We start from the raw sequence: 115,343 nt of genomic DNA, 5'->3' as shown, positions 1-115,343 counted from the left end.
TCAATATGACTACAATTAATATCTTATATACCCAAGCAACTACTGCTTGGCAATTAAGTTGTCATATCCAACTTTAGGCAACCAAGATAGTGCGTTAGCTTTCTTATAACCTTATTAAAAGTCTCCGATAATAAACTTTTTTGCACAAATAATTAACTTTCTTAAGAGTTGTTTCATCTTTTAAGAAAGCTTGTCGCCAGTTTAAGGAAGACAACTTAATTCAGCATGAAATCAGATAAGCATATTACGTATAAAAATGAAATCATAGCCATAACAATAATGTATTAAGGACAGGAATACAGAAAACTATGAATAGTTAGAAATTTGTTTATTCTTCGCCACTTTTGATGCCTTCCCTAATTTTTCCGGAAATTCTTTCCATTAATTCCTGAAAATTATTGTTAGCATTATTTGAATTGAAAACTTGCGAATTAGTTAAACAAGTATTTTCGAATTCTTTCATTTTTTCTTCATCATCTTTAGTTATTCCAGTTCCGGACATCTTTTTTAGATAATGGGACTGTTTCATTTTTTGTAAGTCTTCTACTAATTTTCGTGCTTGAGGGTTATTGAGAAGGTTATACTCAGCCTTCTTAAATTCTTGATACACGGAAGTTTTCCCAATTAGCTTACCTAATTCAGCACATTTTTGCATAATCTCTTCAAATTGTTGTTGATCCATTAGTAAGTCCTCCTTAGTTCGATTCGAGTAGTTTTAAATAATTTGAGAAAATTTAGTATGATGATAGCAAAGGCACGAATCTGAGCTAAACATCGTAAACATGCTCCAAATTGTATTCTAAGCATGTTTACGATATTTAAATCTAGGGATGAGTACATTTTCTGGCTTAAGAAAATTGTACCCATCCCTTCTCTGGACTAGTCAGACCCATTGTAACATGTTAATCTCGTTTCTAGAAATATTTCTTAGAATTTAACATCAAACATATCGATGACTGGGCGTTTGAAGACAGACCATTCGTTGGTTTCAGGATCCCACTTCATGTTAACAAAACAATGCCAGTTTTCTTCGTCAAGAGCTGGTATGTCTGTTCTGATATAGTATCCAGGCCAACGGGTTTCTTCACGGAAGCTTACGGCACGAAGATGCGATTCAGCTTGCCACATTCTGTGTTTGTTTTCCCAAACTCTTAACAGTTCATAAATGTCCTTAGCAGCCAGTTTCTCGGAGTCTTCTTTGAGGAATACGAAGAGTTCTGAGGCTCTTTCTAAGGAGGCTTTGTTCATGCAGAAATAAACGTTTGCTCCACCGACATACTCATCCATCAGCTTTTGTAAACGGAACATAAATTGTTTAGGAAGAATATAGTTCGGGTTTACAGTTGGATCGGTACTGAAGTCTTTATATTGTTCGTAGACTTCCAGTGGTTTGTAAGTCATAGCTTTCATTTCTTCAATAACTTTCGCATCCACTTCGAGCAGCGTATTGTTCTCTATGATATATTTACAAGCCGATTTAGCCGCAATACGTCCTTCAGCATGGGTTCCTGAGGAGAATTTGTGTGGGCAGTTTCCTGAAGCGTCTCCAGCAGCAAAGAGAGCAGGAACGGTTGTCATGCTGGCATAACCCCAGAAGTAGTCTGTTCCGGCAGAGAGGTCTTCTGGACCAGAGATCCAAGCGCCTGATGAACCAGAGTGCGAGCTGATGAAGTATGGCTCTGCTGCAGCAATTTCGGAAGATCTTTCTTCTGGTTGTACGTTGGTTGCGGCCCAAAGTAAGGCTTGTGCAATTGTCATATCCAGGAAGTCTTCCCAAGCTTCATTCTCCAATGATTTCATTTTCTTTTTGAAGGCTTTGTCGTCTCCTTCATACGCTTTTGCCAGATTGGCGATCGCTTCCTCTGTGCGCATGAAGAGAGGTCCTTTGCCCTCTTGTACATCTAACAAACCGAGATGGTTACGGAGGTTTGCAGGAATCGGTTTAATGGAACCGTATACGCCCCAGTTTTTCAACTCATCGGCGCGGGTTTCCATGTAGTTCTCGCCCAAAGCATTGGTTGCACGGGATTTGAAGAGTAAGAACCAAGCTCCAACCGGACCATAAGCATCTTTGAACCGAATCGGTACAAAGCGTACTTCTTGGCTGCTCATCTCTGCTCCGGCCTTCATGGTGAAGTAAGCAGAAGATCCTGTGGAGAATGGAGGATACCAAGAACGTCCGGCACCTTCACCTGTGGATTTAGGTTTGAAGACTCCAACCGTTCCACCCATGGCACACAGTGTTGCTTTTGCTTTGAAAACATAGAATTTGTTTTCACGGACACTGAAACCAACAGCTCCTACGCATTTGCCGTCTTTTAAGAGTGGCTCGGTGATGAAAACTCTCTCATAAATGTTTTCTTCACCTAAAGCAGTCTTAGCTGCTTCAGCAACGATGACTTTATAGGATTCACCGCTGATCATTAGTTGCCATTTACCTTCGTGAACATAGTTGCCTTCTTCGTCTTTCCATAATGGAAGGCCCCATTTTTCAAACATATGCACGGAGCTGTCTACGTGACGGGCAATGTTGGCGACTAAGTCGTCACGGGAAATTCCCATCATATCCCCTTTAACGTAGCGGACATAATCTTGAACCGTGGCTCGGCCTTCAGCAAGACCAACATACAGGTTGATCGCGGACAAGCCCATTCCGACTGCCCCAGAACGTGGCATGGATGCTTTATCAACTAAGGTTACTTTAAGTCCGTGTTTTTTGGCCCAGTGAGCTGCTTCTACAGCTGCGCCACAGGCTCCCATTCCGCCTCCGATGATCAGAAGGTCGGTTGTTACTTCTACTGTTTCAAAGTTCATTGGCATTGATTTTAACCTCCCTATTTTATTCCTTATTGCAAGTACTTATTTCTTATAAGTCCAGATTGGCATTTTCATGGATGAAGGCTCGGTGAAGAGTTCGATGCTGTTGATATCGGTATTTTCTTCAACATAACCGCCATCGGGAACAGCGGAGCCTTCTTCAGTTGTACGGATGGGGAACTTGAAGCGTTTGGTCATGCCATTACGGAATTTAACCGTCCACATGATGCTGTCAGAACCACGGAGAGGTACACAAGAAGCTCCGAGTGGAACGAAGTCAGCATAACCACGAAGGTCCATTGCTTGTTGCGGGCAAGCTTTTACGCAGCAGAGGCATTCCCAACATTGGCTAGGATCAAGGTTTACAGCTTTCATTCTTTCTTTGTCTAACAACATCAGGTCATTTGGGCACGCATACATGCAAGCTGTTTTATCTTGCCCTTTGCATCCGTCACACTTTTCTGCAATTACAAAACTTGGCATTTGTTTAACCTCCATCATTCTTATTATTATAATAAATAAACAGAATAAATAAACAAGATCAACTTTATAAACTATATTGTCTTTTCCAAAATTTCTGAAATATCAAAAGCTTTTAAGGCCTCTCCTACTTCACGTGTCGCTATTCCATCGACAATCATGGTTAAACAGAATGGGCATGCAGTACCGACATAATCAGTTTTAGCAGCGATTGCTTCATCGGTTCGCATTACGTTAATGCGTTCACCTTCATGTTCTTCAAGCCACATACGTCCGCCACCAGCTCCGCAGCAAAAGCTCTTTTCACCGGTATGAACCATTTCCTTAATAGTTAAACCAACGGCTTTAAGCAATTCGCGCGGCTGATCATAAATCTGATTATAACGTCCTAAATAACATGAGTCGTGGTAGGTAACCGATTTGCCTGCAACGTTATTCAATTTGAGTTTTCCTGATTTTACTAGATCCAACAAGAAGACGGCGTGGTGAATAACTTCGAAATCTCCGCCCAGTTGAGGATACTCATTCTTAAGGATATTGAAGCAGTGCGGGCACTGGGTAATGATCTTTTTGACTCCATACCCCTTCATGACTTCAATGTTTTCAGAGGCTAAAGTATAGAACAGATATTCATTCCCAAGTTTACGAGCTGAATCTCCGCAGCATTTCTCTTCGTTGCCTAAGATTGCAAAATGAACACCAGCTGTTTGCATCAACTTCACTAACGCAGCCGATACTTTTTGGTTACGTGCATCAAAGGCGCCTGAACAACCAGGCCAGTACAAATATTCTGAATTCGGGTCTTCTTCGAAGGTCTTAACGCCTAATCCCGTCAAGAAATCAGCACGAGTGGTCCAACCAATCCCCCAAGGATTGCCGTTATTCTCCATATTTCTAAAAGCTAATTGAGCTTCAGCTGGGAATCGAGTTTCCATGAGAACTAAGTTCCGACGCATGTCAATGGTCTTATCGACATGTTCAACAAAGACCGGGCATTGCTGTTCGCAAGAGCGACAAGTTGTGCATGACCATAAGTCTTCTTCTGGAATCACTTCCCCAATAAGAGATCGTCCTGTCAGTTCTTCGGACTCCTCTGCGGCAGCGCTTTCCATGTCAGCACTTTGACTACTAACAGCCAATTTTTGTGAAGCTTTAAGGGCCGCACCCGTTTCCTCCATTAGAACACGCATATCTTGAATGATTCTTTTGGGGCTCAAATGCTTTCCGCTTAAGTATGCTGGACAGTTATCCTGACAACGTCCGCAACGTAAGCAAGCATCCGTGTTAAAAAGAGTTTTCCAAGAAAACTCACGTAGTTGACTTTTCCCAAATGTTTCAATACTTTCATCTTCAAAATCAATGGGTTCAGGAATTCCAACAGGTCCTCGATGACGAAAGAACATATTTAAAGGACCAAGTATTACATGGAATAACTTCGAATAGGGGAAATATCCGATGAAAGTCATCGCTAAAAAGAGATGAAACCACCAAAGAAATCTGTGCAATGACAATAATTGTGCTTCATTGAGAGATGCCTTGAGTGGAATAGATATCCATTGTCCAATGAATCCCCATCCGGCCCATGGATCAGGTGTTGCAGCAATACGAACTCCTTCAATAACAAAACCTGTCAACAGAATTACAAATATTAATGCTAGTGTGATTGCATCATCGTTTTTGTTGTCCAATCGATCAGGTCTTTGTATATAGCGACGATAAGCTGCCACTAGAATGCCAACGATAGCAGCTAAACCAAATAAGTTAGCAGTTAACTTGATAAATAGATAAAGCCAGCCATGAAAAATATGTAGTCCAAAATCAGCTTGAAGTGTAATCATAGCTGTTGCGAATGCTAAAAATACAAATCCCCAAAAAATACAAAAATGCATTAAGCCTGGATAAGAATCTTTTAGGATTCGTTTGTGACCAAATCCATATACTAGAATATCTTTTATGCCTTGCCATACGTCTTTCCAGCGATTCTCAGGTTGTCCTAATTTCCAAAGTGACAATCGTTTGTACACTCCGTAACCGAAGAAAATAAGTGCAATGATGAAGAATAAATAAAGCCAATGCTCTCCTTCAATGTTCCAATACACTTGACGTGTGGCCATTCTCATCTCTCCTTGTTCATTTAGCGAAGCACCTTTTAAAGGCGCTTCGCTAAACTAAATTTATTCAGTTTTCAAATAACATCCTCTTAGGGGGAAGGTTATTATCCGTTGACAATTTTCTTGAATTCTTCAGTCAGAACAGGAACGACTTCGAAAAGATCTCCAACGATTCCATAGTCTGCAACGTTAAAGATATTTGCTTCAGGATCTTTGTTAATTGCAACAATGAATTTGGAAGAGCCCATACCTGCAAGGTGTTGAATAGCTCCAGAAATACCGCAGGCAATGTAAAGGGTAGGAGCAACTGTTTTTCCGGTTTGTCCGACCTGGAACTTCTGCTCTCTCCAGCCTGAATCAACTGCCGCACGTGATGCACCTACAGCTGCACCAATGACGTCAGCTAATTCTTCTAAGATCGCATAATTCTCAGGACCTTTCATCCCGCGCCCGCCAGAAACAATGATGTTAGCCTCAGTTAGTTCAGGGCGTTTAGATGCCGCAATAGCTACTTCTTTAAGAATGGCCCGTAAGTCTGCGCTGTCGATTTCGGCAGTTTCCTTAACAACGTCAGCCTTGCGGGAATCATCAGCTACAGGTAAAGTAAATGTGTTAGGACGAATTGTTGCTAAGATGGGGCGGACGTTTGAATTAAGATATTCAAATGCCTTACCAGCATAAATAGGACGCTTAAAGGTCATGAAGCTGGCGGAATTAAGTTCAATACCCGTGCAGTCGGAGGCAAGACCAACGCCTAAACGTTGAGCTAAACGAGGAGCAAGGTCCTTTCCTACGGCGGTATTTCCCATGAGAACTGCTTGAGGCTCTTCTTTGCTAATTAGTTTGTTTAATACTGAAGTATAGGCTCCAGTCGTATATTCAGCCAGTTTCGCATCTTCAATGAGAATAACTTTGTCTGCTCCATTAGCAGCTAGAGTTTGCGCGAGTCCTTCAATTCCTTGACCAAGTACGACAGCTACCAAAGGCTCGCCGGTTTCATCGGCCATTTTCCGTCCTTGTCCAAGAAGTTCTAATGAAACTTTACGAATTTGTAGGTCGCGTTGTTCAACTACAACCCATATACCTTTTGCCATGTTTATTCCTCCTTCTACAGAACTTTAGCTTCTTCGTGCAATAATCGTGCTAATTCTTTAGCGGCTTGAGCAGCTTCTCCAGGAATTTTTTGTCCTGCTTGGCGTGCATTAGGTAAGGTGAATTTCTCAACACTCATTTTAGCGGCTAAATCACCGGCAGATAATCCAAGATCAGCAACTGACATTGTTTTTAAAGGTTTCTTTTTAGCCTTCATGATTCCAGCTACGGATGGATAACGGGGTTCATTGAGACCTTTTTGAGCGGTAACTACAACTGGCAAAGCAACTTCGATGACTTCTGTTCCACCATCAATTTCACGGGTTGCAGTGGCTTGAGTTCCAGCAACATCAAGTTTAAGAATGCTGCTGATCGAAGGAATATTTAAGGCTTCTCCTAAACGTACTGCAATTTGACTGGCACCATCATCAATGGCAATACGACCAGTTAAGATAATGTCATATGGAAGTTGAGCTACTGCTTTAGCGAGAATTTCAGCATTGGCCCATTCATCGGTACTTCCTAAGATAGGATCGTTTACAACTACCCCTTTGTCCGCTCCCATGGCTAAAGCTGTGCGAACAGCTTCTTGAGCACGAGGGCCACCCATAGTGACTACTGTAACTTCGCCACCTAATTTCTCCTTCAGACGGATTCCCTCTTCAATAGCGTACTCATCGTAAGGATTAATAATTAGGTTGACCCCATTGGGATCGATTTTGCCATTACCATCAAGAACAATTTTAGCCTCGGTATCAAATGTTTGTTTGATGCAAACGATGATGTTCATGCTTTCTCCTCCTAACTTTCCTATTTTGTCAAAGGCTCATTTAAAATTATATTATTTGGACACCTCCCCTATGTGGGGAAATGGCATCACCATTAAAGTATTAAGGCTTGCTAGCGGAACAAAGGAGTTCAGACATTTCCATGACTTCCAGGACATCTTTCTTTTCCAAACCAGCACAGGCATCGTCCAGCATCAAAATGCAGTAAGGACATGCCGTGACCAGAATATCGGCTTGTTTCTCTACGGCATCCGTAATCCGGAACTCGCCAAACCGCTGCCCCATCGGGACTTCAGCCCAGACTCGTCCGCCGCCGCCGGCGCAGCATAGGCTCTTACTCTTATTGCGTTCCAGTTCTACCAGCTCTACACCCGGGATCGCTTGGATCAGCTCCCGTGGAGCATCGTATACTTCATTATGTCTTCCTAAATAACAGGGATCGTGGAATGTGACTTTCTTCCCCAATTCCTCTTTAAAGGTCAGCTTCCCTTCCTTTAACAGCTCGCTTAGAACTTCGGAATAATGCATCACTTCATACTCTCCGCCGTATTCCGGATAATCCTTCTTAAAGGCGTACAAGCAGTGCGGGGATGTCGTAATAATCTTTTTGACACCTTTGCTGTTAAACAGCTTAATGTTGGATTCGGCTAGTTTTTGGAACAGTTCTTCGTCTCCGAGTTTCCGGACAGTCTCTCCACAGCAATTCTCTTCTGCGGTCAACACTCCAAAGTTTACCCCCGCCTGTTTTAAGAGGGTTACGATACTTTTGGCAATCTTCTTGCTTCGGGTATCATAACAAGACGTACAACAGACATACAGCAAATATTCCGTGTCTTCCGTGAAGGCCGGAATATCCAGTCCTTCTTGCCACTCGGCGCGTTTCTCTTGTTCTCCCGACCAAGGATTTCCATTGGCATGGATGCTTCCCGCAATCGGGCGCAGATGCGCGGGTAAAAACCCTGCGCCTACGGTGGTGTTCCTCATCGAGCGCACATTGTTGATGATCTCTACTTTTCGTGGGCAATTGACCTGACACATGCCGCAGGTCGCACAGGCAAACAGCACTTCTTCTTCTTCGAAGCCTTCTAATCCCAGCTGACCCAGGCGCTGCATCTTCCGAATGTTAAATGCTTCGCTGACTTCTCCGGGGACTAAACGCCAAGGACAAAGGTTGGTACAGAGTCCGCACTGCATACACCAGCTGAGCGTCTCCGCCCCTGAAGAAACAATATAATCTTTCATCTCCAGAGATACACTTTTTATTTCTTCCATACTAATGCTCCTTTGCTATTCAAGGACTTAGAACCCTTTATAGGGGTTTGGACCCAGTTCTTCTAGTCTCTCGGCAAAGCCGTCCAAAATTCCCGGTATTTGATCGTAGTCCATAATGGATATTTGATCCATCCGTACACGTTCCGACTCCAGCGACAAGCGGTCTAAGGTTTCTGCCACTTTGGAGAGTCGGGTTTCCGCTAATTCGCTCCCTTTGATGAAGTGGCATTGATAGTCGTCGCCATGCTTACATCCCAGGAGTAATATGCCATCAATTCCTTTGGATAACGTATCCGCGATCCACACCAGGCTCATGGAACCTAAGCACCTTACGGGAATGACCCGTACCCAAGCGTTGTAATTCAGTCGATTTATGCCTGCCATATCTAAGGCCGGTATGGCATCGTTTTCACAGGCAAAGACAACAATTCTTGGCTTTTCTTCATCCTCTTCCGGTACTTCGATCGCTTTAATCATGTTCCCGATCATCGGTACGGAGTAGTTTTTGAAGGAGATGATCCGTTCTGGGCAGGCCCCCATACAAATCCCGCACCGTCGGCAACGGGTTGGATTCGGCAGTGGGTTGAATTTATCGTCTTCGTTGATCGCTCCGAAAGGACATTCTACCGTACAACGCTTACATTGGGTGCAGCGCTGCATAGCAAAACTCGGGAAGGAAAGATCCCCACCCTAGGATGTACCGCTGAACCGAGTTCGCTCAGTTCGATACATTGGATGGCTTTCATGGCTGCCCCTGTAGCATCTTCAATGCTCGAGAGAGCATCCATCGGCGCCCTGACGCTTCCTGCCGCATAAATCCCGGTTCGACGTGTTTCATACGGGAAGCAGATAAAATGCGAATCAGAAAATCCATATTTTAACGTGGGCATCTCAGGGCCTTGTCGATAGGCCAGGTTCAAAAGATTCGAGCGAATGATGGTGTCGCCTTGAGGCTTTTCTTCTTCTTTCGCTTCTTCGCCCTCTGCCTTGGCTACGAGGCTTTCTCCAATAGCTGTGGTTGGCACCATCCCTGTGGCCAGGACGACTAAGTCTACACCTTCTGTGCTGATGGTCGAGCCTGTCAGGACATCCGCTGCTTCGATCAGCAGGTTCTTCTCATCGTCTTCCGTGATGCCTGTGACTTCTCCGCGTACGAAAATGCCTCCGTCTCTCTGGACTCGTTTGTAGAGTTTTTCATATTGACCAGGGGTTCGAATGTCTTTATGGAAAATGTAGATCGCTGCTTCCGGGTTTTGTTCTTTCAGATACGTTGCTTGTTTTAGGGATTCTATACAACAGACGGAAGAGCAATATGCCAAGTGATTAGCATCCCGTGATCCGGAACATTGCAGGAAGGCGATGCTTTGAACTTCTTTGCCGTCTCCCGGGCGTACGATTTTACCGTTTTTGGCCAGTTCTTCAAAGGCCTGACCGGTAATTACGTTGGCATAGTTGCCATATCCAAGGTGTTCCAATTTCGAGGCATCATACGGTACTGCTCCTGTGGCTAAAACCACCGACCCAATCCGTTCGTTCACAACGCTGCCGTTTTGCTCGATGCTCACATCAAACATTCCTGGTGCACCAGCAATTTCTTTGATTTCAGCACTGGTGTAGATCGTAACGTCAGGGTTAGCTTCCAATTCTTGAATCCGGACCGCAATGTCCACTTCTTCCGGATCTGTATAAGGAGCTTTTAACGGCGCTTGTTTAAATAAGCTGTTCATCCAGCCGCCGAGCACCGGACTCTTCTCGACGAGGACGGTTTTATAACCTGCTTTGGCTCCTTCCAGAGCAGCCGTGATTCCTGTCAGTCCGCCACCGACCACGAGGATGGTCTTAACCATGTTTTCCCCATGGAACCCTTCCGGTACTTCGATATGCTTCGCTTTGGCCAGGCTCATCCGCAGACTGTCTTCAGCCATCATTTGGGTATCTTCATCTTCCGCCGGATGGCACCAGATGACTTGCTCCCGCAAATTGGCCCGTTCCGTGATGATCGAGGGCCCAAAGTCAAATACATCATAATTCACGCGAGAGGAACAACCGGCGATGACCACCGCGTTTACCTCTTCGTTCTCTATATCACGTTTAATTTGGGCTGCGCCTTCTTCTCCACAGAGAAAAGCATGTGTCTTACATACTGGAACCTTGCCTTCCTTGGTGGCAACCTTGGACAGCGCCGCTATGTCTAAGGCTTCTCCAATTCCACAGCCGGTACAGATATATACCCCTGTTTTTTTATCCATTGAGCTACCTCCTCACCGTAGATTGTAGGGCTTTTAGTGCTGCAGCTGTAGCATCTTTTGCCGATGAGGCTACATCCAATGGCTTCTTCACGCTTCCAGCGCCATAGATCCCAGGTCGTTCTGATTCAGAAGCAATAAATCCGTCCTCATCATACGCTAGCTCAACCGGTACTTTTGATCCGACGGTGGAGGGTACCATGCCTGTCGCCAAGACCACCATGTCCACTCGTTCCTTCATGATTTCTCCGGTTGCTTGGTTCTCAACTTGTACGATCAAATCCTTCGTCTCGGCATCCTCGGTGATCTCTCCCACCTTGCCTTTGATCAGGTTAATGTCGTTTTGTACCTTTGTATAAAAGTCTTCATATTTCCCCATCGCCCGAACATCAATATAGAACATCGATACCTTGGCATCCGGAGTTTGTTTTAAGACGTAGGTAGCTTGTTTCAGGGATGCCATACAGCAGACACCCGAACAGTAGGACAAATGATTCTCGTCGCGGGACCCAGCACATTGAACAAACGCGATCGTCTTAACTTCTTTGCCATCCGACGGACGGACGATCTTCCCTGCTGTGGGTCCATTATGGGCAGCCATTCGCTCCATCATGACATTCGTGATGACATTTTGATGCCGTCCAAACCCGTAGTAGGATATCTTTGCAGCATCATAAGGTTCCCAGCCTGTGGCCCAGACAACCGAGCCAACGTTGAGTTTAAAGCTTTTGGGTTCCATGTCCAGCTCAATGGCTCCATAATCACAGACGCTGACACATTTTCCACATTCTGCTCCGGGACATGCCTCTCCATCGATGAGGTACTTCATCGGAAACGCAAAAGCGTGGGCCTTGTAAATGGCTTTGGTTTTATCCATACCGTAATTAAATTCGTTTGCTCTCTCTACGGGACAAACCTCTGTGCACTTCCCGCATGCTGTACAATTCTGGTTGACAAAACGCGGCTTGGCTTTCACCGTGACCGTAAAATCCCCTTCTTCTCCCTCAATCGATTCGACTTCAGCCAGGGTGAAGAACTTGATGCGGGGATTCTGCTTTATTCTGCGAAAGTTAATCTCTAACCCGCAGTTCGGGGGGCATAACTTCGGAAAATACTGATTCATCTGGGCTACTCGTCCACCTAAATAGGCGTTCTCTTCGACCAGATAAACCTCACTTCCTGCTTCGGAAGCTTCCACTGCGGCGGTAAGACCGCTGATTCCCCCTCCAACCACCAGAATACTCTTATAAGCCATCCTTTTACCTCCCTTATATGCCAATAAACTCTCGACGAATGTCGAGCCAGTTGGCCAAGTTGCCCTGAACCAACCGTATAGCACTCCTCCAGCATGATTTATGGAGGATATTTGCTTTTAATGGCTAATATACTTCATACCAAGAAAATTATTGTAAATTTAAGACTATTGTAAACTTTAAAGTCTTTAAAATTAAAGGTTAATAATCACCACTATAATGAGGAATATGAATACTTTCACATATAGGATTAAAAAAAATAAGTAACACCAAAAAACTCTTTTGAAGTGCTCTTAAAGCGATAAACCTCAGTTATTTCAACGCTTAGACGGTTTGTTTTCATAATTAAGATTAGCACTGGGGTCACAATAAGTCAATATTACTATAATTAATATATTATATAGTGAATTAATTTTATGGATAATTCTATTGGAAATTCAAATAGCAAATCTTTTAAGAAAATGGGTATATATATTTACATGTCGATATGAATCGAATTCTCGAAATTTATGATTATACAATAGGATTTTTCCCCTTATATAAGCTTAGCTTATTCAGATATTTCCTGGATCAGGTAAACACGACGAAGGTTGCCATAATAATAACGAATTGTAGAATTAATAAAACCCTTATTAGCTATTAAAAACCACGGGGTAACTGAAAGTTAGCCCCGTGGTTCCGGTTAAATGGAAGTATAGAGTTTATAAAGGCTCTGGGTACCACTATTTTCTTCTCCTTCAGCGGCCAATTTATCATAGAGTGATTTCGCAAGTTCAAGGCCTGGAGTAAGTAAACCCATTTCTTTGGCAGAATCCAGAGCGATTGTCATATCTTTAATAAAATGTTTTACATAAAAGCCGGGGGCAAAATCATTAGCCAACATTCGTGGAGCCAAATTGCTTAATGACCAACTCCCAGCTGCACCTGATTCGATGCTTTTAAGGACGGTTTCAGGATTTAAGCCTGATTTTTGGGCATATGCGATCGCTTCACATACTCCTATCATATTGGAGGCAATTGCGATTTGATTGCACATTTTCGTATGTTGGCCTGCCCCAGCGCTCCCTTGATAAACAATGTTTTTCCCTAAGTAACTCAGGATAGGAACTAAGGCTTTAAAGACTTCCTCGTCCCCGCCAACCATAATTGCCAGACGAGCTTCTTTAGCCCCGACGTCTCCGCCAGAAACAGGAGCATCTATGGCATGCATATCTTTCGCGCGGGCTGCTTGATATATTTTCTTCGCTAACGATGGCGAGGAAGTTGTCATATCTATTAAATAGCTGCCGCTCTTGGCATGATTAATAATGCCTTGTTCTCCGAGATAGATCTCTTCGACATCTTTAGGATAGCCTACCATAGAGATAATAATATCGCTATTCTTAGCCAGATCCGCAACAGTTTCTTGCCAAACCGCCCCCATTTTAAGGAGTTCATCTGCTTTATCCTTAGTGCGGGTGTAAATATTCACTTGATAACCGGCCTTTAATAGATGACCAGCCATGCTTTTTCCCATAACCCCAGTTCCTACAAAACCAACGTTTGAATTTTTATCAGTCGCTAACAAGTTATTTTAAATCTCCTTTCATTAACCCTAAACCCTGCACTACATCTCTGACTTTGCGGGACCTTTCAATTACTTGCCCGCTTTCCAAAGCCCATGTATCGTACAGTACTCTCTAACTTCTACCACATCGTCAACATTAACCATGAAGAAAGCTTCTGGTGCTTGACCAGGTGATAATTCAGCTCTTAGGACCTGATTTTTTGTTAAAACTTCTATAAATCTAATAAAATGTTTTTCCTCCATTGGATGAACAACGCTGCCTACCTTAACTTTAATTCCACTGTCCACTACTTCATATACAGGAACATGTTTTTCTAAACTTGCATCTACAACACCTGCTTCAAGCTTGTTCATGGGTTTGCTACAGCAGACTAATGCAGGCGCCCCAGGATTAACTACCTCAACAACATTTCCGCAAACACTGCAGACATAAAGTTCTCTTAAATTGGTCATTCAATTATGCCTCCTTTTCTTTAAGCTTAACCTTCCATAGTATTCAATATTCTTCAGTGGACAAGAATTTCCTTCTTAGTTAATAAGATAACAACATTAGCTTAGTTGTTTATTGACTATTCTGGATTATATTATATTTTACTGAATATTTAAACTAATAACTGTTTCTTTATTCTAATTTTTATTATAATAAAATTACAAGCGTCTCTTTATGAGCGCTCGCTAGAACTGAATTGAACTGATAAGGAGGTAGGTCGATGGTCAATACGACAGCTGATATATTCTTTCCTTGGAGAGACTATTATGATTCTTGAGGTTGCCTTGATTATCACAGGTGGGTTTAAGGCTGAAATTCGTCCGGATCTCCCGATAACCGCGATTGGTAAAATCTAAATCTTTAAAGAGAGGAGCTCTTAAATGTCCAACAATGATAGACAAGAAGGAGCAACTGAAGCATTTGAACTTCTTCAAGAAGAAGCAGCTCTTAAAGGGGCCGCTCGAAGAAATCGCTACCCTCATCAAAGATTTTTCGGCTATTTTTGCTCCTATTTTCCAGAAGAGCTTCTACTGGCCGCAGATCTAGAGCCAATTCGCCTGCTGCCTGACAGCGGAAACTTAACCCCCGCCGAACTTCCGAGTTACTGCTGTTCTTTGGCCAGAGGGACACTCGATATGGAACTGAGCGGTCAATGGCAAGATCTTGTCGGAGTTGGTTTTACTCACACGTGTGACACAATGCAATGTCTCAGCGGAATTTGGGCTGGAGCCGGTCGTACAAAAACAGTCGATCTTGTCCCACCTGTCATGTTAAAGGCTCAAGGCGCCTCTCAATATTATCTCTCTGAACTTGAGTCTCTTATTGACCAACTGAAGACCTTAACTCATATAGAGATAACCAAAGCCAAGATACGCGCTGGCATAGATGTATGCAACCGAGCACGTGAATTAGCGTCCCAGCTTGATGCGCTCCGCCCACAACTACCCTCCCCTTTGGTTTCTGCTTTCCTCAGAGCCGGACAGCTAATGCCGCGTTCCGAATATATTAAAGCCCTGGGATCATGTTTTTCAATGATCCAAGATATGGTGGCTCCTCAAGGGCAAAGGGTAGGTATCCTGATTAGCGGAGCAGTCTTGGAAAATGATCGTCTCTTCGCTATGATCGAAGACTTGGGCGGCAGAGTTGTGGCTGATGATACTTGTACCGGGTATCGTCACTATTCCGGTCAAACGGTTTCAGGAATGGAAAATCCGCTGAAAGATATTGTGCAGCGTTATACGGAAATGCCCCCCTGCCCTTGTAAACACCGCGGCTTAGATGAACGGTACAATTATATAGAAGCTCTAGCCCAACAGAGAAAAGCTAAAGCCGCAATTCTTGTTATTCGTAAATTCTGTGAACCACACGCCTGGGATTCTGTATCTCTTTCGCATCAACTCCAAAATAGCGGTCTTCGCACCTTGGTTTTAGAACTAGAAGGGGCAGACGTTGGCGGACAAGAAAGAACAAGACTCCAAGCCTTCCTGGAAAGTTTGGCGTAAGATCTCGATTGTATAAAGGAGAACGCGAATTATGGATAAATTGTCAAAATCTAACATAAACACACAAGGCGCAGCATCGGAACGCCAAGCTAAACGACGAAATTACCGCCCCTTGGTCAGTAGTGCTGCTCTTAAAAAAACTATGGGCCGCTACTATGCTTTGACAAATTATCATCGCTACTGGGGCAAGCCTCTAAACCGTCCTTTGGCCTGGGTGACGAGCGGTGCACCTGTAGAACTGTTAAGGGCTTTTAAAATTCATCCAGCCTACCCCGAACAATATGCTGCCATCTACAGCACGCATAAAGCTACAGTCGCGTTATGCGAAGCCGCTGAAACAGAAGGGTATTCTTTGGACCTCTGTTCCTACGCTCGTTCAAATATCGGAGGAGTTCTGCGGCCGGATCTCGCTCCCTATGGAGGCATGCCTAAACCAGATCTTTTAGTTGCCTGCAACAATATTTGTGGGACTGTGCTCAAATGGTATGAAGTCTTGGCCCGCTATTTTGATGTTCCGCTCTTGGTCTTGGACACGCCGTTTCTCACTGGGGAATTAACCTCTCAAGCGAAAGAGTATGTGCTCAATCAATTGCATAACATGGTCTCAGAATTAGAGAAAATCACAGGTCGAAAATTCAAGGAAAAGGACTTAGCTCAGCAAATGCGTCTTAGCAGCGAAATCACCTCGCTTTGGAAAGAGACCCGGCAATTTTGTCAAGCTGTTCCCTCTCCGCTCAATGCTCCTGATCTTTTCATTCATATGGCGCCTATTGTCGTCCTACGAGGATCACAAAAAGGAATCGATTATTACCATCAGCTCAAGGAAGAAGTCAAAGATCGTGTCACAAAATCGCAAGGAGCCGTCGAAAATGAACGTATTCGCTTAGTATGGGACAATATCGCCATTTGGCCTCAAGTTTTTGCTTTCAACAAACTATTTTCAGAAAGAGGTGCCTGTTTTGTAACCGACACTTATAGTGGTGGCTGGGCTGTTGATCACGCCCCTGGAACCCCTATGGAAAGCTTAGCAGCTACTTATACTGAAGTTTTCCTCAACCGTTGTCCCGATTTTCGGGCCAATCAGTTAATTAACCTAATTAGAGAGTACAAGGCCAATGGTTTTGTAATGCACTCAAACCGTTCTTGTAAACCCTACTCTTTAGTTCAAAAAGTCATCCGTCGGAAAGTTATGCGTGAAACCGGAGTACCGGGGTTAATGATCGAAGCAGACATGGCTGATCCCAGAGCTTACGCTGCTGAGGCTGTTCGCAATCGAGTTCAGGCTTTTTTAGAAACATTTGATTAAGATGAGTTTATCTTAGGAGGAATGGAATGGAAAACTATTATTTAGGTGTTTGATATTGGTTCTCTCACTGTTAAAATTGTACTAATAAACCAGCATAAGGACATTTTAGGTGAAACTGTTGCCCGGGCAGGTTACAATGGGCGGGAGGTTGCCAACCGCTTAATTGAGCAGCTTCTTACTGAGATAAAGCTATCGCCCTCCGAAATATGTACGACGGTGGCCACAGGGTATGGCAGGGTCACCTTTCCATCAGATCGGGAGGTCTCTGAAATTACGTGTCAAGCTAAAGGGATTAGTTTTCTTTTTCCCTCGGCTCGTACGATCATTGATATCGGCGGTCAGGACAGTAAAGTCATTAAATTATTATCCAATGGTAAAGTCGCAGATTTTGCCATGAATGATAAATGCGCCGCAGGAACAGGGCGATTTCTTGAGGTCATGGCCTCTGCCTTGGAAGTTGAAATGTCAGGTATCGGAGATTTAGTGGAAGCCGCAAAGAACCCAACAAAAATTTCGTCCTTTTGCACGGTATTTGCTGAGTCTGAAGTCATTTCCCAAGTAGCATCGGGAACTTCAAAATCAGATATTTTAGCGGGAGTTTGTGACTCGGTTGCCAGCAGAGTGGCATCTATGATCAGGCGTACAGGCCTTGAACCGGACATTGTTTTTACGGGTGGAGTAGCCCATAATCATGGTGTCGTAAATTCCTTAGCCAAACAGTTGGGCTGTCCTCTGTTAGTGTTTAAAGAACCAAGTATCACTGCAGCACTTGGAGCTGCCTTATTAGCCTTTGAAATTAGTGCTCTCAATCTTTCGTAAGGCTGTCCGGGCGCGTTCTCGGACGTTGAGAGATTCACCATAATCTTCGGCAACTCTGCCCAATTCTTTGACAGCCGCTGCTGCTCCAATTTCCCCAAGTGCTTGAGCTGCCATTTCTTTCACACTAGCTACAGGGTCTTTAAGCAGTTGAATGAGGGAAAATGCCGCAGCTTTATTTCTGAGTTGCCCTAAGGCCTGACAAGCATTCGCTCGAATTAAACTGTCATTGTCACTCAAGCATTTCAGAAGGAGTTCATGAGCCTCTGGAATGTTGGCGAACCCTTTAATTAAATAAATATCAACCCGGCGGCTGATTTTTTTTAAAATACTCTTATGTAGCTCCAAGACCTGTTCCTGACTTAACTCATTTAAGGTCCAATCTAATAATCTAATTAAAACTTCCTCATTTTGATTTAGTAAAATTTCTTTAGCTCGCTCAAAATCCTGAACGATTAAAGCCCTTTTTAATTGTTCTCCTAACTTAGGCAGGAGAAAGTTGGCAATAGTTTGGGCACTCCTTTCACTGAGAGTTAATTTCCCTGCTTTATTTTTTTGAATATAGTGCATCGTTGTCAAGCCATCGATAACACAAGAAAATAGATTAACACGGTGCCCACCGGAAGACCCAAGAACAGATCCAAGAATCCCCGAAACCTCACCTAAAGACGAAATCAGGTCGTCTTCATCCAGGTGACCTTCATGGGTATGAATAATCTCCAAAAGAGTTACTAAATCAGACACTTGCAAAGGTAACCCCAAATCGATGATTACTTGCTCCAAAATTAAACGTTCTTTAAATAAAGGTTCGCCGGCCAGGGAAGTATGGAACTGGTAAAAGAAACTTAATTGCTCTTTGCCAAAGTCTCTTAGCTCAGAATCCTGGAGGCATTCTAGAAGGCTCACCCGGTGACTCAGGGTAAAGGCTTTTACCTTTTTGAATCTTAGTAGGAGCAAATCTAAATAATCTAAGGGATATCCCATTCTTTCGGCGATACTAGGCAGGGATTCATCGCAAATCCAAAGGCGAAAAACCCGTCGCCAGGGCTCCTTAGGATCGATAAGTTGTGGGCGCTTTATTATTTTTTGAGCAGGTGAAAGCAAATCCTTCGCCAAATCTGCAACTACAGCAGAAGGATTTGCAAATTGGTTTTTCAACTTCCATTGAAGAATTTCTCCAAATGTGACGTTCGTCAATAAATCTGCATTATTACAAAAACAATAGACAAGATCTGGAATTATTGTCTCATCAATATATTTTAAGGCCATGGGGCTTCTTGGTCCGCCCCATTCCTCTAACAAAACGACGGCAAGCTCGTCCTCTAATTTGGATAAATCAGTTTGGACCCACTCCTTTTGAATTAAATCCGACACTGCTGATCACCTTCAATTAGACCTTGCTTCGGGATAAGGATTGCCCCCTCTTCCAGACCAAGATTCCACCCGAGTTTCAAGGCTTTCAAATTTCTGTCTACCGTCCCTTTTGGAGCTCGTTGACGGACGGCTTCTTGGATATTTTCGAAAGGGACTACCCCGCTTAAAACAGTCACAGCTCCCAAAGCAACCATATTAGCACTTTGTTCCGAACCGAACTCATTCCGTGCTGTTCTTGTTATCGGGAGTGAGTAAAGATTTCTTAGGCGCGGTTTAACCTCTGGAACATAGGAATTATCTACGATCAGTACAGCCTCTTCATTAAGATTTAAACCGTACTTTTTGTAAGCTTCTTGACTGAGAGTCAAAGCAAAATCCGGCTTTTCCACTTTTGGATAATGAATAATTTCGTTGCCAATAATGACTTCGGCCCGACAGGCACCTCCCCTTGCCTCAGGGCCATAGCTCTGGCTCTGGGCAACATTTCTATCGGCCTTAATTCCGGCCTCAGCTAAGATAATCGCTGCCAAGATTAACCCTTGCCCCCCGGTCCCGGTTAAGAGGAATCTCTGTTTAGCCATTGATGCTCCCCTCCTTTAATTTTTGTCTCAGCTTCTCATATTCATGAGTATACTCCGGTCTCTGGTGCTTAAAAATCTCACCGATTTGAAAATCTTCATCGCTCACAATTTCTTGACCGATTTTTATGGCATGTTCTTTCTGCCAAAGCAGCATATCGACCGGTGTTTTAAAGCTGTTTCTCCGACCATAAGAAACTGGACACTGAGAAATTGCTTCAACAATAGAAAATCCTGGATTGTTATATGCATCAATGATTATTTTGGTTAGAAGTTGATTGTGGTAAGCAGTTGCTCTCCCTCCATAAGTTGCCCCCGCAGCCTTACATAGCTCCAATATTTGAAAAGGTCTTTCCAAATTTCCAAAAGGTGACGTAGTCCCCCTTTTATCATGAGGGGTTAAGGGCGAAGTCTGTCCACCTGTCATTCCATAAATGCTGTTATTTATTACTATGGCTGTCAGATCAATATTGCGCCTGGCAGCATGAATTAAATGATTGCCGCCAATAGCCGTCGAATCTCCATCTCCCATAATTACAAAGACATCTAACTCGGGGCGAGCAGCCTTAATTCCGGTAGCAAAAGGTAAAGCTCTCCCATGGGTCGTATGGATGGTGTTGAAATCCAAATACCCAGGCATTCTGGAAGAACAGCCAATTCCTGAGACGAAAATCACGTTATTCTGATCAAGCTGCAGTGTCTTAATAGCCCGAATGATGGCAGCTGTGATCGTTCCAATTCCACAACCAGGGCACCAAATGTGCGGTAATGTTTCAATGCGAAAATACTGGGCGATGTCGCTGAACATTCTATATGACCTCCCGAATTCTGTCTAAAATTTCGTTGGGAGTGATTAACTCACCATCCATCCGATTAAGACGATCGACCGTTTGGTAACCAAAGAGCTTTTCAACTTCTCCTACCAGTTGTCCGCTGTTCATTTCTACGACTAAATACTTGCGCTTGGACAGTCTCCTAAGTTGACGCTGGGGAAATGGCCAGATTGTAATCGGTCGAAAAAGGCCTGCCTTCAACCCTTCGGCACGTGCAGAATAAACCGCTTCCATAGCTGAACGGGCAGAACATCCATAGGCAATGACTACCAATTCTGCATCTTCAAGCTCGATCTCTTCGATGAGTTGGATCCTCTCCAAGCATGGATTTAACTTTTGAGTTAGGCGTTGCATAAACTTTTTCACCACAGCAGGACTGCTTGTCGGCAAACCTTTTTCATTATGGGTTAATCCTGTTACGTGGTAGCGGTAGCCCTCTCCGAAATTAGCCATGGCCGGAATCATGCTAGCGTTATTTTCGTAAGCAATATAGTCACCCGGAGGAACCGTCGGCTTTTTTCGATCAACGATGGTGATCATTTCCGGCACGAGGATTTTTTCTCGTAAATGCCCCACTACTTCATCCATCAAGAGAATGACTGGGGTTCGAAACTCCTCAGATAAGTTGAAGGCTTTCACCGTTAACTCATAGCACTCTTGTACGGAAGAAGGTGTCAGGGCAATGATTGAATGGTCTCCATGCGTACCCCAACGAGCTTGCATTACGTCGGCTTGTGCAGGGGAAGTCGGCAAGCCCGTACTGGGGCCGCCGCGCTGAACATTTACAACGACACAAGGGACTTCTGTGGCAATGGCATACCCCAGATTCTCCTGTTTTAGAGAAAACCCTGGTCCGCTTGTTGCAGTGAGAGATTTGAGACCAGTTAATGAAGCCCCAATTATGGCAGCCATACTTCCGATTTCATCTTCCATTTGGATAAAGGTACCACCCCGCAACGGTAATTTCTCAGCCATAATTTCTGCAATCTCCGTAGAAGGTGTAATTGGGTATCCAGCGTAAAAAAGTACGCCTGCAGTTAAAGCTCCCTCGGCAACAGCTTCGTTACCTTGCATCAATCGTGCTTCATGCATCTTTCGTCACCTCAATATTTATCGCAAAGTCAGGGCAAAGTCTCTCGCAAATTTTACAAGCTATGCACTGATCAGGCTTAGCGACGACAGCTTTGCCAAATTCATCCCCTTCCAGCACTTTTTTGGGACAAAACGCGATACATATCCCACATTTTTTGCACCAATCCTGACTAACGACAACCGTTGCTGTTTGCACTGCTAGTACCAAAACTCAACCATCCCCCTTAGATATTAAATTATTTGAGCTCCCAATGAGAATTAACGTCCTAAAAAACACTAATGAAACCTTGATTTGCATTTTTTTAAATAAATTATATTTTTAAGATAAGTCTGAATAGTATCTAATCATTTCGCTGCCTATTGACCAATATCCTTCACTCACATCCTTAAACTTTTTACACCTTAATTTACTTGAAGATATTTGCATCTATAACCTCTCACAACATACCTGATCAAGAAAATTTTGCTGGCAGGCGGAGACACTGCCTTCGCTCTTGCTTCCTTAGCGCAGCCGGCCGCTTAATTTTAACTTACGTACCCCCCCTAAGCTAACACTTTCAGATATGCACACAAAAAGCAGCCCCTCATACCGTGTATGAGGGGCTAATCCAAGTAAATCTGCTTAAAAGCGACGTTCCTCCATTACAAAAGAGGAGAAAACAGGCGAGCACTGGACTCTTTCAGTCGATTCAATAATGGACGGGTTTGGTATTCTTCAAGAATTAACTCCCTGCTGTCTTTAAGATCCTGATAAAAATCCCGTTCTAAACGCTGTGCCAAGGGCTCATCATAGATAAAAGCACTAATCTCAAAATTCAGGCTAAAACTACGAATATCAAAATTAGTAGATCCAATGACACCAATTTCTCCATCAAGTATTAAAATTTTTGCATGCAGAATCCCTTTCTGATACTGGTAGATCCGAACACCTGATGCTAATAACTCCTCAACGTAAGAAAGAGACGCCCAATAGGTAATTTTATGATCGGGGACTCCTTGGAGTATAATTCTCACATCTAATCCACTGAGGGCCGCAGTTTTCAAAGCCATAATTGACCCTTCATCCGGAACAAAATAAGGGGTTTCGATGAATATGGTTTTCTCAGCGCTCGTCAGTGCGACAAAAAATATTTCCAACATCGACCCCCAATCCGAATCCGGACCGGTAGCAGCAATTTGAGTCATCTGGATGGAGAATTGTTCGGATTGAGGATAGTATTCCGGTTCGAAAACAGCCTGACGTGTAGTACCATTCCAGTCATTCAAAAATACGGCCTGAAGAAAATTTACGGAATCTCCTTCTAACTTAAGAAACGTATCCCGCCAAAAACCGATACGTAGATTGCGCGATAAGTATTCGTCTCCTACATTTAAACCGCCTAGAAAACCTATGCGCCCATCGACAACAATAATCTTGCGATGGTTGCGCAAATTGAGCCGACGGGATAGGAATGGAAAACGAACTGGATAAAATACTTCGGCTTCAACGCCAGCTTTTCTTAATTCCCCAAACCGTTTCCTTACAGAACGATTAACTAAACCATCGACCAAAACACGTACTTTCACTCCTTCAGATGCTTTACAAATCAACAAATTCAGGATATCTTGACCGATGCTGTCATTGTGAAAGATAAAAAACTCAAGATGGATATGATCCGTAGCGCTTTGTAACGCAGCAATAATGGAATCAAAGGTATCGATGCCATTAGTAAGTACCTCAGACCGATTATTAATCGTGATAGGTGCAGAGGCATCATTAAGTAAAACTCGGGCAAGTTTCTGCTTAATTGGAATATTTTTAGTATAATCATCATCATCTTCTTCACTCGGTCTTATTTGTCTTTCCTTCAGAATTTCTTCGATCGGTCCTTGGAGAAGTTGTTTATGCCGAGAAAGCTGATGTTTTCGAACCACTCTGCCTAACATTAAGTATATTAGAGCTCCTAAAATTGGCAGAACTCCTAAAATTAATAACCAAATAATCGTCTTGGTCGGATCTCTATTTTCTAAAAAGACTACGGATCCGAGGGTAATAAGCTGGGCGAAGGTTATTAAGACAATCGTTATCAGCAGAATGAAAATAAATGACCCTCCTCAAAAAACATCCTTTACGACGTTCTGTAAGTCGTTAGCTAAGCGGCAGCGATACGCTCTCGTAAAATAGGGTTGGTATTCTTTCATAATATTATCCGGTTCATTCCACTCTTCGACGTCTAATGGATTTAGCCAAAAAATGTGCTTTACATTTTCAGAGATTTGAGCGATGTATTCTTTTTGAGAAGAACGATAATTATTTTTACCATCTCCTAATAATACAATTGTCGCCCTTGATGAGACATCTTTTAAATAGTTTTCAGCGAGTTCCTTAAAAACTGCCCCATAATCTGAGAACCCAAGACTAATTTTATGCCCCCAACTTTTAATCTCTTGCTTCACTTCTTCGAGATCTTCATTCCAAACAAACTCCGAAACATCCCATACCGTATCAATGAAAAAGTAAACTCTGACTTTCCGAAAACGTCCTCTTAAGCATGAAACTAAAAATATTACAAACTCAACATACGCTGCCATGGAATTTGATACATCACATAAAACTACCAATTCTGGTGCACGAGGGATTTTCCGGTGATAACTAAGGCGAAAAATCAAACCGTTCCACTGGGCGCTTTGTTGGACAATGCGAGCAACATCAATCATCCCTCGATGGCCTGTTTTCCAGCGTTGTCCAGGTCGAATGGCTAATTTACGAGCCCATTTACGAATACTTGATTTAACCAAGCTTTTTTCTTGATCTGAAAGCGTGCTTAAAGGTTTAAAGAGCCAATGCTGCCTCACAAGGGGCTGCCAGCTATTTTCTTGGTTTACCTGAACTGCCAAAACCTGATGTTTAATCTCTTCCATAATTTGCGATCGCTTCGTCTGATGTGTGTACCACTCCTCTTCTGTCAGAGTTCCGCGCTGGTATGCTAAATCATAGGAATTAACCCAAGTAAAGTAGTCCATATCTGTTAAAACCGTATTCACGAGACTTTCAAAATCTACGCCTTGATCCATTAATTTTTCCAGTTTCAGAGGATTAATTTTTAGAGAGTTAATTAGGTTCGAGGAGTTCGTCAGGCTAACCCCACCGAAGCCACACCCGATTCCCAACCCACCAATATTCGGACTGCTCTCATTCTCCTTTTCGAGCAGCGACAAAGCTTCCTTGTCTCGCCTCGTTTCATCATCCGTAGTTGCAGAATCAACGATAATTCTCCAAATCGTTTCAAAGGTTAGGACATCTTGAGGTTTGCGAATTAGGAGTGCTTTGAAAATCTGTTTTTCGGATATATAGGGAAAACGCACTAAACAACGTTGAATCTCATAGACATCCTGGGAAGAAACCGATATGGAAACTTGTCTCAGGGCATGTATAAGCTTCAGAAAATTCCACCCATTCATTCAGCAGCCCATCCTAACTCTACAACGTTCATGGTTTAACGTCGTTGGGATGCTTCAGAATCCCATTTTTTAAGACGTTCTTCCAATTTGGCGATATCTTTGGGATACTTCAATAATACATTGAGTGTTCCCATCAGTTCACCATAATTAACAGTCTCTTTCTGAAGCGCATTGAGCGAACGGGCAAAATCGATGGATTCTGAAACACTTGGCAATTTTTGCAAGGGCAACTTCCGAACTTTGGCCACAAACTCGCAGACATCTTTCACAAGACGATCTGATAACTCAGGAGCCTGAGAGTTAAGAATAGAAATTTCGCGTTCTATAGCAGGATAGGATAAATAAATATGAATACAGCGCCGCCTTAGAGCATCACTAAAATCGCGGCTGTTGTTGCTCGTTAACATTACAATCGGACTTGACTGGGAAAAAATTGTCCCCATCTCTGGAATGGTGACTTGTTGTTCCGCCAGTAACTCTAAAAGAAAGCTTTCGAATTCTTCATCGCTTTTATCTAATTCATCAATTAACAAAAGAACAGGTTCCTTTGAGCGAATGGATTCCAATAGGGGACGGGAAAGTAAAAACTCCTCTGAAAATAAATCAAACTTAATCTTTTCCCAATCATCCGTTCTGGACATCTGTAAGCGCAAAAGCTGCTTAGCATAGTTCCAATCGTATAATGCTTTCGTAATATCTAAACCTTCATAACACTGCAGCCTTATCAATCTTCTTCGTTTCGCCCGTGCCAAGGCAAGGGCCAGTTGTGTCTTACCAACTCCTGCCGGTCCTTCAATTAAGCAGGGTTTTTTTAAGGTCAAGGCTAAAAAAAGCGTCGTTGCAGTTTCTTGGTCAATTAAATATCCTTCTTTTTCTAAAGCCTGGGTTAATTCCCAAGGAGATGTATGCATTTCTTGCCTCCTTAAGAGTAATTTATAGCCATTATTTTAAACTCTCTGCCCCTCCCAATCTCTTGTTATGATTACCTATTTTCTATAAAAGAACGTACAAGATGATACGAGGAAGATTGACCAAGGCTAAAATAGGTAACCTAGGGGCTTTAAGGGAAAAGGTTCTTGACTACTCCTGCATGAGCATAATAGACATGACGACGCACAATTCGAGTTTTGTGATGAAGAAAAAGATCACCACTAAAAAGGCGACCTTTATCTCGATCTAGGAAGACGACATGATCTGCCGTGCGGGATGACTTAAAGTTTTGACAAGAAACAATAATCCATTATAAATAATTATACTACAATTTCCTGTAAAGAAGTTAGCATTAAACGTTGAATCTTAGAAATCATTCAGACTCCTAGCTAACCTTTAGACGTTCTTTTGCGTTGCTTTGTATTGGTTAAACTTTTTGGGGTTCTCACAACGGAGGATTTTTGGGGAGAAGAGTTTAGGATTTTCCCATAAGCCATCTCTTTGGAAGAAATGTTTATACCATAAGTTTTTTCCAGTTTTTTAATATAAGGAACTTCAAGCCTTGTTACCAGTGATATTGCAACCCCACGTTCTCCGGCCCTCCCAGTTCGGCCCACTCTGTGAAGATAAAGCTGTGGGTCTTCGGGCAAGTCGAGGTTAAAAATATGGGTAATTCCTTTGATGTCCAAACCTCTAGCTGCTAGATCTGAAGCTACAAGCAGACTTATTTTCCCATGTTTGAACTCTTCCATGGCCTTACTGCGGCTTGCTTTGCTTGCCCCCCCATAAATTCCTTCTGCCTCCAAACTATGATATCTAAGCTTTTCAACCGTCTTTTCGATTTCCTCACTTTTATTGATGAAAATTAAGGCTCTTGGCGGAGCGATTAAACGTATAAGCTTTCTCAAAACTTCAATTTTATCTCTTTGCTCAGCAAGAAAGTACATGTGTGAAATGGTTGGAGCAATCATTACTCGAGTGCTAACCCGAATAACCTTAGGGTTTTTTAAGAGCCCTTCAGCACGCTGCAGAGCAGCTGGGGTAAGCGTGGCGGAAAATAAAACAAGCTGCGTATCTTTCAAAGTAGTTTTAATAACTGCTTTGACAGCCTGTAAATTCTGTTCATCCAATAGGCGGTCTGCCTCATCAAGCACAATGGTCTTAACGGTTTGCGCTGAGATTTTTCGTTTTTGAATCAATTCGAGAATCCGACCACTGGATCCTACAATGATATGTTGCTTCTCCCGTAATTTTTCAATTTGCCTTGAGATATTCACATTGCCTATTATTGCTGTTGAAGTAACAGTCAGGCCGGAATTTTGGGCTAGCATCTCCATTTCACGCTGAATTTGCAGAGCAAGCTCATGGGTTGGAGTTAAGATCAATGCTTGAGTCTCTTTCTTTAAAACATTGATTTTCTGGAAAATCGGCAAAAGATAAGCTAGCGTTTTACCAGTTCCAGTTTCTGATTGTCCGACAAGATCATTAGTTTCTAAAAGTAAAGGTATCGTTTGTTCTTGGATTACTGTCGGTTCATTAATTCCTTGCTTACTCAAGGCAAGCACTAATGATTGATCAAGTCCGAGCTGAAGAAAGGATGTTGGCATTGGCGATCTCCGTCCTATCTGATTATTTTAGCGGATACCACAGGGACAATCTATGTCTGATATTCAGTATACGTTCTTTCCTATTCCTTAAATTCCAATTTTAATTTACCCTCTTTTATATTTTCCCAAACTAAATACGCCGCAAATGTCTTGCCAGTTTTAGATTTGAATCCTTTTATCAAAGGGGTCTTACCTTTTTTTAAGAGGCTTTTCATTTGATTGGGAGTGATTGTCTTCCCGCAAAATTGCTTCTTCCATACTACAAAATGACAGCCATTTTTCCAATTTGAACACCCGAACCCTTTTTGTCCTTCAATGACCTCACTGCCACACCATGGACATATCCCTAGGGCACCAGCCTGATTTTTCATTGCTGACTTAACATCTTCTTTGTTTGCTCTGTCTACACTATAAGAGACAAGGGATTTTTTCGTTCCTGTGCCCCTAGTCATAGTTTCTGGTCGTTTGGATGATCGAGGCGACGGGGGCTTAGGGGCTAATGCTAAAGGAACCCTGCCATACTGCTGCTCGAACAAGTGAAGTTCATCAATGATCTGACGAATGGCGATTTCAACCTCTGATATGTACTCTTCCAAGGTTCGTTGTCCTTTTTCAACTTTTGAAAGATTAAACTCCATTTGTCCGGTCATTTCAGCACTTATCAGGAGTTGGGCCTTAGGCAGCCGATCCTTAATAAGTCGAATAAGTTCTGATCCTTTCGATGTAGGTTTTAGGACCCTCTGTTCCTGGAAAATATATCCTCGATCAATCAAACTCTCGATTATTGCCGGCCGAGTCGCTACAGTTCCCAAGCCTTTGCCTTTTAATTGCTGTCGAAGAATCTCATCATCAATTTGTTTACCTGCTCCTTCCATTGCTTTAAGCAAATCTCCTTGTGTATATCGTTTGAGTGGTTTAGTCGATTTCTCTTCGATAAATACTTGTTTTGTGATGACCTCCTCCCCCTTGTTCAAGGGGGAAGAGAAATATTTTCGTCTTTACCTTGCTCCGATTCATCGTCCGATTTAATCTTTCTCTTCGTCTGAACAACTCTTTCCTCGCCCTCTAGACCGTAAACAGCTTTCCAGCCAGGGCTGAGTAAGACTCGGCCTTTTGTGCGGAAATGCTCCCCTTCGATAACTGTAACTACGTCAGTCTGATCATAGTGGGCTGAAGGAAACCAGACCGCGAGAAAACGCCGAACGATCAAGTCATAAAGTTTCTGTTCATCCTCGGAGAGCCTTGCCAGGGGAATTTTCTCGGTTGTCGGAATAATTGCATGGTGAGCGGAAATAGTATTAATCACACGTTTTCCTTTGGGCACTCCATAACGACTGGCTTCCTCTGCAAACTTGATATAGGGTTCTTGGAGGACGGCATTTAAATGAGCAGGTAACTTAGGCACCAGATCCTCCGACAGGTAAGTACAATCGGTGCGAGGATAGGTTATCCCCTTTTTTTCATAAAGAGATTGGGCTAATTGCAAGACTCTTTCAGCACTAAAACCATATTTTTTGGATGCAGCGATTGTCAAGGACGTTAAATCAAAAAGAAGAGGGGGTGGTTCTTGTACGTCTTTACGGGTAAGTACCGCAATATTAGCGGGCTTATTTTGAGTCTTCTTGACAATCTCCTCGGCATCTTGAAGCTTCAACAATCGTCTGGATTCGTCTTTAAAATCAAACCACTTCCCTTGATATTCTCCCTGAATTGTTGCAAACTCAGCTCGAACTTCAAAGAATGGCTGTGGAATAAAGGAATCTATTTCCCATTCTCGCTCCACGATTAAGGCTAACGTTGGTGTCTGTACCCGTCCAATTGAAATGACATTAGGTTTTTTTCGGACCGCATCATAACTTCCGAACAAGGAGGTGAATCCTTCTGTCAGGTTCATGCCAAAGTCCCAATCAGCATACGCTCTGCCATTCCCTGCGGCCGCTAAACCTGCCATAGATTGTGCCGATCGAAGCTGTTCCATACCTTCACGGATAGAAACCGCTGTCAATGAGGATATCCAGAGTCGAGTCAAAGGTTTTTGGCAACGGGATGCTTCCCACACTTCTTGAAAAAGCAGCTGACCTTCTCGATCTGCATCAGTTCCACAGATGACTTCCTGGATCTCAGAAGACTTCAATAAGCGCTGCACTACCTGAAATTGTTTGGCAGCCCCAGACTTAATGGTTCTCCGAAACTCGTTTAATTTTGGAAGTACGGGCAACCTCCTTAAACTCCAGCGTTTTCCGACTTGATCCAGGTTCATATAAACCTCTGGGCGTTCAAGCTCTAAAAGATGGCCAAAACACCAGGTGATGACATATTGCTCATTCTCTAAGAAGCCATCTCCTCTAGTTCGAACGCCCAAAGCCTTGGCATATTCGCGAGCTTGAGACGGCTTCTCTGCGATGATGAGTCTTTTCCCCACGCCGTTAGCCTCCATATCTTTATCCTTGGTTACGCTTACCTCTGATATGAGAAATACCAATTTTTTACTTACCCACTAATTATACCTTAATAGATTGATAGATTATAGTAAAGCTAAAATCTTAATCCAAATGATTATGATAAAAGCTACTATCTCATGAAATTAAAAAACACCGTTAACGAAAACGGTGTTTTCTAGTATTAACGCTTATAGAAAAATCAGGGTTAAACCTCTTCGGGACTCCACGATGCCAGATACCCCATTTGTTCCTGTGTTAAGGTATCAATCGATAAACCAAGAGATCGAAGTTTTAACTGCGCTACCTTCTCATCAATCTCAGTATTGACTTGATAAACACCAGGCGTAAGTTTGTCATAGTTTAACGCAACGTACTCAAGGGAAAGGGCTTGAAGAGCAAAGGTCATATCCATAACTTCAGCTGGATGTCCATCTCCTGCAGCCAGGTTAACGAGGCGGCCCTCAGCCAGCAGATATAGTTTTTGACCACTGGGAAGCGCGTATTCTGTAATATTTGTTCGAGCTCCTCTTTCCGAAACGGCAATTTCTTTGAGTTGAGCTACATTAACCTCCACATCAAAATGACCCGCATTACAAAGAATTGCGCCAGATTTCATAACGACAAAGTGTTCCTTATTGATAACATTGGTATTGCCTGTAACAGTTATAAAAAAATCCCCGAACTCAGCTGCTTCAGACATAGGCATAACTTCGAAACCATCCATTAAGGCTTCATTGGCTTTGATCGGATTGATTTCACAAATAATGACGCGGGCCCCCAGACCCTTTGCTCTCAGAGCAACACCTTTGCCACACCAGCCATATCCAGCAATAACTGCAGTTTTACCGGCGACGACTAAGTTTGTTGTTCGCATAATTCCATCCCAAACAGATTGACCAGTGCCATAGCGATTGTCAAACAAATACTTGCACTGGGCATCATTAACCGCTACCATTGGAAATTTTAGGGCTCCATCTTTGGCCATCGAATGCAGCCTCAAAACGCCTGTCGTCGTTTCTTCTGCTCCACCCTTAACTTTTTGCAGCAGTTCAGGTCGTGTGGTGTGAATTGTCGAGACGAGATCTCCTCCGTCATCAATAATGAAATCCGGCTCAGTATCAAGAGCTAATTGAAGATGTTGTTTATATTCTTCATCCGTTGCATTGTACCAAGCATGGGCTTCTATTCCCTGCTGCACGAGAGCGGCTACCACATCATCCTGAGTTGAGAGTGGGTTGCTGGCCACCACAGTTACTTTAGCGCCTCCTGCTCGTACCACGTGAGCTAAATAGGCTGTTTTGGCTTCTAAATGCAGGCAGATGACGACGTTTTTACCTGCAAAGGGTTGCTTTTTCTCAAATTCTTGACGAACCATATTCAGAACTTGCATTCTTGGAGCGACCCAATCAATTTTACTCTGTCCTAAAGGTGCTAAAGATAAGTCTCGAATGGTTGATAGCATGTGCTTATACCCTCTTTCTATTTCTAAGGTTATATTATACTCTATTTCTAAATCTTTTCACTGCAGCTAACTAACAAAGTCCAAACTTACTTCTGTCCATAGTCGTTAAGGTAGAAATTTCTCATTCCTGTAATATCTTCTTGCGAGAGTTCGATGGCTCCCCCCATAAGGCGGGCAAATAGAATGATCTTAGCAGATTTTTCAACCACTTGACAAACCCTCAGGGCTTCATCTAAATCCTTTCCAACCCCCAGCATCCCATGGTTCGCAAGCAAAACTGCATTTCGTCCTTCTAACGCTTTAACCGTATTTATTCCTAGTTGTGGTGTTCCGGGCAAAGCGTATTCATTTACCCGAACATCTCCACCTACAATTTGCACTAAGTCTTCTACTGCACCCGGAATTCCTTTTCTTGCTGTGGCCATGGCAGTTGCATAAGCACTATGAGTATGAATGATAGCCTGTATATCCTGACGCGCATGATAAATTGCTAAGTGTAAGGGTAATTCAATAGAAGGTTTTCTTGTGCCATTGAGGATCTTTCCGTTAAAATCCACAATCACGACATCTTCAGGTTTTAACGTTTCATAATTCATCCCTGAAGGTGTGATAGCAAAACAATCTTCTGAAGGAATTCGGCAGCTTATATTTCCCCAGGTTCCCACTGTTAAGCTAGTTTCCAGGATTTGAACTCCTTTTTCCACGACTTTCTGACGGGCATTCATGATTTGATTCATTTATTACTCCTTTGATTTCTTCAGCCATAATTTTGTTCTACTGTCAGAAAGTATAACTTGGTTAAATACTTTCTACAGCATAAGAGCAACTAGGCAGCCGCCTGCGCTAAGGCTAACAAGTGCGAAGACAGTGTCTTCGGGCGCCAGCCAAGTTTTCTTTATAAAAGTATTAGTTAAGGCTACTCATTGAGCAAAAACAGCATAAAAAATCATGACCTTTTAAGGTAACCTTTCTGAATAGAATCCTCAATGATTTCTTGAGCCAAATCCCAAAGTTCAGGAACCGGCTTCTCTAAAAGCTGATTTCGTTGCAGGACATTTTTACTTGTGATCCCAGGTCTTTTCCAGGTATGTCCGAACGTATTGTAATTCAGAAGCAACGGCTGCAGACGATCAAGGCTTGCTGCATAACGAGCTTCAGGTGTTTCCACTGCCTCGAATTCTTCCCACAAATCCATGATCTCTTGGGCTTGATCAGATGGGAGAATATTAAACAGTTTATCCGCTGCCCTTTGTTCACGCTCTAACTTATCAAGATTGCCTTCTTTATCATAGCAAAAAGTGTCACCTGCATGAATTTCCACGAGATCGTGGATAAGAAGCATTTTTAACACCTTTGAACTATTTAATTTTTCGGATGAGTATTCCAACAGTAACATTGCCATAACAGCTAGATGCCAGGAATGTTCCGCATCGTTTTCTTGTTCGGCCGTACCTATGACGACATTTTGTCTAAAGACTCTTTTTAAGCGATCTATCTCGACAATAAATTCAATTTGTTGCTTTAATCGTGTGCTCTCCAAAACAACCGCTCCTTAGTTAAGATAGTCCTGCACGATCATGATATACTTTAAGCTTAGAGGAATAATAAGAAAGCTATCAGTAAACTAGGCGTGTTAACTTTAATTATTCTGACCGTCCCTGGGATAGTTCATACGACCATCTCCTAAAAGACTAATATATAGTATTCTACGTTGTTTTAAGGAATTCCTGCTCATCTCGGGAATACCTGTTGACGGAAAAGAGCCGATCACTAATGTGATCGGCTCTTTAAAGCACAAGCTTATCAATATCATTCTAAGCTGATAAGTTTGTAAACACGTTGGTTTTTACACGCAACCCGTCGGTTTTGGTAAACCAGCGATTTTACAAGCTCCCTTCCCAGGACCAGCAGGGAAGAGTTCATAAATTTTCTTTTGATCGTATCCTGTGTCTTTGCACATTTTACGAACCATTGGAGCTACCCCAAATTGATCATAATAATCTCTGAGGTAATTGATCATTTTCCAGTGTTCCTCTGTAAGTTCAGATACTTCCTCAGTGCTGGCGAGGGCCTTAGCAACATCTTCAGTCCACACTTTATGATCCTCTAGGAAACCATCTTCATCCAATTCTACAACTAAATCCCCTACAACAAGTTGAGCCATTTTAATTATCCTCCTTTATGAGTTTATAAAATTGATATTGTTGAGATTAGACGTTAAGTTGTCCACTCAAACAATTATCAATAAAAATAACAAGTTTTAGACTTCTGATTGTTCCCGAACTGAGATCGCAACTTTATAGAGAACTGTGACAATCAATGCACCTATGGCATAGATCGCCAAAACTATAGAGATTTCATTGGCTGTTGGGAAATATTCTACCACACGATCGAAGGAATTGGGAACAAATCCGGCTAGGATTAAAACAATTCCTTTATCAATCCAGTTTGCAAAGTAAATTGCTAAAAGAGCAATAGGCAGAAAAACTGGACTTTTACGAGTCGGGAAAATCAACAAACCAATACCCAGAAAAGCGAGAACAGCAGCTGTCCACATGAAAGGTACTAAACTAGTATGTCCGTCAATACCTACGAAAATATACTTGAAAGCAGCCATTTCATCTGGAATATGACTATACATCGCTGTAAACACTTCACACAGGTAGAAGAAAACATTCGCAATCATCGCATAGCGGATGATTTTAACAAGAGATGGTATAGCGTTACGGTCCGGATCAGGATCGAATTTGCTAACTTTACGAACAATTAACGCTAAGATGATTAAGAGAGACGGACCAGCTGCAAAAGCAGAAGCCAAGAAGCGGGCAGCCATGATAGCAGTCAACCAAAAATGTCTTCCCGGCAAACCTGCATATAAGAAGGCCGTCACAGTATGAATACTGAAAGCCCAAGGAATCGACAGGTAAATGATCGGTTTTACCCAGTTCGGGTAATGAACTCCTTTTCGTTCTGCGCCAAGCGTTGTCCAGCCTACAATAAGGTTAATGGCCAGATAACCACACAAAACACACATGTCATAAAACATAACCGAGTGTAATTGTGGATACAAAAGTACGTTTAGAATACGCATTGGCTGCCCTACGTCAACAAAGATGAACAAGATACACATAATCACGGCACCAATTGCCAGAAATTCACCTAAAATGACCATTCTGCCAAAGCGTTTGAAATCATGAAGATAATATGGAGTCACAAGCATTACAGCAGAGGCGGCTACACCCACTAAAAAGGTGAACTGGGCGATATACAAGCCCCAGGAAACATCCCGACTCATACCTGTAAGTCCGAGACCGTAATTAAACTGTCTCATATAGGAGAAAAAGCCTACAACAATCACAGCAAGCAAGAAAATAATCCAAGCCCAATACTTCTTACTACCTGACAGAGCCTTTTCAAGCATGCTCTTCACCTCCTACCAAGTAGTAAACACTCGGTTGGGTCCCCAATTCCGTTTTACGGCGAATGGTGAATTGAGTACTGACGATTTTGCGCACCTCTGAATTAGGATCATCCAGATCACCGAAGATCAACCCTCCATTTGATGCCTCCACGCAAGCCGGTTGCAAGCCTTTTTCTAATCGCTCATAACAACCTAAGCATTTTTCGACAACTCCTGGAGTTCTGGTAGGGAAATCAGGGTTAAAGGTTTTAATAAACGGTCTCGGATCTCGGAAGTTGAAACTACGTGCGCCAAAGGGGCAGGCACCCATACAAAATCTACAGCCAATACAACGATGAAAATCCATTGTTACGATCCCGTCAGGGCGTTTGAACGTTGCACCTGTAGGACAGGCTCTGACACAAGGTGGGTTCTCACAGTGATTACAAGTTATAACAAATGGCAGCTTCTTGAAGTTTTCATCCATATATTCGTTCACAGAATCCGCAAAAGTATGCTCGTAATCATCTTTCCAGATCCACTTAATCTCATCTTTTGTATTGCCAAAATCAGGGATATTGTGAATCGAATCACACGCTTGAATAACTCGAGTAAAGTCGTCTTCGGATTTGAACTTACTCACATCAACAACCATGGCCCAATGCTTAATAGTTTCAGCATTTTTAGGAGCCTCATACGCAGAGGCTGCCACGACCTTTTTGCCCTTAAATCCAGTGATTACAAATGAACCTCCGAGTCCGAGCGCTGTTAAAGCCCCAGCTCTTCTCAGAAATTGACGTCTATTGATGCTCATTGTTTCGCCCCCCCTGGTTCATTATGGCAACTCCAGCAGGTAGGCTTAACTGATGCATAATTATGACATGTAACACAGAATTGATCGGACGAATTTACCGCCGGGTTACTCACTCCTGTTGCACTTGATGCTGCAGTAGATGTTGTACTAGATGCTGTACTATTAGAATAGTGACACTTTGTGCAAGTGTCAATATTAATATCAAACGATTTTCCTTGACTATTGACGTACACTGTCTGACCGTCACGTACATATGCGTCTCTCCATTGGTTAAGGAGCTGCATATGATTCGCTCTCATATAAGCAGCTGGTTCGACGCACTGACTGTTCGTCGGAAGGTTTAAGACTGGACCAGCACTTGCTCTGCCTAAATTATAGAAGAAAGGAATCGCTAGAATAGCCACAAAGACAACAAGCGAAGCAATGATTCTTCCGCCTTTATACATTAGTCATTGCCCTCCTTTCCGGGTAAATCGTCACCGCGTAAATCTGTGGTTCTTTCTTTCTCACCTTTCATGACTAAAGCATTAGCGAGCAGCTCATGAGTACCATAAACAGATACTCCAGGTACCCAATAGTCCATGAGAGTTGGGAGTGCAGCACGATCAACCGCACAAATGTTGGCAAGCACGTTTACGCCATGTTTTTCTCGAACATATTTGACGGCATTAGCACGGGCAAAACCGCCTCTCATACGTTCTTCCATATTTTCAGTAGCATTTAATCCTGATCCGCTGCCACAACAGAATGTTTTTTCACGGATTGTATTCTCAGGCATTTCATAGAAATTATTACAAGCAGCCTTAATGATATAACGTGGCTCCTCTAATAATCCCATACCTCTGGAAGTATTGCACGAGTCATGGAAGGTAACTTTAAGATGATCATTTCTGCTGGGATCTAATTTCAGTTTATTGTTCTTGATTAAGTCTGCTGTAAATTCCGTGATATGAATCATCTTCGTCGACTTCGCATTTTCAAAGACCGTTCCCGTGATTGGGGATTTTGGTACTTCAAGGAAATCAGCAGGTCCATGCCAAGTGTCCATATACTGATTCAGAACCCTCCACATATGACCACATTCTCCGCCAATGATGTATTTAACGCCTAAACGCTTAGCCTCAGCATATATCTTGTAATTCAATCTCTTAGCGGTGTCATTTGAAGTGAAGAAGCCAAAGTTTCCACCTTCTGAAGCATAGGTGCTCCAGGTATAATCCAATCCCAGCTCATGGAAGAGCATTAAATAACCCATATTCGTATAAATTCCCGGATCTCCTAACAGGTCTCCAGAAGGCGTAACAAAGAGAATTTCAGCACCTTTACGGTTGAAGCTCGGCTCAATCGTAATACCTGTAAGATCCTCGATGTCATCAAGCATAGTTTCAATGTTTCCCTTAATGGCATGCGGTTCAAGTCCTAAGTGATTGCCTTTCATATAACAAGCAGCCGCCGGACCCGCGATCCAGTCAAGGTTCAAACCCACTAAATTCAAAAGCTCCCGACCAATGATTGTGATCTCAGCCTGGTCAATCCCATAAGGACAGAATACTGAGCAACGACGACATTCTGTGCATTGGAAGAAATAATACCACCATTCTTTCAATACATCTTCTGTAAGTTCTCTTGCCCCAGCCAAACGCCCAAGAAACTTCCCGGATTTTGTAAAATATTTTTTGTAGACTGATCTCAGTAATTCAGCCCGAAGAACAGGCATGTTCTTGGGATCACCCGAACCGATATAGAAATGGCATTTATCGGCACATGCTCCACAGCGAACACAAATATCCATGAAAATTTTAAAAGAACGGTATTTACTTAACCTCTCTGCGATTCCATCAAGAATTGTCGATTCCCAGCCTTCAGGAAGTTTCCAGTCTTCCTCAGCTGGTGACCATTGTCTTGGGTTCGGTAAGCCTAGGGTCAGAAGATCCTTCTCTTTTGCCCCCCAAGCATAGGTACCCGGTTTGAAATCGACGGGAGTATCCATCCAATCCGTTGCTGGAGTATTATAACTGATATTCGATAATTCTCCAGGTTTAGGAAGTTTAACTTTCGGTGCCATCCACGATCACTCCTTTTCCACCGGTATACCAGCTTTTTTCATTTTTTCTCTGAATTCATCTTCATACTGCTCATAGGTATGCACTTCAACAGGATGATTCCAAGGATTTATATGTCGAACCATACGACTATTGTTGAGCATATTTCTTGTCGGGCTGAGGAAAATACCACCCATATGCATCAGTTTGCTTGTTGGAAAATACACAAAGAGAGTACAAACTAAGAATAAATGCACATAAAAAATCGCACCTACTCCTGTTGGAAGCACGGGATGAAGCATTGCCAAACTTAAGGCTAGTTCTTTAACCGAAACGATATCAACTTTATAGAAATATCTCATTAATATCCCTGAACATGCAATGCTGAAAATCAATAGAAGGGGAAAATAATCTGCTGGTTGAGAAATGTACTTAACTCTTGGAATCACAATTCTGCGGACGAAGAGGAAAGTAATTGCCACGATAAATAACAAATCCGTAATATAAATTGGCGGTAAACCAATTTGAAGCATGCTATCAACACTGTCAACAACTTGTACAGCTGAAGGGATAGGTTCTAAGAAGAATCTCAGATGTCGGAAGATAATGATCAGGAACGACCAGTGAAACGCTAAACTTCCTAACCAAAGCCATTTTGCCGAGCCGTAGGATATCTCCGCCCCATTAGCACCTTCCCTTAATTCAGTCTTTAAGTTTCCAAACAATGATCGAAACAAGAGTACTTCTAAAGCCATTCTGACAATGACGCCCAAAGCAGTCGTTGGGTTCTGAATCTTATCTTGTTTGATCCAAGGAAGAGATTTTTGTTGACCACCCGTTGTCGGAATCCGGTAAGGAACTGGAGAACGACCCCACTTTATTACACGACAAATGAATCCACCCACAAACAGGACAAAGGCCACATACGGGATAACAATCCCAAAAACAAAGTGTAGATTTGCTATACTACCACCTATTGCGGCGACAAGGATAAGAACGATGACTGCGAGGAAAGAATAAAAGGCTTTCACTCTACGACCTCCTTCCTTTAGATATTAAATTCTAGTTCTTTGTGCTCAAACTCTTGAGCTGGGTCTTTTTGCTCAACCTCTTGAGCTGGGATTTCGTACATTAAATTTGCCTTTTTGAGTAGTGAGAATGTCATTCGTTTGAGTTCTTCCGTCTTGAGTTCGTTGAGTTGTTCCCGGCAACCTGAATATATATCAAAGGCAAAAAGGGCCAGATCATCAATTTTGGACTCAAACTTTAACAGTTCCTCATAGATCTGGTTTTGCCTGATTTCCTTTCCCAGTTCTTCTCTTATTACTTTTTTAAGCATAAAAATAAAGCTCATTGCTTTAGAAGGGGAAAAATCCTGCACCGCCCGGACTCGAATAATATCATCAAGAAATGGCATACCCTCAACAAAAGCTTTTTCTTCAAGCAACGCTTCGAAAAGTTTGTCTGTTCCGACGGAAATAGTATGACCTACAGGATTTTGAAACTTATCTCTTTGCTTGCGTAACATACCTGACGGGTCATTAGGATACGTATTCAATATTTCATCAATCCACTTTGAAACAAGTTCAGATCTCTTTTTCGCTAAAAGGTCTTTTAGCATTAAATCCATGATGACCACTCCTCGTCGAAATTTTGCTTAAGACAATTGAGTCGATGCCGAATGGCGCATGTTCTCCATCCAACACCGACCTTCCCCCTTAAACGTCTTCAGAATTATTTGACTCTCCAAGTTTGATCACTAGGGGCAATGGTTATTCACCATCTGAATTTGGAGATGTTTCACTATTCGGATTGTGTTTGTTCTTATTATCACTTTCAGTTTAAGGACTTTTAGCGTGCTTGTAAAATTCTTATTCCTAATTGTACTATTAGATAATTACATAGTAATATAAGTCTAAGCATGGCATAAACAGGGATTTTGCCGGATCTTCATCAGGTTCTTGCTATTTCAAGCCTGCTGTCCATATTGATATTTAATACCAAAAGAGAAAGAACAATGAAGACTAACAATGGTTCTTTCTCTTTGGCAAAGACTCAGAAATGACCATTACATTAGACTATTTAGGCTACTTGCTTAAAGCTCGCTCTAAAATTTCATTAAGTCGGTTGACCATACTTCTGGGATCTAAAATAAGTCCAGCAGCGATCTGGGCATTTTCAAAGATTTGCTCTGCAGCAACCTTAGCGAATGAATCCTCGTTGATTCTGGCATCATCTAGTCGTTTAATCATCGGATGAGCTGCATTGATTTCTAAAACACTGGGTCCAACACTGTTAATATCTTTATTCATCAATTGCATCATGCGCTGCATACTGTTGGTTCCATAGGGACTCAAAACGACAGCCGGGCTATCGACCAACCGTTTTGATTCCCTTACTTCAGTGACTTTAGAACCTAGAACTTCTTTAAGCCAACCGGTTAGGGCTGCAACATTTTCTTCAGACAGCGCTTGTTCGCTTCTATCTTTCTGGTCTTTATCGACTAAATCTAAGTTTGCTTCGTCGGCGGAAACAAGACGTTTTCCGTCATACTCTCCAAGTGTACCAAAGATGTAGTCGTCGATAGCTGCGTAAGTATAAAGCACTTCCAATCCTTTATCCCGGAATATTTCCAGATACGGCCCGGATTCTATAACTTCGCGCGATGGGCCGTTAACGTAATAAATAGCTGTTTGTCCCTCTTTCATGCGAGAAACATATTGCGCGAGAGAAATCAATTCACCGGACTTCGTATTGGAAGATTCATATTGCAACAGTTTAACTAAGTCATTACGGTGAGTAAAGTCATTGGCTGCCCCTTCTTTAATGAAGAGGTTGAATTTTTCCCAAAACGTTTTATACTTTTCTGGTTCTGAGGTAGACTGAGCTTCGAGGAATTTAAGAAAACGGGTCGTCACCACTTTGTTGAGTTTTCCGATCAAGGCGCTGTCTTGCATGGTCTCCCGAGAAATATTCAAAGGAAGTTCTTCACTGTCCATGACGCCTCTTAAAAACCGCAGCCATTCAGGTAAAATTGCTGTGGATTTCTCTTGAATCAGAACTTTTTTGCAATAAAGATTGACTCCTGGTTCCATTCGTCCAAATCCAAATTGTTCGAAGTTATCTTGGGGAACAAAAAGCAAGGTGTTGATATTTAAAGGTGCGTCCGAGGAAAAATGCAATCTGAAAAGTGGTTCGTCATTGGCATTAGCGATAAACTTGTAAAACTCGTTATAGTCGTTATCTGTAATTTCATTCTTATTTTTCGTCCAGAGAGCGTCGACCGTGTTCACTTTTTCTCCATTAACGGTCACGGGATAAGGCACAAAACTCGAATATTGTTTAATAACTCGCTGAATGGTTTCGGCTTTAGCAAAATCATAAGCATCCTCTTTTAAGTGAAGGACCATTTTGGTACCGCGCTGTAAATTTTCGCCTGGTTTTATGGTGTAACTCCCCACCCCATCGGATTCCCAGATTAAACTATCTCCTTCAGGCAGAAAAGTTCGTGTATATAAGGTCACTCGATCAGCAACCATAAAGGCAGAATAAAATCCGACCCCAAATTGACCGATCAGGTTCAGATCTTTTTGATCTCCCTTGGCACTTAAGTGCTGAATAAATTCTTTAGACCCAGAATGAGCGATCGTCCCTAAGTTTTCGACGAGTTCGTCCCTGGTCATGCCAACCCCTGCATCTATGATCGTTAAGGTATGATCCTCCTCTGAGGTTTCAATATGAATCTCTAATAACAAATCCTTATCCTGAACTTCTTGACCTGTCAATTGCGTGTAACGGAGTTTTTCCATAGCATCCGCGGAGTTAGAAATAAGTTCCCTCAAGAAAATCTCACGTTCAGTGTAAAGAGAGTGAATGACTATGTCCAATAATTGCCGAATTTCTGTTTGAAATTCTTTTGTTTCTACTACCGTACTCACTAGTTGACCCTCCATTTAAAAATCATTGTTAAGGAGACTATTCCAACAGTCTCCCTCCTTAGTTTAATCAACTTTGACCAAAAGTGCAAAGCCTTTCACGTACTTTATTTTACATTTTTTGTCCGCATTCCCAATCCGCCACCCTAGCTGAGACAGCACTCGTCCTGATCCCGTGAACAGTTTTAACTTTCACTAAGTATTCTCTGCAAACTAATCTCAAATTCACGATCATCTTCGGGCTTTCGTTTGTGAGGTCCTTTAGTTCTTCCACCGTTCCGGCGAAACTTTGCTTTAACTTCCCGCTCTTCCAGCAAAAATTCTATGTTTTGATTACTGAATTCCCTGCCCATCGGATTTAAACATCGAACACCCTTAGCCAGTAACATAGCTGCTAAGCCCCAATCTTGGGTCACGGCTATATCACCTATCTGAGCGAGATTCATCAAGCGTATATCTGCCTCTTGAGAAGCATTTCCGACCATCACATGAAAATCCGACTCAATATTGTGGTTGAAACTAGCAACAGTCCACACTTCCAGGGAATGTTCTCCGGCAATCCTGCCGCAAATCTGCAAGACGGACCTTGGACAGGCATCAGCATCGACAATAATTTTCAAGACTATCTCTTCTCCCTAAGACCATCTTCTGACTTTACAACCTTATTTTCTTTAAGCAATTTACCCACAGCCCTTTTGAACGCCGCTTTACTCATTTTAAGCCGACTTTCGATTTCTAGAGGACTGCTTTTATCGCTCAGCGGCAGAAAACCTTCTCCATTCTGAATTTCTTGTAAAATTGTTGAAGAATCTTTATCCATTTGCAGATAGGAAAGTTCTCTAATGGAAAGATCCAGCTTTCCATCGTCACGGACTCGAATGACTCGGGCTTCAACTTGATCCCCCTCATGAAGTTCTGTAAAACACTCATTGTTAGGAATCAAGCCAAAATATTTATTATCAACTGCGACAAAAATGCCCATGGCGAGGTTTATGCGATAAACCGCTCCTAGGACCTTGTCATTTTTTTGATAGGGTGAATCCGTTGATAAATACTCATAAATCTCAGTAGTAGCGCACAATCTTTGGCTCTTGTCTAAATAGACCTTGACCAAATAACTCTTACCCACTTCGATGGGGAATTTCTGTTCATGGAACGGCAAAAACAACCCCCGTTCTAAACCAATATCGAGAAAGGCTCCTATTTTAGTTTTGGCGTTGACCTTCAGATAAGCTAAATCACCTAATTGAGCAAAGGGTTTTTGTCGTGTAGCAATTAACCGTTCTTCGGAATCCCTATAAATAAAAACCTCAAGTAGTTCTCCTTCTTTAGCACCCTCTGGCACTTGTTTGATCGGCAGAAGGATATTGTCATGTCTTACTCCCGTTCCGGCATCCAAATAGGCCCCGAACGAGGTGAAATTATTAATTTTAAGTTGATTAAATTTGCCAATTTCGATCACAATTAGGAACTCCTTTGCATTCAGAAACAAAACCGCTAGTATATACGGCCTTTTCCTAACATTTAAGGTTTATTATATACGCAACTTAAGCTGGAGACAAATTTACGCACTCTTGACGCAGAGGAAGATGGATATGAAACCATGTCCAGGTTTCACGGCCGCTTGCTTGAGTAATCTTGACTGTTCCATTGACTTCTGATAGAACATGATGCACGTGAGTAAGTCCAATCCCAGTAGAAGCATTACCGGAATCTGAGTACTTTGTCGTAAAACCCGGCAAGAAGATAAATTCCCGATCACTGGGAGAGATAGGACTGCCTGTGTTGCCCAGATGCAAGAACAAGCCATGATCTTTCACATGCCATATCACGGCAATTTTGCCCTGAGTTTGGATTGCGTCAATCCCATTGGCCAAGATATTATTAACCACTACTAAAATCGGAAGGAAATTATCAACAAAACAACGACCAGACCTCAAGGACCTTTGCCACAGTATCTCTTTGTGATGGATCTGGGCATATCGCTGCTGACTTTCAATCACGAGATTCATTAATTCATTCAAATCAATTCTCGTATAATCGTTAGGTTCTATTAAAGCCTTTAGACTACTAAATACCCTTTGCGTATCCTTTTTTATTTCATGAATTTTCTCCGCCAACCTTAACAACTCAATCTGCTGTCCATTACCAAAAGACTCTAAGTTAGATTCCTGATAGAGTTGAAAACTTTTTTCGGTGGCCTGTTCAATTTCTTTCATGATTTTCTTTAAAAAATATCCCTCAGCATAAAGCGTTGCTCCCATTAAAAGTTCGCCTTGAAATTTCTCTCGTTCTTTTTCCCTCAAAATCCGCTGCCGAAATAGTTCCGTGGTTGCCATAAAGGCTAAGAAAAACAGCCCCTTGACTCCAGCTCCCAGGATTAGAACATCCATACTATGCCAATTAGTGCGGAAATCCGCAGTAAAGGCAAGTTCTAGAACATTAGCGATAAAGTCAAACGTCATGAAATATAAACTTGTTCTGACCGGATTAGCGATTTTATCCTTAACCCTCGAAAGAATAATTCCAGTTGTCAGGGCCAAATAATAGAGCAGAGCTGGAGCATTATCCAAGAAGAGTGTTAGCAGAGATATAGGTTGGGCGTAAATAAGACGGTCGGCCAGTACTCTAAATATGACGACGGCTATCCCTGTCAAACAGCCGTTGCTGAGAGTCGATAACCTCGGGAAACTATAGAGACAGAGGACATAAAAAACACTTCCTAGACCTAAACGAAATGAAGAACCAAAGGGAAAGATTCCGACTTCCCCAAGACATAGGTTCCCACAATTAAAAAGACTCGCATGGTGTCAAAGGGCATCTTTTCTTCCAGATTTGATAGCCAATCCAGCCATTTTTCCAGGTTCAATCACAACACTCCAATAGGCAAGAGGATGCAGCAAGGAAAATTCCTGTCTACATCCTCATAATAACAGTATTTAAATGATATGCATTCCAGTGAAAATTGATGTAATTAAGAGTAATTTACTTAGCAAACGATTCAGTTATACTCGAACCTTGACCAGCAAGATCGAGATCTTCACTGCTAATTTCTAAATCCTCCGGTAACGGCTGCAAAGGATAGGTTGCCCTTGAACGGTCGAAAACTCCTTCAATTCTGGCCATGACGACGGAAGCAAGGGAAACCCCGATGACATTCACTACCGTACGACCCATGTCCATGATCCTGTCCACACCGGCAATCAAAGCTAACCCTTCAACAGGGAGCCCAGTCGATGCCAACGTCGAGGCCAGCACAACAAAGGATACACCAGGTACACCAGCCATTCCTTTAGATGTGATCATAAGTACAGCAATAATTGTCAAGGTATGCGTGAATGTCAAGTGAATTCCATACATTTGGGCGATGAATGGTACCGCTAATCCTTGATAAAGTGCACTGCCGTCTAAGTTAAACGTATATCCCGTTGGAACGACAAACGAGACAATGGCTTTCGGAACCCCGAACTGCTCCATTTTCTTGAGGATTCTCGGAAAAACAGATTCTGAACTGTCGGTGGAGAAAGCGATTAACATCTCAGCACTAAGGTTTCTGAGCATAGTGAATAAATTAATACCCGCAAGCTTAGCGACAAGCCCAAAGACGACCACCACGAAGAAGGCCATCGTAAGATAAAGAATTCCGACCAACTTGCCCAAAGGAAGAAGTACCGCCAATCCAAACTGGGATACGGTAAAACCCATTAAAGCAAAAACTCCATAGGGTGCAGCCGTCATGATAATGTTTGTGAGTTTAAACATCGTCTCGGCAACTCCTTGGAAAAAGTGCAGAACAGGTTTGCCGACTTCTCCAATTGAGGCTAAGGCTACACCAAAAAGTACCGCAAAGAAGATAACTTGTAACAAATCTGCACGAGCTAAAGAATCTACAATATTGGTTGGGATAAGGTTTACAAATAAGTCCGTGGCAGTATGATGGGTTGCTGTACCGGTATAAGCACTAATATCAACTTTCGTGATTTTACTTAAATTAATCCCAATTCCGGGCTTCGTTAAATTTGCGACGGTGACACCAAGCAAAATAGCAATCGTCGTAATAATTTCAAAATAAATAAGTGTTTTCCCCCGAGTTTTCCCACCTTTTTTAAATCGCCGACTCCGGCAATCCCTATGACAATCGTGGAGAAAACAATTGGGACAACGATCATCTTAATCGAGCGAATAAACATGTCCCCGACTGGTTTGAGCCATCCAGAATAATTCCTGAAAAAGTATCCGTAAAGAACTCCCAAGGCTAGACCGATGATGATTTTAGTTGCCAGTCCGACTTTTTTACCTTTTGTCATCAGAACTCCTCCTTTTTTATAATTTTGTGAAAGTTTCTGATAACACTATACAATAGGTACTACAGAATCCGACAGTAACTGACAACCAACTCGGAAAAATCCAAAGGTTATATCTCGCGAAACACATCCGTAAATAAAGCTATAAGAAATTTACGAATATTAATTCTGGCCGAGCTTGTTCGATTTTGCCGTAACTCCAAAACTCGTTCACGGACTTCGGCAAAATCGAAATATTTTGAGGCATAACGTTCAAAATATTCGTCATAGAAATCATCTAAACCGCGCAGAGCAATGTTTCCCAGAGCTTGCCTTATGACCCGACGAATCCTTTGTTCGATGCTTTGTATTTCTTCTTCATTTCCTGCGATCCCTTGATAGATTGAACGCAAAGGAAGATTCGCCAACTCGTCTTCACAATTCTTGAATTTCAAAACAATTGCTTGCAGTTCTCGGCTTCCTGTCTCCCCAAGAATCCCCAGATCCGAAAAAATGACTTGAAACCTCTTTTTTAAGGTTAACTCATTAGCCCCTTGGGTTCTTAACGGTTTCGGAAAACGAACCTCAGCCAAGGATTTTTCGATCTGTTCGAGAGTAGATTTCAGTCGCTGCTTTTCTAATACCCGATCTGCAATCGCCAAAATCTCTTTGCGATTAATCGGTTTATGAATAAAAAACTCAATCCCAACTGCATAGGCATTGGCCATTAATGTCTTGGCCTCAACCTGTGACACCATCACAAAGAGCGTCAGAGGGAAAAGCGGAAGGACTTTTTCTACCACTTCAATACCGGAGATATCCGGCATTAAGAGGTCTATAAAGCGCACATCCACCTTGTTGCCGCTCTCGAAAAACTTCAAGGCCTCATGCCCGGAAGAAAATTCAGCAATTACGTCCCCTTTGGTATTTAAAATATCTGAAAGCATACGTTGAGATGCCGGATCATCATCTACGACTGCAAACGTTGCGACCATCTTTCCCGTCCCTCTCCTCAAAGTCAAAAATATCCTTACATTAATAAAAGCACCATACCACACTCATTATAACGAAGTGAGGCGCATGGTGCAATTTTTGCCCTTATAACCAAATCTCGCCGATTATTCCGGACGAATAACCCAAACTTTCTTAGCAATCTCTTCAGGGTCTGTTTTGCTCCGCGCCGGCGGCTTTCATAACCTTATTTATTCGTGTGGCGCGAACATCCAAGGCGCCCGAAAAATTCCTGGATACGCTGAAACGTTGTTTATTTGATTTGAACGCAGGAAATTACCTTCGCAGCCATCGATCCAGCGCAAATTTGTTGGTTTCGCGATTTAAATCTGCCAGACTTGCCGTTAAAGGGATTTCTTTCGGACAAGCCCGCACACAGTTTTGGGCATTGCCGCAATCGGCGATCCCGCCCTCATCCAACAAAGCAGCCAACCGCTCGTGTTTATTCATTTCACCTGTAGGATGAGCATTGAAGAGACGAACTTGTGATATGGCAGAAGGCCCAATAAACTTAGAGCGTGCGTTCACTTGAGGACAGGCCTCCATGCAACACCCACAAGTCATACACTTGGACAGTTCATAGGCCCATTGACGCTTAACTTCAGCCAGACGCGGACCAGGGCCCAAATTATACGTCCCATCGATCGGTATCCAGGCATGAACTTTTTTAAGGTTGTCAAACATAATTTGACGGTCAACCATTAAATCTCTCACCAAGGGAAATTTCGTCAAAGGTTCAAGCACAATTGGCTGGTCTAAATGGTCTACCAGGGCGGAACAAGCTTGCTTGCCTTGACCATTGATATTCATGGTACAAGCCCCGCATACCTCCTCTAAGCAGTTACACTCCCAAACCACGGGAGTCGTCTTTTTCCGTCGACGGTGACAGGGTTTTTCTGAATTTCCATTAAACAAGAAATGACGTTGGATTTCTCTCGATAGGGTAATTCGAACTCTTCCCAATGAAAGGGTTTATTCGGACCGTCTTGGCGACGGATTTTTAAGCGGATTACTTTTTGCTCAGCCATCTTAAAACCCCCTCCTACTTATCAATATCATAACGGCGGGCCCGAAGCGGAATCAGTGACACATCAACTGGCTCATAGCTAAATTCCGGACCACTTGGCGTCCATGTAGCAATCGTCGTCTTTAACCAATTCTCATCATCACGGTTCGGAAACTCTGGTTTGTAATGCGCTCCCCGGCTCTCATTTCGCCGCAGTGCCCCAAGTGTAATAACTCTTGCTAACTCAAGCATGTTCCAAAGTTGACGGATAAACGTTCCTTCCTGAGTTCCCCATTCTACGTTGTCCCGTCGACCGATATTATGCCAGCGCTTCATGAGTTCTTGTAAGTAGGCATCGGTTTCAGCCAGTTTGTCATTGTAGCGCACAACTGTTACATTTAAGGTCATAATATCTCCTAGCTCTTTATGCAGAAGGTAAGGATTTTCCGTTCCCTTCATCGACATCACTTTGCTCCAAAGACTTTCCTGACGTTGTCGTTCTTTCGTGAAAGCAGATTCGTCGCCACTCGGAGTCTGCTTTTTTTGACGTTTATTAATATATTCCATAGCTTTTGGCCCAGCGACCATTCCGCCGTAAATCGCCGAAAGTAAGGAGTTCGCTCCTAAACGGTTGGCGCCATGATACTGATACTCACACTCTCCTGCAGCGAAGAGCCCTGGAATGTTGGTCATTTGATCATAATCAACCCAAAGTCCACCCATTGAATAATGAACCGCCGGGAAAATCCGCATCGGAACTTTCTTGGGATCGTCGCCAACGAACTTTTCGTAGATTTCCAAGATCCCTCCCAGTTTGAGTTGCAGAAGCTGAGGATCAATATGGGAAAGGTCCAGATAGACCATGTTCTCACCGTTGATACCCAGGCCCATATCATAAACAACTTGGTAAATAGCGCGGGTCGCAATATCTCGCGGCACGAGATTCCCATAAGCGGGAAACATTTCTTCAAGGAAATACCACGGTTTTCCATCTTTATAAGTCCAGATTCGTCCACCTTCTCCTCGAGCAGATTCAGACATCAAACGAAGCTTGTCATCACCTGGTATTGCAGTAGGATGAATCTGAATGAATTCACCATTAGCATAGCGCACCCCTTGTTGGTATAACGCTGAGCTTGCAGCTCCGGTACAAATCGTAGAATTTGTGCTTTTGCCGAAGACCGCACCCAAACCTCCTGTAGCGATGATTACAGCATCCGCTGGAAAAGCATTGATGCTCAGATCTCTCAAATTTTGAGCGATAATTCCTTGACAAACTCCCTCATCGATGACAGCCGAGAGAAGCTCCCAATGTTCGAACTTCTTAACTAAGCCTTCGGACTCATACCGACGAACCTGTTCATCGAGAGCATAGAGAAGCTGCTGACCTGTTGTAGCTCCGGCAAAAGCTGTCCTATGAAACTTAGTTCCCCCGAAACGACGAAAATCCAGAAGTCCTTCTGAGGTTCGGCTAAACATAACCCCCATCCTGTCCATCAGATGAATAATCCCGGGAGCCTCATCACACATGGCTTTAACAGGTGGCTGGTTCGCCAAGAAGTCTCCGCCATAAATGGAATCATCAAAGTGCAACCACGTGGAATCCCCTTCGCCTTTGGTATTAACTGCTCCGTTAATACCCCCTTGGGCACAAACGGAGTGTGACCGTTTGACAGGTACTAGTGAAAACAAATCAACGTGCGTGCCATTTTCGGCCATCTTGATCGTGGCCATCAACCCAGCAAGGCCTCCACCCACAACGATGACGTTACTCATCTCAAGACCCCCTACTTTCTTCTTATCTAAATACACTTTTCTAAATACACTTTCAATCACCTGAAAAATCACAAAGATCTTTGGAAATCTTCTCAACACCAATACTTGACTTATTTAATAAACCTCAAAAGCCTAAACTTAAATAAAATGAGCTTTTTTATAAGAAGGCGGTTAAATCTGTCAAACCTACCGCCGATAACACTAAGAAAAGGACAGCCAAGGCATACGACCAGATCTTTTGCGAGTGAGGTCCAACGGTTAAACCCCAAGTAATAGCAAAAGCCCACAAACCATTCATAAAATGGAAGATCGCCAACAAAATACCTAGGGCATAAAAAATTAGGCCTAAAGGTTGACTGACAAAATTATGCAGCGCCAAAAAATTAGCTTCGCCAAAACGCAGTAAATAAACATGAATGACGATAAATATGACAGTATAAAGACCGGAAATCCTCTGGACAATATAAAACCAGTTTCGAGCGTATTTATAACGCAAAACATTGCTTTGCCCAGTATAGACAACCCAGGTCCCGTAAACAGCGTGCAAAGTGATGGGGATAAATATAATGATTAATTCTACAAGGAAAATCCCCGGAAAACTTCGCATCGCATTAATGACTCGATCATATTGCGCGGCACCACCGCGAGCCGTTAAATTTAGAATCATGTGAAAGATTAGAAATACACCGATAGGAAACAACCCTAAGATAGAATGTACTCTACGAACTAGAAAGTGATATGGTTTCTCTATTGTGCTCATAATGTATAATTCTCTCCCCTCTCATCCTCTCTCATGATACGTCGGTTCTACTGTCCTTCTTTTTAGTTGAAACTACGCTTAAGTCAGCCACCCCCATTGATTGTTTCTAAAATAAAGAATAAGCAATACTTATGCCAAATCGGTCGGAATAAATGCTATCTTCTGAAAATTTTAACTTTGATTTGGACTTGGATTCTTTGTTTAGTTCAAGCCACTTCCCAGGGCTGCCTTGGAATAAAAAAATGAGCTGCTCACTATCATTAGAAGCAACTCGGAGGTTTATTTGATTCTACTTTCTAGAAATTAGGCAAATGGTTTCTAAAATGTAGAATATATTCACCGTAATACTCTTTGGTATCTCGTTATCAGGATATGGTCTTTAGTTTATTGTAAAGGGTAGCTAAAGAAATTTTTAAGGCTTTTGCAGCCTCTTTTTTCCCTTCCACGGAATTGCCATATTGTTTTAAGGCTCTTTGAATCATTTGTTTTTCCATCTCTTCTAAAGGTATAATTCCTTCAGCAATTGGCTCATTTTCCTTGATACTTTGAGGATTAATGAGATTAAGGATGTGTTTATGGGTGATAATTTCCCCTTCCACGGAAACCATCGCCCGCTCAAGAACATTTTGAATTTCTCGGATATTTCCAGGCCAATTATAGTTCATAAGCATTTCTTCCGCTTGTGAGGTCAAACCGGTTACATGTTTGCCGAACTTTCGATTGAATTTGACGATGAGAGATTGAACATAAGCGGGAATATCTTCTTTGTGCCGCCGCAAAGGCGGAAGCCGCAGTTCCAAAACGTTTAGTCGATAATATAAATCATCACGAAAATCTCCCCGTTTCGCCATTTCAAGCAAGTTACGATTGGTTGCCGCAATTACACGAACATCCACTTTTATGGTTTGAGTTCCACCGACACGTTCGAACTCCATTTCTTGTAAGACACGCAAAAGTTTAGCCTGCAAATAGGGATTCATATCTCCAATCTCATCTAGAAAAATAGTTCCCCCATTCGCCAACTCCATCTTCCCTAGTTTGGTTTTCAAGGCCCCTGTAAAAGCACCTTTTTCATGTCCAAAAAATTCGCTTTCCAGTAATGTCTCTGGAATAGCAGCACAATTAACTTTAATAAATGGCTTGTCCCAGCGCAAACTTGCTCCATGAATAGCATGGGCAAATAATTCTTTACCTGTACCGGACTCTCCTGTAATTAGAATGGTTGAGTTGCTCTTTGCTGCTTTGCGCGCAAAATCAAGGGCACATTCGAATTCCGGGTGACTCCCAATTAAGTCATCGAAGGTATAGGAACTCGTGGAAATTTGGTTAATTCGACTTTGTAATTCATGAATTACTTGATTGGAAGCACGTAATTGTTCCATCAATTTATAAATATCGGTAAGGGGTTGAAAGACGACAACTGCCCCTTCCATTTTTCCGTCAACCACAATTGGCGCAGAATTGGAGATCACCTCCACATTTGTCCCTCCAACTAAGGAACGGTAAGCAAAAACTGGTTCGTGAGTTCGCAATGAACGCGCTAAAGCTCCATTAGGTGAAACATCGAAAATATTGTTCCCTATTCTCTGCCCAGCAGGAATCGACGTCACACGACTAAAGGACGGGTTCACATATTTGATTTTACCGTCTATCCCTGCAACTTCTATGGCTTCCTGCACGGAATTTAAAATTGCATCCAGCTCTCCTTTGTAACGGCGGATATCTGCCAACTTTTCTTTTTCTTCAATAATATACATCATGAGATTAGCGCCTTGTGCTTCGATGACGGTAGTGGACGCTCTCTTGTGAAGCTCTAACTCTAGCTGAACGCTTTGAACTCCAGTCGCTTCAATAATTACATCCAAATTTTCTTCCTTAAAAAATTCATCTAAAGAAACACAAGTTGGAATACTATCGATTCTAGCCATTTCCATACCAGAAGTGTTTACCAGATCGCAAACCATGGCAATTTCGATATGCTCAATACCACGCAGTGTTCTATAAACGGTCGAACCTTCTCGACCCATTCCAACGATACCGACCCTAACCTTATATGACATGATTTAACCTCCCCACGAGGAATTCAAAAGCAGGTATCATTTATTTTAATTATTAGAATATTCGTGGTCAAGATTAAAAATCCTACCTATTATAATAACTTTTAGAAGTTGAAATTTTCATATCATTTTGTTAAATAATTAATCCGATGATACTATTCAAAACAATAGTTCCGCAGACTAATAGCATACAGTATTCTTTTGATTTTTCTCTTGTCAGATTTACTGTAACGTGATAAATTAAGGATATATTGGATGGGGCAATGACGCTCTTCTTGAAGATTTGATAAATAATCTTTAGGGGGGAGTCTTTTTGTTTATCTGAGCAATTTGAGAGTTAGGAAGGGGAAAGAGTCATGGATATTTTTGGCGAAAACGTTTTTAATGATGCAGTAATGAAAGCACGTTTACCCAAGACCGCTTACAAGTCCTTGCGCAAAACCATTGAAGAAGGTCTACCTTTGGATCCCAATGTTGCAGATATTGTTGCAAATGCTATGAAAGATTGGGCCATCGAAAAAGGTGCCACCCATTTTACCCATTGGTTTCAACCTTTAACAGGTATCACCGCAGAAAAACACGATTCCTTTATTTCCCCAACGAATGATGGACGGGTTGTTATGGAGTTTTCCGGTAAAGAACTAATCAAAGGTGAGCCCGATGCTTCTTCCTTTCCTAGTGGCGGAATTCGTGCCACGTTTGAAGCAAGAGGTTATACTGCCTGGGATTGCACATCCCCTGCCTTTCTGAAAGAAGATGCTGGAGCACTGACCTTATGTATTCCTACGGCGTTTTGTTCGTACACTGGAGAAGCCCTCGATAAGAAAACTCCTCTTCTGCGTTCTATGCAGGCACTTTCCAAACAAGCCTTGCGCATTTTGAAACTTTTTGGCAATACGACATCAACCCAAGTCACCAGCACGGTTGGCGCCGAACAGGAATATTTCCTTGTGGACAAAAAGTTCTTCGATAAACGTCTTGACCTTCTGCTCACTGGCCGTACACTCTTTGGAGCCATGGCTCCTAAAGGTCAAGAACTTGAAGATCACTATTTTGGAAGCCTCAAAACCCGAGTCGCTTCATTCATGCATGATTTGAATGTAGAGCTTTGGAAATTGGGTGTGCTTGCCAAAACCCAACATAACGAAGTTGCTCCTGGGCAGTTTGAACTTGCTCCTCTCTTCGGTACCACAAATATTGCTACTGACCATAATCAGCTTGTAATGGACACGATGAAAAAAGTAGCCCTCAAGCACGACTTAGTTTGCTTGCTTCATGAGAAGCCTTTCGCTGGAGTCAATGGATCTGGTAAACATAATAACTGGTCCATGTCCACCAACGATGGTCTCAATCTTCTCGATCCTGGTAAAACCCCTCACGAAAATTACCAATTCCTTACCATGATCTCCGCAGTCATTAAAGCTGTTGATGATTATGCTGAGATTCTGCGATTATCCGCTGCCACTCCCGGTAATGACCATCGCCTCGGTGCCAACGAAGCACCTCCTGCAATTATTTCAATCTTCTTAGGCGATCAACTCACCGATATCTTTAACCAGCTTCAGAACGGCGGACTCAAACGATCCCTTCAAGGTGATAAATTATTAAGTGGGGTTGAAACTCTTCCTGCTTTCAGTAAAGATTCAACGGATCGCAACCGTACTTCTCCTTTTGCCTTTACAGGGAATAAGTTTGAATTCCGCATGGTGGCCTCCTCTCAATCGATCTCAGGTCCTAATGTCGTGCTCAACCTGATTGCAGCCGAAGTACTTTCTCAATTTGCAGATCGTTTGGAAAAAGCCGACAAGTTCGAGCAAGAACTTAACCTAATTCTGAAAGAAACAGCTAAAAACCACCAACGGATCCTTTTCGATGGCAATGGTTATTCCGATGAGTGGGTAGAAGAAGCAACTCGTCGGGGGTTGCCGAATATTACCTCGACTGTTGATGCCTCTCTTGTTCTTAAGCGTCAATCCACCATTGATTTATATGAAAAACACAAAGTCCTTAATAAAACCGAACTTGAATCACGCTATGAAATCAACTTAGAACAATATTGCAAACAAATTAATATCGAAGCATTGACGATGATTGACATGGCTAAACACCAAATCATTCCAGCCGCTGTCAAATACTCCACTCAATTAGCAAACTCGATCAATACTATTAAATCTGCTTCCAATGCTGTAAATGTTTCTGTCCAAGAATCTCTTCTTAAAGATGTCTGCGCTACCTTGGCATCGTTCCAAGCAAAACTGACCGATCTTGAGAAAAAGACCCAAGAAGCTGCTGACATGACCGCGGAAGCTTATGACCACGGAGTCTTCTACCGCGACGTTGTGTTTAAAGCTATGGGCGCCCTGCGTCAAGACGGCGACTTGCTCGAAAGTATGATTGATGCTGAGCTTTGGCCAATGCCTACCTACTCTCAAATGTTATTTATGCTCTAAACTCGCAATCTTTAAGGTTGTAACAAAGACTTTAACCAGCTCTGTTACAACCTTATTTTTAACCAATGGATTTAATAGAAGAGGGTTATACACTACTCCGCTGTGTATAACCCTCTTCTATTATTATTTATTATCCATTCTCGTCCGACTTGTCAACTACCAAAAAAACTTGTCTTGTACCCAAAGACTGTGCCTTGCACTTGTTGGCTTGCGAGAGCAAAAGCCGTTAGGTGCCCTTGTGATGCAGAAAGTATTCAAAGGAACTTTCCTGCAGCATTTAAAAAGACCTATGCATGGTTATCGTTTCATGCATAGGTCTCTATCGTTATTCACTCTTTGGTGATCGTGATGCTTGCCGTTTGTGGCAAGGCTAAACTCGCGGCAACTTCTATCGTTTTAAGAATGCCCGAAATCCCTGGGCAACTGGGATGAGGACTGTACTTGGAAAACACTTCATAGACCTGTCCGGTATGGAGTTTATTAAACATTTCTTTGTAGGCATCGACCTTTGTAAGTTCCTTGGCAATCTTTTGGTAATTTGGGCAATCACTCGATATTTCTAAAGAAACAGTATGACCGTCCTCGTTTGTCGCTTTAACATTGATCGTAAATCCGCAAATTCCACTGTGAATGACCCCTGTCGCCATCTCTATGTCCCCCTTGCAGTCAGTTCTCTATTTCTTGGCTTGAGGTATCTTACTCTCAGGTCGTTTAATCCCTAAAATAGGTGCCGAGTGATCCTTTCCTAAATAGAAATTAGACCAAGATGATGTTTGATAGAAATCCCAATTAGCGGGCGGAACCGGCGGAACATCGAGACTGGCCTCTTCTCCGTACTTCTTAAGTCGGGCGTAGGCTCGCACCCAGATACATTTCTTCTCATTGGGAAAAACTTCACACCAACCATTTAAACTTCCCCCACAAGCCCCATTGCGTTGGTTTTTAGGGCATTGAGACATTGGACAGAGGTAAGCTATATCAAACATAGCACAATCTCCACAGTCCTTGCAGTCCAGCATAACAACTTTGGCAATATGCTCAAAAGAATGGAATCGTTTCTCTGTTTTTTTCTTTCCTTCAATTGAGTTATAGAAGCTTCTCATGACGGGAAATAGTTTCTTGTTCGGAGTAAACAACAGGGAGTGCATTCCACGCATCATCGAGTAGCCCAAACCTGCGGGCGCATCGAGTGGAAGGTTAGCACGACTTGCAGGACGGTCTGTATTCAGCCCCGTTTTCTCATCTTTTTCAAAATAATAGAAGCCGTTGGTTTGAGGGTAGTCAAATTCTCGCACATAATCCTGCCAGTTTCCGCTAAGTTCTTCCCCTTTATCGAGAATAAACTCCACTTGTTCGTATTTAATGTTATGTCCGCCAATATGCACCCCTGCGAAACCCATTCCTTTCATGATCGCGTACATCTTGGCAGCTCTTAACATGCGCGCGCCGACTCCCTTATCTTCAGCACCTTTTTCTGCATCCAGTTCGGCTAACAGCTTGTCTGTTACAACACATCCGGGCAACTGATTTTGGTTCATGACCCGAGCGGCACCGTAAGGAAGAATATAAATGTTCCCTACCACAGGAATATCGAGCTTATTGACTTTCAAAAACTGCAGCACTTCGTGAAACTTTCGCGCATCATATCCGAGTTGAGTGACAATAAACTGCGCACCGCCAGCAATTTTCTTTTTCATTTTATAATACTGAATCATTTGTTCAGCCTCTGTTGCTTTAAAGGGAGAAACAGCAGCACCAGCAAAAAAGTCACTGGGCTTGTGATAGGTAGGTCCCTTCATACCTTGAACTTCCAGACCTTTATTCATTTCTGAGATGAGTTGAAGTGTATTCGAAGGGTCAAGGTCAAATACCGGTTTAGGACGTCCTTTAAAACCAGATACTGTGTAATCCCCAGTCATGACCAGGAGATTGCGAACGTTTGCTCTGTCTAGGGCATAAAGTTGGCTTTCCATCTGATTCCGATTCTTATCTTTGCAGGTGAAATGAACTAGAGGCTCAATCCCAAGCTTGAGGATTTCCATTCCTAAATAATCAGCAAGAATTGCTGGATTCCCCCCTGGATTATCCGTGATCGTCAGAGCGTGCACCCTGCCTCCCTTGGCAGCCTGTTCCGCAGAGGCGAGGGCGGTTTCCTGAGCCTTTTCATAGGCTCCTCGACCAGGTACTAACTCCCAGGTTACCGATAACGTACTTTTGTCAAGCAAAGATTCTTTAAATTTGTTTTCCATATCCTAGTTCCTCCCCTTTTCTCAATATTTCTAAACAACTTTTACATACTTTGCCACTATAGCTTCATTATACCTCTTCTTGGGTAATAATTTAAGTAAAATTTCAGGCTTCTTTATAACATTCAATCAATTCAGTCGTTCAAGGTACATACTATTCATGAAATAATTGGAGAATGTTACACTCCCGCCAAGTTCAACGTGCTGAATTTTACGGTATAATTCCACGGCAAGGGCAAACTCATGCTGATCGAGGAGAGCGCGAATTGCTCCCATATGGGCAGCGTTTCCAACCGCCTTAATTTTTTCCGGCGGAATATTCGGAACAAGACCGATATTCAAGATATTTTCAGCCTTAAGATAGGTGGCAAATGTTCCCGATAAAATCACTGAATCAAGGTCGGATACCGATAAACCTGCCATTTGAACTAAAGTTTTTATCCCTGCGCACACAGCCCCTTTAGCAAACTGCAACTCGGCAACATCTTTTTGATTAATCGTAATATCACCGTTTTGATCTAAACTATAAGCTAAGACAAATTCATTTCCTTTTTCAGCCGGCCGAATCCGACGTTGTAATTCTGGAGGCAGTGATGAGATTTTTTCCGGATCTCCGATCTTCCCTTGCTTATTTATCACACCGGCTTGTCTCATCTCATCAATACCTTCGATCAGGCCTGATCCACATATTCCAGTGGGAGTTTGCTCTCCAATGACTTGACAACTTACTCCCTGATCCGAAAGGCTGATACTTTCAATAGCTCCCTTTTTGGCCCTCATTCCGTGTTTGATTCCGGCACCTTCAAATGCCGGACCGGCGGCTGTCGAACAGGCCATCATTGTATCCTTCGTCTTTAAAAACAACTCACAATTCGTGCCAAGATCAATTAATAAATGATTGCCTGGTTCTAAAACCTCTGGAGAACCAACGATAGCCCCTAGAGTATCACCTCCTACAAAACTCCCGATATTCGGAAAGAGTAATACCTGAGCTTGAGGGCTCAAGACCAGGCCAAGTTCATTTGCCGAAAATTCTAACGGTCGATTGCAGACAGAGACAAAGGGGAAAACAGCAAGATGAGACACATCTAGGCCTGTAAAGAGATGATGCATTGTGGTGTTGCCAACAATCGTCATTTTTATAATTTCAGACAGTTTTACGTCTGTTTTAAGTTCAAGTTCGTTAAGTAAATGATTAATCGTTCGTTGGATGGCCTGTTTTAAGGCGGCAGAATTCTCCTTACTCTCATTGGCGAAGGAAATACGAGAAATCACATCAGCCCCAAAAGCTGTCTGTTCATTTTCGGTTGAAACAACCTTCAGAACAGATCCTTGTAAGAGATCAACTAAAGCAACAGCGACACTCGTTGTTCCAATATCAACAGCTGCGCCATATAATCTTGATCTTGTATCCCCTGCTTCAATGTCTAAAATCTTACGCTCGGTGACCGTAGCAGTCAATTGATAGTTTTTTGCTCGGATAACGTCCGGGGCCTTGCGGATAACTTGAAAGTCGGAATTACTGAGGCTTCTGCCCGTAACCTTATTCAACTCATCCGCGGTACGGTCCCAGTCTCCCCGCTCGTCCTCCAAGGTTGGTTTATTTAGAGTTATAAAGACTTTTTCAATTCCCGCATCTAAAGTGGAAACCTGCATTCCGAGGAGAGCAGCTTCTTTTCGATCATGACTTTCCACGAAATTAAGTTCAATCGTCATTCCCTCTTCCGGCATGACGGCACAGGCAAGGCGTATCCCGGCCTTAAGATCCGTTTCGCTCAGATGCACTCGATCACGTTCAGTGGGTGGGGAAACTATATCCGTCAGGCGAACCTTACATTTACCACAGGTTCCCTTGCCATTACATATATTTTGTACCGGCAGACGATGGCGAACCAAGGCATCCATTAAGGTCTCATTGCTTTCCGCGGTTATAACCGCTGTATCACATCCGATAAGTTTAATCTTCATGAGCATCTCCCCTTCACACCTTAATAAATAGCAGAGCTACAAATTCTAGGGATAAAGTCAGCGGAATTTGATACTTCTAAGAGCGTTGAGCGTGAAATTTCCTCATTGAACAGCGAAGATATTTATTTTTAGTTATTCGCTCTTTCCTCTCTAATCCCTTCTCCTCTAGTTCTCTTTATGATCAAACATACATCAAAAACTCTGCTAATTCCCTCGGAGTTCCGACGAGATGATCCGGTAAACCTTCCTTGATCTTTTCGGGGGTATGCCAACCCCAGGCGACCCCAATTGTCAGTGTCCCAGCCTTTTTGCCCTCAATCATATCTCCTTTGGTATCTCCGACATAATAAGCCGGAGTTCCGGGATGCAGGGACATAACCGATAAAATTTTCCGTATTTTGCTTTTTTCTTTCTCTGCCCCAATGACATCCCTAAACGAGGAAATTCCATTTTGTTTCAAAACCTGTATTGTGGCACTAGAAAGGTTTGATGTAATCACATAAATATCGTGTTTTTTCGAAATTTGCTCTAAGGCTTCCGGAATCCCTTCAAAGAGTTGGAGGTTTCCCAATTGTACACCTTGCAAAGCTTCATATCTCTTAAGAATCGCATCAATGATTTCCTCATCTAAACCACACTTTCTCATGGTCTCGTAGACATTACCTTCAAATAGGCTGATGACATCCTTCGGTGCCTTAATTTGCTCAAATCCATGTTCGCGACAAGCTTGTGAGAAACGTAAGGTAAAAACATCAAGGGAGTCTACAATCACGCCGTCATAATCAAACATTACGAGAGCCACTCTAATAATCCTCCTAATTCTTAATCTAAAAGCGATACTATTTGTTCCTTGCATAAAATATAAAGAAAACTTAGCTGGCGCTGAGCCTTGGCGAAGGCGGCTGCCTTAGTTGCACTTTATGCTACAGAAAGTATGTAACGTAAGTTATACTTTCTGATCAGTATCAAAAACATCCCCTTCTCTGATTAGAGAAGGGGACTCTGAACCTTATTTATTATCCTAAGAAATCAAATTGCTTATTTCTATAGGCTTTAAGATATTTAACGCAGTAATCATCCCTGCCTGCCAAAGTTTCAGCCGTAATTAAACTAGCCATCATCATATTATCAAGAGGATTAATGATCAAGCCATCCAATCCTTTACCAATTGCCATGATAGCAAAGGCGTGATTCATGAACTTTCGAACGGGCAACCCATAGGATACATTGGAAAGTCCGCAAATTGTATGAACTCCTTTGAAGCGAGTCATGATAGCTTCTACTGAGTTAATAAACTCAACGGCAAAGGTACTGTTTGTAGAGACTGGTTGAACAAGAGGGTCAACATAGATATTAGAAAGCGGGACATTATTTTTGACAAGTCCGTCGATTAACTTTTCGGCAATTTTTAGGCGGGCATCCGTGGTTTCAGGCATCCCTTCATCACTCATACAGAGAGCAACTACTTTAAGGTCAGTTCCCGCAACGACTGGAAGTAAGGCATCGTACCGAGCTTTTTCTAAGGATATAGAGTTGATCATAGCAACACCTTTATGGACAGATAAGGCAGCTTCGATCGCTTTCGGATCTGGGCTGTCGATGCAACAGGGGGCATCAACAACTGCTTGAACATTTTGAACCAACCACTGCAGATACTCCGGCTCCTTACCAACGAAAATTCCAGCATTGACATCGATATAATCGGCTCCAGCTTCTACCTCATCTTTGGCAACCTTTTGGATATATTCCACATCTTGAGCCCGGATCGCTTCCCCGATAGCCTTACGGCTGGCATTAATTAATTCTCCAACAACTAACATGCTTTTTCCTCCCTCAATAAATGGATTGATCACTGTCTCCCTAAATAGGGTTCTCTCTGATCTGATCAAATTAAAGATTATAAAAATACGTTGATATTACCCAAATCTAACGTTCTAACTTATTAAGCGCTACTTAGCTAAAAGTTGACGAGCCATTTCTACAGCACCAGGAGCGTCTGAACTCCACCCGTCGGCACCGATTTTCTTGGCGAAATCTTCCGATACAGGAGCTCCTCCAACCATGGTTTTGTAGGTTAGTCCCTGTTCCCGAATCGCCTTGACGGTTACTTCCATGGCGGGCATGGTTGTGGTTAAAAGAGCTGACATACAAATAATATCGGCATTTTTTTCTTTGGCGGTAGCCAGGAATTTTTCCGTATCAACGTCCGGCCCCAGATCAACAACTTCAAACCCTGCCCCTTCCATCATCATGGCAACAAGGTTCTTGCCGATGTCATGCAAGTCCCCTTTGACAGTTCCAATAACGATCGTACCTTTTTTCTCGTTATCTCCTTGGGATAACAACGGTTTGAGGACTTCGAGTCCTGCTTTCATCGCTTTAGCCGCCATTAACATTTCCGGAACAAAAAATTCGCCTTCTGTATACCGTTGCCCTACTTCATCCATAGCTCCGATAAGACCTTGAGATAGAATTTCCGATACATCTGTTCCCAGACTTACTTCTTGTTTCACTAAGCCAACCACTTTTTCAATGTCAAATTCGACGACACCGTCATAAATTTCTTGTACACTCATGTTTCTCTTCCTTTCCTCTGGGCCAATCAAAACTTAAGCCCTGTTCGTTTTTTTCTCTAATGTTCTCTTACAGACTCCATTCCGCATCCCCAGGTACAAGACCAGGGAAGTGACTGCGGACTTTAGCATCTAATTCGTCCGAGAAGCGAGATTTGTTCGGTTTGCTGAGAATCTTATTGGCTTCCTTCAGCGCCCGACTATGAGCATCCGGTTTGCCTTGATCTTCCCAGCGGCGACGCATTTCACGGGTCGCTATTTTTGGAAGAACAGCAATCGTGCGCATATTCTTCATTGTATGATCAAGGTCCATGTAACTTCCGCCAGGTCCAACCTTAGCTATGAGATCTAAGCAGAGATTTTCTTCACTGTACTCATAGCCTTTTTTCATCCGTTTAAGCATTAAAGCAATTTCATTGTCAATGACTGCCTTGGCAAAATCAAAGGACATTAAGCTGCCCAACAACCCGCCCATATTAAATAAGTCCGCTCCTGCCAACAAGGCACCCGTGGTATTCATTCCCGTTTCATACCCAGATTGCGCATCATTGGAGTGCGCATTTGTTAAACCGATATAACCGCCTGACGGTACATCATAGAATCTGGCCATTTCTGTATGGGCCATTTGCAGCATGCCCGTCTCGATGGCTCCAGGGGCATACGCTCCGGTACGCATATCAGCTACCGTTGACAATACAGCATAGATCATCGGGGCACCAGGACGGATCATTTGGGTTAAGGTTGCCAATCCCAAGAATTCAGCATTCCCTAAGGTTAAAGTACCCATCAGACTAAGAGGGGAGGTCATCCCGGCATTGGGAACGATCGTGCCATATACAGGCAGCCCTTGTTCAAGAAGGTAAATAACAGCTTCTGTAGACTCCACATCAAAGGTCAGGGGAGAAACAACAGGACAATAATGATGATTGATAAAAGGACGTTTACGGTATTCTTCTTCACTGCCTGCAATTAGGTAGCCTAACTCCAATACTTTTTTCAGGTCATCCATATTGGGAGTGTTGCTGCGTACAGGTTTTTTGCAATTTTTTAAAGCGGGATAAAACCGTGACAAGCTAAACTGCCCCTCAGGTGCATCATCAGCTAAGGTTGAGATTGAGAAGACATCAAAACCAGGCAGTTCATTAATCAGATAAGCAATGTTAGCAATATCCTTTGAGGTCGCTCTTCTTTCCTCACCAGTTTTGGGATCAATGATATTGGGAGCCGAACTTCCTGTAACAACGATGGGGCGGTCGCCAGGCATTGTAACATCGTATTTTGGATCTTGGGCGGTAAATGTGTAGTTAGGAACAAATGTTTCCCTGGCTTTTTCCACAACTTGGCGAGGAAACTTAACAATCATGGTCTCCTTATTGACCTGGCAGCCATTTTTTTCAAAGATTGCCAAGGCCTTTTCATTGCGGACCAACATCCCAACATTTTCGAGGATTTCCAAGGAAGCTTCATGTACCCGCTCCACTTCAGCTAGACTAAATGATTTGACAAATTCCACAATCCTATCCCCTTTCCTCTTCAGACATGTATAATCATTATTTTTGCAGAACGTTATAAAGTTAAAGTTATAGTATGGACATAGCCAGTTCTAAAATCTCTGCTTTGTGATTTTCAATCCACTTCATTAAACGGACGTTATGCTGTAAATAGGCCATATACTCGTACTCATTTAAGTTTGTACCAGCATAGTAAGCGGTAACATCCCAATTAATCAAGTAAATATTCGCTGCAGCAATCATAATCGGCAAGTTTTCCAGTTCAACGACATTTAAAGGAGCAAGTTTCCCAAGCTGTTTAAGTTTTTGCTGATAAGATGTTAAAAAGATCGCACATTTATCCAGCAATAAGACACCATCTTTTTCATCCTGCCAACAGCTGCAGCAATAGGCCAGTGCCAAGCAAACATCAAACAGCCGATAATCAATCTTAGACCAGTCAAAGTCGAAGATTCCTACGACGTTACTATCTATATATTTCAAATTGCCCGGATGAAAATCGTTATGACATGGCGTGAGCGGCATCTTTTCCAGCACGTCAGGAGGAATTTGCGAGCTTTCGATAACCTCTAAAATCGACTCCAGATTTTCTCTGTAATAGTTATGGAACTTGGTGTCCTTATCATTTTGGGCAAAGCCTCGATATGTCTCAGGTAAGGTTGGAAGAAATTCCATAATCCTCGGTTCCACTCTCTCTAAACCCTGCGGATCAAAATCCCGGGCAGCATTATGAAACGTTGCTAGAACCGCAGCAGCACTGGCGTATTCTGCATCGTTTAACGTAGGGTTGTCCCAAGTATACAAATCGTCACCTTGAAGAAATTGATAGACTGCAAAATAAATATCTGCCTGATTGCCATTCGTTCCTTCAGTCTGTTTAATAAAGGTTGGGCCGTCTATAGTGCGAATCAACCCTGCAGCAATATCTAGACCATTGGCAATTGAATAGTCAATCATAGAATGTTCAAATAAAATTTCCTTTTCCGTTATGCCATATTTGTACTTGCGAACAAAATACTCATATTGCACACCGTCTTTCTCAGTAAGTATCCCAAAACTTCGGTTAACATAACCACCGAATATTTCATAGATATCTGTAAGGGTTCCTAGGTCATAGTGTTTGAGTGCGTCAACGATCTGATTTCGAATGAGGGCTGTTTCCATTGATTCGAAGAAATTTGCAGCAATATTTTTTAGGTCTGCGCTTTGGACAAAGAGAGCAAATGTTTGTCCAACACTCTGTTCTTCGAGGTGTCTCATTTTACTTATGTTCATCTCGATCCTCCTCTTAACACCATCATACTTTTTGTTTCATTATTCAAAATTCATCGAGTATGAAGAGGCGTTTGTTTATTTGTACCTTCATCATATCATTTAGAAACGAACCATAGCCTAATACATCTCTGCTCGTTTTGACGCATTACGATCAATTGAATATTCTGATTTATTGTCGAAATTAATAAATCCTTGCCGTAAGCAAGGATAATATTTAGAACACTGGCGAATTAACGGTTTCTTTTGTTCATTAATTTCGTAAGATTTTCTTCGATAAATAATCTAACCTCGAAGGCGTCTTCGAAGTAATAATCAGCGCCAATCCTTTTGGCGTATCCGGAATCTACAGGCGCCCCTCCAACGATTATGATCAGGTTTTTTCGAAGATTTTGACCTTCCAATTCATCAATGACTTCTTTCATGACCGTCATCGTTGTGGTGAGTAAAGCCGACATCATGAGGATATCTGGTTTTTCTTTCCGTACGACACTGGCAAATTTTTTAGGAGTGACATCCACACCTAAATTGATGACCTGTGCTCCCGTTGACATGATCATCATTTTGACCAAGCTTAGTCCAATATCATGGAGATCCCCGGCAACAGTACCCATAACAATCTTGCCGGAGATTTTTTTCTCAGCATCTTTGAGTAACGGTTCTACAAGACTTAACCCCGCATGCATGGCCCGGGAAGCCATCAGAACTTCCGGCACCATCACTCGTTGATCACGAAATTTATCGGCTACACGGTCCATGCCGGCAATTAAACCCTTTTCCAGAACAGATTCGGCCGTGAAACCTTGCGTTAAGGCATGCTTCGTCAGAACCAAGCATTCCTCGGCTTTTCCTGCGACGATAGATTTAATGATACCTTGAAAAATCACTTGTCTCCCCCTCTAATACAAGCTGTTCTTATAGATTATAGGGGTAACCCCGATATATTTACGAAACACCTTGGCAAAATAACTTTGGTTCTGAAAGCCAACGGCTTTCGAGACTTGAGCGACACTTAATTCGGGTTTCTTCATGATTTCAACCGCTTGCTCAACTCTTACTCTTGTTAGATAGTCGTTAATCGTACAATCCAATTCCTCCCGAAACAAACGTGATAGGTGGGAGGGACTGATAAAAAGATGCTCTGCTACACTGTTAACCGTGAGAGGCAAGGCATAGTTTTCCATAATAAAATCCCGAGCATCTTTGACAATCGCCAGGTGTTTTTTATTAGCTAAGGTAAAAATCCCTTCTAAGAAGGTCTCAACAATTCGTTGAATTTTATAAAAGAATTTTTCAACACGCTCGATTCCGTCAATCTCTTTATTGAATTCTTTAAGCAAGATCATAATCCTATCGGCATTAGCTCCGCCTTCTACGGCCGCTCTGGAGGTCAACGTGGCTAATTCCAAGATTCTTACTTTCACCGTTTCAAGATCTCCCACTGTTTTTGTATAGAGATCTGTAAGAAGACTTTGCAGAGTTTGGTTCGCTCTCGTCCGATCACCTAAGCGAATATAGCGTAAAAACTTACGTTCTTTTTTTAGATAGGCATCGTAATCACTAAGGTCGGGCAGACGCTTGCGCTTCCTTTCCTCAATTTCCTGACGAATTTGCTGCTGTTGTAATCTCGTGGCATCAATTTCTTTTAAACTGTTGATATCCCGCTTTACAATATGGTTAACAACGACAAAAAGCATATCTGCAGCGGCTTGAGATCTTGCAGGAGAGATGACTTCAAGTTTACTGGCTTTTGTTTTTAGAACCTCGATATTCTCTACGCCGACGTTCAGTTTCTCAAGTTCTTGGAAGAAGAAATGATCAGGCTCCCACATCAGTACTTGACCGCAGATAATACTTCCTAAAGATACCCCTTTGATCATAATCGGAACAGCCCAAATAACGAGCCCTGCATGACAGCGAAAAAAGTAGGGTTCTTCCCATTTTGCTGCTTCTAAGCTAGCACGTTTATAGGAGTCCAGGCACTTTTTTTCTCCTTCAGGCTGACAGCGAATATAGCGGCAAAAATCGCTGCGTTCTAATTTCCCCAACACAGAGAAGGTGACTCCATCGTTGTTGATCGCCTCAATATGCAAACCGGTAGCCTGATGAAAACTACCTAAGATCTCTTCAAGATAATTTGGATCTAGAAGGTTAGAATCTAATGGCTCTCGCATCCAACTCACCCTTCCATCACGATAAATCAAGGCATTTTCCTGTCTTACTCAGCGATTAAACACTAACGTTTTCAAGACTACAGGTACGACTCTTCCCCCCATCAGGGGTTTGCCGATATCAATGTAATCACAATCCTCGACCTCCAGCTGGTCGAGGCAAATTAATTCTAAGGGATATTCGGTTAAAGCCCTTAGGCATTGCCCCAGGACTTTGCCGCAATCTGCTTCCAAGACAAGAATTAGAACATTATTCTCCGCCAAATAGCCTTCCATACCTTGTAAAAGCCCCTGAGCTAAACACTGAATGTCTGTAAAAGACATTGAGCGAGGGCCCTTTAAAGTTATAGCTATGGTTGTACCTTGAGAACTTTCCAGCTCCAGATGATGCAGCTCTTGACGGACGACTTCAGCAATTCCTTGCGCTGTATCTGGAATCGTCTTGTGAAAAGGAGATACGACCAGAACATTTCTTAAGGGTAACGTTGTTTCTTGAAGATGGATCGTACTTCCACTTAAATTCACGGACTGAGTCCCTGTCCCTATGACTGTTGCCCGAACGGTTTCCTTGGGTTTCTCCAGATCGAATCCTGCGGCCTCAAGACTTTTCTTGAGTTCCCACCCCAGTAAGGGACCAAAGTCTCCGTAAGCTGTCACTTCAGTCATAGTTTCCGGCCCCTTTTGGGCGTAAACGTAGTCGGCAACCCCGCCTGAAATCATAACTTTCCTGATTGGTACTTCTAAGCTTAAGGGAGAGGTCATGAGCAGCTTCTCTGTTAAGCCTGTCGGTGCAGGCGTTTGCAGTAGGTTGACCACAGTTTCAGCCATAACCTTTACAATCGGACGCAGTTGGGGAAGGGCCACGCGTTCCCCTTCTGAAAGTCTTTGCCCGGTTGACAGCAAAGCGACTTTAGCCGGTTTTGATAAATACGTAATTCGATCCCCATGGGGTTCAAACTCAATAAGATGGCCGCCGACATTTAAACAGGCAGTGTCGACAGCTTTACCCTCATAAAAGGTGGCAAAGTTGGAAGTTCCTCCGCCAACATCGATATTGACGACTACTTGGTGCTTCTGAGCTGAGTACATCGCCGCTCCTGAACCTTTTCCAGCAAAGATCGACTCTAAATTTGCCCCGGCAGTGGCCACCACAAAGTCGCCGGCAAAACCTGCCAGAGCGTCAATAATAGCTTTGGCGTTTTCCTTCTTAGCAGTCTCCCCCGTAATAATAACTGCTCCGGTGTCAATCTGTTCTGGGGTTAAACCCGCAGCCGAATATTCCCCTTCAACAATCTTGGAGACCGCAACTGCATTAATTAACTCGCGATCCAAAAGAGGAGTAAAATAGATTCGGCTGCGGTGAATAACTTCTTTATCGGTGATCTCAACTCGCGGCACAAACGTCCCGGAGGCCGTATTTTCGATGGTCAAACGGCTAATCACCAGTTGGGTCGTAGTGGTTCCAATATCAATGCCCACACTTGTGATCGTTTGCATATTCGATTCGGGCATTATATCACCACCCTTATTTTTGCTGGTTTAATTTTACCCCACTGGCTTTGACGCTTAAGATCTGCTTGATAACATCTGTGAGATGTGCTCCGGCTTCAGCTGGAGGTATACCACCTTTATGGATATTGGAGATTACCGTCCGATCCGCTTCTACTGTTTTCTCATTCGGACGATAAATCATGTAGGCACTGAGACTTTCTGCTGTTCCTAAGCCGGGCCGCTCTCCGATCAAAGATATGATCACCTCTGAATTGACAAGTGCTGCGACATGATCCTGAACCCATACACGTCCATATTTCACAAAAAACGGTGCCCCAACTTTAATGCCTGCTGATTTCAGCCCCTGCATTAAGGCTGGCAAAAGATCCGGGATATTGGCTTCAATCGCACTGGAACTTAAGCCATCAACAATCAAGATCTGAACTTGAACACCTTTTTCACACGTCTCGGAGATTTTCTTGATGGCTTCTGGCGATAAGCGACGCCCTAAATCCGGCCGAGTGAGAAACTCATCTTTATTCGCTGCAGCGCTTTGTACCGACATTAAATTCATCCGTTGAAGAAATTCCTCTGAGACATCGAGAAACACGGCATCCTGCGCGACAGCATGATCCGCAAGGAATCTTAACCAAGACATCGTTTTGGAGCGCGCACCGGCTCTGCCAATCCCAATACGAGCTGGGGTCGTCTTCTTCATGGCTTTAACTGCATCCGCATTGACCGGGTTTTCGATCTGCATTTCTTCTACAGGCGGAAACGTTACCATCTCATTAGCTGAGACATTAGCCAAGGGTCTGTCCATCATGGCCGCTGACATGACATGATCTTTGCCCTTAACAGCCAGCAACCCTTTTTTCGCCAATTCCTCCAAAACACTGTGGATAATGACTTGTTCTAATTCATTATTGGCAACTGCCATACTTATTCACCCCCTATTAATCAAAAATAGATGGATCTCCTGCTCTCTCGGTCAGTACCCCATTTTCGATAATTCCCAACTTCTCCAACCATTTTTCGAACTCCGGAAGTGGGCGGAGACCTAGAATTTCTCGAGTACTGGCATCATCATGATAACTGGTATCTTGATAACTCAACATGACGTCGTCACCGCCAGGTACTCCCATAAAGTAACTCGATCCGGCCATGGCGCAGAGAAGAGTTCCCATTTCTTGATCATTTTGGTCTGCTTTCATATGGTTGGTGTAACAGGGCGCAATACCCATGGGGAGTCCATGCAATTTACCCATAAATAGGTCCTCCAAATCTGCACGAATCACTTCCCGCCCGGAATAAATAGTTTCAGGTCCAATAAACCCTGATACATTGTTGGTCATAAACGGCTGATAAACACGAGCGTAGCCATAGGTTCGAGCTTCCAGAGTCATCATATCCACGCCTAAATGCGCATCGAGAGAAACCTCTGAGCCCTGTCCCGTCTCAAAATACATAAGGTTCGGTCCTGTTGCAGTTCCTTTCTTCTTTACAAGAGCAAATGCCTCATCGAGTATGGCCGAACTGACCCCAAAAGCGTCATTAGCCTTTTGCGTTCCGGCAATACTTTGGAAAACAAGATCAACGGGTGCACCTTTTTCTATCGCCTTCATTTGGGTCGTTACATGGGCTAAGACACAGTTTTGAGTCGGGATCGCCCATTTCGTCATGAAATTCTTAACAGTATCCAAAAGACGAGTGACGGTTTCTACGTTGTCTTCCACCGGATTGATTCCAATAACGGCATCGCCTGATCCATAGGACAATCCTTCTTTAAGAGAAGCCATAATCCCTTCAACACTATCCGTAGGATGATTAGGCTGACAACGAAAAGCTAGAGTACCTGGCAGTCCAAGGGTCGTATTGCAATGGGATTGAATGCGCATTTTCTTAGCACCGTAGACGAGATCAATCGTAGACATTAATTTGGCCACTGCGGCAATCATTTCACTCGTCAGCCCTCGACTGATGTGCGCCAAATTCTCCCCAGTCGTCTTATGGTCTAGAATATATTCACGCAAATAGCCAACCGTCCAGCTCTTTATTTCTTGAAAGATTCTAAGGTTCAGACCGTCGTAGATTGCCCGAGTTACTTCGTCCTCTTCATAAGGAATTACAGGATTATTATAGATATCTTCCAGCGTCAGATTGCTCAAAACTAATTTTGCGGCAACCCGTTCCGAAGCAGAAGTCGCTGCAATGCCGACCAATTCATCCCCAGACTTTTCTTCATTAGCCTTAGCCAGCACATCTTTTAGGTTTTTAAATTCAAAGATTTTGTTGTATACTTTCGCCTTTAATATCATCGCATTTCCCCCAATCTGACTTGAAGTCCTTATTCGCAAAAATCTGCCCAGTTCGCGGGATAGGTTGCGTAAAACACTTTACAGAACGTCGGCGAAGAAAAGACAACTCTGCTCCCCTTCGGAATATAAACCACGTCACCTGCTTTCGCTCGGAAGACCTTGTCTTCCACTTCCAGAACAAAATCTCCCTCTATTACATAATCGACTTCATCGTAGTTCAGAAACCAAGGCAATTTCGAATGGTCAAAGGTCATAAAGCCGGAACACAAATTGCCTTCGCGGGAAGTTATCACATCAACGAGCCCGACTCTTTGTCCTGGCGGTGCTTCCGGAAAGGGTTGAATAACGACGTTTTCTCCTTTGACATGGGTCGCACGGGGATTTTCACAGGCGGGCTTGAAGACTTCTTCCACAATTTTTTGTACCGTCTTTTTTAAATCTGAGTTAAGAACTTCACAGGATAGCTTCTCAACAGGTTGAGCCGACATCACTGACAAGCCACCTGTTGTTTGTCCAATGGCACACTGATTGACGATTTCTTGCCGTCCTTTGGTAATTGTAATCCCTAACTCCTTGGCCAGATCCTTAGCGGAGGGGGTAAGGACACTATCATCGTCTAAAACAATATGCTTATCCACTTTGGCCATATCACGTAAAACAGCCGCCGAGATAAATCGTCCCATGAATACACCTCCTTAATCGATGCTCGAGACTCGAAGCTCGAGGTTCGAATTATGAGCTTTTGGGCTCACTGCTTGTTATTGACTATATAATTTTTAGATCGAGATTTGATCTTCTCATTTGATAATGATTGAAATCATCTTAGGCTTTCAATGAGTTGTTTTGAAGGACGGGGTATAACGACCTTTCGTATGAGTAACCCTTTATCACTAGCCACGGTGCTGCCGGCTTCTACAGCTGCTTTGACAGAAGCGACCTCTCCGGTAACGATAGTATAGCTTTTTCCACCTATACCAAAGGCCAAATGCAGGAGTAATGGTTCGACATCCCCTGCTTTAACGGCACTATCTGCTGCTTCTATTAAGGAGGCAACACTATAGGTTTCGATGATCCCTAGAGCTTTAATATCTTTCAAGGAGTTTGCTCCGCTAATTGCAGGGAGAATCGAGGGATGGACGTTGGGAATCACGAAGGAATCTACGACTGTATCTGCCCCCAGCTCAATCCCGGCGTTCACAGATTGTTGTATGGCGGAGACATCTCCGCTGATTAAGACGATATATTTACCGGGACACGTGGTTTTGGCCACTAAAATGTTGACGTCAGCCGTTTTGGCCATAATGTCGGCACATTCTATTCCTTGAGCTATACTGGTAAACTCAACGAGTCCTATAGCGTGAATCACGTGGATGCTCCCCCTTTCCCTATCGTGATGCTCTGGGGCGTGATTTTAAGCACGGTCCCAGCAAGACTGGCATGGACTCGCGCCCCTAAGGCTCCTTCCGGGATCTCTCCGATGACCTGACCAAGGTGTACGATTTCTCCTTCATTAACGACAGGGATAGCTGGAGCCCCAATATGCTGTTGAAGCTTGAGTGTAACTTCACATGGTTCATAGACTTCAGCAGCTAAAGGCGCTTCTTTATACCATGGCCTCAAGTTCAGCCGATCCATTAGGCGAGCAGAGGGTATCAATCGATGCTGGGCCATAGGATCTTCTTTCCTGATGTCTCCCTGATACTTCATCCCTTGAGCACGAAGTTCAGATTTTAAAGCCCGATTGACCCTCATAGGAGATATACCGACCGGGCAAGCGTAGGCTTCACATACCCCGCATTCCGAGCAGATCAGGGCCGAACTTAACGTAGCAAGATCTCCCATAGCTCTATAATTTACCGCTCGGATCAAGCGATGTGGTAAAAGTTCGTGGCCAATCATATGGCGAGGGCAAAGTTCTGTACAGAAACTGCATTGTTCACACACAGTTCTGGCGATTTTCAGAACGTTCTCTAAAGACATTTGTTTACGCCGAATGAGTGGATGATCTTTGGGGAGCGCGATAAGTCCGCCAGTAACCTTCGTAACGGGAATCGTAAAATCTGTTACTAAGTTTCCCATCATAGGACCACCTAGGATATAGGCCAGATCATCGCCTCGTCCGCCTCCTGCCAGAACAAGTACCTCCTCCAGAGATGTTCCGATGGGTACTGTCACTGTAATGGGCCGATTTACTGCACCAGTGACCGTGAGTGTCCGTGTAGTTACTGGAACACCTTTGTTAGCCCGAGCTATGTTGATGAGAGTCTGAAGGTTATTGACCACAACCCCAATATTAATGGGGATGCCGCCCGGTGGGACGCGTCGCCCGGTAGTAAACCAAATGGTAAAGACTTCATCACCGGCTGGATAGATATCCGGGAGAATTTTAATCTGAATCGTTTCCGTGAGATACGGTTTAAGAGCAGTAATTGCTGCAGAATATTTCCCTTTTAAGGCGATGATCCCTAGTTTGGCCCCTGTGGCTTTTAATTCTAACTGAAGCCCTTGAACCACTTCTTCAGCGAACTTAGCTGCCAATTGTTGGTCCGTTTTCAGCAACGGTTCACATTCGGCTCCATTGACTACTACGATTTCTGCTTGAGCGGAAAGTTTGACATGGGTTGGAAAACCAGCGCCGCCTGCTCCCACGACACCGGCTTCCCTGACGTTCTTACGAATATTCTCAGCGCTAAGAGTTTGAAGATTGATTTTCAGCGTTATTTCGCTGTCATTATCAGAGTTATTAACGTTATAATTATTATCCATTTAATCTTTCACCCACTTCAGCATTACGCTTCAAAGGTTTCCTTATCAATAATCCCAACGATGATGGCATCAATGGGAATGTTGTTGTTGGCAAGACCCTGTCGGGCTGAAGACCCGCTGGCAACCATGACAATTTCGCTTTCTCCTGCTCCGATTTGGTCTGCTGCAATGAGGGAATGGCCATGTTCTGTGAGCTCTGCTTTCCCTTCATCATTGTAGGACAGCGTAACCGGCTGTACGACCAGAAACTTCAGACCTCGGAGGGATTCTTCTTTGCGCGTTGACCACACGTGGCCTATGACTCGGGCTAATAGCATAATCCTCCCTCCCTCTCTTGACATAACTCTATTCGCCGCATTCTTAAGGTGTCGCGGGCCAGCGGAGATAGAACGGTCCTTTGGGGGATCAGTACTTTAGAGCCTTCGGGGAAACTGTAGGCATCTTTATCGGCGAGATACTTCTTCGTAAAGCGTAGGACATTCTCGGGTTGAGCTAGGGACTGGCCTAGTCCTCTTGGGTCGAGAGTTACTGACTCTTTTTCGTGCTGGCGTTGGATCTCTAGTGGTGCGAGGATTTCATTCTGATTGTTTTCCTTGATGACTTCGGATCTCATTTGGTTTTCCTGAGGTCTGTCACTGGCTAAGGTGGTATAAACTCGTACTCCATAGCTCTGTACTGTTTGGAGATAACCGGCATAGAGGTTTCGGTAGACAGACGGGGCTGAGGCGGTTAACCCGAAGTGCTCGCTGACAAGTTTGATTGGGATTCCCTGGGCGATCCCTCGGCCGAGGAGTTCGGTGAAGGGGTTATCCCGTATTCCCAAAGCCATTTTAGCCAAGGTGTTGAGAGAACAGGCGGGCAGGAGGATGCTTGGCCAATCCGTTCGGCTTAAAGCATCCTCGGGGCTGATCCAGTTCAGACCTTCCGGTAGGTTGGGTTGGGCCCTCCCCACGCTCTCGCTGGGGAGAAGGTACATGGTATAGCTGCTTCCCCAACGCTTTTGGAGGGTGATGAGGAGCGTTGGCAAGTCCGGCACATAGTTCATTAGGACGAGAGCATCGGGGTTTCGCGGGGTAGACGTTCCTGGGGCAGCCGGGGTTCCGCTTCCTTGCAGAATTGCCTGAATGGCCGGTTCCGAAAGAAGCTGCCGGACGATAGTTCGAATCAGTTCATCATTCATGGTGTACCCCCCGTATGTCCTCTGAGAAGTCTGCCTTGGCTTTGGGTATTAAGCAGGGCAGCATTGGCTTCGTCCAAGTCAAGATGCAACTCTTTGCGGTAGAGGTCACTTACTCGAACTAAGACGTCTTGAAAGATCGTAGGGCGGGGGCTTGCGACCTTAATGCTCACTCGATCCCCATCCTTGAGGCTCCACTCAGCGGCTTCTTCAGTGTTCATGTGAAGATGGCGACTGGCTACCATGACTCCAGATTCCAGATCGACTTGCCCTGCGGGGCCAAGGACCCGGAGCCCAGGGGTTCCTTCGTGTTGCCCGGAATCTCTTAGAACAGCCTTAATCCCTAAGCCGTAGCAATCCGAGACGCTAATCTCGGCTTGTGTTTTCGTGCGGGCGGGACCGAGAATACGAACCTTCTCAAGGCTTCCTTTAGGACCAAGAAGAGTGACGGTTTCTTCGGCTGCGTATTGTCCGGTTTGAGAGAGTTCTTTCTTCTTAGTCAGGGTATAGTTTTCTCCAAAAAGAGTGGTTATGTCTGCTTGAGAAAGATGGATATGGCGGTTGGAGATTCCAATGGGAACAAGTTTCGGTGAGTGGACGGGCGGCTGTTGCTGAGGGTACTGTGATGGCTGGTGCAACGATGGCTGGATCAAGGTATTTGGAGGCGTTTTGCGGGCTCGGACTTGACAGGCCAGAATGTAGAAGGCGCTGGACAGGCGGTTTAAGGCCTGGATCAGGTCTGTTCGGCTGCAGTTTCCTGAGTCATCCGTGAACGCTCGATTGGCGTAGAGTTCCACTTCGCGGGCTTTGGCCCGGAGATGCTGGAGTTTACCGACAATGGGACCGTGAGTATAGCTGAGGGGGGTATGCCCTACCCCAAAGTAGGTTTGGGGATGATGGGAATGTTCCCGCAGTTCTTCAGGCTTTAAGCCGAGGAGAGTTGCCCACTGAAAGGGCTCTTCCTTGACTTCGCTGACCATCAGGGCTCGAGCAAAGGCGGCGATTTCCTCCAAGTGGAGGATGAGTTCTTGTTCCCCCGTTTGTTCAAAGTACCCTTGGGCCTCCACGAGTTCACATTGAAAGAGGTCGAGTTGCCCTCGGTACGCGATAATAGGGTGGGTTTTAGGGGTTAACGCTCCTTGGTGCAGATGGGTCATATGTTCCGGTTTGAAGCCTGCCGGGTTTTGTGCCTGACTTGGAGCTTGAGTTGACGCTGGGACCTGAGGCAGGTCGTCCACACAGGATTTCGAAGGCAAAACGGTTTGGTGGGTGTTGGAGAAGTTGGCTTTGTTGATGTCCAAGCTTCCATTTCCTTCGATGCGCACATCAATGCCTTTGGAACGGATAAAGTCTCGGGCAGAGGGGGTGATGACACTCCCCGGCGGCAGGGTCATGATTTTGGCTTTAGTTTTATGCCAGTTTGCTCTTAGTTCATACTCTGTAACAATCAAGTCCTCACCTCACACTTCAGAAGTCAGAGATTTAGAAGCAAAAGATCAGAAATCGGTCTAAAATATACCAATTTAAATATCAAATAATAATTAATGACTAAATACCGACTCAAGTTCCTTTTATCAATATCGCTGCTTCCATCAGTGGTTTTTATGTCTTTAACTGGAGTAGAGTCTCCACTGAAACTTCAATGACTTTTTGTTAGTAGCCTGTCTTACTTTTCACCATAGCTTTTGTTGTCGCCCACAGGCAGGATGTACTCAACGTCCTGATGTGGCCGGGGAATGACGTGGACACTGAGCAGTTCTCCCACGCGCTGCGCGGCAGCGGCTCCGGCATCAACGGCCGATTTGACGGCTCCGACATCGCCTCGCACCATGACGGAGACAAGTCCGCCTGTGACGTGCTCTTTTCCACAGAGTGTGACATTAGCCGCCTTTAGCATTTGGTCAGCCGCTTCGATGGCGGGAATTAATCCTTTGGTTTCTATCATTCCGAGAGCTATAACACTTCGATCTTGGGCCATAAGTTTTCCCTCCTTAATTTGTTTTCTTTTGTTGTGCTTTCTAGTCTTAATGCTAGATTTTTATGATATTACATGGATTACAGGATCAGGGAAAGAATCATGAACTCAACCCAGTTTATCTCCCGCATGTTATGCCCTTAATGTGTTGCAGGACTTGGCTGACGATGTCTTGGACAAGCTGAGCATCAACTGGGGGTGGGGCTGTTGGCTCTAGGGGAGCTGGTGAGGCGGAGTTCAGGGGTTGGACGGGGCTTCGTTTCGGGATGCCCAGATGCCAGGCGACTCGCTTGATGTTCAGCAAGTGACGAGGGGTGACATTTTCCGAGACGCTGGATCCGGCCCAGGTGCCGCACCCGAGGGTGAAGGACGGTGCTAGGCCCGTCGTGGCTCCGACTCCTCCCATGGCTGCCGGGGTGTTCACTAGGACGCGGTTGATCGGTTTCTTAAGGGCGAATTCCCGGATGATCTCTTCGTTTTGGCTATGAATGGCTAGACTATGTCCGATCCCTCCTGCCTCTAAGAGTTGGAAGCAGCGTTCACACCCGACATGCCAATCCGGCACTCGGTAGAAGCCCAGGACCGTGGTCAGCTTTTCGTAGGAGAGCGGCCATTGGGGGCCAACGCCGCCAAGTGGCGCTACTAAACAGCGAGTGCGCTCCGGGATGGGTATTCCGGCCATTTGGGCGATAACTTTTGGATCTTTGCCTACGACTTTGGGGTTGACGCCTCCACTGGGGAGCATCACGACTTTGGAGACTTTCTGGATTTCGTCGGGGTCGAGAAAGTGGGCCCCTTGACCTTTGAGATGGCTGATGAGTTCGTCAGCGATACATTCTTCGGCCACGATGGCTTGTTCTGAGGCGCAGATGGTTCCGTTGTCAAAGGTTTTCCCCATGACGATATATTCTGCTGCTTTAGCCAGGTCGGCACTTCGTTCCACGAAGGCGGGCACATTTCCCGGTCCGACGCCGAGAGCTGGTTTACCACTGCTGTAAGCGGCTTTTACTAAGGCACTTCCCCCCGTCGCCAGGATCATAGCCACACTGGGATGTTTCATGAGCTCTTGCGTGGCTCCCATGGAGACGTTTAAAATACAGCCAATAACCCCTTCAGGGGCTCCTGCCGATACTGCTGCTTGGAGCATCACTTTGGCTGCTTCATGGGTGCAGCGTACGGCCGAAGGATGCGGCGAGAAGACAATCGCGTTGCGTGATTTTAATGCGATCATCGCTTTATAGATCACCGTGGAGGTAGGGTTGGTGGTCGGGACGATCCCGGCGATCACGCCCACGGGTTCGGCGATTTCCCAGAGTTTTTGCTGGGGGTCTTCCCGGATAATGCCCACGGTTTTCAGGTCTTTAATCGATTCGTAGACGGTTCGGGAGGCAAAATAGTTCTTAAAGCATTTGTCCTCATAATTCCCCATGCCGGTTTCGGAGACAGCCATCATGGCTAAACGGGCGGCATTGGCTTCTCCGGCTTCGCGCATCAGGTCAATGATCCGATCGACTTGTTCTTGGCTAAAACTTTTTAATACCTCTTGGGCCTTGCGCGCTGCGGTGACTAAATTTCTGGCTTCCTGTAGGGAACATAAATCCCGATCAAGTTCCATGGCTTAGCGGCACTCCCCTTCCTAGAATTTTAGGCCGTTTTCGGCGACGTCGACGACGGCGCGCTGAAAGGCTTCACAGGCGGATTTACACGCACTTTGCGATCCAGTGAGGAGTCCACCCCCAAAGTTGGTTTCTGTCGGAGGACCGTAAAAGGCTTGCATGGTGACTTCGGCGGCTTTAAGAGCAGCATCCAGCCCGAACATGGCCTCGATGGGCGGAGCGATGAGATAGGCTAGAGGCTCGCCTTCTGGTATGCCGGCGATTTTGGAAAGATAACTCCCCGTTCGGGAGATGGTATGGGGAAACCAGGCGGTTTTTCCGCCGTCACAAGTGTAGAAAAAACATTCATTTTCCAGATGGTCGATGCAGGCATCAACTCCGGCCCGGACTTCTGCCGGGTTAGGCCCGGCTAGGATGCCGATGATTTCTCCGGATAATGGGCCTGAGGCACGGGCGGCTCCACAATAGAAACTTTTGGCATAGACGACTTCAACCTCAGCTTTTTTAGTGGCTTCATCTAAAGCGGCATAGGTGGAGTCGTCGATGTCGGCGGTGATCATGCCGATGGATCGTTGGTCGCGAGTGAGGCCTAATTTCTCGGCTAAGTCTGGGGACACGTTGGGTATCAATCGGACGGCTAGTACCTTAGGTTTAATGGGCTCGATCATGCTGACCCTCCTCATTACGTCCGGAACACTTGGTTAGTTCCGACGGGTTATTTATTTTCTACGTTTTTGGTTTTGGGCTTTTCTTCGATAACGGGTAACTTCGGTAAGATTTGTTCGAGTTCTGGATGAGGGCGCGGAATGACATGGCAGCTGATGAGTTCTCCGACTCGTTCCGCTGCGGCTGCTCCGGCGTCCACAGACGCTTTGACGGCACCGACATCACCCCGCACCATGACGGTTACTAAGGCTCCTCCTACTTTGACCTTGCCGATTAAGGTCACATTCGCTGCTTTGACCATGGCATCGGCCGCTTCAATGGCCCCGACAACTCCCCGGGTTTCGACCATGCCTAGTGCAACGAGATCATCTCTTGTAGCCATTTTTTAGTCTCCTTTCATTATCTCGCTAATTTATGGGAATATAAGGTAAGGTGGACGACTGCAAATTCTTTTACCTATCAATGCAAAAACCATGCCACTATTATAAATACACTTAATCCTAATGAAGCTCCTAATAATGCGACCATTAATCCTCACTTTATCTCATTGATAAGTCAGCCTTGACTTCTTGTGAGTCAAAATTATTCTTGTGTTCTCTGCTGAAATTGTTTACTATGACCTAAGGTGACAAACTATTATAAAAAGTAACAAATATTTTCATAATTAAGGAGGTTTAGTTCTTCTGAAACGAATTATTTTTCGATAAGTCAAAAATGATTTGAATCAAGCCATGTAATAACATAAAATAGAAAGAGATCTTGCCGCAGAACTATGTAACGCCACTTACTATGAGGGGGTAAATGCATGGATGCAAAAGTAACTGAGCTTGATTTTGAGACATTGAAAAAAATATTAGACAATTCCCACGATGAAATTTATGTCACGAATGCTGCGGGAATCGTCATTTATGTCAATAATGTCTGTGAAAAACATTACGGAGTCAAAGCTTCGGAAATCATAGGCAAAAAGTCAAGAGAAATCTCAGAGAAGAAATATTGGGGGCCACGAATCAGTCCCATTGCGATAGATAAGAAGATGAGTATCACCCTTGAACAAAAGACCTGTACAGGTAAAACTTTACTTACAACCGCAACTCCTGTCTTTAACTCTCAAGGAGATATTGAACTGATTATTGAAAACTCGAGAGATGTTACAGAATCCGAAGGAATTAGGCACGAACTTGAGAAGAGTACTCAATTGCTGAAACGGTATAAAAAAGAGGTTGCCGTCCTGCGTAAGATAGAAACAAATATTCCAGACTTTATCTGTCAATGCCGCAAAATGGAAGCATTAATGGAATTGGTCAATCGTATTGCCCCTGTGGATTCGACGGTATTGCTTCTAGGAGAATCCGGTTCGGGCAAAGGTCATATGGCTAAATATATACACAATCACAGTTCGCGCAAAGATGGTCCCTTTATAACGGTTAATTGCGCTTCTATTCCGTCAGAACTGATGGAGGCCGAAATGTTCGGTTACTCCAAAGGAGCTTTTACAGGCGCCAATGCTAAAGGAAATATTGGTTTAATCGAGTTAGCTAATGAAGGAACCCTTTTCTTAGATGAAATTGCTGAATTATCTCCGCGTATGCAGGCTAAACTACTGCAGGTACTTCACGAAAACCAATATTTCAAGGTCGGGGGTCGGGAGGTTCAGAAAGTCAATTGCCGAGTGATAGCTGCTACAAATCGCAACCTGCAAGAAATGATTAAGAAAGGAGATTTTCGTGAAGATTTGTACTATCGACTCAATATTTTCGAACTTATTCTTCCTCCCTTAAGAGAACGAAAAGAGGAAATCATTCCTTTGGCTCAGTATATCCTAACTAAATTCAACAAGAAATATAAAATGGAACGTGAAATTAGTCAGAGATGCTATGAACTCTTTGAACAATATTCGTGGCCAGGAAATGTCCGAGAAATGGAAAACATTATTGAACGCTTAACTGTCGTAACCCAAGCAAAAATCATTGACGAGCAGGACCTTCCACAGTCCTTTCATATCGGTACAAATCATTCTTTGCCACCAATTCCCCCCCTAATTCCTCGTCCTCTATCACTTGACGATGCAGTCAGCGATGTGGAAAAAAATCTAATTATTCAAGCCTATAAGAAATTGGGAAGTTCTTATGAAGTGGCAAAATTTCTTGATATCAGTCAAAGTAAAGCAAGTCGTTTAATCCGTAAATACTTACCCTCGGAGAATAGTGAATAATTTCTTTAGTGTTTAACAAAGAAACCTATATATCCTAAAGATAGGCAAATAATGATTCCAATAATATTCTCTGTAAAAAACAGGATATTTAGATTCCCCGAGAACTCCGGTCGTATATTTTTCTTAATTCGCATCGTTATGACGATTGCCGCCATATTTATGACAAAAAACGGTATTAGAACTGTCCTTGCAAAATGAACTGTTAACATCTCTAAGCCCTTCTCTCTTATGGCAAAATTATAGCTATTTATTTATTAATTCTAAATGATATTACAAACCCCTTCAAGGATAAATGTGGATATAATTCTAAAATAAACTATCAAAGCGGTAACTTCATATTTGGTGTTTAAAAAAATGGCTGGGACCTAACTCCCAGCCATTTTTTAGAACAGAAAACTCTTTAACAATTGATTGCTATTAAGCATTAATACCCGAGAAAAATTCTTCGTTATTGTCGATCGGTTGATCTGCAATAGCTGAAAGTAGTTCTTGTGAAGGAGGCTTGCCGACATACGTTCCCACTATTACACCTACAATACCGCACACCAAACCAATAACACAATACCCTAAATAGGAGTTGGCCATTGCACCTGCACCGAAAATTGAATCCCAAATTGGGGTATAGTATGAGTTTTTCCAAATTTTATTTTCCAGGATGAAGAAAATGAATGTTCCTAAGGTCCCAGCCAATCCACCTAACATAACTCCGAGTAAATTAGCACGTTTCCACCATAGGACATACAACATCACAGAAATACCGGCAGTCAATAGGCCTGAGGATAAGAAGTAGGCATCATTCAAAGTTGCACCGAAAACTGGGCTGTTGTAGAGCTCAGCGAGAAGAATGTTGACGATAATCATGAAAACTGTAACTAAACGTGACCATTTGACGATCCTTTCGTCCGTCCAGTTTCTCTTTTTGTAGATAAGTGGTTGCAGCACATCATAGGACAGGTTCATGGCACAAATATTGCTGTAATTTGCAACTGTAGACATAGTATGAGCAGAGAGCAAGAATATAAGTAAACCCTTGAGCAATGGGGGCATATAGGTGTTAATATAGGTCGAAATGATATTATAGGCACCTTTATCTCCCAAAACTGCAGCTGCAGATAAAACTCCGTCTTTCGTTTCCGGTGGGAAAACGATAAGCCCTAATACTCCAATAATAGCTGCCGGAATGACGATAACAAAGGTATTAAAAATAATACTGTAAATTCCGCCCATGCGAGCTTCATGAGTACTCCTGGCAGCCTGGGCTTTTAACCAGAAATCTTCAGCTGCCGCCCAACCGGGAACAAGCCCCAACATAACAATTATAGGAAAGGATATGGATACGTAGGCGAAAAAGCTTGTTGAATGTTGAGCAGGATCTACAGGGTAGGCGAGACTATTGACAATCGGCTGAGCCTGTAGCATGCCCCAAACTGTCGTGTGATGAGCAGCTGCAATGCCATGTGACGTTAAGAAAATTGCGACTGACGTGACAATCAAGATGATAGCACCCATAAAAAACTGTACAACATTGGCATTAATAACGGATCGGAAACCACCCATCCACATGTACAAAGCGATCGGGATAGCATAAACAATAATCATTGTCTCAATCGAAATCCCAAGTGCGGGAGCCATAATCAGAGATGCTGCATATAATTCTGCAGCAGACCAGATCGTGTAAGAGAAAATATTAATTGGAGCAGAAAGAATTCGTGCTGGTAGTCCAAATCGATTTTGCAGCATCTGACATTGGGAAATAGCTTTAATCCTTCTTAAAGGTCGAGCCATTAAAAATTGCCATATGTTTGAAATAAACCAAGGAATAGCAACGACCCATAAACCTGATATACCTAAGTCGTAGGTCGCCCATGTCATCCATGTAATCATTCCAATTAACATCCATCCTGATGCAACAGACATGCCTACCATGTAGGCTGGTTGGCTACGACCTGTGATCCAGTAATCATTACTCTCTTCTTCAGCATTAGCACTAGATTTTTGCTTTCTATAAGCATTTAAGCCAACGGAAATTAGGAATGCAATATACAGGAAAAACACGAACCAGTACCATAATGGACTAACGTCGGAACTACCCATTCTTCGCTCACTCCTTCATTTTAACTATGGTAAGTTGACAATGACAGCTTTGAGAATAGTAGGTTAATGGTACAACATAAATGATAGCATTTTTAATCGAGAATGTCGTTGCCTTGATTCATCCACAACTATCTTTCTATCCCCTCCCTTTTTACCTCAGAGGTTATTTGTTTAACTGTTAAGGACGACGGATACCCTGCCCCGACGTACAAACTCAGCCGAAACTATATTTGCAACATGTTTCTGAATTTTCATAATAGACCCTATATGCAAGAACCTTGCCAAGGGAACTTCAGGGCGGTCTCTCAGTTTAAAGACCCTCCATTGGCCTGATTCCTGCACCTTAGAAAAGAACTTGAATAACCTCTTGAGTCAACCGTGACTTGAATGCAAGTCAGATTCAATTCGAAACCCTATCTCAAAACTAACCGTTGATCGTAAAATAGTCTAAGGAGTCGGTGTAACACCGACTCCTGTATGCGCCAATTAGAATCTAGGCTTCCGAGGCCTCCTGCGGGCTTCTTTTTCTTTCGCCTTGATTTCTGTAGTTTCAGCTTCCGCTTCTAAAACAATCTCTTTCAACTGACGTTGAATATCTTCTGGAAGAGGGTTCTGATTCTTATAGTTCTCAAGAATATCGATCGATTTTTCATAGGAAGTAGCGACAATATCCTTACTGCCGGCCGCTTCCCAGTTTTCTCGATTCCTGCGATCCAACAACTCCGATTTTGAAAGCTCTTTGTAATGGGCGTAAGTGTGGTCACAGCTAATGAATTCTCCGCCGATACCTACCGAACGGACAACTTCCAAAGCCATTTTCTCATCACTTATCGGTATCCCTTTAATGGTATGCAAAATCATACGGGCCATTTCATTTTGCATCACCATTTGAGCGTAGTCCCAAGTCAAGCCACCTTCGAGCATTCCCAGACCATATATCATGTTAGCACCTGCTAACGCTGGTAATAAAGCGGTCAGGGTAAACTCATGGGCTGCTTGGGCATCCGGTACTTTGCTATCCGTCTACCCACCGGCCACCCAGACAGGAATATTATAGAATTGGGCCAGTTTTGCACAAGCTGCGCTGAAGAGTGCCAGTTCTGGAGTACCCACACAAGCTACGGTAGTCCGTAAGTCCATCATCGTCGTGGACGTTCCATAGACCATCGGATACCCTCTCTTTACAAGCTGACCTAAAACAAACATACTCAGGATCTCAGCATTATGGGTTACTAAGGTGCTGGCGAGATGAACACAAGTTGTTCCGCCGGCTAGACCCATAGAATTAATTTTCGCCGGAACCCCTAAGCGAATAGCCTGGAGCAGAGTATCCGTTGCGCCTTTGGCGTGTACAAGGGGGGCTACAGGATCTGTACTTTGAGAGAATAAGGGTCTTTCCCGGAATTTATCTTCCCCTCCGGAAACCACATACCCCATTTTCGCGGCAGCACGCATATTTTCCGGGCGATTCATACCTATATAAGCATGCTTAGTGGAATAGTTATAAAAGGATTCTGCAATGTGAACTTGGGAAACGTCCGGATCAACTTCAGAGGGGCCCAAGGCTCTTTCATAGACGATAATTTGATCCATTGCTTCACAGAAGCGTGTCACATCATCAACATCTTTTTTAAAGGGTTTACGAAGTTGTTTGGTATAAGGGTCGATCATGCGAATGGCTTCACCAAAGTTAACGAAACCAGTCCGATTTCCTTCATTGAGCCAGTCATTTTCGCGCTTTCTGCCGCATGCTCGAAATGTTTTAGGGATCGAGCGAATGGCATCTTCCACTAAGTGTGCTGGAATTTTAACGACATTCGTTTCAGGATTGACGATACAGCCGTGACTATAGAATATTTCACGTGCTTCTTCACTCTCGACTCTTACTCCAATATCCCAGAGCAGATCCAATGTCGCTAAATGGACATCATACAACTCATCGTTGGTAAACATTTTCAGTCCGATGCCATCCATTCGGGTGGAACCGGCATGTATACCTCTGAATGTCAAATAAATCACCTCCAAATTTTTGTCATTATTGAAGAACTAAGCAGAAAAAAGAGTGTTCGGTCACCTCCTTAAAGAACTAACAGGTTACCATTTGGTTTTGGTTGTTTACTTAGCTTCCTTTTCAGCCAGCAACTCTTTACACAAGGCCACTGCAGATCCGGCATCAGGGGCATAACCATCAGCGCCAATCGTCTCAGCATATTCTCTGGAAACAGGCGCTCCGCCAATAATAACCTTAACTTGATCACGCAGACCTTCGTCTTCAAGATATTCAATAATATCTTTCATAGCAGGCATCGTCGTTGTTAATAGCGCCGATAAAGCTAAGATATCCGGTTTATGCTCAATGACCGCGTCGATAAAATCATCGGCTGAAACGTCAACGCCCATGTTGATAACTTCAAGTCCGCCACTTTCAATCAGCATACCTACAAGATTTTTGCCAATGTCATGAAGATCACCTTTTACAGTACCAAGCACTATTTTCCCTTTCCCTTTTTGGTCAGTCTCAGCGATTAGCGGTTTTACAAGCTCCAAACCACTGCTCATACTTTTTGCGGACATTAAAACCTCAGGTACATACATGTCCCCAGCCTTAAAGCGAACGCCTACGACATTCATCCCCTGGATCAAACCCTCATTAACAATTTCTAATGGGCTATTTCCTGCAGCAATAAGACTATTTACTTGATCCATTACCAAATCCTTTTGTCCACTGATGACACTTTGGGCCAGTTCAGCATAGGTAGCCATTCCAAAATCCTCCTTTTTCAAATTGATAAGTTTAACCCTAACATTTTGAGTACAACCTTGCTTTGAAAATTTCTCACTGTTAAGGATCTTAATAATAAAGCCTGTCTTTTCACCCTGGAAGAGAACAAGCATTATTCACAGGAAAACATTCACAAATGAGAACCGTAATTCTGATTAACGTAGGTTGAAGAATATTTTTCTAACTTCCACTTAGGTATTTTGCAGGTCGAGCACGCCTGAAAAAACAATTTATTGCGAAGGCAACGAGCCGCGCGACTGTGCCTGGAATTGTAAACCTGAAAGGTTTCATTACAATGTGTCGTGATTTCAGCAATATTTCCTCTAATGGTGATGATTTTAATACCATGAAGAGTTCCGCTTCTGGATGGCCAAAGTTTAACTTTTTCAACGAACTTAAAGAAATCAACGTTTTTGCGATAGTAACGTTTCTTTTTCGCAGCATCTGTCGTCACGAATCTCAACTCCTATCCTCCGAAATGGCTTCAAACATCATGACAGCCACACCGATTTGCAAAGGGTCATGAATTAAACGAGGCGATATTTGCTTAATACCTGTCAATTCTATCCCGAGCGGAATTCCTGGAGCAGCGATCATCGTATCTTCCCTTAGATGGTATTGCAAAATAATATTATCCGCTGGGCAAGCATCTACAATCAGATGATGGTGTTGGAGGGCAAGATTCAGGTCACTTTCTAGGCTCAATGAATGCCCGGATTCCCTAAATCTCTCCATTAAGGTTCGACCTGCTGCTAAATCCGGTTCATATATAGAGATCTTTGCTCCATATTGAGCCAAGGAAAATGCCGCGCTTGTTCCGACTGGGCCAGCTCCAAGTATCAGCACCTCTTCTCCTTTTAAACCATGATTCATTCGCTCTAAACCTGCAGCATATCCCCTACCCGTAGCGGCCCCATTTTCTGAAACAACTCTCGTGTGAAGATTGATCGCCACAAAACGTTGATCATCAGCCATAAAGAGAACGTCTGCACCATTTTGAACTGCTTCGGCAACCCCACCAGCATCTGGTAACTTAGTAACCCAAGCACTAAATCCCAGATGATTAATGATGCTGGCCACAGAGTCAGCAAACCCCCCAATAATTCCCTGACCACAAGTCAGCGGTATCACGGCAATTTGCAGTGACTCATGGTTAGCCTGGTTTAAATCTCCACCAACTGCATAGGCAGCAAGCTCAGACAGCTTATAACCGGTCTTGGATAAAAGTTCTTGATCGTACTTTGATAGGGTTGCTGAAATTTCGTCAATGTCATCCTCTTTGAGTCGTGTCAAAATGATCAACTCCCCCTAGTTACATTCACTCATCACTAAATTACCGAAGCTCTAGATCTCTAATTCTCTTTGCGCAGGATACCGGTCTATATACTGAGCAATTCCTATCTCTTTAACGATTTCTTGAATAACTCTACAACGCCTATCCCACGCTTCCTGATTACTTTCTCCAGTCATGATGAGAGTTGCGACCCATTCCGTTCGACCCGGTGTGAAATTTGTAAGCGCTTCATCCGCTCCAAAGAAATTTTTACACAAAGTGAGTGGACCTGCATTAGAGATGATATGTTCTCCGGCAACTTCTAACCTGTTCTTGCTGACGTGGATATGCTCAAAGACTACACTTTGTTTTGGTTGAATCTCGAAGTCTGCCCAAGGTTTTCCCTCTGCAAATGCCTTGCCCAAAATCTCCAGTATGTTAGTCCCTGTGGCATGGTAAACGGCAATCGGAGTTTGACTCGGAAGGCGAGCATCAATTTCTAAAACTTTTAAAGTATCTCGATGCAAAATCGTCTCAATATCCATAATTCCATTTAACTTTAGATTTCGAGCCAAGCGCAGCCCCAGTTGTACAAACTCTTCTCTCAGTTTCACCGGCAGAGTTGGAGAACCTAAAACACGCTTACAATCATAGACGTCATCCATCTCAAGCTCTGTGATTTGCAAAGCCTTATAAATCCCTGCATAACCAATCACTTCTAAGGAATATGACGGACCTTCTAAATACTCTTCAATCACCCAATCCGTAAGCCCTTTTTCAAATAAACGCTGAAACTCTAAAGCGCTGTTAATTTTATAGACCCCTTGACTCCCACTGGAGTCCGATGGTTTCACGATGATTGGAAAGCCACATTCCGGCCATGGGATGGGTGCCGGTACACCAGAGCGAGCAAACATCTCGTTAGATACGAGCTTAGAAGATGAAATGACATAGGCATCCCCGTCAAAAAGCAACGGAACATTCGCATAATGTGCACTTCTTACAAGACTATTTAATGCCTCCTGATTTTCCAAAGCAGGAATAATTAAATCAATCTTTTTTAATATGGGAATCCATTCTACGATTTTCGTTACATCATTTTTGTAGAATTGATCACAGAGTTTTAGAGCTGGAACCTGATTATTCTTATCAATGAGAACTACTTCCCACCCAGCTTTTTTGGCTAGATAGGCCGCTTCAAGCCCTTGTAGCTTCCCTCCTACTACTGCTACCCGCATGTCAATGCCCCTCTCATGTCTAAGAAAATGTTATTGACGTCGCTGAACCCACTCATCATACTCATAACGGTTTGCCAGCACGAGTCCATTTCGTTCTAAAACAGGCAGGATTCTAGAAATCGTTCTATTTCCATCGTCAATATCTAAAGAATGATTGGATACCCCTGCTAAACCTGATTGAGGGGGTATAATTGAAGTCACAACGTTTGCTCCAGCATTAAGACGGTCCGTCAATCCATTCAAACCGTCAACATCTAATGATGCAGGTATCAATCGATCTGGAAAAACAAGACGCATGACAGCAATCAGCAACAATTCTCTTAGACGAGGTACCGATGGAAAACTTTGCATTGGCGTATTCATTTGAGGAATGAAGCTCATCACTCGAATTTGGTCAGCCTCTAAACGTTTCATTTCTTCCAAAGAACGTATTAAATCTTCTTTCGAGTCGCCAATACCCGTAAGTAAACCTTCTTCAATTAAAAATCCCATGTTGCGAGCAACATATTTTTGTTTCATTCGCTCTTCATAGCTTTGACCAAGCCTAAGTTTATCGTAAAGTTCGATACTGTGAGTTTCCTGATACGTAGCATACCAGTCCACCCCAGCTCTTCTGAATTTCCCAAGATTTTCTTCCGAAAGCACTCCAGCTGAAAGCATGATTCGTATTTTTGTCGTTTGTTTAATCTTTTCCACCAACGTTATTAAAGGCTCAAAGCCTTTAGTAAAGTACAATGGATCTTCTCCCATCGTTAGATCAAGTAAGTGTACCCCGGATTCTACGAGGCTAAGAGCCGTCTCCATTATTTCAGTGTCAGATTTTCTATATCTCTCTAGGGATTGATTAGACTTGCGATATAAGCAAAAAGCGCACTCATTTCTGCAATACGTCGAAAAATAGACAAAACCATAGGAGAAAATTTTGTTCTTAAAATAACGAGTCCGGAGATGACGTGCTGCTTCAAACACTTTGGCAAGATCTTGTTCCTGATTCAACTCTAATAAAACCATCAATTCATGTCTCTCTAAAGGGATTTCTTGAGTTGCTTTTTCCAGAATCTTATCCAAATTTGCTGTCTGATCCGTTCCCATCCAGCCACCTTCTTTATTTATAAGTCCAGGAATTGTTGGGTTATTATTGCAAATTTTATGCCAGTATTCAGGCCTAACGTCTTATAAATCTCGAAATCTTTACCCAGCTCCAAGGAACCGCATAACTTAAGGGAATTCCTCCCTCAACGTTCGCCTTAGAATCAGCTGTTACTCCTATACAGGTTTCCTGAGTATCCTTAGAAATTCGAAACTTTCAAGTCGAGTAAAACTCCAATAAGTCGTAATTAACTTAACCGAGTGCTTTAAGGTTTTAATGGAATATAATTTCTAAAAGGATTATCTCTTCGGAAGTCGTGAATTTATAAACATGTTTCCTCAATAAAGGGGCTTGTAGCAAATTTTAAGTTAAAATTTGTTACAGCCCCTTAAACTTACTGATTGATACCGGTCACTATTGATTTACTTTAATTGAATGATCTAAGCTCCCATTGTGAATTAAGGCGTACGCTCTATTGTAACGATTCAAACCATAGGGCCAGTACTCTTCTCTTGATTTTCCCATGGCAATTTGAAGTACAGCCCAATAGGACCATAAGGCATCGCAAAGGAATTTATTAATAATAAGAGAACCTAATTGTTTTTCAGTCAATTCCCCACCATAATATTCCTTTAGGAAAAATCGTTCTTGCTCGTCAGTAAGCTCCGCTTCAATAGCAAGGGCCCCCAAATCAAACAAGGGATCGTTCATTCCTCCATATTCCCAATCAATAAGATAGAAATTTTTTTGATCGTCCAACCAATTTTCACACAGAGGATCATTATGACAAGGTGCTAAAACAGGAGGATTCTTTTTAAATAACTCCCTGATTTCCTGAATTTTCTCCTGCATTACAGCAGAACCTTCGTAAAACTCAAAATTTTTCTCTGCCAATAATTGAATATAGGCCTCAATTTCTTTTAATGGATTAAATTCAGAAATAAATTCTTTTTGGCAATCGTGATATTTCCGAAAAACATGAGCTGCCAGACTAAGATAATGATTCTCTTTGAAGTCTGGAATGTGCAATGTTTTACTATCGTCAATATACTTGCAAACCTGATTTCCACTCGCTTCATCATAATAAATAATTGGGGCACTTATGCCGATGTCAGCCATAAGCCGGGCATTGTGTTTTTCTGCGGGTCGATTCAGGTATTCCATAGTTCCTTCTCCTGCGAGTCTGACAGCATAGGTCACAGCATCAATTGTCAGCTTATAGTTACTGTTTGTAAGCCCTCCGGGTAAGATCTTAATACTGCTGATTCTGGCATTTTCAAAAAAGGGAACTTCGCTAATCAGTTTGTACAATCGTCCAATATGCTCCAATGAGATGGAGGGCTCGATCAAAACTTGTTCATTCACACTGCTTTCCTCCTGTTTTATATGGAATTTTTTGTCTTAAACATCCAAGAATTTCAGGTGATTATCCCTTAGATATTTAAGCGGACACCATCAAGATAGCTAAGACTTCTGCCAACACTTTGCACATTTTGAGCTTCATCTCTGACCTTAAGTAAACGTTCAAGTCCAAAACCGATGCCAACCCACGGATCAATAATTCCCCATTTATCATCTAAGGGATGTGGTCCCATCGCACTTGAGCCTAATTCAATCCCTTTGACGACATCCAAAGCATCTCCATAAACGACTGAATTCGTCATTTCCAACTCATAACCTGTGATCCCGGCGGTATCCATGACCAAAGCTGCGTATTCTTTTAAGTGCTCCAGTCTCTGCTCTTCCGGCAAACCTAGTTCGGTTAAATTAAGCATGGTAAATTCATTTAAATGGAGTGAACCTTGGGATTCTTTTCTGTAACACGTCCCGATTTCGAAGATCTTTATAGGTTTTTCCCATATCCTCAACAAGTCTTTCCAAACGGTATATAAATTGGGGGCGAGCATAGGACGGAGGCAACGCTTTGAATCAAGCCAAAATACTTGGAAAAAAAGCGGGTGTTCATCTGAAACGGACATCTTAGCCAAAGCGCCTTTTGTAATAATCGTTGGAGTAACGACTTGTACAAAGCCTCGCTGAGTTAAAGCTGAAACAAGTTGTTGTTCGAGAATACATAAAGATGGTCTCCTTTTGATATCACGGAGTTCCTGCAAACGCTGCTTTCCATGTACGACCAATTGGTGTTCCTGTTCTTGAAACGTACGATCACGGTCTTGAACTGATTCGAAATACATGTCTTGCTGTGTTTCAGTGGCGTTAAGCTCGATTAATCTCTGCTTCTGAATTAAAGTCCATGTAATCTTCAATGCCCTACCCCCCAAGTCATCTTCTCCAACGACCTAACGCTTCGTAATAGAGGACGTATATTGGGCTTCGAAGGAGAAAACCTCCTACCGAAGCCCCTATGTTTTGCTCTTAGCAAAACGAAGTTTCTGGCGAGGAGTACGGGAGTTTCACCCGTCTACGCGGATTTAGAGTCCACGCGATCAATTCGATCTACCCCCCATATCTTTCTCATCGAGATAATTAAATTAATATGCAAGTTTGATGCCAATCCGAAAGTATTTGCCATATATTAGCTCAAAACAGTCGGAAGCCCTATATATCCAATTAATTTCGGACTTATATCGTAGATCATCTTTCTAAAATCAGTTATTTTAAGACCTCTCTTCTCGATCCCAAGTCATCATAGACTCTATTCAGTCACAAATAACTTATTTCTCTTATCAATAAAAATGCTCAACAGCCAAGTGAATTGACTGTTGAGCAAGATTTATGTTGCTTTATGAATATTAAGAGGAACGTCCTTTAGACACGTTTGAAGCGGATACCTTGACTGAATGCTGATCTGAGGAAGTATAAAAAGGAACTTTCCCCATAAACCAATCATTGAAAAGTAATGGAATAATTGCCCAGAATAACCAGACCAAGGGTTTATTGATATGATTCGACAGTTCCGGCTTAAGTCCAAGCAAAGGCTGACAAACCATATAATAAATAAAGTATGAAGCGGCACCTAGTATATATACCCCGATAGTACGTACAAACCATCCGGCAACAGATCCCCATTTCTGAGGCCAGTTGTCGAAGTAATGATTCCAAATCAAAAATGGAAACAACATAAACCCTGCAATCGAAGCAGTGTGGTAATAACGCCAAGCCAGGGAGGTCGGCCCATCAGCAGATTTCGGATCTACGGCTCCCCAGACGGCACCCATGCCGAATATTAAAACTTTGACGGTAACATAGGACAAAATCACTATTGAAATAATCGCCACCAGACCGCTCCAAGGTTGTTTTTTTATCAGGTGGAATGGCTTGCCTGACCAGACATTTGCGGTCATAAATAAGTAAACTACCATCCACTCCCAGATCCCCACGACATAGTTTAAGTGTGAAACTCCATCAATTCCTCCCCACCATGGCGCTTGCGCTGCCAGAGGCTGCTTGAAAACTACTGCTACATAAAAGGGATAGATTAACATACCATACGCTAAAAGCGTGATCACCGTCGTTAAGCCCCATTCAGCCAAACCCAAGGCCGGCTGAGTCAACTTCCCACCCCAAGGCCATTTTTTAAAGAGAATAGACCAAAACGTATAAGTGACAAAACCCATTAACACAAACATAACGATAGCACCGCCGGCATATTCGACAGCAAGTTCCTCGCTAAGTCCACGTGCCACTAAAGCATCAACACTCCAGAGCGGAAGTATTACTTTCCCTAAAAAACCTTGGAAGACACCATAAACAATGACATAACTTGCCGCAATATTGACCAAAGTCATCACAATTCCCCGTGTAATAGGTTTAAGCTTTTCAAAAGGCCAATTACCAAATACAATATGTTGCCATGCGCCTACCAAGATCATCCAAGCTAAGAACTCAATCATAGGGTGTTCATAGAATTTGAAAACTCCCAAGGGTGAAGAAAAAATGTACCATGTTATTAGTGCGATGAGTAAAAAAGATACCGTAGCTAAGATTCCGGATAAGGGCTGCCCCCAACGAGCCTTTGAACTTTGATCTGACATACCATTCCTCCTTTCATTTGTAGATAAAAGAATATCAAGTTAAAGGATTTATGTCAATTCAATATTCTAAAAATTCTATCAGTTATTTTCGACGTAATATTCAAATATGTCGGAATTTGTTTGTAGCCATACAATTTAACAATTTTATTCAAGTTGACAGCGCCTATAAAATGTATCAAACATGTGGGCATCAGTAAAAAAATCGGCTTCAGACTAATACTCTTCTGAAGCCGATTTCTGTTGCATCATTGGTGAAATATACGATAATCTGTCGAAAATCTATAGCCTACATGAATTATTAGTTTTACTCAAGCTCCACACCCGAAGCTTTAGCATCGAGTATCTTTTTGATTAAACTGGCTAAGTGAGCACCCGCTTCAGCTGCAGGAGTACCACCTTTATGGATATTGCTGATCACAGTTCGCTCGCTCTCTACCATACCTAGTCTTGGATTATATCCCATATAGGCACTCATACTCTCAGCAGTTCCCAGACCGGGGCGTTCTCCAATCAAGATCACGGCAACTTCAGGTTTCAACGCTTCACCAATTGTATCCATCACAGCCACTCTACCATGTCGAACAAAAATTGTTGTCCCTAATTTCACACCCATACCTTCTAGACCTTGGGTTAAGGCCGGAAGGAGATTGGGAATATTAGCTTCGACTGCTTTACTAGAAAGTCCGTCGGAAACTATGATTTGGACCATGGCACCTTTTGGGCACCTCTTAGAGATAATCTCTAAATTCTCATCATCAAGTGTTCTTCCCAAGTCTGGGCGTGTAAGATATTCATCTTTCGACTGGCAAAGAGTTTGTATGGAAACCATATTATAGTTTCCTGGAAATTCTTCCGGAACTTCACCAAGTACAGAGTCTTGAGCTACTGCATGATCTGCACGAAATCGCAGCAACGTATCCGTCAATGGACGGGGGCCACTGCGCCAAACCCCGATTCGAGCAGGAGTTGAAAGCTTCATCTCTTCATAGAGTGCCTTCTTGACTGGATTAGGTACTTGCAAATAACGTTGCAAATCAATTTCTGCTAAATCTGTTATAGGATATTCGTCCATAATCGGCGGGGCTGCCGGCAGCGAAGCTCTGTTTGTATTTTGGTTCTTTCCCTTCTCCATTCCTTTGATCAATTCTTCCACGATCTGGCGAACACTTTCTTCTAAGCTCATTTTCATCCCCCCTTACCTTGTAAATATCGTTGCATCACCAGCACAGGCCGTAAGTTTACCCTTGGCCAAGATTCCCATTGATTCCGCCCAAGCCTCAAACTCAGGGATTGGTCGTAGGTTAAACAGTTCTCTTAAGGTCGCGACATCATGGTAACTAGTACATTGGTAATTTAACATGACATCATCCCCCATTGGGATCCCCATAAAATACGTGCAGCCTGCTGCAGAAAGGAGAGTCGCAAGATTTTCAACATCATTCTGATCTGCTTTCATATGGTTGGTGTAACAAGCATCAACCCCCATCGGCAAACCAGAGAGTTTCCCCATAAAATGATCCTCGAGACCTGCCCGCGTAACTTGGCGTGTGTCATAGAGGTATTCTGGGCCGATAAAGCCAACAACAGTATTCACCAAAAACGGATTATAGTGGCGGGCTAAGCCGTAACACCGAGCCTCCAGAGTCACCTGGTCAGCACCATGGTGTGCCTCAGACGAGAGTTCTGAGCCTTGTCCTGTTTCGAAATACATAATATTGGGGCCAGTTGCGCGGCCCTCTTTCAGTCCAAGAGCATAAGCCTCATCAAGTATGTCTTTAGTAACTCCAAATGCTTCGTTGCCTGTTTGTGACCCCGCAATGGATTGGAATAAAAGATGGACGAGTTCTTTCGCAAAGCCTTCATTTGGGTAGTTATATGTGCTAGAACACAAATTTGAGTTGGAATCCTCCACTCCTCAACGAACTGATAAAGGGTTTCCAAGCTGCGAATGGTAGCGGGTACGGAATCGTCAACAGGATTGAGTCCAATCACAGCATCTCCCACACCATAAGATAAGCCTTCACGCACACTGGCCAATATCCCATCAACCCCATCCGTTGGATGATTCGGCTGAAGCCGGGAAGCAAGGCAGCCTGCCCTTCCAATCGTTGTATTACAATGAGCCAGATTTTGAATTTTGGCTGCTCCTAATATCAAATCCAGATTACTCATAAGTTTGGCAACGGCAGCAACCATCTCTGAGGTGAGACCTCGACTAATCCTGTGTAGGGTAGACCCAGTGACTTCAGTTCTCAGAATATACTCTCGGAACTCTGCAACACTCCAGTTCTTAATCGTGCTATAGATAGGTTCATTGACATCGGCATCAATAACGCGTGATACCTCGTCTTCCTCAAGTGGAACGACTGGATTCCTTCGCAAATCTTCCAAAGTTAATTCCGATAAGACCCGTTTTGCGGCGATCCGCTCCTGCGCGTCTTCAGCTGCAATTCCAGCGAGAATATCTCCTGACTTAATTTCGTTTGCTTTCGCCAGAACATCTTTGACATCTTTAAATTTGAAGCTTTGACCAAAAAGCCTTGTCTTCAGATTCACGAATTTCACATCCTTTCTATTGTGATTTTTAATGGGCAAAAACTAAAGTCTTGACAACTACAGGCACTGCATCTTGATGAGGTAACGGTTTAGCAATATCTAGGAAATCCCCAAAAACAAGCTCGATACCATCCAAACAAACGAGAGGAATAGAATGAAGAAGTCTTTGCAGGGTTTGTCCCAACACTTTTGCAATATCTTGTTGGGCGATAATCACTTTAGGCTCTCCCTTAATTAAAGGCAGTTCACAGGCTAGAGTTTCTGCTAGGGCGAGAATTGTTAGAAAGTCCGTATCTGGCAATGGAGGAACAACCAGTGCAACGGTATGGTAGTGAGAGTCGCTATAATTCTCAGCTGATTTAAGCCACGAAAACTTTCCCGACGTCCCCGCTTCCGGGAAGACTGCCGGTACGTTACGTAACGGCAGTGCATGCTTACTAACCGTAATTGTTGATCCTGATACATTCACGGTATGAGCTCCTGCCCCGAGTACTGTAGCATGAATCATCTCGGAAGCTTCGAGTACGGGAAAGGATGAATAAATCCGACTTTCTTGAAATGCTTCTGCCAAAAGCGGCCCAACATCCCCATGAATCCACCATTCCTCGATTCCAGGAAGATAGACATACTTTGCAACCCCTCCGGAAAAGACTACCCCATCGAGCTTAACATTCGGCAACAAATTCGTTATCACTAAGCATCTGTCCTGAGGAAGTAGAGATTCCTGAAAAATGACTCGATCGACGCATTCTACCATACTTTGCAAGCAGGTTCGGATCAAAGTCAATTCATCCTCACTTTGGGCTAAGGCATTGTTCGAACAGCAATGATTCATTATCACCCGACCTGGGGCGGAAATATAAGTTAAGCGGTGAGTCATGGTATCTATCTCAAATAGTCGGCCACCGACATTAATACATGCCGTCCCTATGCACTTCCCCCGATCAAAATAAGCAATATTTGTAGTCCCTCCACCGATATCGATATTGGCAATACATGCATTTAAGCGCTTGGAGAGCGCCTCGGCTCCCGACCCTTTTCCAGCGATCACACTTTCGAGATCTGGTCCAGCAGTTGCTACAACAAAATCTCCCGCATAATCTGCTAAAGCATGGATGATTTCCGAGGCATTCTCTTTTTTTGCGGTCTCCCCAGTAATAATAATGGCCCCAGTATCAATCTGCTCTGGCTTCACTCCCGCCTTCTCATATTCCTTCGCGATAATTTTACGAAGTGCAGCACCGTCAATATGTTGGCGATCTTCAAATGGAGTATAGTGAACATTACCCATATACGTAACACTTTTATGAGTGATTTCAACTTTTGGCACTTGGCTACCAGGCATTACATTGACTAGGGTGAGCTGCGAAATGACTAATTGAGTCGTTGTCGTTCCAACATCAATCCCGACGCTGACTAACGTTAGCTCTTTTGCCATAATGTTTCTTTAACGCCATTCTTTTTGAGAAGGCTCCTCCCTGGATAGAGATTAAGCGTCCAGTTCGTCTAAAATACCGAACTCTTCATCGAATGGGCGGATTTTCTTGTTACCCCAGATGAAGTAGTACACAATAGCAATTGCATAAATGATCAACGTGTATTCAAGTGCCTGAACTGCTGTGATGACAACGCTAATTAAGCAGAATACAGCAAGTAGAACGCTGACGATTGGAACAACTGGGTACCATACTCTGAAGGGTCTTTTGAGGCTTGGCTCTTTGGCACGTAAGACAAATAGACTAATTAGGCTGAGGAAATAAAGCATAATTGAACCAAAACATGAAATGGTAATAGCCATTGCAGTCAACCCTGTTAGCGTTACTGCGATCCCAATCACTCCTGACAACAAGAGTGCCATGACGGGCGAATGGTGTTTTGGATCGACATACGCCAAGAATTTGGGCAAATATCCCGACCGAGCCATTGCATAGGTCTGACGGGAAGCTCCAATGACAATTCCGTGGAGTGACGCAACTAACCCAAACAACCCTGCTCCACTGATCAAGATGACAATAAATGAACCATCGCCGAAGATCTGAGCCAAAGCAATAGGCAATGGAAAATCCACAGAGGTAACTAAATTATAGTCTGCAATACCTGCAGTCAGGAAGAGAACCACGAACGCCATGACCAACAAGGTTCCCATTCCGCCCAAGAAACCCTTAGGAATATCTTTTTGAGGATTCACACATTCTTCGGCAGCCATCGCTCCACCTTCAATGGCGAGATAGAACCAGACTGCAAATGGAACTGCTGCCATAACACCTGTCCATCCGAAAGGAAGCAATGGACCGGTTGTCAGACGAGCCATTGAAAAGTGAGGTGCTGCAGCAAATGCAAAAACTACTAAGCCTGCAGATGCAATAATTGTGATGATTAATTCGAACGTAGCTGAGGTTTTCATTCCTAGGTAGTTAATGAAGATGAATAATATAAATGAAGCTACGGAAGTAGGCATTGCCGGAATGGCCGGAACAACAAAGTGTATATAACTACCGATCGCTAATGCGACAGCAGGTGGTGCAAAGATAAATTCGATTAAGCAACTCATACCCGTCAAATAGCCCATAAAAGGTCCCATGGCTCTTCGTGCATAAGCAGAAGGGCCTCCTGCATGCGGTATAGCGGTTGCAAGCTCAGAGTAACACAAAATAAAAGTAACATAAAATAACGTCACCGGTATAAGGGCTATAGCTAATCCCCAAGGACCACCTACGCCAAATCCGTAGCTCCAGCCGAAATAGTCACCTGATATCACCAAGCCTACAGCAAGAGCCCATAAATGAATCGGTTTTAATACTCTGGATAAATGCGGATTTCCATTAGTTCCGGGGGGACTAGTTGAGTCTCCGTTGTCATAAAAAAACCTCCTTTTGATTTTCAGATGAATCACTTCATACTTATCAAGGCTATAGACAACTGCCCTCCTTTCACCCGATAAAGAAAACCTGGCTTGGGCCAAGCCACAGGCGCCGGTGGAACTCTTTGGTGCATTTATGCCTCCCGAAACTTATGCTTTCCGACGATACAATCAATAAGGCCCTATACCTATAGATGCAAGTTCTGTGCCAAACTCTAAGAAAGATCTTCTTCTTATTTTGATTCTATTTGAGCCTTCCTGGGCACACCTAGAACTGAGGAAATTCACTGGCTTGAGTGTCTTATCCTTTTAATATTTCAGATGCTCTTGCAGAGTTGTTTGAGAAAAATTCCAATTGTTCAAAACTTAAAGTACTTTCATAAGTCATTATTAACTTACTTTCGATGATACTTACAATTTTTTTTGCCCTGATAGACTAGCTTACACGCAGAAATAGCTGCAACAAACCAGCATACTTGTTTGTTGCAGCTATTCTTTCAAAGAATTGTTACCCTTTATGGAGTAATCAACCTTATTCTTATAAGCATTACCCAAATGATTGTTAAATTAGAGGCAGCAATTGTCTGTAACTTTCCATAGTCATGCCACTCTCCCAATGACCCGTTAGTTTAGCAATTACAATCCATAAAAACCAAATACCTATGATGCTTATGGCAAGGATACGATATGAAAGTTTGGGCAAACCTTTGGGTGCTTTGAACGTCAAGGCGTCCTGGACTGGGCACTGTTGAACGCAATTTAAACACCCGGTACACTCAGGAGACCAGATACGATCAGCTTTGTCAATGAGAATATGACTGGGGCAACTTTTCGTACATTTTCCACATTGGATGCAGGCACTGTTATTACGAGTTATTTTAAAAGGACTAAGAGAGCTGAAAAGTCCTAGAAGTGCACCGTAGGGACAGAGATATCGACACCAAAAATTTTCAAACAAGAGCGCGAATAAGGCTAACATACCAAACACCGACAAACCAGTTACGGATAAATGTTCCATAAATTCCAGCATCATAACGTCGGACATTCTATTATAGGGAGACTGAACAAAACTAACGGCATCTGTTCCGCTCATACCGAGAAAAATCGCAAAGAGGAAGAATATCAACAACAGATATTTCAGGGACCGGAATATGAGGTCCAACCACACAGGTATTTTGAAATTCCGTCCAAAAATCATTCGCCCGATTTTTCCAAGGCCCTCAGAAAGAGTTCCTATTGGGCAGATCCAGGAACAAAAAGATCTCTTAAGCAATAAAGAGACGGTAATTGCAGCCAGAAAAATTATGAGTCCCGCAGGATGAATCGAGTCAAAAACACCTGTAGCCAACCACGCTCTCAGACCAACTAAAGCGCTCAAAGGCAAAAAAGCTTCAACCCCAGAGGGTCTGCTTAGGACCGATGTGGACTGACTTGTTAACTGATCAACAAACATGATAAACCCTATACCGATATAAACTGCAATCAAAGCAAAAGCGAATTGAACACCATGTCTCCATGAAAGTAGTTTTTTTAGTTTCGAAGCCATGAAGTCCCTCTTTTCTATAATCTTTTTAGCGAATGTCCATGGTTACTATACCAAAATAATCGTTGTCGCTATGTGATATGAGTCACAACTTAATTCATTAAGCTCTCATTATAAAAATAGTGGAGCTCATTTAAAACAGGTCATCCCGATAATGAATGACCTGTTTTAAAACAGTTGATTAAATATTTCTTAGGCTTAAATCGAATCTGGAAAGTTCTCAAGCAAATGACAATGACTATTAGTTATTGATGATAGTTCCCCCATTGATATGCAAGATCTGTCCAGAAATATAGGAAGAATCTGCTGAGGCTAAAAACACATAGGCAGGAGCTAACTCTTTGGGTTGACCTGCACGCTGCATCGGGGCTGTGCTACCAAACGTTGCAACCTGATCCGCTTGAAACGTCGACGGAATTAAGGGCGTCCAAATTGGACCAGGAGCAATTCCATTGACTCGAATTCCCAATTTGCAGAGGGATTCTGAAAGAGAACGGGTGAAGGAAACAACAGCCCCTTTGCTGGCAGAGTAATCAATAAGTTGATCATGCCCTTCATAAGCTGTTATCGAAGTCGTGTTAATAATGGTGCTTCCCGATTTAAGGTGGGGTAAAACAGCCTTACTCAAGTAAAAACAGCCAAATATATTTGTGCGAAAGGTTCTTTCCAGCTGGGAACTTGTTATATCCAAGAGACTGTTTTGGGGATGTTGTTCCCCAGCATTGTTGACCAAAATATCAATTTTGGCGAAAGTCTGAAGAGTATTCTGGACAACGGACTCACAGAATGTTTCATCACCAACGTCTCCAGCCAGCACTAAACAGCGACGTCCTAATTCTTCAATTCGCCCTTTTGTTTCATTGGCATCAGTGTCTTCATTATAATAGACCACCACAAGATCTGCACCTTCTTTGGCAAAAGCGATGGAAACAGCTCTTCCTATGCCGCTGTCTCCTCCGGTTACTATCGCTACTTTTCCCTTTAACTTTTCACTCCCCTTATAGGCCGGGTCTTCCGCCAAGGGTTTAGGATTCATGAGCGTTTCAAGTCCTGGCTGCTGTTCTTGGTGTTGCGCAGGAAATGTAGGTTTCGGTTGTTTCATCTGGGTCATTGATACGAGCTCCTTCCTTATTTGAAGTAACTATATCGTTTTTCATCATCAATAGTTAAAATGACCCATTTCAGCAATTCGTAAACACAATTCAAGCTATAGGATAAATGTGGAATATAGATGCTAAAAAAAATAATTTTTGCTGCGAATGGACCCTAAACTCTATGCTGCCCTTGAACGATGGTCTGCTGATGAATTTCGAAGTGTCAATGCCCATATCGAATATCTGCTTAAAGATGCCGTACGCAAAGCAGGACGATTAAAAGAAAACAAGAACCCAAGAACTAAATAAGCCTTAAGTCATCTGACTCAAGACTTATCGAACTTCAAGTCAAAGAATTTATCAAAACAACAACCGTCTTAATGTTAAACTATTATCGACTTATAAAGAAGAGCCTTCCATCACGCTAAATCGTCATGGAAGGCTTAGTCGTTTCAGCAAATTTACAAAACCTTAAACGTGTTTTTTCGCATACTCCACTCCCGCATTCAAAGCTCTGGCATTTAAATCGGCCAATTCAGGCTTTTTACCCGCCAGTTCCTTCAGAGCACTTACGATAATATCATCATCAAGTGTAGGGGTTACAGCTTGAATTACGCCTAACATAACAATATTCGCAACTTTCGCTTCACCCATTTCATGGGCAATATCATTAACCGGAACTCGTACAACCCGAATATCTTCTCTGCCCGGTAATTCCGGTACCATCGAGGAATTCACGTACAAAGTTCCACCAGGTACGACGCTGCCCAAAAATTTATGATAAGACGCCTCGTTCATGACTAAGGCAATATCAGGTTTCCCTACGGTTGGGGACCCTATTCGTTTATTCGAAATAATCACCGAGCAGTTTGCAGTACCTCCGCGCATTTCCGGTCCATAAGCCGGAATCCAGGTTACTTGACGCTTAGCAAGCATCCCTGCCTGAGCCATAACTTTTCCAATGAACAAAACTCCCTGACCACCAAAACCCGCAAACAGATATTTTGTCATTGAACTACTCATGCTTGTTCCCCCCTTCAAGAGTAGGAACTTTCAGTTCACCCAAAGCAAATTGTGGTTTCATCTTAGTATTTAACCAATCTAAAGCTTCAACCGGATTAACCCCCCAATTAGTTGGACAGGTTGAAAGTATGCTGACAAAGGAGTATCCTAATCCTTCTAATTGAATTTGAAAAGCTTTTCTAAGAACTTTCTTGGCTTCTTTTATTGCTTGTGGACTGTCTACAGATACGGAAGCAACATAAACTGCACCTTCGACTTGGGTCAAAACTTTAGGCAGATCTAAAGGAAAACCCATAGTCCCTGCGTCCCGACCGTAAGGAGAGGTAGAAGTTCTCTGACCTACCAACGAGGTAGGAGCCATTTGGCCGCCTGTCATACCATAAATTGCATTATTCACAAAAATTGATGTTATCTTTTCACCACGAGCTGCTGCTGACACCGTCTCAGCAAGCCCAATCGAAGCTCCGTCACCATCCCCCTGATAGGTAAAGACGAAACGATCCGGACGTGCCCGCTTGGCACCTGTCGCCACAGCAACGGCTCTCCCGTGGGCGGCACCAATCATATCACAGGAAAAGTAGTTTTCACAAAAGCCAGCACAACCGACCGGAGCGACCCCAATCGTTTTTTCGATCAAGTTCATTTCTTCCAGCAGTTCTCCGATTAAACGATGGATAATTCCATGCGTACATCCTGGACAATAATGAAAGGGGCGTTCAGTTAGACCGGAAGTCTTAGTAAAAATCGCTTTCATCCCTACACCCTCCCTAACAACTGTGCCTTAAAGGCAGCTACCACTTCTTCTGGCTCTGGTGTCATACCACCCTGACGACTGCAGAACCCAACTGGAGCTTGACCATTAACAATAAGTTTTACGTCATCCACCATTTGCCCTGCGCTCAGTTCCACGCTCATCCAGCCTTTAATCTGAGATAATCTCGCTGCTAAGCCTTTCTCGGGAAACGGCCACAGGGTAATCGGCCTAAAAAGTCCTACTTTAATACCCTCATCCCTAAGCATATCCACAGCGGTTTCCGTGATTCGCGCACTTGTGCCAAAGGCCACGAATGCATAGTCTGCATCGTCCATCAGATACTCTGCATAACGTTGTTCCGAGTCCTTGATTAAGGACATTTTCTGGCCCCAACGGAGATTCTCTGATTCCCCGAGATCCGGAGTAAGATAATAACTAATCACATTATTCTTAGGCCGTCCTTCAGCTCCACTTGCAGCCCAAGTTTTAGGACTGAGCTTCCTGCCTTCATAAGGCGGAAACTCAACGGGTTCCATCATTTGTCCCAAAATCCCATCCACAGCAACGATGACCAGATTGCGATAATAGTCTGCAATATCGAACGCTTCTTTTGTTAAATCAACCATTTCCTGAACAGACGATGGTGCCAGAACGACGCCATGGTAATCCCCATGACCGCCGCCTTTTGTCAATTGGAAATAGTCTGCCTGGGTAGGTCCTAATCCCCCCAAACCAGGGCCACCTCTCATAACGTCTACGATTACACAAGGAATTTCAGCGGCAAACAGAAACGAAAGTCCCTCTTGCATTAAACTAAAACCAGGACTTGACGTACCCGTCATAACCCGTTCTCCCACAGCACCCGCTCCATAGACCATATATATTGCAGCCACTTCACTCTCTGCTTGAAGATACGTTCCGCCCGAGCTTTTCATTTTTTTAGACATATACTCTGGTATTTCCGTTGACGGAGTGATAGGGTACCCATAAAACAGACGGCAACCCGCTTGAATCGCTGCTTCAGCAATTGCTTCATTTCCCTTCATTAATATCGCCATCTCAGACTCACTCTCCTTTCTCCTCACGATAAACTTCTAACGCTAGATCCGGACAGATTAAAGCACAAAAAGCACATCCAATGCAGGCACTTTGATCGTTCATTTCCACGGAATAATATCCCTTGCTGTTAGCGATCTCTCCAATACTCAAGATCTTTTTCGGACATGAATGAACACAGAGTCCGCAGCTCTTACAGCGTTCCGCGTTAATCTTGACGAAATTCTTCATCACACTTTTCCCCCTCCAATGCTTGTTAACCTTTAGCTTGGCTTTTCCAGCCGAGATTCAAATGTCGCTGAACCGGGATCCAATCTGCTTCCCATAAAAGTCCTGCTTTTTCAGCCCATTGCGGATTTACGCCACAGGCAACTTTAGGTATTCTGGTTTTCGCCACAAGGGTTTGGATAAGCTCTTCTGATTTCTGCCAATCTTCCACCGTCGTCCAATCTTGAAGATTAGAGTTGTTAATCCAACCGTGTACGTTTAAGTGCGATTTTCTTTCCATATCCAGTCGAAGATTATCTATTTCTTCAAGCGTACTAAAAGGGCGGAAAATGTTGACCACCTGGAGAACTGCCACATCATTTCCTTGTAATAAGGCATGATATCTTCCCACGATCGTAGCACCTGTTTCATTGCCGCCAACATCAAGTATGACTCGTTTCGATGAATCTCTCAACGCTCCCTCAATTTGAGGTGTAAGGGAGGGATTCTCAGCAAAAGCTAAATCTCCCTGCGGACGAATGACTTCTACTCCTGCTTTTTCTAAAGGGACAGCAACTTCACGTGAACGGAAGTAAGGATTGATTAAATCAAGGTCTGCTAAAGCAACACGTTTACTTGCCTTCGCCCACTGAAAGGCCAAACTGATCGAAAGTTGAGTTTTTCCAGCGCCATAGCCTCCTATTAAGACCAAGACTCTGCGATCGAGAAAATTTATTTCAGACGTGTTTTTTACCTCCTTGTCAAGAAACTTAAAACCCTCAATAAATCATAGATGTAAGACCTTTTGTCCCAATGATGCCAAAGTTATGGCCATCAACTTGCTCCTTGGGGTATCATTCCTCGATGTTAAGACAATCGGAACCTGAGACCCCAGCAATATCCCGGCCATTGTTGCCCCGGCAAAATAGACTAAGGATTTACCCAATACATTTCCAACCTCTATCGTAGGAACTAAAAACAAGTCAACATCTCCATTGATCCGACTGGAAATCCCCTTATGTTTCAAAGCAACAGCACTGACTGCCCCATCGAGGGCAAGGGGCCCCTCCACAATGGCATTAGGAAACTCTCCCTTTTGATTCATATCAGCTAAGGCTTTGGCATCTATCGTTGTCGGCATTTTGGGGCTTACAGCTTCATTGGCCGCTAATGCTATTACATTCACCAAATCCATCCCAATAACCTTCAAATACAACAAGCTATTCTCCAAAATTTCCTTTTTCTGTCCCAATTCTGGAGCTATATTCATTCCTCCATCTGTTACGAAAAGCAGCCGAGAAAAACCGGGAATTTGAAAAGCGGCTAAATGACTAAGCAAGCGGCCTGTTCTCAAACCTCGTTCTGGCCGTAAAACTGCCCGTAAAAAATCCGAACTGTTAATTAGGCCTTTCATTAAGAAATGAGCCTGACCATCAACAACTGCATCTACGGCTTTATGGGCAGCTTCAATCGGATTAGGTTCATGAATTAACTCCGTACGATCTAACTTTAACTCAATTTCTAAGGCTAGTTGTTTTATTACTTCAACATCACCGATAAGAACAGGAGTAATCAAGCCTTCCATTTCAGCGAGCTTAATTGCTTCTAAAACTTCTTTATCTGCTGCTGCTGCAACCGCCACTTTTGTACGCCCCCTACTTTTGGCCTGATCGAGTAGGGACTCAAACCCAGTATACCGAATTGTAATCACCCCATTTTTAGCCCAAAGGCTTTATGCCTTGTAAAATAGCGCTTGCTCTTCGCCTTGCAGAACTCTTAAGGCTCCTAAAGCCAAAGCTTCCATTTCCTCTTCTCCGGGAACCACTTCAATTGGAGCAATAAAGGACACCCGTCGACTAATTTCTCGGGTGATAAATTCCGAATGAGCGAGTCCGCCTGTTAAAACGATTCGATCGACCTTACCTGCCAAGACAGTAGCCATAGCCCCAATTTCCTTAGCCACTTGATAACAAAGTCCTTCTAAAACCAGCTTAGCCTTAGCATCTCCTTCATTCATCCGCTTTTCAACTAAGCGAGCGTCTTTGGTCTGAAGATAAGCGAACATACCACCCTCTCTGAGGATCTTTGTCAACATTTCTTCTTCAGTATATTTACCGGAATAGCAAAGTTTGACAAGCTGAGACGCTGGTAAAGTCCCACATCGCTCCAAGGAAAAAGGGCCTTCATTATTAGCATTATTAACGTCAATCATTTTGCCTTTTAAATGAGGAGCAACGGAAATCCCACTTCCTAGATGGGCCACAATTAGAGTAACATCACCATAAGTCTTTTCCAATTGGCGAGCAACCTTACGAGCTACAGCCTTCATATTCAAGGCGTGAGATTGACTTAAACGAGGCAATTCCGGCAACCCGGAAAGTCGCGCAAGAGGTTCCATCTCATCTACAGCGACTGGATCAACGATAAAGGCAGGAACTTGAATCTTTTGCCCCAAATGATAGGCTATAATCCCACCTAAATTCGAAGCATGTTCCCCACCTGGCGCATTCTGTAAACTACAAACAAGATGATTGTCCACCAGATAAGTGCCCCCAACTAAAGGATTAAGCAAACCGCCCCGACCAACCACAGCGTTAAAGGATTCCAGGGCGGCATGTTTTTCATTAAGAACCTTTAAAATGGAGCTAATTCTATAGTCATACTGATCTCCTACTCGAGCGAACTGTCTAATTTCATCGGCCGAATGCTCAATTCCCTCTTTCCAGAGACACGTTTCATTCTCATAGACTGCTACTTTTGTCGATGTTGACCCTGGATTTATGACGAGTACTCTCAATACCCATCCCCCTCATAAAATTCTCTTATTTTGCATGGTTCAAAACTCAATTTAACTCGGACTAATCTATTTTTAATAAGGCAACAACCCATTCAAACCTAAAAGACCTTGTAGCTTTACGTTAATCAACGTAATGTTCATCAAATTAAACGTTCTTTAATTATAACATAAATATGAAAAAAGTAATGCTTTCTGTAGATCCAAGGAGAAGCAAGTCATTAAATAGGGGTTGGAACAAACTCTAAATAGTTTGTTCCAACCCCCATTTGAACCAATTTATCGCCATTTAATACAAGCTTAATTTTATCATTAAGTCAATTGCCAGAAACTCAAGAAAGACAAGAGAGCTATTAAATTCATAATTTTGTCGCTAAAATTTCAAAACGATAGGTTGTGATAAAATCAGGCCCAAAAGAATAGTGGCTTTTACACTCTTCCGATAGACCGTTAAGTACACGGAAAATTTCTTGCCTATTCGTTTGATCTGTGCTCATTCTGTCAAACCACTGCGGCAATTGATATTGTTCTTGGAGAAGAGACGTGTGTTCGACTTTCAACGGAAGTTGTTTCAATAATTCATTCCATTGTCGCGGCGAATAAGAGCATTGATGAGAGCTGTCTCTTAATAGTTCGACCTGATTAAGTTCTCTTTCCGATTCTTCTCCATCAAAAACGGAACAGTCCAGTACATAAAACTTACCGCCAGGTTTTAAGACTCTGCACATTTCGCTCAGGGCTTTTTGTACATTGGAAAAATGATGAATGGCAAATCGTGAAACAACCACGTCAAATTGTTCATATAAAAAGCTCAACGAGTGTATATCTTCCATCTTAAAATCAATATTGTTCATTTGTAGAGCTAGCGCAGCTTTTTTCGCCTCTGACAACATCTCCGGAGTAATATCAATCGCCATCACGTTGTTTACGAATTTTGCTAAAGCTAAAGCGGTATGTCCCCCTCCGGTGGCAACATCTAAGGCAGTAGTATCTAAGGTTGGTTTAAGAAGATTGATCATTCTTTCTAAGTCCACTGGATTCCCATGAGTTGAGCTGAGTCTATAATCTAAGGCCCTTTGCCCAAAATTTTTAAGAATCTCATTGTAATTGTTCATTACTTCTCCTCCTAAATTAATACTCGAACAGCTCATTTCTCTAAAAAGATCAAGATCACTTTCTTCTAAACATTTAAACTTAAAATAAAGCCTGCTGTGACAATAAAGAAATACGCCCTATAAACAGACAAGTCACAGACCCTTAACTTGCCAATTTACAAGGCGCTTTTACTTTATTGAGCGATTACACGTCGAGCCCCTAAATAACGAGGTGCCCAATATGAATTTGTCATATCATCGTAAGATACCCCACCGTTAGAAGAATTAATCATTGTATTATTACCAACATAAATTCCTACGTGAGAAGCATCTGAGGCATACGTATGGAAAAAGACTAAATCACCCGGTTGTAGATTTGAGCGAGAAACCGCTACCCCGTTATTAAATTGTTGTTCAGACGTCCGACTTAATGAAATACCAAAGTGACTATAGACATATTGGATATACCCGGAACAATCAAATCCCGGTGAGGGAGATGTTCCCCCCAGACATAAGGGATACCAAGAAATTGGGAGGCATAGCTTAAAACCTGTTTGGCTCCGCCCGTAACATTAACTGTCCCAGACACTCCGCCAGTTTCTCCCCGTCCAATTGCGCCATTATCTTTCGCTGCGTTTGCTGCCTCTAACTCTTGTTGTTGGATTAATTGTTGAATCCGATTAACCTTTGCTTGGGCATTTAATGATTGATTGAGTGTTGCCTTTTCCGCTGAGCTTAATTGTGCAAGAATGGTCTGCTGTTTGTCGAGCGCTTGCTGAACAGACTGCTGAGACTGTGTTTTTTCTTGTAATGCGGTCTGAATCGTCTCTTTCTTTTGATTGATTAGTGTCTTTTGATCATCCAAAGTATTGTTTAAGGTAGTAATATCATTCTGGAGCTTACTGTAAGTTCCAACGATCATCTGAATCTTATCTGCACGATCAATAAAATCTGACAAACTCGTAGCATCAAGTAAAACTGCCAGGTAACTTGATACACCATCTTCATAGTTGCCTTTCAAAAACTGACCCAACGCCTTGACATGCTCCTGCCGCTGATTCTCCAACTTCGTTTGCTGATCCTCCAGATCCTGAAGATGGCTTTGTTCCTGATTTAACAATGTTTGCTCTCGGGCGATGCTATTGTTCAATGCTTGGATAGATTGTTTTAAACCTGAAACTTGGGCTGTAGCGCTTGCAACTTTATCTTTTTGAGCACCCAAGGTGCCATTCAACTGTTGAAGTTGTTGCTGAGACTCATTTAACTGTTGATGTAAATCATCTGCCTGCACTGGAATAACTGAAGCTGTCAATAAAAAGACCCCTATAGCACTGACGACTGCTGACTTGTACAACAGTAAATCTTTTCTTATTCTCATGAATCAAACTCCTCATGAAACCTTTTCACAAAGAATTCGCCACAAACCGCTAAAATCCTTGTTAAAAAATTTAGAATTTAACATAAGGAGTATGACTATAATCTTCTTCGACAATGTTTAACATGGTTTATTTTCGATTTCAGTTTCCAAAATGATGTTAACATAATAATTTTTATCAGCTTCCTTCTATACTTACGCTTTCTCCATTTTTTCGTCTGATACAATATTCCAAACCACATCGTAATATCGTTTTAACTCTTCTTCAGTAGGTACATAAGGCAACTTCTTGGACGTTTTAGGTATTTCTATTTCCAACTCAGCCCTCAGGAGTTGGAATAAGCATCTTAGATAGGCATAGTCGGGCCATTCTCCCCGGAGATACTTTACCAGCTCCTTTGCTTTCTTTTTAGCCGAAGTTCTTTTTTCAGTAATGCGATCACACCTTCTTCCAGCGGAAGTCGTTCACTCATGTTTAGCTTGAACGTTCCATACGGATTAATATGGGTATATACAAGAGGCGTTAGAGCACGAAAGTCTTCCTGAGTCATTAGATTAAACCATTTTGGATTTGACAGGATGTTCTGGAGCATAATCGTGTTGATATACACCAAACAATTCTGTAATAGGTGTAATGACAGAACAGCTATTTCCTGATCCTCTAATCTATTTGTCGATATCTCTCCACCATTGCCATAAAAGATAAAGCTGTTTGCGCTGTTCCAGTTTTCTACGACATTTAGTCCTTTATGAATCTCCTGGCGCAGTTCTTCGGAATGAAGATAATCACAGAGGAAAATGGTTTTTACTGTGCATATAATGCAGGCTCCGTATAGATTTGCTTAGCAATATAAGCAATCACATCTTCAGGAACTTCATATTTATGGCTTGGGAATCTAGCTTCATTCTGGAAATATTTAAGTAATACCGCAAAACCTAACCGGGTTTCCCCTGTCTTGTTCTAAATCGACTTCATTTCACCTGGCATAATCGTAAAATGCTCAATTAATTCGTCCAGTTCCCAATTTCTCTTCAGATTTCCCCTCCAAGCAAAGTTCCTAAAATAGTGAGTTCAAGAAATAGAACGCATCACAATATGCAAGATATTCCTGCCATTTGGCATGACGACGGAAGTCTTCCATTGAGGCCTTAACCTTGCATATCATGATCCGGTATCTCTGGAAGAGCCGATAACATCGAATCGGTGATTTCCATATAGTAACTCAGCAATTGCCACTAAGTCTTGGTAAATAGCCAATTAAGGCCTTGGGCCTGTAGCCGGCCATGGGTTCCTATGTTTTTGGCGCTCAATTGGTTGGACACAGAGCATTTGCCTGATTATGATATGCTCGGAGCTTTAGTGCGGAACTTTAATTTAATAATTACTGTTCAAAAGAGAATACTATTCATATGTTAAGAAATTGACGGGAGAGAAGCAGATGTTAAAGAAGCTGGTAACTAAAACACTACATCGACATAGACAGGCTGCCAACTCCCTTTCCATCGGCGATATTCAGGGAAAACAGCCCTTAACCTTAAATATCGATGCCAATTTACAAGTCTTGCAGAAGGCCTTTCAGTCTTGTTCCGATATTGTCTTCCGGGAGTTTCAACTCACTCTACCAGCTCCTATACGAGCTTTCATCGTCTATGCCGACAGCCTGTGCGACCCGGTTTTAATCAATGAATCAATTCTTAAATCAATAATGCTGGAAACTAGCGCCCAACTACCCGGAAAAGAAACCCTGAATGTCCAGCCGCCTCAATTTATTCTGGAACGGCTATTAACGAATCTCAAAGCTCAAATGGTGTCTGATATTCTGGAACTTACAGACTTTGTACTTGACGGTAATCTTATTTTGGTTATCGACGGTTATTCAACCGCGATCGTCGCAGCTGTTCAAGGCTACGAACAAAGAACAGTAAATGAACCGTCCTCCGAACAGAATATCCGGGGACCTAAAGACGGTTTTGTTGAAAGTTTAACAACAAACGTCAGCTTGCTGCGGCGTCGGATCCGCTCCAGTCGTCTGAAAGTCGAGACGATGTCACTGGGAAGGATATCCAGAACCAAGGTCGCTGTTTGCTATATAGAAGGAATTGCCAACGAGAAAATTGTGCAAGAGGTAAAGGGGCGGTTACAAAAGATTAATACGGACAGCATCTTGGACGGTGGCTATATTGAAGAGTTTATTGCCGATGAACCGTTTACTATTTTCCCTCTGGTCCAAAACACCGAACGTCCGGATCGGACAGCTGCTTCAATGTTTGAAGGGAAAATTGCTGTGATTACCGATAACACCCCCTCAATATTAATTGTACCCTGTACATTTATCTCCCTTTTACAAGCCGCCGAAGATTACTATAATGCTTCGTTTTTCGCTACTTTTATCAGACTGGGGCGTTTCATCGCCATTAACATTGCTCTTTTGGCACCGGCGATTACCATCGCGGTCTTTTCCTCCAATTCGGAATTAATTCCCATTACTTTTCTCGGCACGGTTGCCGGGGCCCGTGAGGATTTGCCTTTTCCTATTTCCGTGGAAATTATCTTGATGGAATTAGCCTTTGAACTCCTGCGGGAGGCCGGAGTTCGCTTGCCAAGAACCGTTGGTCAAGCCATAAGTACGGTAGGAGGCTTGGTAATCGGTCAGGCCGCGGTTACCGCCGGAATTGTTAGCCCTATTTCGGTTATCATCGTTAGTGTAACTGCCATTGCTTCTTTTACATTTCCTGATTATGCTGTAGGAACCAGTCTTAGGATTTTGCGGTTTGGCCTGATCCTCTTGGCTAGTTTTCTAGGGATCACTGGAATTATGTTGGGCCTAATGGCAATTCTGATCCATCTTTGTGACCTGCGCTCCTTTGGCGTGCCCTATTTATCGCCAATTTCTCCCTTAAGTCCAAGTGATCTAAAAGATACCTTCGTCCGGGCGCCCTGGTGGGCTATGTCTACTCGTCCGCGCCTGATTGGGTCCAAGGAGCATGTCCGGCAAGGTAGTGAGCAAGGTCCTGCGAAACCAGGAGAGGGGGGTAACGAACAATAGACAAAGAAAGAATTTCCAGCACTCAGGTTGCTATGTTGCTGTTTCTGGTGATTACAGCTACAGACATTCTGTTTGTGCCAGGGATTGTCGCTCAGACAGTCAGGCAATCAGCCTGGCTTGTATTCATAAGTTCTTCTCTCACGGGCCTGACCGCGCTCTGGATCATTAGCAAGCTTGGTCAGCGTTTTCCCCGCTTAACTTTACCTCAGTACAGCGAAATCATTCTTGGCAAAATATCCGGAAAAATTATCTCAGCCGCATATGTTCTGTTTTTCCTTACGGTAAATATCCTGGTGAACCGGGAATTCTCCGAGTTTTTGACTAACAGCCTGTCGATCGGGACTTCGATGTTAATCCTAAACACGGCTATTGTTCTGGTGAGCGGGTACGGAGCGTTCAAAGGGATCGAGGTTATTATAAGGATGGCCCAATTTGTGTTGCCCCTGTTTGTCTTCTCTTTCCTATTCTTATTTACTCTGGCGGTACCTAATGTCGATTTGGAAAAACTGCTTCCGCTTTTCGAAGGAGGGTTCCAACCAATCTTCTCAGGTTCAATTGTCCCGGCTTCCTTCTATGGTGAAATTGTAGTCCTCGTTATGCTCCTGCCAATTGTCAATCATCCTCAGGAAGTCCGGCGTAAAGCATTATATACCCTCTTGGCGATTACGGGGTTTTCAGCCCTTGGCACTTTAATTATGCTGACTGTCATTGGTCCGGATCTGATGGGCCATTTGCTGTTTCCATTATGGTACTTGGCCAGAGCTATAGAATTCAAAAGCTATATCCAACGGATTGAGGGTTTGGTTTTTCCTTTATGGATCACCGGAGTTGTGGTTAAGTCCACTGTATTCTACTATTTAGCTTGTTTGGCGACGGCCCAGGTTTTAGGTTTAAAAACACATAAAACTGTAGTCTGCGTCTTTGCTCCAGTGCAAATAATGGCAGCAACCTTTCTATTTGGTAACATGTTCCAACTTTATGATGTCCTGAATAAATACTGGCCACCTTTGGGGTTAGTGTTCGAAGTTGTATTGCCATTACTCCTGCTCATGATTGCTGCTCTAAGAAAAAAAAGACAGGGAGTGATGGCCCCATGAAACGAAGGTTTATGATCATCTTCCTGTCAACGCTCTTCCTTTGTTCATCCATTATCACCTCCGGGTGCGCGACCAAGGAAGTAGAAGATTTAGCAGTGGTTACTCTGTGGAGCTGGGACCGGGTAACGGTAAATGGAACTGACAAATATCAGATCTGGACTAGATTAATGCGTCCGCCAAAAAAGGATAACCAGGATACCCAAACTACCGGCAGCAAATCTTCCGATATTTTGTTGACAGGTACGGGTACGACATTGCAGGATGCCATCATGGACTTTATGAGCCGGACACCACGCTCGCCTTTCTTTGGACAAGTTCAGGCCGTCATTTTTGGGGAACGCTTTGCTAGAGAAAAAGCAGCAGAAGCTGCAGAAGCCAACCTCAGATACCCTGAGGAACGGCCGGGAGATTTCTATTTTGTCACGAAAGGAGAAGCTTCCCGGCTTCTACAAATGGAACCTACCGCAGCCTCTACCCTTTCCAAACAAATTAAGAAACAGGCTGAGACAACTGCCCTAAATGCCGGTTTGTCGTGCGGGGTTACTGCCCGTGAATTTGACGAATGGCTGCTCAGTCCTGACCGGGACGCTGTTTTACCGGAAATAGAACCGGTTGAACCGAAAAAGGGCGAAACGGTTCCTCCATCCGTAATTGTCCGAGATTTCGGTGTTTTCCAGGGCGCTCACCTTGTCGGTTGGTTAAACGCGGATGAATCTAGGGGATATCTATTGATCACCCAAAAGCTCAGCAATGCCCAAATACCGGTTTACTTTATCAAGGATGACAAGATGTTAACTTATTGGCTAACCGGGTTCAAAAGCAAGATTGAACCTCAAACGGTAGACGGTAACCCTTCATTTAAGATCATCATTCAAACACAAGGCATTGTAAATGAAAACGACAACCTAGATCTCACTTCGGAAGAAGTTAAAGTGCTTGAACAAATCATTGCGGCGAAAGTCCGTGAACTTCCGTTAAAAACGATTGCTAAAGCCAAGGAATATGATGCCGATTTTCTCGGCCTGATGGAGAAATTCCATCGCTACCAGCCATCCGCTTGGGCGGAGATTGCCCCTGACTGGCGGGAAAGTTTCCGTAGGGCTAGCGTGGAAGTTGAGGTTGATGCCAAAATATTAAGCGGAGGAATGGTCTCAAAGTCATTTCATATAAAATCATAATGTATTAAAGCCTTGCTATGAATGCTTTTCCGGTGAATTCGCCATTTCAGTAATCGGTACAGGAACTTACACCAATATCTTTTGGTGTAGTTTTTATCACTCACCAGGTTCTCGGCTTTTTGTGTGGATAAATTTTCTCACTTTATGTATGTCGGTTCTGGATCAGTAAATTGTCGGATGCGTTCGGATAAATAAT

The 115,343-nt window shown here is 43.2% G+C and carries 92 protein-coding genes and 10 pseudogenes; 9 read left to right on the top strand and 93 right to left on the bottom strand.

The genetic code is table 11. The features are described from left to right. Positions 1-328: 328 nt before the first annotated feature. The 11 genes and pseudogenes from VZF35_RS24905 to VZF35_RS24855 form a co-directional block, all read right to left on the bottom strand. Entirely contained in the window at positions 329-682 is a 354-nt protein-coding gene (locus VZF35_RS24905) for a YlbF family regulator (protein ID WP_407309144.1), read from the bottom strand. A gap of 245 nt (positions 683-927) precedes the next feature. Further along, the gene (aprA, locus tag VZF35_RS24900; RefSeq protein ID WP_407309142.1) at positions 928-2,820 is read right to left on the bottom strand and encodes an adenylyl-sulfate reductase subunit alpha; all 1,893 of its coding nucleotides are present in this window, start codon (positions 2,818-2,820) and stop codon (positions 928-930) included. A gap of 39 nt (positions 2,821-2,859) precedes the next feature. After that, the gene (aprB, locus tag VZF35_RS24895; protein ID WP_407309140.1) at positions 2,860-3,300 is read right to left on the bottom strand and encodes an adenylyl-sulfate reductase subunit beta; all 441 of its coding nucleotides are present in this window, start codon (positions 3,298-3,300) and stop codon (positions 2,860-2,862) included. 71 nt (positions 3,301-3,371) lie between these two features. Then, the gene (locus VZF35_RS24890; RefSeq protein WP_407309138.1) at positions 3,372-5,411 is read right to left on the bottom strand and encodes a heterodisulfide reductase-related iron-sulfur binding cluster; all 2,040 of its coding nucleotides are present in this window, start codon (positions 5,409-5,411) and stop codon (positions 3,372-3,374) included. A gap of 101 nt (positions 5,412-5,512) precedes the next feature. Further along, positions 5,513-6,502, bottom strand: a complete 990-nt coding sequence (locus VZF35_RS24885; protein ID WP_407309136.1) for an electron transfer flavoprotein subunit alpha/FixB family protein — start codon at positions 6,500-6,502, stop codon at positions 5,513-5,515. Positions 6,503-6,516: 14 nt separating this feature from the next. Beyond that, positions 6,517-7,290 (bottom strand): electron transfer flavoprotein subunit beta/FixA family protein, encoded by a 774-nt coding sequence (locus VZF35_RS24880; RefSeq protein ID WP_407309134.1) that lies wholly within the window; start codon positions 7,288-7,290, stop codon positions 6,517-6,519. A gap of 100 nt (positions 7,291-7,390) precedes the next feature. After that, a complete protein-coding gene (locus tag VZF35_RS24875; RefSeq protein ID WP_407309132.1) occupies positions 7,391-8,560 on the bottom strand; it encodes a (Fe-S)-binding protein in 1,170 nt (389 codons plus the stop codon). Positions 8,561-8,587: 27 nt separating this feature from the next. Beyond that, positions 8,588-10,809 (bottom strand): annotated as a pseudogene (locus VZF35_RS24870) (hydrogenase iron-sulfur subunit). Positions 10,810-10,813: 4 nt separating this feature from the next. Continuing rightward, positions 10,814-12,061, bottom strand: coding sequence for an FAD-dependent oxidoreductase (locus VZF35_RS24865; protein WP_407309130.1), 1,248 nt, complete (start codon positions 12,059-12,061; stop codon positions 10,814-10,816). Positions 12,062-12,741: 680 nt separating this feature from the next. Then, a complete protein-coding gene (locus tag VZF35_RS24860; protein ID WP_407309128.1) occupies positions 12,742-13,626 on the bottom strand; it encodes an NAD(P)-dependent oxidoreductase in 885 nt (294 codons plus the stop codon). A 69-nt stretch (positions 13,627-13,695) separates the two neighbouring features. Next, positions 13,696-14,079, bottom strand: coding sequence for a desulfoferrodoxin (locus VZF35_RS24855; RefSeq protein ID WP_407309126.1), 384 nt, complete (start codon positions 14,077-14,079; stop codon positions 13,696-13,698). 417 nt (positions 14,080-14,496) lie between these two features. Here VZF35_RS24855 and VZF35_RS24850 point away from each other — a divergent pair, with 417 nt between their 5' ends. The 3 genes and pseudogenes from VZF35_RS24850 (at position 14,497) to VZF35_RS24840 (ending at position 17,743) form a co-directional block, all read left to right on the top strand. Continuing rightward, positions 14,497-15,618 carry a 2-hydroxyacyl-CoA dehydratase subunit D gene (locus VZF35_RS24850; protein ID WP_407309124.1) on the top strand — a complete coding sequence of 374 codons (1,122 nt, stop codon included), beginning with the start codon at positions 14,497-14,499 and terminating at the stop codon, positions 15,616-15,618. Positions 15,619-15,649: 31 nt separating this feature from the next. Next, entirely contained in the window at positions 15,650-16,924 is a 1,275-nt protein-coding gene (locus VZF35_RS24845) for a 2-hydroxyacyl-CoA dehydratase subunit D (RefSeq protein WP_407309122.1), read from the top strand. 26 nt (positions 16,925-16,950) lie between these two features. After that, positions 16,951-17,743: pseudogene (locus tag VZF35_RS24840) on the top strand (acyl-CoA dehydratase activase). On the opposite strand, the gene VZF35_RS24835 reads toward VZF35_RS24840, so the two are convergent. The 31 genes and pseudogenes from VZF35_RS24835 to VZF35_RS24685 all read right to left on the bottom strand — a co-directional run bounded on the left by VZF35_RS24835 (position 17,708) and on the right by VZF35_RS24685 (position 52,585). After that, complete coding sequence (locus VZF35_RS24835; RefSeq protein WP_407309120.1) at positions 17,708-19,114, bottom strand: HEAT repeat domain-containing protein; 1,407 nt, start codon at positions 19,112-19,114, stop codon at positions 17,708-17,710. The pseudogene VZF35_RS24840 and the gene VZF35_RS24835 overlap by 36 nt on opposite strands. After that, positions 19,102-19,695, bottom strand: a complete 594-nt coding sequence (locus tag VZF35_RS24830) for a 2-oxoacid:acceptor oxidoreductase family protein (RefSeq protein ID WP_407309118.1) — start codon at positions 19,693-19,695, stop codon at positions 19,102-19,104. Before VZF35_RS24830 ends, VZF35_RS24835 begins: the two co-directional genes overlap by 13 nt. Continuing rightward, complete coding sequence (locus tag VZF35_RS24825) at positions 19,688-20,500, bottom strand: 2-oxoacid:ferredoxin oxidoreductase subunit beta (RefSeq protein WP_407309116.1); 813 nt, start codon at positions 20,498-20,500, stop codon at positions 19,688-19,690. Before VZF35_RS24825 ends, VZF35_RS24830 begins: the two co-directional genes overlap by 8 nt. Before the next feature lies 1 nt (position 20,501). Continuing rightward, positions 20,502-21,617: a 2-oxoacid:acceptor oxidoreductase subunit alpha gene (locus VZF35_RS24820; RefSeq protein ID WP_407309114.1), complete on the bottom strand. Its 1,116-nt coding sequence runs from the start codon at positions 21,615-21,617 to the stop codon at positions 20,502-20,504. After that, the gene (locus VZF35_RS24815) at positions 21,610-21,825 is read right to left on the bottom strand and encodes a ferredoxin family protein (protein ID WP_407309112.1); all 216 of its coding nucleotides are present in this window, start codon (positions 21,823-21,825) and stop codon (positions 21,610-21,612) included. Before VZF35_RS24815 ends, VZF35_RS24820 begins: the two co-directional genes overlap by 8 nt. Positions 21,826-22,259: 434 nt before the next feature. Continuing rightward, positions 22,260-23,678, bottom strand: coding sequence for a cardiolipin synthase (gene cls / locus VZF35_RS24810; RefSeq protein WP_407314816.1), 1,419 nt, complete (start codon positions 23,676-23,678; stop codon positions 22,260-22,262). Between the two features lie 33 nt (positions 23,679-23,711). Further along, on the bottom strand, positions 23,712-25,058 hold the full coding sequence (locus tag VZF35_RS24805; protein ID WP_407309110.1) for a VWA domain-containing protein: 1,347 nt from the start codon (positions 25,056-25,058) through the stop codon (positions 23,712-23,714). A 35-nt stretch (positions 25,059-25,093) separates the two neighbouring features. After that, positions 25,094-25,969, bottom strand: a complete 876-nt coding sequence (locus tag VZF35_RS24800) for an AAA family ATPase (RefSeq protein WP_407309108.1) — start codon at positions 25,967-25,969, stop codon at positions 25,094-25,096. 408 nt (positions 25,970-26,377) lie between these two features. Next, positions 26,378-27,595, bottom strand: coding sequence for a DEAD/DEAH box helicase (locus VZF35_RS24795; RefSeq protein WP_407309106.1), 1,218 nt, complete (start codon positions 27,593-27,595; stop codon positions 26,378-26,380). 80 nt (positions 27,596-27,675) lie between these two features. Then, positions 27,676-30,017, bottom strand: a pseudogene (locus VZF35_RS24790) (DNA topoisomerase 3). Positions 30,018-30,241: 224 nt separating this feature from the next. Continuing rightward, positions 30,242-31,498 (bottom strand): adenosylhomocysteinase, encoded by a 1,257-nt coding sequence (locus tag VZF35_RS24785; RefSeq protein WP_407309104.1) that lies wholly within the window; start codon positions 31,496-31,498, stop codon positions 30,242-30,244. 86 nt (positions 31,499-31,584) lie between these two features. Further along, a complete protein-coding gene (locus tag VZF35_RS24780; protein WP_407309102.1) occupies positions 31,585-32,235 on the bottom strand; it encodes a class II aldolase/adducin family protein in 651 nt (216 codons plus the stop codon). Between the two features lie 209 nt (positions 32,236-32,444). Further along, the gene (locus VZF35_RS24775) at positions 32,445-33,038 is read right to left on the bottom strand and encodes an HD domain-containing protein (RefSeq protein WP_407309100.1); all 594 of its coding nucleotides are present in this window, start codon (positions 33,036-33,038) and stop codon (positions 32,445-32,447) included. Between the two features lie 306 nt (positions 33,039-33,344). Further along, positions 33,345-33,662, bottom strand: a complete 318-nt coding sequence (locus VZF35_RS24770; RefSeq protein WP_407309098.1) for a TusE/DsrC/DsvC family sulfur relay protein — start codon at positions 33,660-33,662, stop codon at positions 33,345-33,347. A gap of 96 nt (positions 33,663-33,758) precedes the next feature. Further along, positions 33,759-34,919, bottom strand: a complete 1,161-nt coding sequence (gene dsrP / locus VZF35_RS24765; protein ID WP_407309096.1) for a sulfate reduction electron transfer complex DsrMKJOP subunit DsrP — start codon at positions 34,917-34,919, stop codon at positions 33,759-33,761. Beyond that, a complete protein-coding gene (gene dsrO, locus VZF35_RS24760) occupies positions 34,912-35,712 on the bottom strand; it encodes a sulfate reduction electron transfer complex DsrMKJOP subunit DsrO (protein WP_407309094.1) in 801 nt (266 codons plus the stop codon). The genes dsrP and dsrO overlap by 8 nt, the downstream gene beginning before the upstream one ends. Further along, positions 35,709-36,158, bottom strand: coding sequence for a sulfate reduction electron transfer complex DsrMKJOP subunit DsrJ (gene dsrJ, locus VZF35_RS24755; protein WP_407309092.1), 450 nt, complete (start codon positions 36,156-36,158; stop codon positions 35,709-35,711). Before dsrJ ends, dsrO begins: the two co-directional genes overlap by 4 nt. Continuing rightward, entirely contained in the window at positions 36,158-37,777 is a 1,620-nt protein-coding gene (gene dsrK, locus VZF35_RS24750) for a sulfate reduction electron transfer complex DsrMKJOP subunit DsrK (RefSeq protein WP_407309090.1), read from the bottom strand. Before dsrK ends, dsrJ begins: the two co-directional genes overlap by 1 nt. Positions 37,778-37,783: 6 nt before the next feature. Continuing rightward, complete coding sequence (dsrM, locus tag VZF35_RS24745; RefSeq protein ID WP_407309088.1) at positions 37,784-38,785, bottom strand: sulfate reduction electron transfer complex DsrMKJOP subunit DsrM; 1,002 nt, start codon at positions 38,783-38,785, stop codon at positions 37,784-37,786. 17 nt (positions 38,786-38,802) lie between these two features. Then, positions 38,803-39,384 carry an RsbRD N-terminal domain-containing protein gene (locus VZF35_RS24740; RefSeq protein ID WP_407309086.1) on the bottom strand — a complete coding sequence of 194 codons (582 nt, stop codon included), beginning with the start codon at positions 39,382-39,384 and terminating at the stop codon, positions 38,803-38,805. 457 nt (positions 39,385-39,841) lie between these two features. Further along, entirely contained in the window at positions 39,842-41,707 is a 1,866-nt protein-coding gene (htpG, locus tag VZF35_RS24735) for a molecular chaperone HtpG (RefSeq protein WP_407309084.1), read from the bottom strand. 167 nt (positions 41,708-41,874) lie between these two features. Beyond that, on the bottom strand, positions 41,875-42,309 hold the full coding sequence (locus VZF35_RS24730; protein WP_407309082.1) for a DUF188 domain-containing protein: 435 nt from the start codon (positions 42,307-42,309) through the stop codon (positions 41,875-41,877). Between the two features lie 2 nt (positions 42,310-42,311). Next, on the bottom strand, positions 42,312-43,151 hold the full coding sequence (locus VZF35_RS24725) for a S1 RNA-binding domain-containing protein (protein WP_407309080.1): 840 nt from the start codon (positions 43,149-43,151) through the stop codon (positions 42,312-42,314). A gap of 85 nt (positions 43,152-43,236) precedes the next feature. Further along, positions 43,237-44,346: an ATP-binding protein gene (locus VZF35_RS24720; RefSeq protein WP_407309078.1), complete on the bottom strand. Its 1,110-nt coding sequence runs from the start codon at positions 44,344-44,346 to the stop codon at positions 43,237-43,239. Between the two features lie 71 nt (positions 44,347-44,417). Then, a complete protein-coding gene (locus VZF35_RS24715; RefSeq protein WP_407309076.1) occupies positions 44,418-44,558 on the bottom strand; it encodes a hypothetical protein in 141 nt (46 codons plus the stop codon). Between the two features lie 116 nt (positions 44,559-44,674). Beyond that, positions 44,675-45,996: pseudogene (locus tag VZF35_RS24710) on the bottom strand (dicarboxylate/amino acid:cation symporter). 107 nt (positions 45,997-46,103) lie between these two features. Further along, positions 46,104-46,967: a response regulator gene (locus tag VZF35_RS24705; protein WP_407309074.1), complete on the bottom strand. Its 864-nt coding sequence runs from the start codon at positions 46,965-46,967 to the stop codon at positions 46,104-46,106. Between the two features lie 292 nt (positions 46,968-47,259). Further along, positions 47,260-48,011 (bottom strand): annotated as a pseudogene (gene sdhB / locus VZF35_RS24700) (succinate dehydrogenase iron-sulfur subunit). A gap of 14 nt (positions 48,012-48,025) precedes the next feature. Next, a complete protein-coding gene (gene sdhA, locus VZF35_RS24695; protein ID WP_407309072.1) occupies positions 48,026-49,765 on the bottom strand; it encodes a succinate dehydrogenase flavoprotein subunit in 1,740 nt (579 codons plus the stop codon). Between the two features lie 157 nt (positions 49,766-49,922). Continuing rightward, on the bottom strand, positions 49,923-50,525 hold the full coding sequence (locus tag VZF35_RS24690) for a succinate dehydrogenase cytochrome b558 subunit (protein ID WP_407309070.1): 603 nt from the start codon (positions 50,523-50,525) through the stop codon (positions 49,923-49,925). A 365-nt stretch (positions 50,526-50,890) separates the two neighbouring features. Next, on the bottom strand, positions 50,891-52,585 hold the full coding sequence (locus VZF35_RS24685; protein WP_407309068.1) for a sigma 54-interacting transcriptional regulator: 1,695 nt from the start codon (positions 52,583-52,585) through the stop codon (positions 50,891-50,893). A gap of 353 nt (positions 52,586-52,938) precedes the next feature. Between VZF35_RS24685 and VZF35_RS24680 the strand changes: the two genes are divergently transcribed. Beyond that, positions 52,939-55,032 carry a glutamine synthetase III gene (locus VZF35_RS24680; protein ID WP_407309066.1) on the top strand — a complete coding sequence of 698 codons (2,094 nt, stop codon included), beginning with the start codon at positions 52,939-52,941 and terminating at the stop codon, positions 55,030-55,032. Positions 55,033-55,361: 329 nt separating this feature from the next. Here VZF35_RS24680 and VZF35_RS24675 read toward each other — a convergent pair whose 3' ends face one another. From VZF35_RS24675 to VZF35_RS24565, 23 genes are all read right to left on the bottom strand, one after another. After that, a complete protein-coding gene (locus tag VZF35_RS24675; protein WP_407309064.1) occupies positions 55,362-55,679 on the bottom strand; it encodes a DUF6951 family protein in 318 nt (105 codons plus the stop codon). Positions 55,680-55,706: 27 nt separating this feature from the next. Next, on the bottom strand, positions 55,707-57,281 hold the full coding sequence (locus VZF35_RS24670) for a methylenetetrahydrofolate reductase C-terminal domain-containing protein (protein ID WP_407309062.1): 1,575 nt from the start codon (positions 57,279-57,281) through the stop codon (positions 55,707-55,709). Between the two features lie 126 nt (positions 57,282-57,407). Continuing rightward, positions 57,408-59,252 (bottom strand): ASKHA domain-containing protein, encoded by a 1,845-nt coding sequence (locus VZF35_RS24665; RefSeq protein WP_407309060.1) that lies wholly within the window; start codon positions 59,250-59,252, stop codon positions 57,408-57,410. Positions 59,253-59,427: 175 nt separating this feature from the next. Next, entirely contained in the window at positions 59,428-60,048 is a 621-nt protein-coding gene (locus VZF35_RS24660; RefSeq protein WP_407309058.1) for an HAD family hydrolase, read from the bottom strand. Between the two features lie 214 nt (positions 60,049-60,262). Then, the gene (locus VZF35_RS24655; protein WP_407309056.1) at positions 60,263-61,066 is read right to left on the bottom strand and encodes a methyltetrahydrofolate cobalamin methyltransferase; all 804 of its coding nucleotides are present in this window, start codon (positions 61,064-61,066) and stop codon (positions 60,263-60,265) included. A gap of 129 nt (positions 61,067-61,195) precedes the next feature. Further along, a complete protein-coding gene (locus VZF35_RS24650) occupies positions 61,196-61,822 on the bottom strand; it encodes a B12-binding domain-containing protein (RefSeq protein WP_407309054.1) in 627 nt (208 codons plus the stop codon). A gap of 67 nt (positions 61,823-61,889) precedes the next feature. Then, positions 61,890-63,332: a trimethylamine methyltransferase family protein gene (locus tag VZF35_RS24645; RefSeq protein WP_407309052.1), complete on the bottom strand. Its 1,443-nt coding sequence runs from the start codon at positions 63,330-63,332 to the stop codon at positions 61,890-61,892. A 67-nt stretch (positions 63,333-63,399) separates the two neighbouring features. Next, positions 63,400-64,605 (bottom strand): phosphotransferase enzyme family protein, encoded by a 1,206-nt coding sequence (locus tag VZF35_RS24640; RefSeq protein WP_407309050.1) that lies wholly within the window; start codon positions 64,603-64,605, stop codon positions 63,400-63,402. 230 nt (positions 64,606-64,835) lie between these two features. Continuing rightward, positions 64,836-65,489: a corrinoid protein gene (locus tag VZF35_RS24635; RefSeq protein WP_407309048.1), complete on the bottom strand. Its 654-nt coding sequence runs from the start codon at positions 65,487-65,489 to the stop codon at positions 64,836-64,838. A gap of 12 nt (positions 65,490-65,501) precedes the next feature. Further along, on the bottom strand, positions 65,502-66,776 hold the full coding sequence (locus VZF35_RS24630) for a PocR ligand-binding domain-containing protein (protein ID WP_407309046.1): 1,275 nt from the start codon (positions 66,774-66,776) through the stop codon (positions 65,502-65,504). 48 nt (positions 66,777-66,824) lie between these two features. Next, the gene (locus tag VZF35_RS24625) at positions 66,825-68,285 is read right to left on the bottom strand and encodes an ethanolamine ammonia-lyase reactivating factor EutA (protein WP_407309044.1); all 1,461 of its coding nucleotides are present in this window, start codon (positions 68,283-68,285) and stop codon (positions 66,825-66,827) included. Positions 68,286-68,298: 13 nt separating this feature from the next. After that, positions 68,299-69,204, bottom strand: a complete 906-nt coding sequence (gene eutC, locus VZF35_RS24620; protein WP_407309042.1) for an ethanolamine ammonia-lyase subunit EutC — start codon at positions 69,202-69,204, stop codon at positions 68,299-68,301. Between the two features lie 16 nt (positions 69,205-69,220). Next, positions 69,221-70,582 (bottom strand): ethanolamine ammonia-lyase subunit EutB, encoded by a 1,362-nt coding sequence (locus VZF35_RS24615; protein WP_407309040.1) that lies wholly within the window; start codon positions 70,580-70,582, stop codon positions 69,221-69,223. 29 nt (positions 70,583-70,611) lie between these two features. Next, on the bottom strand, positions 70,612-71,265 hold the full coding sequence (locus tag VZF35_RS24610) for a cupin domain-containing protein (RefSeq protein ID WP_407309038.1): 654 nt from the start codon (positions 71,263-71,265) through the stop codon (positions 70,612-70,614). Positions 71,266-71,399: 134 nt separating this feature from the next. Then, positions 71,400-71,948, bottom strand: a complete 549-nt coding sequence (locus VZF35_RS24605; RefSeq protein WP_407309036.1) for a BMC domain-containing protein — start codon at positions 71,946-71,948, stop codon at positions 71,400-71,402. Further along, positions 71,945-73,348, bottom strand: coding sequence for a 4Fe-4S dicluster domain-containing protein (locus tag VZF35_RS24600; RefSeq protein WP_407309034.1), 1,404 nt, complete (start codon positions 73,346-73,348; stop codon positions 71,945-71,947). The genes VZF35_RS24605 and VZF35_RS24600 overlap by 4 nt, the downstream gene beginning before the upstream one ends. 23 nt (positions 73,349-73,371) lie before the next feature. Then, positions 73,372-73,665, bottom strand: coding sequence for a EutN/CcmL family microcompartment protein (locus VZF35_RS24595; RefSeq protein ID WP_407309032.1), 294 nt, complete (start codon positions 73,663-73,665; stop codon positions 73,372-73,374). Further along, entirely contained in the window at positions 73,656-74,528 is an 873-nt protein-coding gene (locus VZF35_RS24590; protein WP_407309030.1) for a flavoprotein, read from the bottom strand. The genes VZF35_RS24595 and VZF35_RS24590 overlap by 10 nt, the downstream gene beginning before the upstream one ends. Next, positions 74,525-75,976 carry a phosphate propanoyltransferase gene (gene pduL / locus VZF35_RS24585; protein WP_407309028.1) on the bottom strand — a complete coding sequence of 484 codons (1,452 nt, stop codon included), beginning with the start codon at positions 75,974-75,976 and terminating at the stop codon, positions 74,525-74,527. The genes VZF35_RS24590 and pduL overlap by 4 nt, the downstream gene beginning before the upstream one ends. 215 nt (positions 75,977-76,191) lie before the next feature. Continuing rightward, complete coding sequence (locus tag VZF35_RS24580) at positions 76,192-76,503, bottom strand: BMC domain-containing protein (protein ID WP_407309026.1); 312 nt, start codon at positions 76,501-76,503, stop codon at positions 76,192-76,194. A gap of 115 nt (positions 76,504-76,618) precedes the next feature. Beyond that, positions 76,619-78,115, bottom strand: a complete 1,497-nt coding sequence (locus VZF35_RS24575; RefSeq protein WP_407309024.1) for an acetaldehyde dehydrogenase (acetylating) — start codon at positions 78,113-78,115, stop codon at positions 76,619-76,621. A gap of 21 nt (positions 78,116-78,136) precedes the next feature. Next, on the bottom strand, positions 78,137-78,784 hold the full coding sequence (gene eutL, locus VZF35_RS24570) for an ethanolamine utilization microcompartment protein EutL (RefSeq protein WP_407309022.1): 648 nt from the start codon (positions 78,782-78,784) through the stop codon (positions 78,137-78,139). Positions 78,785-78,831: 47 nt separating this feature from the next. Further along, positions 78,832-79,164, bottom strand: a complete 333-nt coding sequence (locus tag VZF35_RS24565) for a BMC domain-containing protein (protein ID WP_407309020.1) — start codon at positions 79,162-79,164, stop codon at positions 78,832-78,834. Between the two features lie 423 nt (positions 79,165-79,587). Here VZF35_RS24565 and VZF35_RS24560 point away from each other — a divergent pair, with 423 nt between their 5' ends. Beyond that, a complete protein-coding gene (locus VZF35_RS24560) occupies positions 79,588-80,997 on the top strand; it encodes a sigma-54 interaction domain-containing protein (RefSeq protein WP_407309018.1) in 1,410 nt (469 codons plus the stop codon). Positions 80,998-81,414: 417 nt separating this feature from the next. Here the strand turns inward: VZF35_RS24560 and VZF35_RS24555 are convergent, their stop codons facing one another. From VZF35_RS24555 to VZF35_RS24480, 16 genes and pseudogenes are all read right to left on the bottom strand, one after another. Next, positions 81,415-83,091 (bottom strand): sodium:solute symporter, encoded by a 1,677-nt coding sequence (locus VZF35_RS24555; protein WP_407309016.1) that lies wholly within the window; start codon positions 83,089-83,091, stop codon positions 81,415-81,417. Positions 83,092-83,577: 486 nt separating this feature from the next. Beyond that, positions 83,578-85,044: pseudogene (gene mttB, locus VZF35_RS24550) on the bottom strand ([trimethylamine--corrinoid protein] Co-methyltransferase). 162 nt (positions 85,045-85,206) lie between these two features. Next, positions 85,207-85,854, bottom strand: coding sequence for a B12-binding domain-containing protein (locus VZF35_RS24545; protein WP_407309014.1), 648 nt, complete (start codon positions 85,852-85,854; stop codon positions 85,207-85,209). A 149-nt stretch (positions 85,855-86,003) separates the two neighbouring features. Then, positions 86,004-86,327, bottom strand: a complete 324-nt coding sequence (pylSn, locus tag VZF35_RS24540) for a pyrrolysine--tRNA(Pyl) ligase small subunit (protein ID WP_407314814.1) — start codon at positions 86,325-86,327, stop codon at positions 86,004-86,006. Positions 86,328-86,332: 5 nt separating this feature from the next. Further along, positions 86,333-87,166 (bottom strand): 3-methylornithyl-N6-L-lysine dehydrogenase PylD, encoded by an 834-nt coding sequence (gene pylD, locus VZF35_RS24535; protein ID WP_407309012.1) that lies wholly within the window; start codon positions 87,164-87,166, stop codon positions 86,333-86,335. 51 nt (positions 87,167-87,217) lie between these two features. Then, positions 87,218-88,384, bottom strand: a complete 1,167-nt coding sequence (gene pylC, locus VZF35_RS24530) for a 3-methylornithine--L-lysine ligase PylC (RefSeq protein ID WP_407309010.1) — start codon at positions 88,382-88,384, stop codon at positions 87,218-87,220. 30 nt (positions 88,385-88,414) lie between these two features. Continuing rightward, positions 88,415-89,476 carry a methylornithine synthase PylB gene (pylB, locus tag VZF35_RS24525; protein WP_407309008.1) on the bottom strand — a complete coding sequence of 354 codons (1,062 nt, stop codon included), beginning with the start codon at positions 89,474-89,476 and terminating at the stop codon, positions 88,415-88,417. Between the two features lie 412 nt (positions 89,477-89,888). Further along, positions 89,889-90,839, bottom strand: coding sequence for a phosphotransferase (locus VZF35_RS24520; RefSeq protein ID WP_407309006.1), 951 nt, complete (start codon positions 90,837-90,839; stop codon positions 89,889-89,891). A 68-nt stretch (positions 90,840-90,907) separates the two neighbouring features. After that, positions 90,908-91,741, bottom strand: a complete 834-nt coding sequence (gene pylSc / locus VZF35_RS24515; RefSeq protein ID WP_407309004.1) for a pyrrolysine--tRNA(Pyl) ligase large subunit — start codon at positions 91,739-91,741, stop codon at positions 90,908-90,910. A 486-nt stretch (positions 91,742-92,227) separates the two neighbouring features. After that, a complete protein-coding gene (locus VZF35_RS24510; RefSeq protein ID WP_407309002.1) occupies positions 92,228-93,469 on the bottom strand; it encodes a hypothetical protein in 1,242 nt (413 codons plus the stop codon). 304 nt (positions 93,470-93,773) lie between these two features. After that, a complete protein-coding gene (eutC, locus tag VZF35_RS24505) occupies positions 93,774-94,652 on the bottom strand; it encodes an ethanolamine ammonia-lyase subunit EutC (protein ID WP_407309000.1) in 879 nt (292 codons plus the stop codon). A 12-nt stretch (positions 94,653-94,664) separates the two neighbouring features. Further along, a pseudogene (locus VZF35_RS24500) lies at positions 94,665-96,025 on the bottom strand (ethanolamine ammonia-lyase subunit EutB). Positions 96,026-96,053: 28 nt separating this feature from the next. Beyond that, on the bottom strand, positions 96,054-97,463 hold the full coding sequence (locus VZF35_RS24495; protein ID WP_407308999.1) for an ethanolamine ammonia-lyase reactivating factor EutA: 1,410 nt from the start codon (positions 97,461-97,463) through the stop codon (positions 96,054-96,056). Between the two features lie 51 nt (positions 97,464-97,514). After that, entirely contained in the window at positions 97,515-98,918 is a 1,404-nt protein-coding gene (gene eat, locus VZF35_RS24490; protein ID WP_407308998.1) for an ethanolamine permease, read from the bottom strand. Positions 98,919-99,447: 529 nt separating this feature from the next. Then, positions 99,448-100,431, bottom strand: a complete 984-nt coding sequence (locus VZF35_RS24485; RefSeq protein ID WP_407308997.1) for a 4Fe-4S binding protein — start codon at positions 100,429-100,431, stop codon at positions 99,448-99,450. A 238-nt stretch (positions 100,432-100,669) separates the two neighbouring features. Then, positions 100,670-101,539, bottom strand: a complete 870-nt coding sequence (locus tag VZF35_RS24480; protein WP_407308996.1) for an SDR family oxidoreductase — start codon at positions 101,537-101,539, stop codon at positions 100,670-100,672. A 139-nt stretch (positions 101,540-101,678) separates the two neighbouring features. Between VZF35_RS24480 and VZF35_RS24475 the strand changes: the two genes are divergently transcribed. Further along, the gene (locus VZF35_RS24475; RefSeq protein WP_407314891.1) at positions 101,679-101,831 is read left to right on the top strand and encodes a hypothetical protein; all 153 of its coding nucleotides are present in this window, start codon (positions 101,679-101,681) and stop codon (positions 101,829-101,831) included. Positions 101,832-101,993: 162 nt separating this feature from the next. On the opposite strand, the gene VZF35_RS24470 is transcribed toward VZF35_RS24475, so the two are convergent. The 12 genes and pseudogenes from VZF35_RS24470 to VZF35_RS24415 form a co-directional block, all read right to left on the bottom strand. Continuing rightward, positions 101,994-102,545, bottom strand: coding sequence for a 2-oxoacid:acceptor oxidoreductase family protein (locus VZF35_RS24470; RefSeq protein WP_407308995.1), 552 nt, complete (start codon positions 102,543-102,545; stop codon positions 101,994-101,996). After that, positions 102,538-103,299, bottom strand: coding sequence for a thiamine pyrophosphate-dependent enzyme (locus tag VZF35_RS24465; protein WP_407308994.1), 762 nt, complete (start codon positions 103,297-103,299; stop codon positions 102,538-102,540). Before VZF35_RS24465 ends, VZF35_RS24470 begins: the two co-directional genes overlap by 8 nt. Positions 103,300-103,301: 2 nt before the next feature. After that, positions 103,302-104,357, bottom strand: a complete 1,056-nt coding sequence (vorB, locus tag VZF35_RS24460; RefSeq protein WP_407308993.1) for a 3-methyl-2-oxobutanoate dehydrogenase subunit VorB — start codon at positions 104,355-104,357, stop codon at positions 103,302-103,304. A 7-nt stretch (positions 104,358-104,364) separates the two neighbouring features. Beyond that, the gene (locus VZF35_RS24455) at positions 104,365-104,586 is read right to left on the bottom strand and encodes a ferredoxin family protein (protein WP_407314812.1); all 222 of its coding nucleotides are present in this window, start codon (positions 104,584-104,586) and stop codon (positions 104,365-104,367) included. 25 nt (positions 104,587-104,611) lie between these two features. Continuing rightward, a complete protein-coding gene (locus tag VZF35_RS24450; RefSeq protein ID WP_407308992.1) occupies positions 104,612-105,274 on the bottom strand; it encodes a hypothetical protein in 663 nt (220 codons plus the stop codon). A 75-nt stretch (positions 105,275-105,349) separates the two neighbouring features. After that, the gene (locus VZF35_RS24445) at positions 105,350-106,273 is read right to left on the bottom strand and encodes a bifunctional enoyl-CoA hydratase/phosphate acetyltransferase (RefSeq protein ID WP_407308991.1); all 924 of its coding nucleotides are present in this window, start codon (positions 106,271-106,273) and stop codon (positions 105,350-105,352) included. Positions 106,274-106,294: 21 nt separating this feature from the next. Next, a complete protein-coding gene (gene buk / locus VZF35_RS24440) occupies positions 106,295-107,359 on the bottom strand; it encodes a butyrate kinase (protein WP_407308990.1) in 1,065 nt (354 codons plus the stop codon). Between the two features lie 356 nt (positions 107,360-107,715). After that, positions 107,716-108,471 (bottom strand): class I SAM-dependent methyltransferase, encoded by a 756-nt coding sequence (locus VZF35_RS24435; protein WP_407308989.1) that lies wholly within the window; start codon positions 108,469-108,471, stop codon positions 107,716-107,718. Between the two features lie 173 nt (positions 108,472-108,644). Continuing rightward, positions 108,645-109,828 (bottom strand): annotated as a pseudogene (locus VZF35_RS24430) (NlpC/P60 family protein). A 383-nt stretch (positions 109,829-110,211) separates the two neighbouring features. Further along, a pseudogene (locus VZF35_RS24425) lies at positions 110,212-110,634 on the bottom strand (Tn3 family transposase); the annotation flags it as partial. Continuing rightward, positions 110,631-110,768: pseudogene (locus tag VZF35_RS24420) on the bottom strand (DUF4158 domain-containing protein); the annotation flags it as partial. The pseudogenes VZF35_RS24420 and VZF35_RS24425, both read right to left, overlap by 4 nt. A gap of 115 nt (positions 110,769-110,883) precedes the next feature. Then, entirely contained in the window at positions 110,884-111,027 is a 144-nt protein-coding gene (locus tag VZF35_RS24415) for an MmcB family DNA repair protein (RefSeq protein WP_407314811.1), read from the bottom strand. Between the two features lie 237 nt (positions 111,028-111,264). Here VZF35_RS24415 and VZF35_RS24410 point away from each other — a divergent pair, with 237 nt between their 5' ends. Genes VZF35_RS24410 through VZF35_RS24400 form a run of 3 tightly spaced genes read left to right on the top strand, consistent with a single transcriptional unit; the run spans position 111,265 to position 115,147 of the window. Continuing rightward, positions 111,265-112,872 (top strand): spore germination protein, encoded by a 1,608-nt coding sequence (locus VZF35_RS24410; protein WP_407308988.1) that lies wholly within the window; start codon positions 111,265-111,267, stop codon positions 112,870-112,872. Next, positions 112,869-113,969 (top strand): endospore germination permease, encoded by a 1,101-nt coding sequence (locus VZF35_RS24405; RefSeq protein ID WP_407314809.1) that lies wholly within the window; start codon positions 112,869-112,871, stop codon positions 113,967-113,969. Before VZF35_RS24410 ends, VZF35_RS24405 begins: the two co-directional genes overlap by 4 nt. Continuing rightward, the gene (locus VZF35_RS24400; RefSeq protein WP_407308987.1) at positions 113,966-115,147 is read left to right on the top strand and encodes a Ger(x)C family spore germination protein; all 1,182 of its coding nucleotides are present in this window, start codon (positions 113,966-113,968) and stop codon (positions 115,145-115,147) included. The genes VZF35_RS24405 and VZF35_RS24400 overlap by 4 nt, the downstream gene beginning before the upstream one ends. Positions 115,148-115,343: the final 196 nt, after the last annotated feature.

The sequence above is a fragment of the Desulfosporosinus paludis genome, assembly GCF_045689965.1.
Taxonomy (GTDB): Bacteria; Bacillota; Desulfitobacteriia; order Desulfitobacteriales; family Desulfitobacteriaceae; genus Desulfosporosinus; species Desulfosporosinus paludis.
This window is presented reverse-complemented; position numbering and strand designations above follow the sequence as displayed.

Coding starts and splice junctions, on each gene's coding strand:
- VZF35_RS24780 (WP_407309102.1), bottom strand. CDS start 32,235: ATGAATCAAATCATGAATGCCCGTCAGAAAGTCGTGGAAAAAGGAGTT.
- VZF35_RS24435 (WP_407308989.1), bottom strand. CDS start 108,471: ATGAACAATTACAATGAGATTCTTAAAAATTTTGGGCAAAGGGCCTTA.
- pylC (WP_407309010.1), bottom strand. CDS start 88,384: ATGCGGGTAGCAGTAGTAGGAGGGAAGCTACAAGGGCTTGAAGCGGCC.
- VZF35_RS24670 (WP_407309062.1), bottom strand. CDS start 57,281: ATGGAAAACAAATTTAAAGAATCTTTGCTTGACAAAAGTACGTTATCG.
- dsrJ (WP_407309092.1), bottom strand. CDS start 36,158: ATGTATAAAGGCGGAAGAATCATTGCTTCGCTTGTTGTCTTTGTGGCT.
- VZF35_RS24800 (WP_407309108.1), bottom strand. CDS start 25,969: ATGCATACATCTCCTTGGGAATTAACCCAGGCTTTAGAAAAAGAAGGA.
- VZF35_RS24470 (WP_407308995.1), bottom strand. CDS start 102,545: ATGAGTAGTTCAATGACAAAATATCTGTTTGCGGGTTTTGGTGGTCAG.
- VZF35_RS24885 (WP_407309136.1), bottom strand. CDS start 6,502: ATGGCAAAAGGTATATGGGTTGTAGTTGAACAACGCGACCTACAAATT.
- VZF35_RS24665 (WP_407309060.1), bottom strand. CDS start 59,252: ATGCTCATGAAGATTAAACTTATCGGATGTGATACAGCGGTTATAACC.
- eutC (WP_407309042.1), bottom strand. CDS start 69,204: ATGGCAGTTGCCAATAATGAATTAGAACAAGTCATTATCCACAGTGTT.
- VZF35_RS24400 (WP_407308987.1), top strand. CDS start 113,966: ATGAAACGAAGGTTTATGATCATCTTCCTGTCAACGCTCTTCCTTTGT.
- VZF35_RS24455 (WP_407314812.1), bottom strand. CDS start 104,586: ATGAAGAATTTCGTCAAGATTAACGCGGAACGCTGTAAGAGCTGCGGA.
- htpG (WP_407309084.1), bottom strand. CDS start 41,707: ATGGAGGGTCAACTAGTGAGTACGGTAGTAGAAACAAAAGAATTTCAA.
- VZF35_RS24820 (WP_407309114.1), bottom strand. CDS start 21,617: ATGCATGAAGCACGATTGATGCAAGGTAACGAAGCTGTTGCCGAGGGA.
- VZF35_RS24630 (WP_407309046.1), bottom strand. CDS start 66,776: ATGCGAGAGCCATTAGATTCTAACCTTCTAGATCCAAATTATCTTGAA.
- VZF35_RS24865 (WP_407309130.1), bottom strand. CDS start 12,061: ATGGCTTATAAGAGTATTCTGGTGGTTGGAGGGGGAATCAGCGGTCTT.
- VZF35_RS24575 (WP_407309024.1), bottom strand. CDS start 78,115: ATGGAACTTGATCGGGATTTATGTTCCCTACAGGAAGCCAGAAATTTA.
- VZF35_RS24685 (WP_407309068.1), bottom strand. CDS start 52,585: ATGTCATATAAGGTTAGGGTCGGTATCGTTGGAATGGGTCGAGAAGGT.
- VZF35_RS24690 (WP_407309070.1), bottom strand. CDS start 50,525: ATGAGCACAATAGAGAAACCATATCACTTTCTAGTTCGTAGAGTACAT.
- VZF35_RS24465 (WP_407308994.1), bottom strand. CDS start 103,299: ATGAAAGCGATTTTTACTAAGACTTCCGGTCTAACTGAACGCCCCTTT.
- VZF35_RS24590 (WP_407309030.1), bottom strand. CDS start 74,528: ATGAATGATGAACTGATTCGAACTATCGTCCGGCAGCTTCTTTCGGAA.
- VZF35_RS24600 (WP_407309034.1), bottom strand. CDS start 73,348: ATGGATAATAATTATAACGTTAATAACTCTGATAATGACAGCGAAATA.
- VZF35_RS24875 (WP_407309132.1), bottom strand. CDS start 8,560: ATGGAAGAAATAAAAAGTGTATCTCTGGAGATGAAAGATTATATTGTT.
- aprA (WP_407309142.1), bottom strand. CDS start 2,820: ATGCCAATGAACTTTGAAACAGTAGAAGTAACAACCGACCTTCTGATC.
- VZF35_RS24770 (WP_407309098.1), bottom strand. CDS start 33,662: ATGGCTCAACTTGTTGTAGGGGATTTAGTTGTAGAATTGGATGAAGAT.
- VZF35_RS24795 (WP_407309106.1), bottom strand. CDS start 27,595: ATGCCAACATCCTTTCTTCAGCTCGGACTTGATCAATCATTAGTGCTT.
- pylB (WP_407309008.1), bottom strand. CDS start 89,476: ATGGGAACGGATCAGACAGCAAATTTGGATAAGATTCTGGAAAAAGCA.
- sdhA (WP_407309072.1), bottom strand. CDS start 49,765: ATGAGTAACGTCATCGTTGTGGGTGGAGGCCTTGCTGGGTTGATGGCC.
- VZF35_RS24565 (WP_407309020.1), bottom strand. CDS start 79,164: ATGGCTACAAGAGATGATCTCGTTGCACTAGGCATGGTCGAAACCCGG.
- VZF35_RS24850 (WP_407309124.1), top strand. CDS start 14,497: ATGTCCAACAATGATAGACAAGAAGGAGCAACTGAAGCATTTGAACTT.
- VZF35_RS24595 (WP_407309032.1), bottom strand. CDS start 73,665: ATGCTATTAGCCCGAGTCATAGGCCACGTGTGGTCAACGCGCAAAGAA.
- VZF35_RS24705 (WP_407309074.1), bottom strand. CDS start 46,967: ATGGTCGCAACGTTTGCAGTCGTAGATGATGATCCGGCATCTCAACGT.
- VZF35_RS24495 (WP_407308999.1), bottom strand. CDS start 97,463: ATGGCAAAAGAGCTAACGTTAGTCAGCGTCGGGATTGATGTTGGAACG.
- eutC (WP_407309000.1), bottom strand. CDS start 94,652: ATGAGCTTAGAAGAAAGTGTTCGCCAGATCGTGGAAGAATTGATCAAA.
- VZF35_RS24650 (WP_407309054.1), bottom strand. CDS start 61,822: ATGAGTGTACAAGAAATTTATGACGGTGTCGTCGAATTTGACATTGAA.
- vorB (WP_407308993.1), bottom strand. CDS start 104,357: ATGGCGATATTAATGAAGGGAAATGAAGCAATTGCTGAAGCAGCGATT.
- VZF35_RS24905 (WP_407309144.1), bottom strand. CDS start 682: ATGGATCAACAACAATTTGAAGAGATTATGCAAAAATGTGCTGAATTA.
- aprB (WP_407309140.1), bottom strand. CDS start 3,300: ATGCCAAGTTTTGTAATTGCAGAAAAGTGTGACGGATGCAAAGGGCAA.
- VZF35_RS24675 (WP_407309064.1), bottom strand. CDS start 55,679: ATGGCGACAGGGGTCATTCACAGTGGAATTTGCGGATTTACGATCAAT.
- VZF35_RS24825 (WP_407309116.1), bottom strand. CDS start 20,500: ATGTTCAGCGACATCGCCCAGTATTTTCGCATTGAAACATTACCGCAC.
- VZF35_RS24545 (WP_407309014.1), bottom strand. CDS start 85,854: ATGGCTACCTATGCTGAACTGGCCCAAAGTGTCATCAGTGGACAAAAG.
- VZF35_RS24555 (WP_407309016.1), bottom strand. CDS start 83,091: ATGGGTAGTTCCGACGTTAGTCCATTATGGTACTGGTTCGTGTTTTTC.
- VZF35_RS24610 (WP_407309038.1), bottom strand. CDS start 71,265: ATGGGACGATTTATCTCGGCGGCTGTTTTACGTGATATGGCCAAAGTG.
- VZF35_RS24785 (WP_407309104.1), bottom strand. CDS start 31,498: ATGCTATCAACCATTCGAGACTTATCTTTAGCACCTTTAGGACAGAGT.
- VZF35_RS24740 (WP_407309086.1), bottom strand. CDS start 39,384: ATGGATTTAATGCTAAAAGACCTTTTAGCGAAAAAGAGATCTGAACTT.
- VZF35_RS24625 (WP_407309044.1), bottom strand. CDS start 68,285: ATGCCCGAATCGAATATGCAAACGATCACAAGTGTGGGCATTGATATT.
- VZF35_RS24640 (WP_407309050.1), bottom strand. CDS start 64,605: ATGAACATAAGTAAAATGAGACACCTCGAAGAACAGAGTGTTGGACAA.
- VZF35_RS24880 (WP_407309134.1), bottom strand. CDS start 7,290: ATGAACATCATCGTTTGCATCAAACAAACATTTGATACCGAGGCTAAA.
- VZF35_RS24485 (WP_407308997.1), bottom strand. CDS start 100,431: ATGGCTTCGAAACTAAAAAAACTACTTTCATGGAGACATGGTGTTCAA.
- eutL (WP_407309022.1), bottom strand. CDS start 78,784: ATGATCGAGCCCATTAAACCTAAGGTACTAGCCGTCCGATTGATACCC.
- VZF35_RS24855 (WP_407309126.1), bottom strand. CDS start 14,079: ATGACCAATTTAAGAGAACTTTATGTCTGCAGTGTTTGCGGAAATGTT.
- VZF35_RS24890 (WP_407309138.1), bottom strand. CDS start 5,411: ATGGCCACACGTCAAGTGTATTGGAACATTGAAGGAGAGCATTGGCTT.
- dsrO (WP_407309094.1), bottom strand. CDS start 35,712: ATGAGCATCAATAGACGTCAATTTCTGAGAAGAGCTGGGGCTTTAACA.
- dsrP (WP_407309096.1), bottom strand. CDS start 34,919: ATGCTTGAAAAGGCTCTGTCAGGTAGTAAGAAGTATTGGGCTTGGATT.
- VZF35_RS24680 (WP_407309066.1), top strand. CDS start 52,939: ATGGATATTTTTGGCGAAAACGTTTTTAATGATGCAGTAATGAAAGCA.
- VZF35_RS24480 (WP_407308996.1), bottom strand. CDS start 101,539: ATGACCCAGATGAAACAACCGAAACCTACATTTCCTGCGCAACACCAA.
- VZF35_RS24410 (WP_407308988.1), top strand. CDS start 111,265: ATGTTAAAGAAGCTGGTAACTAAAACACTACATCGACATAGACAGGCT.
- VZF35_RS24830 (WP_407309118.1), bottom strand. CDS start 19,695: ATGGCTAAACAGAGATTCCTCTTAACCGGGACCGGGGGGCAAGGGTTA.
- VZF35_RS24510 (WP_407309002.1), bottom strand. CDS start 93,469: ATGTCAGATCAAAGTTCAAAGGCTCGTTGGGGGCAGCCCTTATCCGGA.
- dsrK (WP_407309090.1), bottom strand. CDS start 37,777: ATGGCACCGAAAGTTAAACTTCCTAAACCTGGAGAATTATCGAATATC.
- VZF35_RS24655 (WP_407309056.1), bottom strand. CDS start 61,066: ATGTTAGTTGTTGGAGAATTAATTAATGCCAGCCGTAAGGCTATCGGG.
- VZF35_RS24615 (WP_407309040.1), bottom strand. CDS start 70,582: ATGATATTAAAGGCGAAAGTATACAACAAAATCTTTGAATTTAAAAAC.
- VZF35_RS24845 (WP_407309122.1), top strand. CDS start 15,650: ATGGATAAATTGTCAAAATCTAACATAAACACACAAGGCGCAGCATCG.
- VZF35_RS24805 (WP_407309110.1), bottom strand. CDS start 25,058: ATGAATGGGTGGAATTTTCTGAAGCTTATACATGCCCTGAGACAAGTT.
- VZF35_RS24560 (WP_407309018.1), top strand. CDS start 79,588: ATGGATGCAAAAGTAACTGAGCTTGATTTTGAGACATTGAAAAAAATA.
- VZF35_RS24580 (WP_407309026.1), bottom strand. CDS start 76,503: ATGGCCCAAGATCGAAGTGTTATAGCTCTCGGAATGATAGAAACCAAA.